This is a genomic window from Rhizobium sp. Nf11,1 (assembly GCF_050587665.1).
Taxonomy (GTDB): Bacteria; Pseudomonadota; Alphaproteobacteria; order Rhizobiales; family Rhizobiaceae; genus Rhizobium.
This window is the reverse complement of record NZ_JBOBHU010000020.1, coordinates 1-110,121: the sequence shown is the minus strand read 5'-3', so window position 1 is coordinate 110,121 and position 110,121 is coordinate 1. Positions and strand designations below refer to the sequence as shown.

Sequence of the window (110,121 nt, the reverse complement as noted above, 5' to 3'; positions counted from 1 at the left end):
CACCTGGCGCCATCTGGGCCACCTCACCGACACCATCAAGCCAGAGGAATGCGCCAACTACTTCTCAAATGCGGGCTATGCTTCCGTCAAAACATGAAAGGCTCTAGAGGTACTCGGACGGAATGCGGATAGCAGCGTCGCGAAGCGCGCGGCCAGCGCCACTTAGGGGTTCCGAGACCACCTGAGAAACCGGCCGGTTTCAGTTCAGCCATCAAGCTGTTTGGTAACCGTTCCAGCAATCGAGCGGTTCTCTGGACAACGCCCCATGGGAAGACACGAAGACTTGACCCAAACATGCGGGATCGAGGTTCCATGTGGTCCGCTCGCCCAAAAGTTCGCTCACCTCCTTCGCCCACCGCTTTCGCCGCGGCCTTGCCTCGCTTCTTTTCTCGCTCTTTTCTCATCCGGCATAGGCCTGCGGTGAAAGCACACTCGGCCCTGGGAATTATTTCGAAACCTATGACGTGTATCTGTTGGATGATGATCAGAAATAGACCGTCTGACGAAGAAAGAGGCGTCTGGTATGAACACAGGCTCGAGTGATCGCAGCGTCCCCGCATCAGGCCGAGCGGGCTTGCGCGACTATATCGCCATTGCACGGCTCGATCACAGCACGAAGCATGTCTTCATCCTTCCCGGCATCATCCTCGCCTATCTTCTGCGCGGGGTCAGAAACGATGACCTGGCGTCTTCGGTCCCGCTTGGCCTTGTGACCGCGCTCTGCATCGCATCCGCAAACTACTGCATCAACGAGTGGTTCGACCGCGAGTTTGACCGGCATCACCCGACGAAATCGCAGCGACCAGCCGTGCAAAGCGCGATGAACGGCAGGCTGGTTCAGCTTGAGTGGAGCGTGCTGCTCATCGTTGGCCTCGGCTGCGCCATCCTCTCGAGCAAACTTCTCTTCTGCGTCGCCTGTCTGTTTGCGATTCAGGGAATCCTCTACAATCTCGACCCCATCAGAAGCAAGGATAAGGCCTATCTCGACGTCATCTCGGAATCGATCAACAATCCCATCCGCTTGGTGATCGGCTGGTCGATGATCGACCCAACGAGCCTGCCGCCCGGATCGATCATCCTCGCCTACTGGTTCGGCGGCGCGTTCCTTATGGCGGCCAAGCGCTTGTCGGAATATGACGAGATCGTCGCGTCCCATGGTAAAGATCTGCTGTCGAGCTACCGGGCGAGTTTCGCGCACTATACGCAGGTCTCGCTGACCGCCTCATGCATTGCCTATTCACTCTTTTCGATTGCCTTCCTGTCCGTCTTCCTGGTCAAGTATCGCATTGAGTACATGCTCGTCCTACCCTTCGTCGTTGCCCTGTTTACTGCCTACTTCGTGATGGCGACAAAACCGGGCTCTACGGCGCAGAAACCGGAAAAGCTATTCCGCGAGCCAGGGCTGATCGCAATCGTCATGGCCCTGGTGGCGGCCTTCATCTTCACGACATTCGTCGACATTCCGCTTCTAGTGACCCTGACCGAGCAGCACTACATCACCATCCAATGATCATGGCGAATGATATCGACTGGGGCAGTATCCGTCTCGTCGTCTTTGATGTCGACGGAACGCTATATAGCCAGAGGAGGCTGCGCCTTCGGATGGCGGGCGAATTGATCGCTCATGCGGTGGCGCGGGGCAGTCTGACCAATCTGCGGGTGCTGCGCGCTTACCGTTCCTTGCGTGAAACCATCGGCGAGGAGGAGATCGACGATTTTCAGGCGAACCTGATGGCGCGTATCGTCGCGCGAACCGGCGAGCCCGCGGAAAGGATAGAGGCAATCGTCAGCGAATGGATCGGCCGCCGTCCGCTCGCCCATCTCGCATCCTGCCGGTATGATGGACTGGTGGAGTTGTTTGCCGGTCTTAGACGGCAGAATAAGGCGATCGGGATCTATTCTGATTATCCTGCCGACGAGAAGCTGCACAGGATGAACTTGTCGGCCGATTACATATTGGCTGCAAGCGATCCCGGCGTCGGCATCCAAAAACCTCATCCGCGGGGCCTGCAGATGCTGATGCAGCGCGCCGGTGTCGGTCCGGCGCAAACGGTGCTGATAGGCGACAGACCGGAGCGGGACGGTCTTGCGGCGCGGCGCGCTGGTGTCCTGCCGCTCATTCGCTCCAACGTGCCGCGGGAGGACTGGCTGACCTTTTCAACCTATTCGGACCCAGTGTTCGCGGCGCTTCGGGCAGAGGAGACATCCGGATGATCTTTTCCAAAGCTATTCGTTATGTGTTCACTGGGGGTCTCGCTGCATTCGTCGACCTCACGATGTTTCATTGCATGCTGGTGCTCGGCGTGCCTCTCAGCCTTTCGGCGACATCGAGCTGGCTGATCGCCGCCGCCGTCAATTACAGCATTACCAGCCGCTATGTCTTCAATCAGGCAATAAGCCGCAAGCGCGCTTCACTGTTTCTGATCGGCGCGCTCGTCGGCTTGTCCATCAATGTCTGTGTGACGCTGATTCTCGCACAACAGGTCGGGTTCTCGCCCTTATGGGCAAAGTTTTTCGGCATAGGGACGGCCTTCACCTTTAATTTCCTGATAAACCTTCTCTGGGTGTTCAGGTAAGGCCCGCGAGCGACGTGCGGGCCATATCTTTTCGTTCAAGGACCGACCCTGCAATAGGAGCAAGTCTCCGGCTGAAGTGTCATCGAGCTCGGTCGTCACCTTCTTCCGCTCTACCTAGTCGACCTGAAGAATCTGCCGCTCGTTTTCTGAGATGCGGCCTTTGGCTACCACTACGGAGGCGACGGCTGGTGTCACCTTCTCCACGGAGCCCGGCAGGATTGCTATTTAGGCATCGATCGGTGGAACGACCAGAACCTTCCCTCATGCCCCTTTCACAACGGCATTGAAGCGCTATGCTGTCAGCACGGAACGAGCGAGAGAATTCCATGGGACGACCACGGCAGAGCGAACGCGAACGGATCACGATCCTTGGCGACGTCAAGTCCGCCTCGTTCGTCCCGTGGATTCGCCGTCATGCCGACAAGCTCGGCCTTTCCCAAGATTTTTTGCATGCCGGCGCCGACCGGATCGAACTCGAGGTCGCGGGACCTGTCGAGCTAATCGACATGCTGGAAATGGGATGTTCACTTGGGCCGATCGATGTCTGGGTCGACGCGATTCAGCGCAGGATTGTAGATGCTAAAGACACACCGCAGCCGGAACAGCACCCGAGCTAATGCCCGTTATTTAACCATTGTTGCCAATGCGAATCTTTTATGCAAACCTCTGAAGCTGAGATTGCAAAGCTTGGAAAGCCGCGCTACGTCTGCAGTGTCAAGCCGCTGGTAAGATTGAGGAAATAACCGTCATGCCTTCCGATACGGCCGGCTCCTGGATGCCTGTCGCGCTTTCTGCCGATCTGCCGCCGGCCACCGTCATTCCGGCCTGGACCCCGTCAGGATCCATCGCTCTCTGGCGCAGTCAGTCCGGGCGCGCATCAGCTTCTTCGGACCGTTGTCCGCATCGGGGCATGCGATTGTCTCATGGCTTCGTCCGGAGCGAGGCCCTCTCCTGCATCTATCACGGCTGGAGCTATTCTCCGGAGGGACGATGCCTTCGCATCCCTGCCCACCCCGATCTCGTGCCGCCGGAGACGATTCGCGTGGCGGTCCAGCGGGTCGAAGAATCAGATGGAATCGTCTGGGTGGCAGTCGGCGAGCCAGCAATGCCGCCGCCGCGCCTTGATCGTCTCATACCCATACGCTCGATGACGCTGGAGGCCGACATAGCGGCAATTGAGGCGGCGGCCGGCGGAAAAGCCGATGCGGATGGGCTCATCCCAGTCGCTGATTGTCCCTGGATGCGGCTTTTGCCGGCGGCGCAGATCGGATGCACCCTCATTCACGTCCTGGTCGAACAGGGGCGCAGCGTCGCAGATCGGATTACAGCATCCCGCATCGCCGAAGCGGTGCGCCGCCGGGCAGAAACACACCAGAAGGATGTGGCATGAAAGGAGCCGGCGCGATGATCGACGAATGGTACCCGGTCAGCCTCGTCAGCGGGCTCACCGAGGCAGGAAGCAAGACCGCTTTGATGGGCGAGCCCATCGAGGTGGTACGCACCCCTGATGGCGCGGCACGCGTCACATCGGACAATGGACGTGCCCTGCCCGTTCGCCTCCGCTATGGTCACGTCTGGTCTTCTCTCGGTACCCCCGTCAAGGAGATCTTTGCCATTCCCGAGGCCGATCAGCCCGGCCGCCGCTTCGTCGACGTCGGTGTCGTGCGGGTACGCTGCTCCCCCTTAAGAGCAGTCGAGAACTTCCTCGACATCGCGCATTTTCCGTTCGTTCATACCGATATCCTCGGCGCCGAGCCGCATACGGAGGTCGAAAATTATAAAGTCGAGATCCGCGAGAAAGAGGATGAAGTCTGGGCGACGCAGGTGAAGTTCTACCAGCCGCAGGCTGCAAAGTCGGCGATCGGCGGAATAACGACCGAGTATATGTATCGCGTGCCAGCCCCGACCTGCTCGGTGCTTTACAAGACCTGCCCTCCCCGCCCGGGCGAATGGGATGTCATTACCCTGTTCGTCCAGCCGCTTGCGGAAGACCTTTGTGACGTTTGGCCGTGGATGGCCCTCTTCGACGACGTGACGCCAATGACGGATCTCATCCATTTTCAACAGATGATTTTCCTGCAGGATCGGTCGATCCTCGAAAACCAGATCCCGGCGCTTCTGCCGCTCGATCCCGGCATGGAAATTCCGACAAGGGCCGACCTGACATCGATCGCTTACCGGCGCTGGCTGAAGCGCCGCAACTATCTCTATGGCGCACAGCTGGTCGCACAATGAAGCTCTACGACTACATCCTATCGCCGAGCTGTTACAAGATCCGCCTGATGGCAGCGATCCTCGGCGTCAAGCTGGATATCCGGCCGGTCGATTTCCATCCCGGCATGGAACATCGTGGTCCTGAGCTTCTGGCCCTCAATCCGGCAGGCTCGATCCCGATCCTCGTGGATGGCGATCTGGTGCTGACCGAATCTTCCGCCATGCTCGCCTATCTCGCCGCTCGATGCGGCCCCGACTGGCTGGGTCTGAGCGCCCCCGAGGAGACGGCGCGCGTGCAACAATGGCTCTCTTTTTCGCATCGGCTGACGACAAATCTCGGTGGGGCACGGCTGCAGCAGATGCTGCTGCGCCCCGGCAATATCGAGGCCCTGCAGGCACAGGGGGTCGCGGCGCTGCGCGAACTCGAAGCCGGGCTTTTTGAGCAGCGGCTCCGCGACATGCGGTTCCTGGCGTCGGAACGCGCAACGATCGCCGACATCGCCTGTTTCCCCTATGTCGCACTGGCGCCCGATGGCGGAATCTCGCTCGATCCCTATCCGAACATTCGGCTTTGGCTACGCGCCATCCGCAGCCTTGAAGGTTTTATCGAAATGCCCGGCATCCACCGGCTGCACGAGTTGAAACCCGACCCTCATCCCGTCAGCGAGGAGAAGTGAGATGGCGGGGTACCTGCTGAAGAACTGCGCAGCGATTATCGTCGACGACGGCAATCGGCCGGCGGTGCGCCGGAACGCCGATCTGCTGACCTGCGGTCCGGCGATCCAGGCGATCGGGACGAACCTGTCGCAGGAGGCCTTGCCTGCCGACACGGTCATTCAGGATGCATCCGGCTGGTTTGTCTATCCGGGTCTCGTCAACACCCATCACCACTTCTTCCAATGCTTCGTGCGCAATCGCGCCGATCTCGACTGGACGAAGCTCTCCGTGATCGAATGGCTCGACCGGATCTATCCGATCTTCTCGCGGCTGAACGAGGATTGCTTCTATCATTCGTCGGTCACGGCCATGGCGGAGATGATCAAGCATGGCTGCACGACGGCCTTCGACCACCAATATTGCTTCCCCCGCCACGCCGGAAAGCGTCTGATCGATCGCCAGTTCGAGGCGGCGGAACTTCTCGGTATGCGCTTCCACGCGGGACGAGGTGGCAACACACTGCCGAAGTCCGAGGGCTCGACGATCCCGGACGCCATGCTGGAAACCACGGACGAGTTCATCGCCGATTGCGCCCGGCTGATCGACAGCTACCACGATTCCGGCACCTTCAGCATGCGGCAGGTGGTCGTTGCCCCTTGTCAGCCCGTCAATTGTTACCGCGAAACCTTCGTCGAATCGGTCGCGCTTGCCCGTGATCGCGGCGTCCGGCTGCACACGCATGTCGGCGAAGGTGAAAGTCCCGTCATCCAAGCACGGCATGGAATGCGTACGGTCGACTATTGCGCCGAACTCGGCTTTGCCGGGCCTGACAGCTTTTATGCCCACTGCTGGGAGTTGACACACGAGGAACTGCGCAAGATGGCGGCAAGCGGCACGGGTGTCTCCCATTGCCCCGAACCGGTCTATCTGGTCGGCGCCGAAGTGACGGACATACCCGCAATGGCCGCTTTCGGCCTGCGTATTGGCCTCGGTTGCGATGGCGCGGCCTCGAACGACAATTCCAACCTCATGCACTGCATTCACTCTGCCTATATGCTGCAATGCCTGACGGCCTCGACGCGCGCCCATCCGGTTCCAGCGCCCATCGATTTCCTGAGCTACGCGACCACGGGTGGCGCAAGCCTGCTTGGCCGCAGCGATATCGGCCGGCTCGCTCCCGGCATGGCAGCCGACCTCTTCGCCATCGATACCAGGCGGATGGATTATGTCGGAACCCGCCACGACCCATTGAGCCTGATTGCCAAAGTGGGGATCGGCATGCCGACCGACCTGACCATGATCAACGGACGGATCGTCTGGCAAGCCGGTGAGTTTGTCGGGCTCGATGAGGCACAGCTCTTCGCCGCCGCGGAAGCGGCTCTCGAGGCAGTCGAATTCTAAAAACCAAAAGAGGGAACTGACATGTCTAGTAATTTCACCCGCAGATCACTGATGAAGAGCGCGGCGGCTGCCGGTCTTGCGACGGCTTTTGCCGGCCGCTCGGCGCTTGCCGCCGACGAACCGCTCGGCATCGCCCTCGTCGTTCCCTCGCCTATCGGCGACGTCGGCTGGGGTCATGCGCTTGCCGCCGGCATCGACCCGATCAAGGCCGCCTACGGCGACAAGGTGAAGGTCACGGTCATCGAAAACATCGCCGAAGGTCCGGACGCCGACCGCATCATGAACAAGACCGTCGCCGACGGACATCATTTCCTGATTGCCGGCTCCTTCGGCTATCAAAATGGCGCGCTGCAGATCGCCCGCCGCAATCCGAAGGTGACCGTCCTGCATGCTTCGGGCTTCCAGGTCGCACCGAACTTCTCGCCCTTCGCAGCGAAATATTTCCAGGGAACCTACTTGCTCGGCATGGCGGCGGCGGCCGTTTCCAAGACCGGCAAACTCGGCTCGGTCTCGGCCTTTGCCATTCCCGAGCTGATCACCTCTATCAACGCCTTCACCCTGGGCGCGCAGGCCGTCAAGCCGGATATCGAAGTGTCTGTCGTCTGGGTCAACTCCTGGTTCGATCCAGCCAAGGAGCAGGAAGCCGCCAAGGCGCTGATCTCGCAGGGCTGCGACGTGATCTTCTCGAATGCGCAGGATACGCCCTCGGTAATCTCGGCCTGCGAGGAAGCCGGCGTTTATGCATTCAACCTCAACTCCTCGATGAAGAAATATGCCGAGAAGACCTATCTGGGCTGCATCGCTACTGACTGGTCACCCTTCTTCAAGGCGTCGGTCGACGCCCATCTTGCCGGCACCTTCAAGGGCGCCAACGCCTTCCTCGGTGTTGCCGACAAGGTTGTCCAGGTCGTCGATTGGAACCCGGCAATCCCAGCCGATACGATGACCAAGATCAAGGAAATCGAGGTCAAGATTGCCGATGGCAGCTTCTCGCCGTTTACCGGTCCGATCACCAAGGCTGATGGCAGTGAAGGTGTCGCTTCGGGGACCACGGCGACAGACGCCCAGATCGTCGCGATGGACTGGCACGTCAAGGGTGTCACGACGCCGCTGCCGAAGTAAGCCATGCCGAGCCCGCTCCTGTCGCTGCGCGGCATTACCAAGAGCTATGGCCCGGTCGATGCCAATCGGCAGATCGATCTCGACGTCACTCCACGATCCATCCATGCCATCCTCGGAGAAAACGGGGCTGGCAAATCGACCTTGATGAAGCTGATCTACGGCGTCGAGCAGCCGGACAGCGGCACCGTCGCGTGGAACGGGAAAGCCCTCAGCCTTGCCTCTCCCGCAGAGGCAAGGCGCGCCGGCATAGGCATGGTGTTCCAGCATTTCTCGCTGTTCGAGAGCCTGACGGTCGTCGAGAATATCCGCCTGATCGTGTCCGGCAAGAAGTGCGATCTTGCGGAACGCGTTCGCAAGCTCGGGCATGAGTTCAGCCTCGAAGTCGATCCACACGCTCATGTCCATTCGCTGTCCGTCGGCGAGAGGCAGCGGGTGGAAATCATCCGATGCCTGATGACCGATCCGAAACTGCTCATCCTTGACGAGCCGACCTCGGTGCTGCCGCCGCAGGCGGTGGAAAAGCTGTTCGAAACATTGCGCCGGCTGCGGGACGGTGGCGTGTCCATCCTGTTCATCTCTCACAAGCTTGAAGAAATCCAGTCGCTCTGCGATCGCGCTACGATCCTGCGCGGCGGACAGGTGACCGGTCACGTCGACCCCCGCGAGCACGATGCGCACGAGCTTGCCCGGATGATGATCGGCCGCGACATGCCGGAACCGATGCCTGCGCTGCCTTCGGTCGAAGGTGAAAAGCGTCTGGAGCTAGTCGGGCTCGATTACCGGGCGGACCCCTTCGCCGTGCCGCTTTCCAATGTCAGCCTGGCCGTGCGCGCCGGCGAAATCCTCGGCATTGCCGGCATTTCGGGAAATGGTCAAAGCGAACTCGCGGCGCTGATTTCGGGTGAAACCCTGTTGCCGCGGGATCAGCGCGACCAGATCTTCATGATGGGCGAGGACGTCGGCACGCTCGACTCTGCCGCCCGGCGGCGGCTGGGTTTCGCGTTCGTCCCGGAGGACCGGCTCGGCCGTGGTGCGGTTCCCGAGATGTCGCTCACCCTCAATAGCCTGCTGACCGCGCACCCGCTGAACCTTGTGAAGCATGGCCTGCTCGACAAGGTCAAGGCGAAGGCCTTCACCAGTGATTGCATCCGGGACTTCGACGTGCGCACGCGCGGGCCAGGGGCAGAGGCCCAGTCGCTTTCCGGGGGCAACCTGCAGAAGTTCATCGTCGGACGCGAAATCATGCTGGCGCCGAAGCTTCTTTTCCTCGCCCAGCCGACCTGGGGCGTCGATATCGGTGCGGCCGCGGCGATCCGCAAGCGGCTGATGCGCCTTCGCAACGAGGGCGTGGCGATCCTAGTCATTTCCGAGGAACTCGAGGAACTGTTCGAATTGAGCGATTTTATCCAGGTCCTGCATCACGGGACGCTGAGTGCGCCGCTGGTCACGCGTGAGACCAACCCGGAAGAGATTGGCCGATATATGATCGGAGCCCAGCCGCAGCGCGAGAAAGCGACCGCATGAGCAGACCTTTCCTTGCCGCCCTGCCCATTCTGGTCCGTCGGGAGCGGGCATCGCTTGCCGCCACCCTTCTGGCGCCGCCGATCGCGCTCCTCGTCACCATCGTACTCAATCTCGGACTTTACGTCGCCATGGGGCGCGATCCGGCTGCGGTGGTCTATGCTATGCTGATTGAGCCCTTTTTCTCATGGGCGTCGTTCTCCGAAGTGCTGCTGAAGACCGCTCCCCTGCTCCTCATCGCGCAGGGGCTTGCGCTCGGCTTTCGTGCCAAGGTGTTCAACATCGGTGCCGAAGGACAATTCGTGCTAGGTGCGATCTTCGCCTCCGCCATTCCGATCTGGTGGCCCGACGCAACCGGCCAATGGATCTGGCCGGCGATGCTGCTGCTCGGCATGATGGGCGGGGCATTCTGGGGGTCCCTCACCGCCTTTTGGCGCGTCCGGCTCAATGCCAACGAAATTCTGGTTTCGCTGATGCTGAGTTTCGTTGCAGTGCAGCTCCTCAATTATCTGCTGCTCGGTCCCTGGAAGGATCCGAACGGCTTCAACTTCCCGCAGTCCGTCATGTTCCAATATGACGCGATGGTGCCGATCCTGATCGAGGGAACGCGCGTCAATGTCGCGCTCGTGCTCGCCGTTCTCCTGTCGATCGCCGCATGGGTCTTCATGCAGAAGAGCTTCATCGGCTATAAATTGCAGGTCGGCGGACTGGCGCCGCGCGCGGCGAGCTATGCCGGATTCCGGGAAAGCTGGGCAATCTGGCTTTCCCTGCTGATCGGTGGAGCCGCAGCCGGTCTTGCTGGTGCTGCCGAAGTCGCCGGCCCGCTCGGTCAGCTGCAGCGCTCGATCTCAACCGGATACGGATATGCGGCAATTATCGTCGCCTATCTCGGCGGTCTGCACCCGATCGGCATCGTCGTTTCTGCAATCGTCATGGCGGCGCTCTACATCGGCGGCGACAACGCCATGGTCTCCGCCAATCTGCCGGTCGCGGCCGTCCGGGTTTTCCAGGGCAGCCTGCTCCTTGCCTATCTCGTCGCCATCGCTTTCGTGCGCTACCGTCTTGTCTGGCGGCCCGCAGCGAGCAGGAGCCCGGCATGAACGCCGTCGAATTCGTTCTGGCCGGAATGCTGGCTGCTGCGACACCTTTCCTCCTCGCAGCGCTCGGTGAACTTATCGTCGAGCGTGCCGGCGTGCTCAATCTCGGCGTCGAGGGGCTGATGGCATTCGGCGCCGTCATCGCCTTCATCATCGTCTATCATGGCGGCGGCCATTTTCTGGCTTTTCTCGCCGCCGGCCTCGGCGGCGCGCTTTTGTCCCTGATCTTTGCGGCAATCGTCCTCGGCTTCAATGCAAACCAGGTCGCGACCGGGCTTGCGATCGGGATTCTCGGACAGGGCCTGTCGGCACTGTTCGGCAAGACCTACGAGAGCCTGACCGTCAGGGCGCTGCCGAAGCTCGCCATTCTCGGTCTTTCCGATATTCCGGTCATCGGCGGCCTGTTTACCCAGGATATCGTCGTCTGGCTATCGCTGGCCGTGACCCTCGTTATCTGGGCGATGTTTGCCTACAGCAAGGTCGGTTTGATTGTCCGCGCCGTCGGCGAAAACCCAAAGGCGGCCCATGCGATCGGCTACCCGGTCGTCGCAATCCGCTTCGCCGCAGCCGCTGTCGGCGGCGTCATGGCTGGCTTTGCCGGCGCCTATGCGGCGACGATCTACACGCCGCTCTGGGCGGATGGGATGATTGCCGGCCGCGGCTGGATCGCAATTGCGCTCGTCGTCTTCGGAACCTGGCTGACCGGCCGCATCTTTCTCGGGGCGTGCCTGTTCGGCGCAGTATCGCTGATGGGGCTTGCCGCCCAGGCGACCGGGCTCAACGTTCCCTCGCAGCTGCTCGCATGCCTGCCCTATCTGGTGACGATCATCGTGCTCGGTATCATTTCGGCGGATCGCCGCCTGCTCAAGCTCAATGGCGTCGCCTCGCTCGGCGAGCCGTTCGAGCGATAGTGATGACGACCGTCGACGCGAAGGCAATTGAGAGTCAACTTGCCTTCCGAGCCCGCCACGAACGGTAACCAGAACGAGGAGCCCCACAACCCTATCAGCCGTGGTCAGACTTCTTTTGGCCCCGCGGTTCAAATTCGACGAGCAGCGACTTGAGTTCGACTTCTCGAACACGTCGCGCCGCTTCATCAGGGCTGACCCATTCGAGAATACGCTGGCCTTGCTCCTTGAAGTCGTTTCCGATCTCGGTGACTTCGATCTGAAATACGTCGACGATACATGGCGCCACATCGCCGTCGTCGAATTCCTTCAGATAGGTGTAGCGGCCAACTGGTTTCTTCCTCGCCGCCCCGCGCACGCCCGCTTCCTCCCAGGCTTCGATCGCAGCGGCTTCGAAAGGCTTCTTCCCTTTCATCGGCCACCCCTTCGGTATGACCCAGCGCGCGCTCTCGCGCGATGTGATCACCAGAATTTCGATCTTCGGCCCGCCATTGCAATAGCGGAAGCAGATGGCGCCATACTGCTGGCGGAAGGCGCCGGCGAATAGCTTCGCAGGAACCGCCGCGAGCTGCCGCAGCAATGGCTGAGACTTGTCTGGTCGGGACTTGCTTCGTTTTTTTGTAGACTTCATGACGCTCCGTCTTCAGCGCATCGTGCGGCCGCGCATGGCGGTGTGGGCTGCTCGCGGCTTATTCGCCGGTGGTCCTGGCATTCAGGATTGTCCCGGCAATGTCGGCAAACCCAAGTCCTGCGGGCTGGGAGGAGATCCATCTCGGCACATGCTGCAGATGCGGAAGAACAGGAAGGATATTGCCGACGCCGAAAGAGTTTCGGATGAAACCGAACATCGGCGCATCGTTTCGAGAATCGCCGACGAACGCCGTGACGGAAGGCAATTCAACGGGGTCGACCTCGAACTTGCCGGTCAGGAGGCGTTCGCTCATGGCGCGTTTGTCATAAACGCCAATCCAGGTGTTGATGTGGATGGAACTGATGGCGACGGTGCCGCCGATTGCCCTGATATCGGATGCCAGATCTTCGACGTCCCGGGTATCATGACCTTGAATGTCGATTGCGACGTCAGCCAGGCGGAACACCTGGTCGTGAGCGATCTTGAAGGCGCCGCCTCTTTCCGAGATCAGTTTTTCGATGGCATCCAGATGCCGGCGTTGACGCTCGCGCTGCAGTGAGGCGTTCTCCCAGTATTCGAAAACAACCTCACCGCTGCGGCGGGTGACGCAATAAGCACCACTTTCGCCGATGACTGCGGCAACAGGCCAGGCGCGGACGATATGTTCGCACCAGCCGGCCGAACCACCCGTGACCGGCACGACGGCAATGCCGGCCCGGCTGAGCTCCCAAAGGGCGCCATAGGTGGACGGCAGAAGCTTGCCTTCGGTCGTCAGCGTATCGTCGATATCGGTGAAGAGATAACGCACATGCTGCAATTCATGCGCAGAGGGTGCCAGATCTACGAACGTCACGTCATGTCCTCGCCGCAGGTCACCACCTCCATGCTGCTCTCGGCCAGCACAGCAGCGACCGACGGATCAGGCGGCAGCCGGTCCGTGTAGAAGCGGTTGATTTTATTGAAAGGTGCAACGCGCACCGCCGCGTGGCGGGTCCATTTGCTGACGTCTGCGGCCAAGAGACGTGTTTGCGAATTCTCCAGAAGCGCATTGGTGATCTGCGCCTCGCTATAGCTGAAGTCCATCAGGCCGTTCACCGGGCTCAGGGCACCGGCACCAACGACGGCATAAGTCGCATAGAATTTTTCGACGAATTTGATCACATCGCTGCCCACCACGTCGCGGTCGTCATGGCGAAGCAGACCACCGGTGAGATGGACCTCGACACTCGGCGATTCGCAAAGAGTAAGAGCGACGTGGATGTTGTTGGTGATAACGGTCAGCCCCTGGTGATCGCGCAACGCCTCTGCCACGAATTGAACCGTGCTGCCGATCCCAAGGAATACCGTCGCATCCGGGCCGATATCGGCCACGACCCGCTTGGCGATCAGCCGCTTGGCGCGTCGGTTCAGCTGGGCGCGGGCGTTCAGCGAAATATTGCTGCCTTCGACCGGCACATCCACACCGCCGTGAAAGCGGCGCGCGTGCCCGAGATCGCACAGGGCATTGATATCACGGCGGATCGTCTGGGTCGTCAGATCGTACCGGCGCGCCAGATCATCGATATACTGGACACCCTCCGTTTCGATCAGCGCAAGTATTTCGCGTTGTCGACTGGATATGACCCGATGCCCCATCGCTATTTCCTATGAGAGATAGACACTCGGGTCGTCTGTTATCACACCGGTCAACCCGACAGGCCAAAAAGATGCGAGGAGCTGCGGGTCGTTGCAGGTCCATGCCCGCACCTTGATCCCCTGGTTCGCCGCCTCCTCAAGGAAACCGATGCTGAGAGACTTGTAACCGAGATGGATCGTTCTTGCGGGAATTGATTGGAGAACATCGCTCCAGTCATCCGGCAGTCTGCTCCACAACATGGCAAGCTCGTAACTCGGATCGATTTCGTGCATGCGCCTCAGCGCCGCCGCGTCGAAGCTCGATATCATGATCTTGGTCTGCGGCGCGCGCGCCTTCAGATGCTCGTCAACGGTCTTCACCAGCTGGTCGAGAGATTTATGATGCGGATGCTGCTTGATCTCGACATTGGCATTCAACCGCAGCTCACCCAATGCGGACAGGACCTCGGCAAGGGTCGGCAAAGGTTCGCCCTTGAAGCGGGGATCGAACCACGCGCCGGCGTCGACGTTCCGCAGGTCGGATGCGGTGAGATCGCTGAGCTTGCCGGTCGATGAGGAGCAACGGTCGACCGATACATCGTGGATGACGACTGCGGTCCCATCGCCAAGCAGCGCGACATCAAGTTCAACCCATTCGGCGCCCTGGTCGGCAGCCGCCCGAAACGCGGCAATCGTATTTTCGGGCGCGACAGCGGATGCGCCTCGATGCGCTTGAACCTCACTGCGGCCGGGTCCGGATCTCGGCTCTGACTGTAGCATGTCTTTCTCTTTCCTCACTTTCGACGCTGCAGATGTCGGACAGCTCTATCCGGCCGTTTCAATCCGTGCGTCGTCCAGTCTTGCTGTTGAAGGGATGCATCTGATCAATCCGCGCGAAGATCTCGATCCTGGCAGTCTCGGCAAAGTCCGGCCGGCCCTGAACTGTCAGGACGACTGTCTGCTGGCCCTCCCCCAGTCTGACATGCAGGTGGCTTTCGCCGCCGATCGGCTCGAGCAATTCGATGATGGCGTTCAGACGAACGGAAGGCTCGTTTGGCTTTGCGATAAGAAGAGCATCCGGCCTCAGACCGACAATGTCCGTTCCGTCAGGCAAGGCCAGGGCTTTCCTGGCATCGGCCGCACCCAGCACCTCAAGCGGCACGAGGTTCATCGGGGGAGAGCCGATGAAGCCGGCAACGAACAAACTTGCCGGACGGTCGTAGACTTCGACCGGCGTTCCCACCTGTTCGACGAGGCCGCCATTCATGACGACAAGCCTGTCGGCAAGCGTCATCGCTTCGAGCTGGTCGTGGGTGACGTAGATGCTGGTGGTCTTCAGCCGGCGTTGCAGCCGGCGTATTTCGACGCGCATCTGGACGCGCAGCTTGGCGTCGAGATTGGACAGGGGCTCGTCGAAAAGAAACGCCGCCGGTTCGCGCACGATGGCCCGTCCCATCGCGACGCGCTGGCGCTGTCCTCCCGACAGTTCGCGCGGCTTGCGATCCAGCATCGGCCCGATTTCGAGGATGTCGGCCGCTTGCTTGACGCGGCGATCGATTTCCGCTCGCGCCGTACCCCGGTTCTTCAATCCATATTCAAGGTTTCCGCGCACCGTCATATGCGGATAAAGCGCATAATTCTGGAAAACCATGGCGATATCACGCTCAGCCGGCTCCGCCTTGTTGACGTTGCGCCCCCCGATCTCGACTCGGCCATCGGTGATCGACTCCAATCCGGCGATCATGCGAAGCAAGGTCGACTTGCCGCAGCCGGAAGGGCCGACGAGCACAATGAATTCGCCGTCTTTGACAGAAAGGTTGATGCCTTTGACAGCAGGAACCGAACCATAGTTTTTCTTGACGTCGACGATATTGATCGGGGCCATATCATTTCTCCGTTTCGACCAGGCCTTTGACGAAAAGGCGTTGCATGGCGACGATGACGAGGACGGGCGGCAAGGCGGCCAGGATGACCGCTGCCATGACGAGATTCCAGCGTGGCTCGGCATCCGCGACCGCGGCCATGCGCTGAATGCCCATGACGACGGTGTAAAGGCTCTGGTCGGTCGTGACGATGAGCGGCCACAGATACTGGTTCCAGCCGAGCACGAATAGGATGATGAACAGGGCTGCGATATTGGTTACTGACAATGGCAACAGGATATCGCGGAAGAATTTCATCGGCCCCGCCCCGTCGACGCGCGCAGCCTCCATCAACTCGTCGGGCACGGTGAGGAAAAACTGCCGAAACAGGAAGGTGGCCGTCGCCGACGCGATCAGCGGAACGATGAGCCCGCCATAATTGTTCAACATTCCGAGGTCGGCGACCACCTTGTAGGTCGGCACGATGCGCACCTCGACCGGCAGCATCAGGGTGATGAAGATCATCCAGAAGGCAAGCGTGCGAAAGGGAAACCGGAAATAGACGATGGCGAAGGCGGAAAGGATCGAAATGGCAATCTTTCCAACCGCGACACCCACGGCCATGATCAACGAGTTGAACAGCATCGGCCCGATCGGCGGCGCGCCGGAACTCGTCATTCCCGATGACAGCATGGTCGAATAATTCTCGATGAGGTGCTGTCCCGGCACCAGCGGCACGACACCGGACAAAAAATCGTTGGGGCCATGGCTCGAGGCGATGAAGGCGATATAGACCGGGAAAATCACGATCGCGACGCCGAGGATAAGGACGAGGTGAGCCAGGAAATTCAGGAAAGGACGATTTTCAACCACCTTTGACGCTCCTCAATATTGCACGCGGCGTTCGACGAAGCGGAACTGAACGGCGGTAAGAGCAACAACGATGATCATCAGTATGACCGACTGCGCTGCCGAGGAGCCCAGGTTGAGGCCGATGAAGCCGTCGAAATAAACCTTGTAGACGAGGATTTCGGTGGCGCGCGCCGGTCCGCCCTGCGTCGTAGCATGAACGATGCCGAAAGTGTCGAACATGGCGTAAACGATGTTGATGACGACCAGGTAGAAGGTTGTCGGCGAGATCAGCGGGAACACGATCGTCCAGAAGCGCTTCACCGGCCCGGCGCCATCGATGGCGCCGGCTTCCTGGAGCGAGCGCGGCACGGATTGCAGCGCGGCCAGGAAAAACAGAAAGTTATAGGAAATTTGTTTCCAGGTGGCGGCGATCACGATCAGGATCATCGCATTATCCGGGTTGATCAGATGGTTCCAGCTGATCCCCATGCTGCGAAGCATATAGGCGATGATGCCGATCGAGGGATTGAACATGAACCACCAGAGTATGCCGGCGATCGCAGGCGCAACGGCGTAAGGCCAGATCAGCAAGGTCGAATAGATGCGGGACGTCCGCAGCACACGCATGGCCGCGGCGGCCAGAGTGAGCGCAATCGTCGTCGACAGAACCGTCACCGAGACGGCGAAAACCAGGGTGTGACCAAAGGCGTCCATATAGAGCGGGTCGGCAAACAGCCGGCGATAATTCTGGAACCAGACGAAGTTCGTTTTGAAACCGAACGCATCCTGGCGAAGGAACGATTGCCAGAAGGCGGTTGCGGCCGGCCAAAGAAAGAAGATGACGGTTATCAGAAGCTGGGGAGCAATAAGCAGATAAGGCAAAATCCTATTGGGAAAGACGGTTCGTTTCGTTTGCATGGGCCCTCACAGAATGATGGAGAGCAGGGTCCGCTAGGCGGGCCCTGCCCCGAGCCCTTAGTTGGCGGATTCGAAATCGCGAAGCTGTTCGTTGCCGCGCGCGACAACGGAATCAACCGCTTCCTTCGCGGTCTTCTTGCCGCCGAGCAATGCCGCGAATTCGTCATCGATGATGCCGCGGACCTGGACGTAATTGCCGAAGCGGATGCCCTTGGAATTCTCGGTCGGCGTCACCCGCGTCAGCTGCTTGATGCCGACATCTGCACCGGGGTTCTTTTCATAATATCCCTGCTCCTGGCTCAGCTTGTAGGCAGCCTCGGTGATCGGCAGGTACCCTGAGAACTGATGCCAGTCGGCCTGAACTTCCGGCTTCTGCAGATAGGTGTAGAATTTTGCCACACCCTTATACTCTTCATCCGGGCGCCCCTTCAGCGTCCAGACTGTGGCGCCGCCGATAATCGAATTGAGCGGCTGCTTGATGACGTCGTCATAATAGGGAAGCGGCGCAAAACCCACCTTGAAGGCTTTCGCATTGTTGATGACGCCCGCCCGGCCGGCGGAAGAGTTCATGTACATCGCGCATTCCTGCGAATAGAACATCGGAGGCGCGTTATCACCGCCGACCGGTCCGCCGAATTTGAAGAGCCCTTCGTCCTGCCACTTCTTCAGGTTCCCCCAATGGCGGATCGTCAGATCATTGTTGAAGGTGAATTCCGCATCCAGGCCGCCGAAACCGTTAGCCTTGGTGGAATAAGGCTTGTCGTGCAGGGCGTTGAGATTTTCCGTCTGAATCCAGGAGATCCAGGCGCTGGTGAAGCCGCATTTGGCGGCGCCCGATTTGATGATCGTGCGCGAGAAGGCTTCCACCTCGGCCCATGTCTTCGGCGGCGTCTCCGGATCAAGCCCGGCCTTCTTGAAGATATCCTTATTGTAATACATGATCGGCGTCGAAGAATTGAAGGGCAGCGACAACACGTTGCCGCTGGTGTCCGAGTAGTAGCCGACGACCGGCGCAATGAACTTGTTCTGGTCCCAGGGCTCGCCTTGGTCCTTCATCAACTGATACACCGGATAGACCGCGCCCTGTGCTGCCATCATGGTGCCGGTGCCGACCTCATAGACCTGCACGATGGCCGGCTGTTGGTTGGCGCGGAACGCAGCGATGGCGCCCGTCAACGTCTCGTCGTAGGTGCCCTTGTAAACCGGCACGATTTCATAATCGGACTGAGACGCGTTGAAGCCCTTGGCGATTTGCTCCAGCTTCGCGCCGTTCTCTCCACCCATCGCGTGCCACCACTGGATCTTGGTGGCGGCCATCGCCTGAACGGACAAGGACAGGCTGGTCAGTCCTGCGGACAGGAAAAAAGCGATCTTGTTCATAATCTCTCCCACTTCTCTCGGTCCGCAGCCTCCCGCTCCAGACGCGTGGATGGTAGCAGCCGAGTTTCACTTTGCAACAACGGAATGTTCACATGAACATTTGAAGCCTTGTAAACCGAAGACCGAACGGGGGCTTTCTGCTTCCAAAGCGTGATTGGCTGGCATGGATTTCGCCATCAGCCGCTCGGATGCTCGATATAGTGTTCAAATGAACGTTATGTGTCAGTTGGCGCCGAACTATCATTTAAGCGGGACCCAGACTTTGCCGCTGCACCCATCCTCAGCGTGAAGCTCAGCGATAGAAGGGCGCACATGGCTGCGCAGGCGCGCAAGCTGATCGATACCCGCGAGCAGCGTTTCATCGACTGCTGTCGCACGAGGAAATGGGAATGCTGGTGCTTGTTTCTTCCAAATGAACTAAACTCGTGCGCTAGCTTTATTTAGCTGACATCCATCGGATCATCATCATGAATATCAGGCAGATGACCGAGATCGCCGAGCAGTGGCTAACGACATTCATTCTGAACGAATGGACGTTCTTTCAGCTTGCGATCATCGTGGCGGGCTTGGGTTTTGCGTCCTTACTTGCGTCACGCACAGAGCCTGCGATGGAGGCAAAGGCGCGCCAGATCAAGGGCAATCCAGACCTGCTTCGGGTCATCATTGCTCCTATGCGCCGGATGATGTGGCTTTTCCTCGTCGGTTGGTTATGGCTCGCCAACGTTGTGCTGAGCAAGAGCGCGTGGCCCTCACAACGCTGGCTTGTGTCCACGGCTCTGACGTTGGCAGCGGCATGGTTCCTCATCTCCGTCCTGACCAAAATTATCCGCAACCCGACGCTGTCACGCGCCGTCGCGATCGGCAGCTGGAGCTATATCGCGCTTTATGCAGTCGGGCTTGACGGCCCGGTTCTATCTGCTCTCGACGGACTCGCGGTTAATTTGGGTGCGGTGAGACTCTCGCTTCTGCTTGTGCTCAAAGCCCTCGTGCTGGCGATCGCCCTGATCTGGTTGGCCGTCCTCATCGGCAACATGCTTTCCCACTGGGTTCAGCGCTCGGCCGACTTATCGCCTTCCATCAAAGTGTTGATCAGCAAATGCATCAAGATCAGCCTGATCATAATCGCTGGAGCCATCGCTTTGTCGGCGACTGGCGTCGACCTTACCGCGCTGACCATTTTCTCAGGCGCAGTCGGCGTCGGAATCGGCTTCGGCCTTCAAAAGGTGGTCTCAAACTTCATATCCGGCATAATCATCTTGATCGACAAGTCGATCAAGCCGGGTGACACGATCACCCTTGGCGACACGTTCGGGTCGATCCGTGACCTGCGCTCGCGGTTTGTTTCCGTCATCACCCGCGATGGCAAGGAGTACCTCATTCCAAATGAAGACTTCATATCGCAGCAGGTCGTCAACTGGTCGTTCTCCAGTGATTATGTGCGGATCGACGTTGACTTCGGGACGTCCTATAACAGCGACCCGCATCAAGTCGTTAAGATCGCCATTGCGACAGCATCGACCGTGCCCCGGGTGGCAAACCAATATAAGCCACCCGTCTGCTGGCTGACCGCCTTTGGCGCTTCGTCGCTCGACTTTCGGCTTCGCTTCTGGATCTCGGATCCAGCGAACGGGCTTACAAATGTTCGTGGGCAAGTCCTGATGGCGCTGTGGGATGCCTTCAAGAAAGCCGGCATCTCTATCCCGTTTCCGCATCATGAAATCATCATGAAAAGCCCTATAGAGATCAAACAACCGGACTGATTTGCCAAGCCCCGTCGGTCCGCCGAGCGGATGCCGTTTTCGAACACGCTGTTGGAATCCGACATCGATCTGTGCCGGACAGAAGCCGGCCTTGAAGAACAGGACGGCTGCGCCCCGACTGCTGACTGACTGCCATCACGCCGATCCGGGTCTTTCCACGGCCGCCGCCTGAGCCTTGTCGGAAGCGGCTGATAGCGGCAAACAGCTCGCCCCCTGCTATCCGAGGAAACGACGCGGTTCCTCCTGCGGTCGGTCGGCATTCTCCGTCACGCCGGTTTTCCGTGCACACAGATATTCGCCAACACGTTCACGGCTCATGGGTTTGCCGAACATATAGCCCTGCAGCGTGGTGCAGCCCATTTCCAGCAAACGCATCGCCTGCCGATGACTCTCTACACCTTCGGCCGTGACCTTCATATCGAGCTTCCGCGCCAGATTGAGCACCAGTTCAACGATAGCGAGGCTCGATTCATCGACAAGCATGGTGTCGATAAAGCTCTTGTCGATCTTGATAATGTCGACCGGCAGACTTCGCAAATGCGTCAGCGACGCATAACCTGTCCCGAAGTCATCGAGCGCCACTGTCAGGCCTTTCCTACGCAAACGTTGCAGGGTTGTTGCAACGGCATCTTCCAAGCCCTGCAGGAAAACCGTTTCCGTCACCTCCAGCATAAGCTTATCCAGCGGAATTCCTCTTGACGCAAAGGCGGCAACGATCCGGGTTTCCAAGTCGCCCCTCATGAAATCGGAGGCGCTTATATTGAGGCTGACCCGCCCGAATTCCAGCCCGCGGTCGATCCAGCCTCGAATGTCGGCCGCGACCTGCTCGAGCATGCGGGTCGTAATGTGATAGGCAACGCTCGGGTCTGTGAACGCCTCGTGAAATTGCGCCGCCGACACGATTGAACCATCCGAACGCCGCATTCGCACAAGCGCTTCGAACGCCCGTACCTGACCGTCGGCACAGGCAACGATCGGCTGATAGTGCGGCACCATCCGATGTTCGGTAAGAGCCGACTCCACCTCCCGGACGATTTGAATGCGACGCGCTATCCTCGAACGCAGGCTGGGCTCGTAGTGTATATAGCTGCCGCGCCGCGTTTCTTTGGCATGATAGAGAGCGAAGTCCGCGTTCTGCGAAAGCGTTGCGGCATCCATCTCGCCCTCCGAAATCGCCCCACCCACGGTTATCGTCGGATGTATCGTCGATCCCCCAACCTGCAGAGGGCGACCGATATATTCGATCAGGTGGCGCGCGAGCGAACCCATGCGGTGTACGCTTGCGGGCGCGTCCAGAATGACGGAGAACTCATCGCCGCCGAGACGAAAGACCTTTCCTCGCTTTCCCAAGCGTTCGTCCAGACGTGACGCCACGCCTTTCAGCAGCAGGTCACCTGTCGCATGGCCGAGGATATCGTTCACTTGCTTCAGGCGATCGACGTCAATCAGCAATAAGCCGATGGAAGGAGCGTCGGCCGCTGTGAGCCGCTCCATATGAGCATTGAAGGCTGCCCGATTGGCAAGTCCGGTCAAAGGATCGGCGTTGGCGGCCTGGAGTAGACGTTGCTCGTAACGCACTTTCTCGGAAACATCCTGAACGATGCCGAACAGACGACTGGGCTTGCCGCTCAAGCGCTCGATATCGCTGACCACGCGGACCCAGCGTTCCTCCCCTTGTGGCGTCATGATGCGATATTCCCTGTCGATGCCGGCCGCTGAACCATCGAGGACATCGCGTATCCTGCGTCTGACGCTCTCGCGCTCTTCAGGAGCATAGCAGCCGATCACCTCCTCCGAGGTCATGCGTTTGCCGACCGGCAGTCCGACGGTGCGGTAAATCTGATCCGACCAAATGATGGTGCCGGTCGCGAGATCCATCTCGAAGCCGCCGACCTTGGCAGAGCGTTCGGTCTGCTCGAAGCGGGCCTGCTTCAGTTCCAACTCGCGTTGCTGCGCTCTCAGCAGGCTTTGCTGACGATGTTCGCGGATGAGGCCGACGACGACGCTTGCCAAACTGCGGAGCTGTTCGAGATCCCGATCGCCGAAGCGACGGCTCTTCGTGTCGAGGACACAGAAGCTGCCGTAGCAGGTCTCCCCTTCCGAAAGCGGCACTCCTGCATAGAACCGGACCGAACGCTCTCTGACGAAGATATTTCCGGAAAAGCGAGAATCCTTGTCGGCGTTTTTGACGATGAGCGGTGACTTCGTCTCTACGATATGGCTGCAGAAGGATTGCTCACGTGGCGTCTCCTTCAAAAAGAGACCTTGCTCGGCCTTGAACCACTGCCGATGCCCGTCGACGAACGAAACCAAGGCCATCGGCATGTCGAACATGCTGCAAGCCAGCCGCACGATAGCATCGAACTCTTCCGTTGGTGGCGTATCGAGAATGCTGGCCTGGTGGAGGAGATTCAATCTCTCATTTTCTGAAAGTGACATGCGACCCTGGGCTCCTCGCAGCGCTTGATGACGCGGAGTGAAACCCTTCATGGGTCATAGAAGCGGAAGAACTAACCGCTGACGTTCTATAGAATTGCATGATCTGGTTGCCAAATATTGAAGCTATCGACATATAGCTCGGTTGTAAGACATCTCGTCGAACAGGATATTCTCGCCTGGCGAAGATCCTGAAGTATCTGATTATTATGGCATCTGGGATGGTCGACGGCATTCCGATTTCGGTTTCGATCAAATTTGCAGGGCGCTTTCGAAAGCCTTCAGCACCGCTTCCATGAGCGCTTCGCTGCGGGTCGGATGAGTGTGGACGGTGCCGGCGATGTCTTCCAAGTGTGCACCCATCTCGACAACCGTTTCGCTGCATCGGAATGCGCGTCGCTGGCTGCCGGCGACCTTCAAAAAGGCCACGCGGCTCGCATCCGTGCAACGCGCTTAGCCGATTTCGCCTTACGAGCGCTTAAGACGGCTTGAACATGAGCCTTTGACGCCTCCTTCTTTTTCTTTGTAATTTCCGACATACATTACATACCATGTACGTTCCGCCGATTGGCACGCGGGGATTGAGGTGTTGGCGATGGCAACCGCCAATCTTCACTTTGTTGTTTTTGCTGCTTTTAGCTTGGGGCTTCGGCGCACCGTCGGCGTCTGACCGCGCGTCTGTCGTCCTCAAGGTGAATGGCGCCATTGGGCCCGCTATTGCTGACTACGTGGTACGAGGCATTCAGCGTGCTGGCGACCGAGAAGCGGTCTTGATCGTCCTGCAAATGGATACACCAGGCGGCCTTGACACCTCCATGCGGGAAATCATCCGCGCGATCCTTGCCTCGCCGGTGCCTGTCGCAAGTTTCGTCGCGCCAAGCGGAGCACGAGCTGCCAGCGCCGGCACCTATATTCTCTACGCAAGCCACATTGCGGTAATGGCCCCTGGGACCAATTTGGGTGCGGCGACACCAATCGCGCTCGGCGTAAAGCCTTTCGGCGGCGATGAGGAACCCGAAAGGAAGCCGAGCGAACCTGGTGGCAAGCAGCCGGAAGCTCCAGGCAATGCCCACGAAGCAAAAGCCGTTAACGACGCAGTCGCCTACATTCGTGGGCTTGCGGAATTGCGCAATCGCAACGCGGACTGGGCAGAGCGTGCCGTCCGCGAAGCTGCAAGCCTTTCATCCACAGCGGCAGTGCGCGAACATGCCATCGATTTCACGGCAGTTGACGTCACCGATCTCCTTGCAAAGGCACAGGGGCACGTGGTGCGGGTCGGTCAAACGGAGGTCCGGCTCGATACCGCCGGTTTGGCCGTACAGGAATTCGAGCCTGACTGGCGCACGCGCCTGCTTTCCGTCATTACCGATCCGAACATCGCAATCATCCTGATGATGGTCGGTATCTATGGCCTGATCTTTGAATTTCTCGCACCTGGGACAATGCTTCCTGGCACGATCGGCGGCATCTGCCTCCTCCTTGGTCTTTATGCCCTGGCATTGCTGCCGGTAAGTTTTGCCGCCCTTGGGCTTATTTTGCTCGGCGTGGGATTGACAGTGGCTGAGGCGCATTCGCCAAGCTTCGGCGCTCTGGGCATCGGCGGCGGGGTAGCCGTGATCCTGGGAGCGACCATCTTGTTTGATACCGATATACCCGGCTTGCAAGTGTCGCGTCCTCTGCTGGGCGCAATTGCGCTTGCGATTCTCGCCTTTAGCCTTGTCGTTGCTCGCCTGGCATTCACCTCGCGATTGCGCGCGGTCGCAACCGGTGCAGAGGAGATGATCGGCATTTCCGGTAAAGTTGAGAGTTGGACGGGGCTCTCGGGCTACGTCATCGCGCATGGCGAACGATGGAGGGCCGTTTCCGCCGAACCCCTTGTTGCTGGTGACCCTGTCAGGGTGACGGGTCGCAACGGGCTGGCGCTCGAGGTCGCCAGCCGTCCTAAGAACACCTAGCGGCACGCAAGGACGCAGGAGGAGAAGCCATGGATATGTTTGCAGATCTTGCCTTCTATTTGGTGGCCATTGTCATTGCGGTCGCCATCCTCGCATCCGCGGTTAAGATCCTGAGGGAATATGAACGCGGCGTCGTGTTCACACTTGGCCGCTTTACCGGAGTCAAGGGACCCGGCTTGATTCTGCTTATTCCCTATGTCCAGCAGATGATCCGCGTCGACTTGCGCACGCGCGTACTCGATGTCCCTAGCCAGGACGTCATCTCACATGACAATGTCTCGGTTCGAGTCAGCGCGGTGATCTACTTCAGGGTCATGGACCCCGAGAAGTCGACAATCCAGGTCGAGGATTTCATGATGGCAACAAGCCAGCTTGCTCAAACGACGTTGCGCTCCGTGCTCGGCAAGCACGACCTCGATGAAATGCTGGCAGAACGCGACAGGCTCAACTCCGATATTCAGGAAATCCTCGACTCTCAGACGGACGCCTGGGGAATTAAAGTAGCCACTGTCGAGATCAAACATGTCGATATCAACGAGTCGATGATACGCGCGATTGCTCGCCAAGCCGAAGCCGAACGCGAACGCCGCGCAAAGGTCATCAATGCCGAGGGCGAACAGCAAGCTGCAGCGAAGCTACTGGAAGCGGCGGAAATTCTGGCCAGACAGCCGGAGGCGATGCAACTTCGTTACTTGAGCACTTTGAACGTCATCGCCAGCGAGAAGACCTCGACGATTTTATTCCCCTTCCCGATGGAGTTGGGCAATCTAATGGCCATTAAGCCGAAGTGATCGAACGCACTGGGTTGGTGATTGATCCAGCTTCTGTGTCGGGCCAAAATGAGGCCACGCCCCAGAGAAACAGGCGGCCGTGGTTGCGTGAGTGAAACTCCGAAGGGCGTAGCCGGGGATCACATGCACCCGCGGCGATTGTCGCGTGGGTTTCAGCCATCCTTCGGGTGCGACTTTGCGCGGCACCGCCAACCTTGCGGCCAGAATGTGGGCTCGCCATCTTTCGCTCCTGCGATCCAGCGAATTGTCGTCGAAATCCCAATCCCGAACCGGGCTGCCGCCTGGCTTGCAGACACGCCCGCCGCAGATGCTTTCAAGACCCGTAATCGAAGATTATCGCTCAGTGCTCGTCCCATCATCCAGCTCTTCCGATATGGATTTTGAATCCGCTTCGACTCGCCTCGTCACCTCACATATTCGTCGATCACAGGATCTGCTCTAGCGCATGGGAGGCGATTACGTGTTTGCCTCTCGTGGGGCCGATCGCGGCGAACACCTCGTCCCCTGCTATCCGAGTAGACGACGCGGTTTCTCCAGCGATCGGTCGGGGTTCTATTAACAGGCTTTGCTGACGATATTCGCGGGGCCTATTGCCCCATGCAACTGTGCTTGTTCATTCACTCAGCCAAGCCTAAGCGGGATCGCTGGCCCAGTCTTCGTGTCCATGGCGTATTCGGATCACGAATATAGTTCCGTGCTCCTCGATGCGGTAGACAATGAGATGGGCTTTGAACGGATGAACTCTAACTGGCGGCGAAATCTCTTCTCGCTCACGCGCCATTCGCGGATTGGCCGCAATCAGATCAAGCACGGTAAACAACTCGTCATGATACTGCCTAGCCTGTGCGGCTCCGAACATGCGCACTCCTTGTTCGGCGATCGCAATGATGTCCTCTTCCGCTTCGACTGAAAGGTCAAAGCGCATTATCTACTGCCGCGCGTTGTTTCTGCACGTGCCACTGCCGCGGCAAAGAGTTCGTCCTTCGAGCGGCTGCCAATACCGCTTCTTAAACCGTCATCAACGAAACGTTGCATGGCGGCAACCTTGTCACCGCGAATTTGGTCCCTCCGGATCAGGTCGCGCACATAGTCACTGGCATTGGAATATCGCCCGCTCTTTGCTTGTGCCTCAACCCAATCTTTCATCGCGTCCGGAAGAGATACGTTCATCGTAGCCATTCGAGCCTCCATGGTGCGAATAGGTTAGCTGGCCTTGGCAAAGTTTGTCAATCAGCTCCACGAGCGGCGATCTATGTCATATCCGGGGATTACCGCCTACACGATGACGAAGTCAGCGCTTCAGGGGGTAGTCGGCCTGTCGATCAATGTCCGTGTGACGCTGGCACGGCCTTATTCCGGTCCCAGTTTATGTGATCCGAACCGGCAGACGTCATGCGTGATCCGGGTCCAGTCGGCTCAGATGTGCAAAGCGTTTCCCAAAGCTTTCAGTGCCGCTTCCATGAGCGCTTCGCTGCGGGTTGGATGGGCGTGGATGGTGCCGGCGATGTCCTCCAGGCGCGCACCCATTTCGATTGCCAGCGCGAAAGCTGCCGAAAGCTCGGAGACCCCGGCTCCCACAGCCTGCAGTCCGAGGATGAGGTTGGTGTCGGCACGAGCGACCACGCGCACGAAACCCTCTTCCGATAGCATCGTCATCGCCCGCCCGTTGGCGCTGAACGGAAATTGGGCGGTGCGGATCTCATATCCTTGCGCGCGCGCCTCCGCCGGCGACAGGCCGACGCTGACGATCTCAGGATCGGTAAAGCAGATGGCGGGAATGCATCTTTTGTCCCAACCCCGCTTCTTGCCCGCAACGATTTCTGCCACCATCTCCCCTTGCGCCATCGCCCGATGCGCCAGCATCGGCTCGCCGGTCACGTCGCCGATCGCATAGATGCCGCGCATCGAAGTGCGGCATTGATCGTCGATCCTCAGGTACGGACCGGCGCGGTCGAGATCGAGTTCTTCGAGGCCGGAGCCCGCCGTTCGCGGGCGGCGGCCGACGGTGACAAGGATGCGATCCGCCGGCAGTGTCTCACGCCGGCTGTCCGACGTTTCAACGATCAATGCCTCGGCATTATCGGCAAGACCCATCGCCCTTGCACCGGTCAGCACCCGGATACCGCTCTCGGTCAGCTTGCGCACGACGGGACGCACAAGTTCCGCATCATAGAGCGGCAGCACCTGCGGCGTCGCCTCGATGACGCTCACCTCCGAGCCCATCTTCGAAAAGGCCATGCCGAGTTCCAGCCCGATATAACCGCCGCCGACCACGACGAGCTTTTTCGGCAGTTCCGTGAGCGACAGCGCCTCAGTCGAGGAAATGACGCGGCCACCAAAAGGCAGATCGGCAAGCTCCACCGGATCGGATCCGGTGGCGATCACCACGGTCTCGGCGCGGATGACCTGCTGGCCGGTTTCGGTCTCCACCTCCACCGTCTTGCCGTCACGGAAACGGGCGCGGCCATGGACGATCTTCACCCGCGCATTCTGCAACAGACCCGAAACGCCGCCGGTGAGCCGGCCGACAATGCCGTCCTTCCAGGCGATCGTCCTTGCGAGGTCGATCGAGGCGCCTTCGATGCGGATGCCCATCGGATTTTTGCCGGCGAGCATTTTTTGTGTGGCGTTGAATTCCTCGGCAGCATGGATCAGTGCCTTGGAGGGAATGCATCCGACCGTGAGACAGGTGCCGCCCGGCTTGCCGGCTTCGACGATGACAGTATCGATTCCGAGCTGTCCTGCGCGGATGGCGCAGACATAACCGCCCGGGCCGGCGCCGATGACGAGTAGCTTGCAGACAATTTCTTTCATGGCTCAGCCTTCGATGAAAATGAGCGCCGGTGTTTCGAGCAGCGTGCGGATGCGCTGGACGAAGGTCGCCGCATCCCAGCCGTCGATGATGCGATGATCGAAACTGGAGGAGAGGTTCATCATCTTGCGCGGCACGAATTGCGTGCCGTCCCAGACCGGGCGTGTGGCGATCTTGTTGACGCCGATGATCGCCACCTCGGGATGATTGATGACAGGGGTGGAAACGATGCCGCCGAGCGCGCCGAGCGAGCTGATTGTGATGGTGGAGCCGGAAAGCTCGTCGCGTGTCGCCGTGCCCGACCGCGCCGCCTCCGCCAGCCGGACCATTTCGGCGGCGCAATCCCAGATGCCACGCGCTTCCGCATGCCGCACGACAGGCACGGTCAAGCCTGCCGGCGTCTGCGTGGCGATGCCGATATGGACGGCACTATGGCGCGTGATGATACCGGCATCGTCGTCGAAAGTGGCGTTTACCTCGGGCTGCCCGGCAATGGCTTTGACCAGGGCCCGCATCAGGAAGGGCAGGACCGTGAGCTTGGGATGGCCCTCCCTGCGGTCGCCGTTCATGGTGGCGCGCAGTTCCTCCAGCGCCGTCATGTCTACTTCCTCCACATAGGTGATGTGGGGAATGCGCGAGGTGGACAGCACCATTTTCTCGGCGATCCGGCGGCGCAGTCCGGTGAGCTTGATCTCCTCGGTCGCCGTCTTCTTGGCGGATCCGCCCCTTAGGAGGGCCGGAGCGGCGCCTTGCACGAGGAATTGCTCGACATCTTCGCGCAGGATGCGCCCGGCCGGCCCGGTCCCCTGCACCTGCCTGAGGTCGACACCGCTTTCCCTGGCGAAGAGCCGCACGGAGGGCGCGGCAAGCGGCTTTTCGGCGGGCGCAGCCGCAGCAGCCGGCGCTGCGGTGACCGGCGTCGCTGGGGCAGGCCTGGCGATCTCCGCTTTGACCACTTCGGCGCTCGGCGCCTGCGAGATCGGCATCGGTTGGGCCTCACCGGCACCTTCCGCCGTTTCGATCCGCACCAGCGGCGCCTTGACCGCGATGCGGTCTCCGATATCGCCGGCGAGCCAGATGACAGTGCCATCGACGGGAGAGGGAATTTCGACCGTCGCCTTGTCCGTCATCACGGCGGCGATCACCATGTCCTCTCGGACGGGATCTCCCGTCTTCACGTGCCATTCCACCAACTCGGCCTCGGCCACCCCTTCTCCGACATCGGGCATCTTGATGACGAATTCGCCCATGGCTCAGGCCTCCATGACTTCGGCAAGCGCCCGCCCGACACGGCCGGGACCGGGGAAATAGTCCCATTCCTGCGCATGCGGATAGGGCGTGTCCCAGCCGGCGACACGCACAACAGGCGCTTCGAGATGATAGAAGCAATGTTCCTGCACCAGTGACACGACCTCGGCGCCGAAGCCCGACGTCAAGGTCGCCTCATGGACGACGACGCAGCGTCCTGTCTTGGTCACCGATTTGACGATCGTATCGAGATCGAGCGGCAGCAGGCTTCTCAAATCGATCACTTCGGCATCAATGCCGACATCCTCGGCCGCCGCGAGCGCCACATGCACCATCGTGCCATAGGCGATGACGGTCACCGCCGATCCCGCCCGCCGCACCTCCGCCTTGCCGATCGGGATCGTGTAATGGCCGTCGGGCACCTCGCCGAGATCATGTTTCGACCAGGGCGTCACCGGCCGCTCGTGATGGCCGTCAAAGGGCCCGTTATAGAGCCGTTTCGGCTCAAGGAACATGACCGGATCGGGGTCCTCGATCGCCGCGATCAGCAGGCCCTTGGCGTCATAGGGATTGGACGGCACGATCACTTTCAGCCCGCAGACATGGGTGAAGAGCGCCTCCGGGCTCTGGCTGTGGGTCTGGCCGCCGAAGATGCCGCCGCCAGTCGGCATGCGCACAACAATCGGGCAGGTGAAATCGCCGTTGGAGCGATAGCGGATGCGGGCCGCCTCCTGCGTCAGCTGGTCATAGGCCGGATACATGTAGTCGGCGAACTGGATCTCGACGCAGGGCTTCAGCCCATAGGCGGCCATGCCAATTGCCGTACCGACGATGCCGGATTCGCTGATTGGCGTATCGAAGCAGCGCGTCCTGCCATATTTTGCCTGCAGGCCCTGCGTACAGCGGAAGACGCCGCCGAAATAACCGACATCTTCGCCGAAAACGACGACATTGTCGTCCTTCGCCATCGACACGTCCATGGCGCTGCGCACGGCCTCGATCATCGTCATCCTGGCCATGTCAGTATCCTGCCTTCTGCCGCTGGCGACGAATATGCCCCGGCATCTCGGCATAGACCCCTTCGAAAATGTCACGTACCGAAGGCTTGCCGCCGGCATGCAGCGTGCCATGCGCCTCGGCCTGGCGCTGCGCCTCGATCACCTCGTCCATGATTTCGGCTTCCGCCTGCACATGCCGCTCCTCCGACCAAACACCCTTGACGATCAGATGTTTCTTCAGCCGCAGCACCGGATCGCCGAGCGGCCAGGCTTCCGATTCCGTCTTCGGCCGATAGGCGCTCGGATCATCAGAGGTCGAATGCGCTCCGACGCGGTAGGTCACATGTTCGATCAGCGTCGGGCCGAGATTGCGCCGGGCGCGTTCGGCCGCCCAGCGGGAGACGGCATGGACGGCGAGATAATCGTTGCCATCAACCCGCAGCGCCGGAATGCCGAAGCCGAGGCCGCGGGCGGCAAAAGTGCCGGAACCGCCGCGGGCAATTCCCTGGAAGGTGGAGATCGCCCATTGATTGTTGACGATGTTGAGGATCACAGGCGCCTTATAGGTCGAGGCGAAGACGAGCGCCGAATGAAAATCCGATTCCGCCGTCGATCCGTCACCGATCCAGGCCGCGGCAATGCGGCTGTCGTTTTTGATCGCCGAGGCCATCGCCCAGCCGACCGCCTGCACATATTGGGTGGCGAGATTGCCCGAGATGGTGAAGAACCCGTGTTCCTTGGAGGAATACATGATCGGCAACTGCCGGCCGTGCAGCGGATCGCTCTCGTTCGAATAAATCTGGTTCATCATCTCGACCATCGGATAGTCGTCGGCAATCAATAGGCCCGCCTGGCGATAGGTCGGGAAATTCATGTCGCCCTTGTTGAGCGCCTTGCGAAAGGCGCAGCTGACGGCTTCTTCGCCGAGATGCTGCATGTAGAAGGAGGTCTTGCCCTGGCGCTGCGCCATCAGCATGCGGGCATCGAAGGCGCGCAGCTTCATCATGTTGCGAAGCCCGGACAGCAGTTCTTCATCGGAGAGTGAGCCCGCCCAGGGGCCGACCGCTTCGCCGTCACGGTTCAAGACGCGGATGATCGAATAGGCGAGATCGCGGATATCCTCGGACGCGACATCGACCTCGGGCCGCGGCACCGAACCGGCCTTGGCGATCTTGACGTTGGAAAAATCAGGTTGGCCGCCCGGACGAACGGCGGGTTCGGGGACGTGCAGGCTCAAACGAGCGGAATCCACCATGTCTCTTCTTTCCTCCCTCTGCCGACCCGCCCCTCCCCGGAAGCAGGACCGGATGCCATTCCTATAGATTGCGGGCGATCACCATGCGCTGCACGTCGCTCGTTCCCTCGTAGATCTGGCAGATGCGCACATCGCGGTAGATGCGCTCGACCGGATAATCCGCCATGTAGCCGTAGCCGCCGTGGATCTGGATCGCATCGGAGCAGACGCGCTCGGCCATCTCCGAGGCAAAGAGTTTCGCCATCGACGCTTCCGACAGGCAGGGAAGCTCCGCCTCCCGGAGCGAAGCGGCGTGAAAGACGAGCTGACGTGCCGCCTCGATCCGCACCGCCATGTCGGCAAGGCGGAAGGCGACGGCCTGATGCTCAAAAATCGGCTTACCGAAAGCCGTGCGCTCCCTGGCATAGTCACGCGCCGCCTCGAAAGCGGCCCGTGCCATGCCAACGGCTTGAGCGGCAATGCCGATCCGTCCGCCCTCGAGATTGGCGAGCGCGATGCGATAGCCTTCGCCTTCCGCACCGAGCCTCAAATCCGCAGGAATGCGCATGGCGTTGAAGGCGATCTGGCAGGTATCGGTGGAATGCAGTCCGAGCTTTTCCTCGACCCGGATCACCTCATAGCCAGGTGTATCCGTCGGCACGATGAAGGCGGTGATGCCCTTCTTGCCGGCGTCGGGATCGGTGACGGCAAAGACGATGATGACATTACCGTTTTTTCCAGAAGTGATGAACTGCTTGGCGCCGTCGATCACATAGTCGTCGCCGTCGCGCCGGGCCCGGGTCTTCAGGTTCGAGGCATCGGAACCGGCTTGTGGCTCGGTGAGCGCGAAGCCGCCGATCCATTCGCCGGTCGCAAGCTTCGGCAGGAAGCGCTGCCGCTGCTCCTCGGTGCCGAATTTCAGGATCGGCACACAACCGACGGAACTGTGCACGCTCATGATCGTCGAACAGGGTCCGTCGCCGGCGGCAATCTCCTCGAGTGCCGCGGCATAGGCGACGACGCCCGTATCCGAGCCGCCATAGGCTTCCGGAACGAGCATGCCGAGCAGCCCGAGTTCGCCCATCTCCTTCAGCTCCTCGCGCGGGAAGAGATGCTCCCGGTCGCGTTTGGCCGCTCCCGGCGCCAGCCGGTCGCGGGCAAAGTCGCGGGCGAGATCTGTGATCTGCTGCTGGAGTTCGGAAAGGATCATGTTGCTCCTGCCCTCCCCGCTAATGCCGCTCGATGGCGACGGCCGTCGCCTCGCCGCCACCGATGCAAAGCGCCGCCATGCCGCGCTTCAGATCATAGCGCTCCAGTGCCGACAGCAGCGTCACCAGAATCCGGGCTCCCGACGCGCCGATCGGATGGCCGAGCGCGCAGGCACCGCCATGCACATTGACCTTTTCATGCGGAACGTCGAGATCGCGCATCGCCGCCATCGCGACGACCGCGAAAGCCTCGTTGATTTCGAAGAGGTCGACATCCGCAAGCGCCAGGCCGGTCCGGTCCGACAGCTTCTGCAGCGCCCCGATCGGTGCGGTGGCGAAGAGATTGGGTGCCTGCGAATGGGTGGCATGGCCGAGGATGGTGGCGAGCGGGGCAAGACCGCGGCGCTCCGCCTCGGAGCGGCGCATCAGCACGAGCGCTGCCGCGCCGTCTGAGATCGAGCTGGAATTGGCGGCCGTTACCGTGCCGTCCTCTCGGAAGGCGGGCTTCAGCGTCGGGATCTTGTCGAGCTTGGCACGGCCCGGCTGTTCGTCGCGGCGGGCAACCTGCTCGGCTTTCCCCGACTTGATCGTCACCGGCACGATCTCCCTTTCGAAGCTACCCTCCGCGATTGCCTTCTGCGCCCGCGTCAGAGAAGCGATGGCGTAATTATCCTGCGCCTCGCGCGTGAACTGATAGGCCTCGGCGCAATCTTCCGCGAAGCTGCCCATCAAGCGCCCCTTGTCATAAGCATCCTCCAGCCCGTCGAGGAACATGTGATCCACGATACGCCCATGGCCGAGCCTGTAGCCGCCACGGGCCCTGTCAAGGAGATAGGGCGCATTCGTCATGCTTTCCATGCCGCCGGCAACTGCCACAGAAGCACTGCCGGCGGCGATCTGGTCATGGGCCATCATGACAGCCTTCATGCCCGAGCCGCACATCTTGTTGACGGTGCTGGCGCCGGTCGCAAAGGGCAGCCCGGCGTGGATCGCCGCCTGGCGCGCCGGCGCCTGCCCTTGCCCCGCAGGCAACACGCAGCCGAAGACGACCTCCTCGATCGCCTCGGCCTCAACGCCGCTGCGCTGGAGTGCCGCGCCGATCGCCGCCGCTCCAAGCTCGGGTGCGGTCGCGTCCTTCAGTTCGCCTTGAAAGCTGCCGATCGGCGTGCGCGCCGCACCGACGATGACGATGGGATCCTGCAAAACCATCTTTCCTCCTTCGGGCGAAGCGCTCAGCGCGCGCCCATCCGCAATGCGCCGTCGAGGCGGATAACCTCGCCGTTCAGCATGTTGTTTTCAAAGATATGGCGCACCAGCGCAGCAAATTCCGCCGGCCGGCCGAGCCGCGGCGGAAAAGGCACGCTCTGGCCGAGTGCTCCCTGAACCTCGGCCGGCATGCCTGCGATCATCGGCGTCTCGAAGATGCCGGGCGCAATCGACACGACGCGGATGCCGTGACGGGCGAGCTCGCGGGCGATCGGCAAGGTCATCGCCGCCACTCCGCCCTTGGAGGCGGCATAGGCGGCCTGGCCGATCTGACCGTCGAAGGCGGCGACCGAAGCCGTATTGACGATCACGCCGCGTTCGCCTTCAGCGTCCGGCTCCGCATTCTGGATCGCGGCGGCGGCAAGCCGGATCATGTTGAACGTGCCGATCAGATTGATGCTGATGGTGCGTACGAAACTCTCCAGGCGGTGCGGCCCGTCGCGGCCGACCACCTTTTCGGCCGGCGCCACGCCAGCGCAATTGACCAGCCCGCGCAGGCTGCCGAAGGCTTCGAGCGCCGCGGCGACCACCGCAGCTCCCGCCTCGCCGTCGGTCACGTCAGCCTCGACGAAGCGGGCGTCTCTGCCGAATTCCCGAGCCATCCCCTCTCCCGCCTCGACATTGAGATCGGCAATCATCACGCGCCCGCCGGCATCGACGAGCATGCGCGCTGTCGCGGCACCGAGCCCGGAACCGCCTCCGGTCACGATGAAACTTGCTCCACGGATCAGCATGAATCTCTTCTCCTCGCCGCCGGTCCATCTCCTCCAGATAGCGCCGGCAGGCAGAATTCTATTCGCTCTACCTATTGCAAGCGATGACAGAATTGCTCCATTATTTCGGCCAGTTTTGCCATAGCGGGGTTGAGATGGCCGAGATTGAGCGACGCATGATCGCACCGGGCTTCGTCGAGGAGGCGCTTGACAGCCTGCGGCGGCTCGGCAAGCCGACGGCGCCAATTCTTGCGCGGGTCGGCTTGCCGCCGGTCGTCGATCAGCCGGTGTCTGCCGAGACCTACGGCGCGCTCTGGCTGGCAATCGCCGCCGAACTCGACGACGAGTTCTTCGGCATGGGCGGCCGGCCGATGCGCAGCGGCAGCTTCACGCTGCTCTGCCACTGCGTGCTGCACGCGCCGACGCTGGGTCAGGCGCTGCGCCGGGCGCTGCGCTTCCTCGAGGTCGTGCTCGACGATCCCAAGGGGCGGCTCGTCATTCGAGATGGACTCGCCGAGATCGAGCTCAGGGATTCGGGCAGTCCGCGCTCGGCCTTCGCCTACCGCACCTATTGGATCATCGTGCACGGCATCACCTGCTGGCTGGTCGGCCGGCGCATCCCGATCCGCCTCGTCGATTTTCGTTGCGCGGAGCCGAGACAAGGTGCCGATTACCGGCTTTTCTTCGGCGCGCCCGTTCGCTTCTCCCAACCAATCAGCCGCCTTGGCTTCGACAGCGCCATGCTTGACCTGCCGATTTCACGCACCGAACAGGCGCTGAAACAGTTCCTGCGTGGCGCACCTGCCAATATTCTCGTGCGCTATCGCTATGACGCCGGCATCGCCGCAGCCGTTCGCCGGCGCTTGAGCCAGGCAACGCCGGCTCTCTGGTCGAGCTTCGCCGCACTTGCCGCCGACATGCGCATGCCGCCTTCGACGCTGCGCCACCGCCTGCACGACGAGGGACAAAGCTATGCCGCCATCAAGGACGAGATCCGCCGGGACCTCGCGGTCGAACTGCTGCTGAACACGTCGAAAACGATCGGCGATATCGCCGCACAGCTCGGCTATTCCGAACCCAGCGCCTTCTTTCGCGCCTTCCGCAAATGGATGGGCAAGAGCCCCGAGGCTTTCCGACGAAAGGAAGCGGAGAATTCAATCTAGATCAGTCGAAACGCTTAACCCCACCCGGCTGACTTCGCGCCTTCGAGAACATGGCGGCAATCTTCATCATAAAGGATTTGCTGAAGCGACCGAGGACCTGTTGATGAGGCTCGATGTACCAGGAGTGCTCGACGATGTCGTAATTGTATTCGTCAACGACGATCCAGCTCTGCTTGAGATCTCCCAGACCGGCCCGTCGGCGCTCGATATCGGGAATTTCCAGGGCAACCCTCCCTGGCTGCGGTGGCTGTGTGGTAATTGCCAGCAGGACAAGGTGCGTATTTCCATCACTTGCACTGCGGATTGCAATCACGACACAGACCGGCCGCTGTTTTCGTCCCTCAGTTTCGCCACGTTGCTGCTGCCATGCCCAGAGATATGGATAGGTTATCAGCTCACCAGGACGAAACTCATGGCTCATCGTCGTAGCCTTCGCCCTGTCTCAATCGCTCAATCGCCGCGCCAAACAAATCGGCATGCTCGTCCGGCATCTGCGCGGTGCTATGCGCCCGGCGCGGATCTGTGCCACTGCGCATGCGCTCGAAATGCTCATAGCTCATCAGGACGAAACGCGGCTTGTTGTGGCGAGTGAGAACGACCGGCTCGCGGCTCGCGGCATCAGTGACGTCCCCGACCTGTTTGTTGAGATCACCCGTCGTAAACTGTCGCATCGAATAGCGTCTCCTGTTTGATTTCCATATATTCCATGTTTTCCACATTTTCAAGAAATTGGCGTTCTCATCCGAGCATTCGCAGACACTTTGAACATGCCGCAACCCGCGCTACATATTTCAGCGGGAGGAGTGCCATGTTTGATTTCTCGCTCGGCGAAACCGCGGACGCGATCCGCGAAACGACGGCGCGATTTGCCGCCGATCATATTGCTCCGCTGGCTGCGGAGATTGACGAAAGCAACACCTTTCCACGTCAACTCTGGCCTCGGATGGGCGCAATCGGCCTGCATGGCATCACCGTCGAAGAAGAGTTCGGCGGCGCCGGTCTCGGTTATATCGAACATGTCGTCGCCATGGAGGAGGTCTCGCGCGCCTCGGCCTCGGTGGGCCTGAGCTACGGCGCCCATTCCAATCTCTGCGTCAACCAGATCCGCCGCTGGGCGTCGCCGGAGCAGAAGCGCCGGCATCTGCCGAAGCTGATCTCAGGCGACCATGTCGGCTCGCTTGCCATGTCGGAAGTCGGCTCCGGATCCGATGTCGTCTCCATGCGGTTGCGCGCCGAGAAAAGAGGCGACCGCTATATTCTGAACGGCACGAAGTTCTGGATAACCAACGCGCCGCATGCCGACGTGCTTGTCGTCTATGCCAAGACCGATCCGGCGGCCGGCCCAAAAGGCATTTCCGCCTTCATCATCGAAAAGGGCCTGACCGGCTTCAGCGTTTCCAAGAAGCTTTCCAAACTCGGCATGCGCGGCAGCGACACGGCCGAACTGGTCTTCGAGGATTGCGAGGTGCCGGCCGAGGCGCTGATGGGCCGGGAGGGAGAAGGCGTGAAAATCCTGATGTCCGGCCTCGATTACGAACGCGCCGTGCTTGCCGGCGGCCCGCTCGGCATCATGCAGGCCTGCCTCGATGTCGTGCTGCCATATGTGCGGGAGCGCAAGCAGTTCGGCAAGGCAATCGGCGATTTCCAGCTGATGCAGGGCAAGATCGCCGACATGTATGTCGCGCTGAATTCGGCGCGCGCCTATGTCTATTCCGTCGCCCGCGCGTGCGATGCCGGCCGCGCGACGCGCACCGACGCGGCCGCCGCGATCCTTTTTGCCAGCGAGAACGCCGTGAAGGTGTCGCTGGAAGCGATTCAGGCGCTTGGCGGCGCCGGCTATACCAAGGAATGGCCGGTCGAGCGCTTCCTGCGCGACGCCAAGCTCTACGATATCGGCGCCGGCACCAACGAGATCCGTCGCTACCTGATCGGGCGGGAGCTCATCGCATCATGACGGTGATTTCGACTGCGATCGATCGCGACAGCGAAAGCTTCAAAGCCAATACCGCCAAGAACAAGGCCCTCATCGATGAGCTCTACGAACGCTCGGCGAAAGCGCGCGAGGGCGGATCGCAGGCGGCGCGCGAGCGCCACACCGGCAAGGGCAAGCTCCTGCCGCGCGACCGCATTCAGCTCCTGCTCGATGCCGGCAGCCCTTTCCTGGAGATCGGCACGCTGGCGGCGAACGGCATGTATGGTGACGAGGCGCCGGGTGCGGGCATCATATCGGGCATCGGCCGGGTTTCCGGCCGCGAGGTGATGATCGTTGCCAATGACGCGACGGTGAAGGGCGGGGCCTATTTCCCGATGACGGTGAAGAAACATCTCAGGGCCCAGGAGATCGCGCTGCAGAACCGGCTGCCCTGCCTCTATCTGGTCGATAGCGGCGGCGCCAATCTTCCGCATCAGGCCGAGGTCTTCCCCGACCGCGACCATTTCGGCGCGATCTTCTACAATCAGGCGCAGATGTCGGCCGAAGGCATTCCGCAGATCGCCTGCGTCATGGGAAGCTGCACGGCCGGCGGCGCCTACGTGCCCGCCATGTCTGATGAAACGGTGATCGTGCGCAATCAGGGCACGATCTTTCTCGCCGGCCCGCCGCTGGTCAAAGCCGCCACCGGCGAGATCATCTCGGCCGAGGAGCTCGGCGGCGCCGAGACGCATGGCCGCCGCTCCGGCGTCGTCGACCATGTCGCCGAGAACGACGAACATGCGCTGCTTCTGGTGCGAGACATCGTCGCCAGCCTCAACAGCGTCAAATCGGTCGATATCGACATCCAGCCTCCGCGGTCGCCGAAACTCGATGTGGACGACCTCCTTGGCCTCATACCCGAGGATGTGAGGTCACCCTATGACGTGCGCGAGGTGATCGGCCGGATCGTCGACGGCTCGGAACTGCACGAGTTCAAGCCGCTCTACGGCTCCACACTCGTCTGTGGCTTCGCCCGCATCTGGGGCATGCCGGTCGCCGTCATCGCCAATAACGGCGTGCTCTTTTCCGAAAGCGCGCTGAAGGGCGCGCATTTCATCGAGCTCGCCTGCCAGCGCCGCGTGCCGCTGCTGTTCCTTCAGAATATTTCCGGTTTCATGGTCGGCGGCCGCTATGAAGCCGACGGCATCGCCAAGGACGGTGCAAAGCTGGTGACGGCGGTTGCGACAGCGACCGTGCCGAAGGTCACCGTCATCACCGGCGGCAGTTTCGGCGCCGGCAATTACGGCATGTGCGGCCGCGCCTATCGCCCGCGTTTCCTCTTCACCTGGCCGAACAGCCGCATCAGCGTCATGGGCGGCGAACAGGCGGCCTCGGTGCTCGCCACCATCCGCCGCGATGCGCTGGAGGCGCGTGGCGAGGATTGGCCTGTCGACGAGGAGGAGGCCTTCAAGGCACCGATCCGCGCCGGCTATGAGGCGGAAGGCAATCCCTATTATGCCACCGCCCGCCTCTGGGACGACGGCATCATCGATCCCAGCCAGACGCGGGACGTGTTGGGCCTTGCTTTCTCCGCCTGCCTGAATGCGCCGATTCCGAAAGGGCCGCGCTTCGGCCTGTTCCGGATGTGAGGTGCGCCATGATGGAGAGCCTTCTCATCGCCAACCGGGGTGAAATCGCCCGCCGCATCATCCGCACGGCAAAGACTGCCGGCATCCGTACGATCGCCGTCTATTCCGAGGCCGATGCCGGCCTGCCCTTCGTCAGAGAAGCCGACGAGGCGATCGCCATCGGGCCGCCGTCGGGCCGCGAAAGCTATCTGTCAGAGGCACGCATCCTGGAAGCCGCCCGCAAAACCGGCGCGGCCGCGATCCATCCGGGCTACGGTTTTCTGTCGGAAAATGCCGAATTTGCCGAAGCGGTCGAGAAGGCCGGCATCGTCTGGGTCGGCGCACCGCCGGCCGCTATCGGAGCGATGGGGCTGAAGGACGCCGCCAAGCAATTGATGCAGGCGGCCGGCGTGCCGGTCACGCCCGGTTATCTCGGTCCGGACCAGAGCGAAGCAAGGCTTGCGGCCGAGGCCGATGCCATCGGCTACCCCGTCCTCATCAAGGCGGTTGCCGGCGGCGGCGGCAAGGGCATGCGCCGCGTCGACCGCCCGCAGGATTTCGCCGATCTTCTCGCCTCCTGCCGCCGCGAAGCCGCCGCTGCCTTCGGCGATGATCGCGTTCTCATCGAACGCTTTATCGCCAACCCGCGTCATATCGAGGTGCAGATCTTCGCTGACCAGCATGGCAACTGCGTCCACCTCTTCGAGCGCGACTGCTCGCTGCAGCGCCGCCATCAGAAGGTCATCGAGGAGGCCCCTGCTCCCGGGCTCGATGCCGCCGCGCGCACGGCGATCTGCGATGCGGCAGTGAAGGCCGCAAGAGCGGTGAACTATGTCGGCGCCGGCACGATCGAATTCATCGCCGATGCTTCGCAAGGCCTGCGTCCGGATCGTATCTGGTTCATGGAGATGAACACGCGCTTGCAGGTGGAACATCCCGTCACTGAAGCCATAACAGGTGAGGATCTGGTGCTCTGGCAGCTGAAGGTCGCAACCGGCGAGCCGCTGCCGAAGAGCCAGGACGAGATCGCCATGAAGGGCTGGGCATTCGAGGCACGGCTCTATGCCGAAAATCCAGCCGCCGGCTACCTGCCCTCGACCGGAAGGCTCGAACATCTGAAACTTCCGGAGGCGGTCCGCGTCGACAGCGGCGTCGAGCAGGGCGATGAGATCACCTCCTTCTACGATCCGATGATCGCTAAGATCATCGCGCATGGGCCGAACCGCGAGGCCGCGCTGTCGAAGCTCGCCGCGGCCTGTGCCGGCATCGAGATCTGGCCGGTCAGATCCAATGCCGGCCTTATCGCCCGCGTCGCCGCCGACCCGGATTTTCGCGCCGCCCGGATCGATACCGGCTTCCTCGACCGCCACGATAAAAGCCTTGTGGCGACGGAGCCGGATGAGATGGCAATCGACAAAGCGGCAACGGCACTTTCGAAGGCCGCGAACGAGGATCCCTGGTCGATGCTGACCGGTTTTCGCATCGCCGGGCCAGGCGACGGCCGCGTGCGGGTGCGCATCGACGGCCGCCTCCACTGGGGGCGCGTGCGCCCCGGCCTTGAGGCGAATGCCGTCGAGGTCGACGCGAAGACCGTGCTTTTCGACGCCGGCAATGCCTGGACGATCGGCCTGCCCCATGCGGGCGAAGTCGAGGCGAGCCAGGGTTCGGGCGACGGCGCCATCCTTTCGCCCATGCCCGGTCTCGTCATATCGGTCGATGTCGCCGAAGGCGACACTGTTGCCAAGGGGGATCGCCTGCTGACGGTCGAGGCGATGAAGATGGAACACGCGCTGCGCGCGCCCTTCGATGGCATCGTTGGCAAATTGCAGGTTTCCACGGGCTCCCGGGTATCGGAAAACCAGCTTGTTGTCACCGTGATGAAGGGAGAGGCGTGATGGCCGGGCGGTATTTCGACGAATGGACGGTCGGCGAGCACATCGCCCATGATATCCGCCGCACGGTCACCGAGACCGATAATCTGCTGTTCACCACGCTTTCCCACAATCCGCAGCCGCTGCATCTCGACGCGGATTATGCCGCCGCCACCGAGTTCGGCCGGATCGTCGTCAACGGCACCTTCACCTTTGCGCTGACCGTCGGCCTTTCGGTCGGCGACACCACGCTCGGCACGCTCGTCGCCAATCTGGGCTATGACAAGGTGACGATGCCGAAGCCGGTCTTCATCGGCGATACGCTGCGGGTTGAAACCGAGGTGACGGAGTTGCGCCGCTCAAACTCCCGCCCCGATGCTGGCATCGTCACTTTCCGGCATGTCACGTCGAACCAGCGTGACGAGGTCGTCTGCCAGTGCCTGCGCACGGCAATGCTGAAGGTCAAACCGTCATGAGGCTGCGCTCGCTGCTCTTCGTGCCCGGCGACCGGCCGGAGCGCTTCGAGAAAGCGCTCGCCTCCGGCGCCGATGCTGTCATTCTCGATCTGGAAGATTCGGTTGCGCCCCCAAACAAGCCGCGAGCCCGGGAAGCCGTGCACGAATTCACCCTGCGCCATGCCGGCGAGGCCGCTCTGCTGATCCGCGTCAATCCGCTGACCTCCCCCGAATTCGAAGCCGATCTTGCCTCTCTGAACGGCCTTCATCCTTTCGCCGTCATGCTGCCGAAGGCCGAGGGTGCCGCTTCCGTGCTGACGCTCGCAGGCGCTCTCGCCTCCACCATTCCCATTCTGCCGATCGCGACAGAAACGCCGTCGGCGATCTTCGAGATCGGTAGCTACCGCGACGTCTCGGCGAACCTTTGCGGCCTGACCTGGGGCGCCGAGGACCTGCCGGCCGCGATCGGGGCTTCGACCGCGCGACGGACGGACGGACGTTATACGCCGCCTTACGAGCTTGCCCGCTCGCTCACGCTGTTCGCAGCCCATGCCGCCGCCGTTCCTGCAATCGAAACCGTCTATCCCGATTTTCACGATCTCAGCGGCCTCAGGGCGTACCTCGGGCGCGCCCGGCGCGACGGCTTTTCCGCTATGATGGCCATTCATCCAAGCCAGGTCGAAGCGATCAATCACGCCTTCACACCTGACGCCTCCGAGATCACCTGGGCCGAGAAGGTCGCCGCCGCCTTTGCCGCCAGACCGGATGCCGGCGTCATCCAGCTTGACGGACGCATGCTTGACCTGCCGCATCTCAAACTTGCGCTGCGCATTCTGGAAAGCGCCGGACGATAGGCCAACCTTCCAGATAATCAACCCGACTTTGCCGTTTGCCTGGAGGCGGCCTGCTCCGGCTCGAGGTAACCGGCGCCGATGGCGACATAGAGGTCCACATAATCCTTCGCGACCTGCTGCACGGTGGCAGCGAGGCTTTCCTGAGCATCTGAGACCGACCGCTGCGCGTCCAGAACGTCGAGCAGCGACGAGGCGCCATCCTTGTAGCTCGTGGTCGAAAGCGCCAGCGATTCCTGCGCGGTCTGCACCTGCCTGCGCAACGGTCCCAGCGTCTGCGTATCGTGGCGGACGGCTGCAAGCGCATTCTCGACCTCTTCGACCCCGTTCAGCACCGCCGCCTTCCACGCCAGATATTGGGTTCTGGCATCTGATTTCTCTATGTCGACATTGGCCCGCAACTTGCCGCCATCGAAAATCGGCAGGTTGAGCGTCGGTCCGAACGACCAGCTGGTCAGGCTTGCGCCGCTGGCGCCCGAGGATTTCACCCAGGTCGGCGAAATCGAGCCGGAGAGCGAGATCGACGGGTAGAGCTGGGCTTCGGCTGCACCGATATCGCCCACAGCCGCCGCAAGCTCGCGTTCGGCCTTTCTTATATCGGGACGGTTGCGAATGAGATCGGCCGGAATGCCGGCACGAATGTCGCCGCGGAACACCGGCTGGCCTGTATTCTTGCGCAGTTCGTCCGTCAGCGAAGCCGCCGGCATTCCGAGCAGAGTGGCAATGTGATGGGCCGATTCGGTGAAGTTCTGTTCGAGGTCGGGTATGTCGGACTTTGTCGATTGTACCAGGCCCTCGGCCTGGACGACGTCGAGCCGGGAGGCCGCACCGGCTTTCAGCTGTAGCTGTGTGAGTTCATAAGTCTGCTGGCGGGATTTCAAACTCGCCTCTGAAAGCGCGATCCGCTCCTGATAATAGCGGGCGTCGATATAGCTCTCGACCAGGTCTTTCAGGAAGGTGAGCTTTGCATTGTCGGCCGTCGCATAAGCGGCCCCCAGCGAGGCGATGGCGCTCTCTTTCGAACGACGGTACTGGCCGAAGACGTCGAGCAGCCAGGAAAAGCTGGCATCGCCGCCTGACGTGTTAGTAGTGCCGACCGTGGTGCGCAGCCGCCCCTTCTCGCCGGACAGGGTATGCGACCCGTCGACCGTCAGGCTCGGCAGGGCGCCTGCACCGGCGACCGTGACGTTGGCGGAAGCGGAGTTGATGCTTTCGAGCGCCTGCAGCACATCGAGGTTCTCGCTGAGGCCGTGAGTGACCAACCCATCAAGCTTCTTGTCGCGATAGGCCGTCCACCACTCGGCAGTCACGACATCGCCGTTGCTCTTATTACTCCCCGCTTCGAATTTGGCGGGAAGCGGCATCTCAGGGGGAACGTGATCCGGGCCGCTGACGCAGCCTATCAGCAGCAGTGGGAATGTGGATGCGGCGTAGCGGAGGGATGATAGCCTTCTGCGAAGCGACGTACTCACTGGCGAGCCTTCTGAACCGGGATTGTGGGTTCAGGCTTAGCGAGGCCAGCGTTAATGGCGGTTAAGAAACTGTAAAGTTAGGTAAAACCCGGCAGAGGGGATCAGCGCTTTCGGGGAAGCTCCAGTGTGATCGCCAGCCCCCCCGCCTCCGGCAATGACGCATGCACACGCCCGCCGTGGCGTTCGATGGCCTGTCTAGTGATGGCGAGACCAAGACCGTATCCGCCTCTCGGCACCGCCTCTTTCCCGCGAGAGAACGGCTGGAAGATCCGTTCGAGCTCATCCCGTTTGACGCCCGGCCCCCGATCCGTGACGCAGATTTTGAGGCGGTCGTCTGCTGTCTCGCAGGACACGGAGATGAACGAATGCTCGGCCGTGTATTTGACCGCGTTACGAACGACGTTTTCCAGCGCCCGGTAGATCAGCTCACCTTCGACCTCGGCCCGGAAGACGCCCTCGACGCTCGTCGTGATCGAGACCTCCCGTGCCTGGGCTTCGAAGGCCGCATCGCCGAGAATTTCGTTCAGCAGCTCGATGACATCGACGATCTGCGTCTTCAGCGGCAGGCCGGATCCCGCCGTCAGCCTGGCAAGCGTCAGAACTTCGCCCACCAGTGCATCGAGCCGTTCGACCTCCCGGTCCATCCGGTCCAGCATGGCGCCGAGTTTGGCCGGGCTTTGCCGGAGCACGCCGACGGCGGCCTGCAGCCGGGACAAAGGCGAACGCAGTTCATGAGAAACGTCGTGAAACAATCTCTGCTGCGCGTCCTGAAGTTCCTGAAGCCGTGCGGCGCTCGAATCGAAGTCATGGGCAAGCGCTGTCACCTCGTCCTTCCGGCCGGCCATCTTTTCGCCGATGCGGAAGTCGAAGCGGCCATGCGCAAGCGCGCTCAAGCCATCGCGCAAATGCACCACGGGGCGGATGAGGTATCGTGCCAGTGCCCAGGCGGATATCGTGCTGGAGATCAGGATCGTGAGCCACGGCATGAACGGGCCAAAATTTTCGAAGGTGAAAGTGGGAGGGGCTGGCAGGAATATCCGATAGCAGAGCCCCTCCTTCAGAACGGACCGCGTATCAGCCGCCTTCGGATCCGAACAGGCATCGGGTTTTGCGGTTTTGGAGATGGTCAGACCGTGCGGCAGCGTCTCGTCACTTGAACGCACGAAATATGCTGCCGCTTCCTCGCCGTCCCTCGCAAGCACATTTGCGGTTAGGTTCAACGCGATCGACCGTCGCTCCTGTTCCAGTTCCCGCGCAAAAGGAACGCCTTGGAGAAGGTTGACGAGCAGGATGATCACGCCGACGGTCGTGGTCAGCGTCAGCCAGATGATCGCGAAGAACTTCCAGAAAAGCCGGGGCATGGTCAATCCACGAGAAGTTGATAGCCCTGACCGCGAACGGACTGGATCCAGGATTGTCCGTCCTCCCTCAGTCCGAGCTTCTGGCGAACGCTGCTGATATGGACGTCGATCCGGCGATCGAACGGGGTGAGCGGCTTGCCGAAGGCGCGCTTGGAAATATCCTGCTTCGACACCAGCTGGCCGGCGCTGCGGGCGAGAACTTCGAGCAGGCTGAACTCCGTGCCGGTCAGCTCCAAAGCTTCGCCGTGCCATTCGGCGCTTCTGCTGCCGGAATGGATCACGAGCTCTCCTGCCCTCACCGTATCAGTCGACAGGCCGGCGGGCGGCTGGCCCGCGCGTCGTAGGATGGCGCGCAGCCTCGCGGCGAGTTCACCCGGCGAACATGGCTTCGGCACATAATCGTCGGCGCCGAGATTGAGACCGGATATCCTGTCCACATCGTCGCCTCTGGCCGTCAGCATCAGAACGGGGACCTGGCTGAGCTTCCGAATTCTTTGGAGAACTTCGATCCCGTTCATTCGGGGCATCATGATGTCGAGCACGATGATGTCGACCGTATTGCCGGCCGCCGCAGCAATGGCGGCGCGGCCATCCGTGTCCGTTACGACATCATATCCTTCCTCGACCAGATACTCCTGCAGAAGTGTCGTCAACTCCGCATCGTCGTCGATCAGGAGAACCTTGTTCATGCGCGTTATCCGTTCTCAGTCCGGCAAGCCATACAGTACAATCGCGCTCATGCGGGTAAGTTTTACTCAACTTAACACTAACTTGACCGCACTTAACGTTCGCCCCGTTACATACCTGCCATGACATCGTCGCGCGCTGAAAGCCCGGTTGCCTTGCATGAGCGGTAATCCTTCAGTCGATTGCGCCGATCGGGAAAGGCACCGATGCCTTGACCACAAGGAGTGCATCGTTGAGAAAACCTTCCAGACTATTCGCGGCCGCCGTCGTTGCGGCCGTACTCGTCTCCCCCCTTCGCAGTCCCATGGCGCAACAGGCTGCGGCAACCGCCCTCACCGTCTCTCTGACCACGCCAGCGCAACGGAACTGGCCCGAGACCGTTCCGGCGAGCGGCTGGCTGAAACCATGGCAGGAAGCCGTCATCGCCTCCGAGACGAGCGGCCTGCGCATAACCGATGTGCTGGTCGATGTCGGATCCGTGGTCACGAAGGGCCAGACGCTCGTCCGGCTTTCCCAGGAGAGTGTGCTCGCCGATCTCCGCAAGCAAGAGGCCGCCGTCGCGACCGCCAAGGCAAGCCTTTCAAAGGCCAAAGCCAATGCCGAGCGGGCGCGGCAGCTCCAGCCCTCAGGGGCACTCTCCGACGAGAAGATCGTCGAATATCTCGCCGACGAGCAGACGGCGACGGCAAGTCTTGCGTCAGAAGAGGCCGCGCTCGACAGCGAAAAGATCAAGCTTGCGCAGACGACCATTGCGGCCGTCGATGACGGCCTCATCACCTCGCGTTCCGCCGATCTCGGTGCTGTCGTCTCCGCCGGCACCGAATTGTTCCGCATGGTTCGCCAGCAGCGGATCGAATGGCAGGCCGAGGTTTCCGCTCGCTACCTCCCACGCATTTCAGAAGGCCTGAGCGTGAAGGTCAACGGGCCTGAAGGCCACGCCATCGAAGGTAAGGTGAGACTTGTCGGGCCCTCTGTCAGCACCGATACCAGCCGGGCAATCGTCTATGTCACGCTGCCGGTCGACGCCCGTCCGCGCACGGGCCTTTATGTTACGGGCGACATCGAGCTCGAGACCTCGCCGGCGCTGACCGTTCCCGAGACCGCAATCGTATTCCGGGACGGGATCAGTTACGTCTTCACCGCAAGCGAGCATCAACGGGTGCAAAGGGTCCGGGTGGAAACCGGCCGCCGCAACAATGGCGAGGTGGAAATCGTCTCCGGCATAGATCGCACATCGAAGGTGGTGGCCTCGGGCGGCGCGTTCCTCGCGGACAATGATGTCGTGAAGATCGCGGAGAAGAACTGATGAACTTTTCGGCATGGTCGATCCGCAACCCCGTCCCAGCAATATTGCTGTTTGTGATGCTGACCGCCGGCGGGCTGCTCGCCTTCAAGAAACTGGCGGTTCAGAACTTCCCCGATATGGATCTTCCGACGATCAGCATTACGGCGACGCTCGATGGCGCGGCGCCGACGCAGCTCGAAACCGAGGTCGCCCGCACCATCGAAGACAGTTTGGCTTCACTCAGCTATCTCGATCATATCACCACGACCATCACCGACGGCACCGTCTCGATCAAGGTTTCCTTCAAGCTGGAGAAAGACAGCGAAGCGGCGCTCAACGAAGTCCGCAATGCCGTCGACAGCGTCAAGGGCGATCTTCCGGCACAGATGGAAACACCAAGCGTCACCAAGGTCACGGTCCAGAGCTCCGCGCTGGTCACCTATGCCGTCCGCTCGACTGCTCTCAACGAAACCGAGCTTTCCTGGTTTGTCGACAATGAACTCACCAAGGCGCTGCTCTCGGTGCCCGGCGTCGGACAGGTCAACCGCATCGGCGGGATCGACCGCGAGGTTCATGTCGATCTCGATCCCGCGACAATGGCGTCGCTCGGGGTCACCGCAGCGACCGTATCGTCGCAGCTGAAGGCGGTGCAGGCGGATACATCGGGCGGCCTCGGCGAAATCGGCGGCACCCGTCAAACGCTGCGCACGCTCGGCGCTCTTCCATCGGTCGAGGCTCTGAAAGAACTGAGAATTCCCTTGGCCAACGGCCAGCAGGTTCGCCTCGACGAAATCGCATCGGTGACGGACAGCTTCGCGGAGCGGTCCTCGATGGCTTATCTCGACGGCAAACCGGTGATCGCGGTCGAGATCAAGCGCTCGAACGGCTTTTCGGACAGCGGCGTCGCCGGCGATGTCGACAAGGCGATCAAGCAGTTCGCCGCTAAACATTCCAATGTCCAGATCGGCGAAGCCTACAGCACGATCGGACCGATCATCGACAATTACGATGGTTCGATGCACATGCTGTATGAAGGGGCGATCCTGGCGATCATCGTCGTCTGGCTCTTCCTTCGCGACTGGCATGCGACGATCCTATCGGCCGTGGCGCTGCCCTTGTCCGTGATCCCGACCTTCCTCGTCATGTATCTCTGCGGCTTCAGCCTCAATATCATCACGCTGCTGGCGCTGTCGCTGGTGGTCGGCATCCTCGTCGACGACGCCATCGTCGAAATCGAGAACATCGCCCGCCACCTGCAGATGGGCAAGCGGCCGATCGATGCCGCGCTCGAAGCCGCTAACGAGATCGGGCTCGCAGTCATCGCAACTACCTTCACGCTGGTCGCGGTCTTCCTGCCGACCGCCTTCATGAGCGGTATTCCGGGACTTTTGTTCCGCCAGTTCGGGGTCACGGCTGCCGTCGCCGTCCTCGCCTCGCTCGTCGTCGCGCGCCTTCTGACGCCGATGATGGCCGCCTATTTCATGAAGGCTGTTCCTCCGACGGAGGAAAAGGACGGCCGCATCATGCGCGCCTATCTGGCCATCGTGAAGGCCGCCATGAATCGCCGGAAGACCACGATGGCCATAACCGCTGTCGTCGTCGCACTTTCGCTGTCCACGATCCCGCTGCTGAAATCCGGCTTCATACCTGCTTCCGACGACGCGCGAACCCAAATCACACTCACCATGCAGCCGGGCGCCACCATCGAGCAGACGGACGCCGCGACCCGGGAAGCCGCCGATATCGTCGGCAAGCTGCAGGACGTTACCCGTGTCTTCTCCTCGGTCGGCTCCGCATCTTCGGGTGGCGGCGCCGACGCCAGTACCACGAGCAGCGTCAATTCCGCCACGATCGTCGCCCTGCTGTCGTCGATCGGCGAGCGTGACCGCAAGCAGTCGGAAATCGAAAACGACATCCGTCAAGCTCTTTCGGTTCTACCAGGCGTGCGTGTCGCAGTCGGCGGCGGCGGCAACGGCACCAAGCTCGAGATCACCTTTGCCAGCGACGATGCCAACGCCCTCGACAGCGCGAGTACTGCGCTCGAAGAGCAGCTCCGCACGCTGAACGGTATCGGTGCGGTGACGTCCACCGCAGCAAGGCAGGCACCCGAGATCCAGATCACGCCCGATTTTGCGCGCGCAGCCGCATTGGGGGTAACGTCGAGCGCTATCGCCGAGGCCGCACGCGTGGCGACGAACGGGGAATATTCCGCCAACCTGCCGAAGCTCAACCTGCCGCAGCGCCAGGTGCCGATCGTCGTCCGCTTCAGCCCGGAGACCCGCACCAGCCTGGATGATATCAAGAACATGCGGGTGGCGGGCACGAACGGCAATGTCGATCTCGGATCGATTGCCGATATCCGCATCGGCGGCAGCCCCTCCGAGATCGACCGCATCGACCGGATGCGCAATGTCACCCTATCGGTCGAACTCAACGGCCGCATCCTCGGCGACGTCAACCGCGAGGCACAGGCGCTGCCGGCGCTGCAGCATCTGCCCTCGGGCGTCACACTTGTCGAGCAGGGCGAACTTCAGCGCAGCTCGGAACTGTTCCAGAGCTTCGCGCTCGCAATGGCGATCGGCGTCTTCTGCATCTATGCGGTCCTCGTCCTGCTCTTCCATGATTTCCTGCAGCCGCTCACCCTGTTGATGGCTCTGCCGCTCTCGCTCGGCGGTGCGCTCGTGCCGCTGGTGGTGACAGGGACCAGCTTCTCGCTGGCTGCCGTGATCGGGCTGCTCATGCTGATGGGCGTGGTGACGAAGAACTCGATCCTGCTGATCGAATATGCGATCATGTCGCGCCGCCAGGGCATGTCCAGATTCGATGCCCTCGTGGATGCCTGCCACAAACGCGCCCGGCCGATCGTCATGACCACCATCGCCATGGCTTGCGGCATGCTTCCGGTCGCTCTCAGCCTGACCGGCGGCGATTCGAGCTTCCGGCAGCCGATGGCGATCGTGGTCATCGGCGGCGTGATGATGTCGACGCTGCTCAGCCTCGTCGTCATCCCCGTCATCTTCACCTTCGTCGATGACTTGGACGAGGCGCTCAAACGGTTGTTGCGCCGGATCGGGCTGGCCCAGGAGATCGCCGAGGATAAACCGGAGGCCTCCAACGATCACGCCGCGATCGCCTTCAAATCCGAGCAATCGAAGCGAGGACACGGCCAGAGATAATCTTCTCGTCGAACTATCGGCCAGATGCTCCGCACCGATACGGACGACACCTGGCGACTTTCATGGCAACCTCTTCGGTCAAATTCCCTCCCCCGGAAAGAGACCGCGGGACGTATATCCCCCGCTGGCGGCCTCGCGCCGCCAGCGCGTCCTGCATCCTCTGAAAAAGCGATAGCCCAGGCATTCGTCATCTTCGCTGCAGTTGCGCTCGGACCTTTCGGCTGCACCGAGTTCCTACCGGCGGCGCCTCGCCTGAGCCGCGGAAAGAACCTTTACCAAACTTTACACTTCCTTAACCGCGCTTAACATCCGCAGAGCTATTGAACTCGACCTCAGTCTATCCGGAGTGTCGGGTGTCCAAGGCACATCGAAATATCCGCTGCTGCCGTTTTGCGGAGCGGAAAGCCATATACTCCGGGACACCGCGGCGGGGTCTCAATCTCAATTCGGAATTTTTCCACTATTTTACTCTCGGCCGATCCGGAGTTATTCCGTTGCTTCAGAGTTTCATTCAGAATCACTGCGTGTCAATTGCGCATTTGCTGGGCCATAAGATCCACTCAGGCCGCGCAGAAAATCTTCGAATAGAGCGTGACGCTCTATCGGAAGACATTTCAATTGGGGGAACGGGGTGATCGATCATGATGAGGGCACGTTTGCCGGGCAAATCGAACAGTTCAATACTCTTTTTGCACGGCGCACCGGCTGTTGCTGAACTTGCCCACGTGATGACAATGGCGTCATCGCCCCGAAACGGGCAAGGTGCCGCTGGCGTAGCTGACCACCCCGAGCAAGCGATACCAATCCGGCCATTGCGGATCGACAGCAACGGGCCGTCGGCGCCCTGCTCGTAGAATTGGGATGGGCCGCAGCAAAGCGCGCTTTCTCCGCCTGCCGCGTACCCTGCATGCCGGCCACATGGTAATGGCCGTTGCGCTCGACATGGGAGAGGCCAGGCAGCGAGACTAGCGCCAGAACCTGCTGCACAGCGAGCCCACCTGCCAGATCAGGTCCTCGCCCGAAAGGAACACTCCGCCGGAACGCAGGCGGATGGACATGTCTTCCCGGCTTAAAGCACTTCGGTTGATGTGCCGTCAGAATGGCGGCGACGCATCTCAGATGTTCTTTATTCCTCGCAATCTGAGCCCACGAGTAGCGGCCGCGCCCGATGCTCGCGAAAATACACGGAGGCCTGCTTCGTCGTGGCCCTTTTTTACTGCTGGCCTGGCGGCCTACGCCCGTACAATTCTATTAATTCGAAGTGGCTAATATATCGAACAACTTCATCGTGATATTCAGTCCTTGACGGCTGCGAGCGGCTGTAGCACGGAGGGTAAAATGTTTCGATTGAGCGTTCGGCTCGCATTTTTAGCTGCTTGTGCGTTGGAGCTGCCGTTGAGCATGGCAGCAGCGGCCGATGATCCGCAGATTGCGCGCGGCGAATATCTCGTCACGATCGGCGGGTGCAACGACTGCCACACGCCGGGATATTTCTTCGGAAAGCCGGACACCGCGCGATTTCTCGGTGGATCGGATGTTGGCTTTGAAATCCCGGGACAGGGCGTTTTTGTCGGCCGCAACATTACGCCTGACAAGGAGACCGGCATCGGGAGCTGGACCAGGGAACAGATTGTGACTGCCCTTCAGTCCGGGCAGCGGCCGGACGGTCGCATCCTGGCGCCAATCATGCCATGGCATGCATTCGCGCAGCTCACCGACGAGGACGTGACATCAATTGCAGCGTACCTTCAAAGCTTGAAACCAATAACTAATCAGGTCCCCGGACCCTTCAAGCCGGGGGAGAAGGTTTCAACTTTTTTGTTCCGGATCTTGCCGCCGGGTGAAACCGCAGCCAGCGCGCCAAACTAGAAAGTGACGGGTGCTGCGAGTCACCGGCCGCTCCTGGCGCGCCAGGCGGCGAATTCCTCGAGATTGCGCGGCTGCGTCGCCGGATAGAGACCGATGATGGACTGGCCGGCCAGCACGCGCTCGGTCACGAAGTCCTCATAGGCGGTCATTTCCACGGCTTCCTCGGCAATCTCGTCGGCCAGCTCCGCCGGAATGACGATCACCGCTTCGTCGTCGCCGACCATGATATCGCCGGGCCAGACCGCCACATCGCCGCAGCCGATCGGCACATTGATGTCGAGCGCCTGGTGCAGCGTCAGGTTCGTCGGCGCCGAGGGCCGGTTGTGATAGGCAGGGATCGCCAGCCCCGCTATTTCGGGGCTGTCGCGGAAACCGCCATCGGTAACGACACCCGCTACGCCGCGCACCATCAGCCGCGTGACGAGGATTGAGCCGGCGGAGGCGGCGCGTGGATTCTTACGGCTGTCCATCACCAGCACGGCGCCCGGCGGGCAGCTTTCGACGCAGGCGCGCTGCGGGTGTTCCGGATTACGGAAAACTTCGAGCTTGTTCAGGTCCTCGCGCGCCGGAATGTAGCGCAGCGTATAAGCCGGGCCGACCATGTTGCGGCCTTTGCGGGCGACCGGCTGCACGTCCTGGATGGTCTGATTGCGCAGGCCACGCTTGAAGAGCGCCGTGCTGATGGTGGCGACGCTCACTCGCATGAGCTTGTCGCGCGTACTGTCAGAAAGTGTCGTCATGCATGTCCTCCTAGAAAATGTCCGGTTCTCCTGCTGCCGCTCCGAATTCGGGCAGCAGATAATCGAAATCGCAACCCTTGTCGGCCTGGCTGACATGGGAGGCGTACATCCAACCGTAGCCGCGGCCGAAACGATCCGCCGGCTTCATCCAGGCGGCGCTCCGCCGGGCGAGCTCCGCCTCATCGACCAGCATGTCCAGCCGGCGGTTGGGGATGTCGATCCTGACGATGTCGCCGTTGCGCAGCAGGGCGAGCGGCCCGCCGACATGGGCCTCGGGCGCCACATGCAGCACGCAGGCGCCGTAGCTGGTGCCGCTCATGCGCGCATCCGACAGCCGCAGCATGTCGCGATGTCCTTGCTTCAGCAGCGCCTTGGGCATCGGCAGCATGCCCCATTCCGGCATGCCGGGGCCGCCGAGCGGTCCAGCATTGCGCAACACCATCACATGATCAGGCGTTACATCGAGCGTCTCGTCCTCGACCGCCGCCTTCATGTCGGGGTAACTGTCGAAGACCAGAGCCGGGCCTTGATGGACATGGAAGCGCGGGTCGCAGGCCACCGGCTTGATCACCGCGCCGTCGGGCGCCAGATTTCCCTTGAGCACGGCAAGCGAGCCTTCCGGATAGATCGGATTGGAAAGCGGCCGGATCACGTCGTCATTATAGATCTTTGCTTCGGTGAGCGCCGCGCCCAGCGTTTCCCCCGAAACTGTCAATGCGTCGAGATCGAGCCGCTCGCGGATCTGCGCCATCAGCGCCAGAAGACCGCCTGCATAGTAGAAGTCCTCCATCAGATAGGTCTTTCCGGACGGGCGGACATTGGCGACCACCGGAGTGACGCGGCCTAGCGCGTCGAGATCGTCAAGCGTCAGCGCGACCCCTGCCCTGCGCGCCATGGCCAAAAGATGGATGACGGCGTTGGTCGAACAGCCGGTCGCCATGGCGACCGTCGCCGCATTGCGAATAGCCCCCGGGGTGATAATCCGGTCCGGCGTCAGATCTTCCCAGACCATTTCCACGATTCGCCGTCCCGTCTGGGCCGACATGCGGATATGGTTGGCATCGGGCGCGGGAATGGACGAGACCCCCGTCAGCGTAAGTCCCATCGCATCGGCAATCGCCGTCATCGTCGAGGCGGTGCCCATCGTCATGCAATGGCCGTAGGAGCGCGCGATGCCGGCCTCGATGCCGGCCCATTGCTTGTCTGATATCGTGCCAGCGCGCCGCTCATCCCAGTATTTCCAGGCATCCGAGCCGGAACCGAGATGCTGGCCCGCATAGTTGCCGCGCAGCATCGGCCCCGCCGGCAGGTAGATCATCGGCACGCCGGCGCTGAGCGCGCCCATGATCAGGCCAGGCGTGGTCTTGTCGCATCCTCCCATCAGCACCACGCCATCGACAGGATGGGCGCGGATCTGCTCTTCGGTCTCCATCGCCAGGAGATTGCGGTAGAGCATGGTCGTTGGCTTCATGAAGTTTTCCGACAGCGCCAGCGCCGGCATTTCCACCGGGAAGCCGCCCGTCTGCAGCACGCCACGCTTCACGTCTTCGACGCGATGCTTGAAATGGGCGTGGCAGGGATTGAGGTCCGACCACGTGGACAGGATGCCGATCAGCGGCTTGCCGGCCCAGTCGACGGCATCATAGCCCATCTGCATGAGGCGTGAGCGATGGCCGAAGCCGCGCAGGTCCTCGGAGGCGAACCAGCGCGCCGACCGCAATGCCCCCGGCGCCTTACTGATTTTCAGGGACATGCCGACATGCCTCCGTCTTCCTAAAGTCTGTGATCATTGATGTACCTCGAAGCGTCCGAGGCCCGAAAGATACAGGGGCCCGTCAATTCCTCAAGCCTGCCCAGGCGGCCTGGATGCGCTGGCTGGCAAGATCGAATATGCGCAACACCTGCATGACGCCAGCGATGTCACCTGGCTGCTCCCGTCCGCCAATACCTTATGGGCAAATACCAGTTCTCCATCGCCGAGGATGAACTGACCTTCATCCTGCCGGTGCGCCGACCTAAGGTCGGTCCCGGTCATCGAGGTCAAGCTCACCACGAGCGTGGCCGGCATTCAAAATTGAGGTGCAGTTGCCTGAGGGGACGGCGCCCGCTCAGGAAAACGGCTCGGTCGGCCCCGCAGCCGGAGTGGTGAACCAGCACGGTCCTTCGGCGGTCATGTAGATATGATCCTCCAGCCGGATCCCAAATTTTTCGGGAAAGACGATCATCGGTTCGTTGGAAAAACACATGCCGGCCGCAAGCGGCGTGTCGTTGCCGCGAACAATATAGGGCTCTTCATGGATTTCCAGCCCGAGGCCATGACCGGCGCGATGCGGCAGTCCCGGCAGGCGATAGTCGGGGCCGAGCGAATGCTTGGCGAGCGCCTTGCGGGCCGCATTGTCGAGGCTCGAGCAGGCAGCGCCGATCCGGGCAGCGTCGAACACGGCCTGCTGCGCCTCGCGTTCGATCCACCAGGCACTTTCAAAGGCGCCGTTGCCGCCGCCGAGCATATAGGTTCTGGTGATATCGGAATGATAACCGTCGATCCGGCAGCCGGTGTCAACGAGAATGACGTCGTCGTCGCCGAGGATCTGATCGCCGTCTGCGCCATGCGGCAGCGAGGTTGCTAGCCCGAAGGAGACGATTGCGAATGTCGAGCCGTCATCGGCGCCGGCCTGGCGATGCTGCCGATCGATGAAATCGACCACCTCGGATGAGGTGATGCCCGGCTTCAACAGCGAATGCACCTGCCTGTGCACGTTGAGCGTCAGGTTCATCGCATACTGGATCAGCGCAATCTCCGCGGCGGATTTGATGCGACGCAGGCCACGGATCAGCCGGCCGCCATCGGCGAGCCTTTCGGCGCCCATCGCCGCCGCCAAGGCGTGATAGAAGAAAAGCGGCAGGCCGTCATCAAGGGCAAGCCTGCCGCCTCGGCCGACAAGGTGGGAAATGAGTGAAGCACTGCTCTCCTCCTCTTCCCATACCAGAATTTCTCCCGGCAGGTGCGGAAGGGTTTCGACACGGCTGCGCTCGAAACCGGGAACGATATAGGAAACGGCCGTCGGCGTGACGAGCGCGCCGAGAAACCTTTCGCTCGGATGCCAGACGAGGCCGGTAAAATATCGCAGGCTTTCGGTCGGGCCGAGAAGCATGCCGGCCAGTCCCTCGGCGTCGATCGCCTCTCGAAGCCTGGAAAGGCGATCCTGCCGCTCCTCCTCGGTGATGCGGAGTATGGGGTGCTGCCACGACATGTGCTTTTCCTGTTCTTTCCTTTTCTGGCCATCCCGGCGGCGCTTCAGGACAGGTCGATCGCCACCGGCCGGTCGAGGTTGCGGGCGAGATAGTCCTGGATCTGGCGGACGATCTGGCCGGCGTGGGCGATGGCCAGCCGATCTGAGCGCTCGGCGTCGCCGGCCTCGATGGCGGCGATGATTTCCTCGTGTTCATCGACATATTGCCGGGGCAGCCGGTCGTCGAAGGTCGAATAATAAAGGCGAAGTATGCGCCGGCCTTCGTCGAGCAGTTTGGCGAAGAAGGCCGTGTAATAGGTATTGCCGGCAAGCTCGGCGATCGCCACGTGGAATTCACGGTTGGCCTCGATCATCGCATAGGCGTCGCGCTTAGCAACCGCTCCGGCGAAGTCCTTCTGGTGCCGGCGGATGGTTTCCATGATCGCGTCGTTCCGCCGCCCGGCGGCCCCGCGCGTCGTCACCCGGTACATCAGCGTCAGCGCTTCGAAATAGGTGGGCAGGTTGGCGAAATCGATCGGCGCAACGATCGTGTTCCGGTTCGGCAGCGTCGTGACCAGCCCGTCGGCGGCAAGGCGCAACAGCGCTTCGCGAATAGGTGTCCTCGACATTCCGAAACGTTCCGACAGCCGCACCTCATCGAGCGGGCTGCCGGGTTCCAGCGCCATCGACAGGATCTCCCGGCGCAGCGCGGCATAGATGCTCTGCGTGCCGGAACCGCGCACCCGCACATTTTCCACGTCGTTCTGCATGCGTCCCTCCCCTTGATGAGAGCCTTGTAATGCGTTTTGGCCGATTTCGGCAACGCCCCAACAATGGCGATTGAGTCTTGTCGACAGTTTGTATATAACAAACCGACTTTAACGGAGTTTCAATCGATGACAACAGGATGGAAGGGCGTATTTCCCGCCGTAACGACGCAATTCAACGAAGATCTTTCCGTGGATCTTTCCGCAACCCAGCGTGTTCAGGACGCGCTCGTCAACGACGGCGTCAATGGGCTGATCGTCATGGGCACATGTGGTGAGAACAACTCGCTCGATCCCGATGAGAAGCGTACGATCCTCAAAGCCGCCGTCGAGGTCGTCAACGGCCGCGTCCCCGTCGTGACGGGCGTCTCCGAATTCGATACGCGCCGTGCCGTCGCCTATGCCCGCGACGCCGAAAAACTCGGCGCCGACGGGCTGATGCTGCTGCCGGCCATGGTTTATGTGCCGAAGCCCGAAGAGCTGATCGCGCATTTCCGCACCGTCGCCGAAGCGACCTCGCTGCCGATCATGCTCTACAACAATCCGCCGGCCTACCGCGTCAACATCGGCGCCGATGTGCTGAAGGTGCTTGCCGATGTGCCCAATATCAAGGCGGTCAAGGAAAGCGCGCCGGATCCGCGCCGCTTCACCGATCTCATCAATGAATTCGGCGACCGTTTCGATATTTTCGCCGGCCTAGACGACGTCGCGCTCGAAGGCCTGATGCTCGGCGCCAAGGGCTGGGTCTCGGGGCTGACCAGCGCCTTCCCGGAGGAATCCGTGCAGCTCGTTGCCGCCGCCGAACGAGGCGATTGGGAAGAGGCCCGCAGGATCTACCGCTGGTTCATGCCGCTTCTGCATCTCGATGCCGAGCATGACCTCGTGCAGTCGATCAAGCTCGCCGAGCAGATCATGGGCCGCGGCTCGGAGCGCGTCCGCATGCCGCGCCTGCCGCTTTCAGGGGCACGGCGCACCGAAGTCACCGCCATGGTCGAGAAGGCTGCCGCGACGCGTCCTTCGAAACTCGCCAACGCCGCCTGAGATTACGAGGCCGGCAGCGCAGATGAGCTGCCGGCCTTTCCATCCCTCGCTCTAAGTGACCGGAGCCTTGCCGGATCGGGTCAGGCTGTTGCGGCTGACCAGCGACGGCATCTGGAAAATATGCTCCGCGCCGGCGCGGCCCTCTATTCTCGAAATCAACGTCCGGGTGGCGACCTGACCGAGCTCCCTGCCCGATTGATCGATGCTTGCGAGATTGACGAGGCCGAGCGCTGCGGTCGACGAATTGTCATATCCGATGACGGCAAGATCCTCGGGCACACGCACACCCATCTCCATCGCCAGGCTCAGAAGGGTGATGGCGTCGAGATCGCTCCAGCAGAATACGGCGCGCGGCCTGTTCTTTCTCGACAGGAACTTTCGCATCGTTTCCTCCCGCTTTGGCGGGGCAATCGGAATTTTAGTGATCGGCGCAGACGATCCCAGTCCGGCACGTTGCATCGCCCGGCGGAAGCCGATCTCGCGCTGGCGCACGACAGAGACCTGGTGCCCCTCACGCTCGCCGAGGCTCAGCATTTCGATGTCGCGATAGCCGCAGGCAAGCAGCGCTTCCACCGCAATCTCGGCTCCACGCTGGTCGTCGGCATTGACCGTATCGAAGGCCGTGGCGCCGGCATCGTGATAACCGACGGCGACGATCGGTATCTGAGCCGCGAATTTTGCGATGATGTCCGAAGGCAGGCGCGGCGCAACCAGGATCAGGCCGTCCATCTTGTAGTCGATCATCGACTCGATCAACGACGTCTCCAGCTGTACGCGCGCATCACTGACGCCGATCATCGCCTGGTAATGCGAAGGCGCCAGCACGCCGTTTACACCGGCAATCACCTCCGGCAGGAAGGGGTTGCGGATGTCGATCAAAAGCACGCCGATGGTGAAACTCCGGCCGCGCAACCCGCGCGCCGCCCGTGAGGGCCGATATCCAAGCGCTTCAATAGCGTCGGTCACTCTTGCCCGCAGCGCTTCGCTGACGCCGTAAGCGTTGCGCATCACCTTCGAGACCGCGGCGACCGATACGCCTGCATGCGTTGCCACCGTCCGGATCGTCACGCGATCATTTCGTTGCAGTCTTTTTTTCTCTTCGATCGACATGAAATCTCTGGACTTGCGCTGCGGGCGGTCACAATCGCCCTTACAAACACCATGGCAGACTGGTGACGAAATTTCTATTGCGCTTCCGAAAAAAATGTAGAACGTTATATGGAGAACGTTCTACATCTCTGTGGGAGGACTTGATGAACTTTCAGCCGGCAGCCATCGACGGCAATCTCGTTTCTCGCGCCTGGTCCGGAGAGATGATCGCACCACTGTCGGACCGCGGCCAGGGAACGGCCGCAAGCTTCGTCTCGAAGACCTTCGATCATGACGGCACCGACCTTCCGATCGAACTCTTCATCTCGGCACTCGGCCTCTATCGCTGCTTCATCAACGGCACCCGCGTCGGCAACGATCTGCTGACGCCCGGCTGGACGAATTACGACGCCCGCATTGCCTATCAGCGATACGACATCTCGAGATTTCTGAAGTCAGGCATCAACCGGATAGAAATCTGGCTCGCCGACGGATGGTACCGCTCGCCCATCATGTGGGGCGCCCAGGCTATTCCCAACTGCTGGGGCGACAGGATCGGGGCCATTGCGGATCTGGTCGGCCCCAGCGGCATCATTCTTTCCACCGACACGACCTGGCAAAGCGGCCTTCTGCCGATCCAGAAGTCGGGGATCTATTTCGGTGAGATTTACGACGCACGCCTGGAAAAGGTCGCCGAAACCCACGGGACCGAGCGATTGCCGTTCGACACGGGGCTGCTCGTCGCGCATGAGACGGCAGCGGTGCGGGAGCTGCAGCCGCTCGCCCCCATCGAAACCTGGACCGATCATGAAGGCAGGACGATCTATGATTTCGGCCAGAATGTCGGCGGCTACGTCAGATACACGGTCCGTGGCGTCACCGGCACCGAAGTGCGGGTCGAGCACTCGGAAGTCCTTGGACCGGAACGCCATTTCGACAATCGCAACTATCGCGCGGCCGCCGCGCATACCCTCTATACGCTCAGCGGAGGTGGTGACGAGACCTATGCGCCGCATTTCACCTTTCACGGCTTCCGTTATGCCAGGGTGACGATCAAAGGCGATGCGGAGATTGTTGAAATCGCGTCGATCCCAATCTCCTCGGTGCCGGAACCGGCGGGCGGCTTCACCTCGGGCAATCCTCTCGTCAATCGCCTGGTTGAAAATACCATCTGGTCGCAGCGCGCCAATTTCATCGAAGTGCCCACAGATTGCCCGCAACGCGACGAACGGCTCGGCTGGACGGGTGATGCCCAAGTCTTTGCCGCGACGGCCTGTTGGCTGAGCGACAGCCAGTCCTTCCTCAAGAAATATCTGCGCGATGTGATGGCCGACCAGCGCGAGGACGGCGCCGTTTCGCATTTCTCGCCCGACCCGACGCGTCTGCACCCCGGCAATTTCCCGGGCTATGCCGGCTCGACCGGCTGGGGCGACGCGATTGTCGTGATCCCCTGGGTCCTCTACACCCATTACGGCGACCGGTCCGTTCTTTCGGAGTGCCTGGGCTCGATGGTGCGCTGGGTCGATTTCGTCTGGTCCATCTCGGACGGCCCGATTGTCCATCCGCCCTCGCATTGGGGCGCCCGCGGCTTCACCTTCGGCGACTGGCTGCAGCCGGTCGGCGACAACAGAAAGCCGCGCCCGACCATTGCCGACGATTGTGCGGCGACCCTATACCACTTCATTTCGACGGATCTTCTAGCAAAGATCGCTGGTGTTCTCGGCGAGCATGCGCTCGAAGAGCAGATGAAGGGCCGCGCCGACAAGATCCGGCTGGCTTTTGCCAACGAGTTCATCACGCCGGCCGGGCGGCTCGCCCATAACGATCAGACATCCTATGCGCTGGCCTTCCTGTATGACCTGATACCGGGTGAGCATCATGAGGCCGCCCGGCGACATTTCAGGCAGGTGGTCGTCGATGCCGACTACAAGATCGGCACTGGCTTCATCGGCACGCCGGCCCTTTTGCCGGCGCTGACGAAACTCGGCATGGACGACCTCGCCGAAAAAGTCTTCCTGCAGGAGGATGTGCCGGGCTGGCTCTACCAGGTTTCAAAGGGGGCGACGACGATTTGGGAGCGCTGGGATTCGATGGCGCCCGACGGCACCATCTACGAACCCGACATGAACAGCTATAACCACTATGCCTATGGCGCGGTCTGCCAATGGCTGTTCGAATGTGTCGCCGGCATTTCGCCGAGCCCGGCCGCACCCGGCTTTGCCGAAGTGATCGTCGACCCGGCGCCGATCCCGTCGCTTTCGCCGGTTTCGGCCTATCACGATATCAGCCAAGGGCGCATTGAGGCCGGCTGGCATTGCACCGGCAGCGAGGTCACCTATGTGCTGACGCTTCCGGAGGGTTGCGTCGGCCGCTTCCGGCCCGGCCGGCGGCACCACAATGCGTCACTCAATGGCGAGCCTGTCATCGAGGAGACGGTTCTTCCCCCAGGCACGCATAGGCTGGTCTTTTCCCTACCCGATTATTGAGGAGCATACAGGTCAAACCGTTCAGAGGAGGAACGTCATGACACATCGGATAAAGCTCATTCTTGCCGGCGCATCCGCGCTTCTGGCCTTGGCCGCGGCCGGCCCGTCGCAGGCCGAAGTCACGCTGTCATTCCTGATCGACAACAACCCCGATACGGTCGCGGCGGCCGAGGCGCTGGTTGCCGCCTATCAAAGCAAGGCACCCGACGTGACGATCGAGATCGAGCAGAGGCCGGGCGGTGGCGAAGGCGACAATATCGTCAAGACGCGTCTGGCGACGGGGGAGATGTCCGATGTGTTCCTGTATAATTCCGGGTCGCTCTTGCAGGCGCTGAAGCCGACGCAGACGCTTGTCGATCTGAGCGGTCTCGCCTCGCAGGCGAAGGTGTCCGGCGACTTCAAGGCCGTCGTTAGTGCCGACGGCAAAGTCTATGGCGCCCCCTTCGGTACGGCGATGGCCGGCGGGATTCTCTACAACAGGAAGATCTACCAGGACCTCGGCCTCTCGGTGCCAAAGACATGGGCGGAGTTCATGGCGAACAACGCCAAGGTCAAGGCATCGGGCAAGGTCGCAGTCGCGCAAACCTATCGCGATACCTGGACCTCGCAGCTATTCGTATTGGCCGACTATTACAACCTGCATGCTGCCGTTCCGAACTTCGCTGCCGACTATACCGCCAACAAGGCGAAATACGCAGAGACGCCGGCAGCGATGAAAGGCTTCGAACGCCTGAAGGAAGTTCATGACGCCGGGCTGACGAATGAAGACTTCGGCGCAGCAAGCTATGATGACGGGTTGAGAATGGTGGCCACCGGCGAGGCGGCGCACTATCCGATGCTGAGCTTTGCGGTCGGCGCGATTAAACAGAATTATCCTGAAAACCTTCGCGATGTCGGCTTCTTCGCCCAGCCGAGCGATGAGGCAGCCACGAACGGCCTGACGGTCTGGATGCCGCCTGGCCTCTATATTCCGGCCACCAGCCAGCACGCCGAGGAAGCAAAGAAGTTCATTGATTTTGCCGGCAGCGTCGAAGGCTGCAAGGTGATGGTAGAAACCAACGCCGTGCAAGGGCCCTCCCTCGTCGACGGTTGCGATCTCCCGGCGGACGTGCCGCCTGCAATCAAGGACATGCTTCCTTATTTCGAGGCCAAAGACAAAACGACGCCAGCGCTGGAGTTCGTTTCGCCGGTCAAGGGCCCGGCGTTGGAGCAGATCACCGTCGAAGTCGGTTCCGGCATCCGTCAGCCTGCGGAAGCCGCCAAGCTCTATGACGAGGATGTGCGCAAACAGGCCAAGCAACTCGCCCTGCCCAACTGGTAGCGGACGCTCGGGCCATCAACCTCGCTCCTGAAGGGGCGAGGTTTCCCGATCGAAGAGGTAGTCATGACCGAGATACGCCCACGCTCGCGCAATTCGCCCTACCCCCTATGGTTTTTTATCCCCGCCGCCATCATTTACGGCGTGCTGTTCCTTTTTCCGACCATATCGTCTCTCTGGTACAGCCTGACGCGCTGGGATCTCTCGACAGCCCAATTTATCGGGCTTGAAAATTTCCAGCAGTTCTTTTCCGAACCGTTCCTGGTCAAGGGGCTGATCAACACGCTGATCTACGCGGTGACGACATCCGGCCTGAAAACGGTCTGCGGACTGCTGCTGGCCGTGCTGCTCACCAGCAATATCTTCGCCCGCGGCTTTCTGCGCACGCTGGTCTTCTTTCCCGTGCTGGTTTCGACGATCGGCATCGGCATCACCTTCACGGTCATGATGCATCCGACCAAGGGCATCATCAATGTTACGCTCGAGACGCTTGGAATGCCGGGGCCGGGATGGCTGACCAATCCGACGCTCGCGCTTTTTTCGGTGGCCCTGGTCGATGTTTGGAAGGGGGTCGGCCTTGCCACCCTGATCTTCATCGCCGGCCTTGCTGCGATCAGTCCCGACTATTATGAGGCCGCCAGGATCGACGGCGCCACACGGCTCCAGCAATTCGTTCGGATCACCCTGCCGCTCGTGCGCCCTGCCACCGTCATCGTCGTGACATTGTCGCTTATCGGCGGCTTGCGATCCTTCGACCTGATCTGGGCCATGACCCGCGGCGGCCCCGGCTTCTCCTCCGATGTGATCGCCTCGGTCATCTATAAACAGTATCAGGCTGGCTTCTATGGTCTGTCGACGGCCGGAAACGTCATCCTGTTCGCGCTGATCGCCGTGATCATCCTGCCCTTCACCCTATGGTTCAACCGGCGCGAGGTCGAGGAATGAGAAGCGTCCGCCCCTATGTGACGGGTGCAATTGCCCTTGCCGTCGGGGCGGTCATCTTCGTCATGCCTTTCGTCTTCGTCGCTCTGCAGGCAGTGAAATCCAAATCGGAGGCCTCCCGCCTCGGTTTCGAACTTCCTGAGCATTGGCTGTTCTGGGACAATCTCGTCGCCGTCTTCAAGGCGCGCGACTATCAGCTCGTGCTCGCCTATTTCAATTCGACTCTGATCACGGTCGTTTCCGTCACGATCCTGATCCTGCTGTCGGCGATGGTCGGATATGTGATGCAGCGCCGCAAGACGGCGTGGAACCGCGTGGCCTTCGCTGCGCTGTTCATGGGCCTGATGATGCCGCCGGCCGTTGTTCCCACCATCGGCCTTTTGCAGGACATCGGCCTCTTCAAGACCATGACCGGAATGATCCTGATCCAGGTTGCCTATAATCTCTCCTTTTCGGTCCTGCTCTATCGGTCGTTCATTTCGACCATCCCGCGCGATCTCGACGAGGCGGCGCTGATCGACGGCGCCAAGCCCCGGCAGATCTTCTTCCGCGTGGTCCTGCCGCTGCTGAAGCCGGTGACCGTGACCAATATCGTCGTCCAGTCGATCGCAATCTTCAACGATTTCACCAATCCGCTCTACTACTTGCCGGGCAAGGAGAATGTGACGGTGCAGCTGACGCTCTATAATTTCCAGAGCATGTATTCGAGCCAGTACAATCTCCTTTTCATGAACATCCTCCTCGTGACGATCCCGCCGCTGATTGTCTTCATCTTCTTCAACCGCCAGATCGTCGCGGGCATGACATCAGGCGGAGTCAAAGGGTAGCAGAATGGCTGAGCTTACTCTCAAACAGGTTCGCAAGAGCTTCGGCGCACTCGAAGTCATCAAGGGGGTCGATCTGGAGGTTGCCTCCGGCGAATTCGTCGTCTTCGTCGGCCCGTCGGGATGCGGGAAGTCGACGCTGCTGCGCATCATCGCCGGCCTGGAAGAGACGACCTCGGGCAGGCTGACCATCGGCGGCAAGGACGTGACCTATGCGGAACCTTCCGAGCGAGGCATCGCCATGGTGTTCCAGAGCTATGCGCTCTACCCGCATATGACGGTTGCCGAGAATATCGGCTTCGGACTTTCGCTCGCCCGCCGCCCGAAGGCTGAGATCGCCGAGAAGGTCGCGGCGGCAGCCGAAACGCTGCAGCTCACTCATCTGCTGCAGAGAAAGCCGAAAGCGCTTTCCGGCGGCCAGCGGCAGCGCGTCGCCATCGGCCGGGCGATCGTGCGCGATCCCAAGGTGTTCCTGTTCGACGAGCCGCTCTCCAATCTCGATGCCTCGCTCCGGGCACAGATGCGCCTGGAGATATCGGAACTCCACGCCCGCCTGAACTCGACGATGATCTATGTCACCCACGACCAGGTCGAAGCCATGACGATGGCGGACAAGATGGTCGTTTTGAACGGCGGCGCCGTCGAGCAGATCGGCAGCCCGATGGAGCTCTACCGCAATCCCGCCACACCTTTTGTCGCCGGCTTCATCGGCAGCCCGAAAATGAACCTCTATGGCGGCGAGACGGCACGGCGAATGAACTGCACGACCTACGGCATCCGCCCGGAACATGTCAGGCTTTCGGAAGGCACCGGCCAGTGGCAAGGCAGAATCCGACATGTGGAACGGCTCGGCGCCGACGCGATCCTCTATCTCGATGTCCCCGAACTCGGCCAAATGATCGTGCGCGCCGAAGGCGAGACGCCGTTTGCATCGGGCATGACGGTTTGGGCAAATCCGATGGAGGGAGCGGAACACCGGTTCTGAGACCGGGTTAAAGCCCCTCCTAGAGCGGATCATTGCTTATCGGAATCGGTTCTGGATTCCCAAATCAGCAGATTTGTGATTCATGATGGATGCTGGAATGGAGGCCAGCATCCATGACGCGACCCTATTCGAAGATGGGCGGCCATCGCCGACGTGTGCTGGAGCCGCACCGCGCCTTCATCGTCGAGCAGATCGAGCAGACATCGCATCTGACGCTACATCGGCTGAAGGATGAGTTGGCCGCCCGTGGCGTGAGCGTCTCCCACAATGCCATCTGGCAGTTCATGCGCCGCGAGGGCTTGAGCTTTAAAAAAAACGCTGTTCGCCCTTGAGCAGGGCCGCGCCGACATTGCCCGGCGCAGAGCCCGCTGGAAAGCCTGGCAAGACCGCTTCGATCCGAAGCGGCTCGTCTTTATCGACGAGACCTGGATCCGCACCAACATGGCGCCGTTACGCGGGTGGGGGCCGAGGGGCAAAAGATTGCGCGGCTTTGCCCCGCATGGCCGCTGGCGCACCCTGACCTTCCTCGGCGCCCTACGCTGCGACAAGCTCACTGCGCCCTGCGTCTTTGACGGTCCCATCAATGGCGAATGCTTTCACGCCTATGTCCGCCAGCAGTTGATCCCGACCCTCAAACCTGGCGACATCGTCATCCTCGATAATCTCGGCTCTCACAAAGCCAAAGCCATCCGCGACGCCATCAGGGCCGTCGGCGCCAGGCTCTGGTTCCTGCCAAAATATTCCCCCGACCTTAATCCGATCGAACAAGCCTTCGCCAAGATCAAGCACTGGATGCGCCAGGCCCAAAAGCGAACCATCGAGGAAACCTGGCGCCATCTGGGCTTACTCGCCGACACCATCAAGCCAGAGGAATGCGCCAACTACTTCTCAAATGCGGGCTATGCTTCCGTCAAAACATGAAAGGCTCTAGAGAAGCAATCCTACCGACCGAAGATCCCGCGCCTCACGGCTGTTTGTTCAAGAGAGCCGCCAGATCCTCTTTGAGCCGGACCGGCAGATTCATACGTTCGTGAAGAATGCTCATGATACCAAGATCGCCGTTCTTAAGCTCGCGAAAGAACACATAGTGATGCTCGTAACGACTGAAATAGGCAGAACGCTTGATGTCTGCCGGAACCGCCAGACGTTTTGGAAGCTGTCGCCAGATGGACCGATCCTGGCACAAACGCTGCAAATACGCGTGCAGCCCGAGAATATAGGCATCCGCCTGCTTCTCTCCCCACGCCTCAACCGCGTCGAGCCAAATCTTATCCTGCGCTCCTCAGTGCGGATAAAATCAAATTGTCACCATCAGGCTATCGGCGCTTGTTGCGGCGGATGACGTCTTTGGCCGAAACCGCGACGAATTCGCTGTCTTCAGCCCGCATGGCCGGCGCGAGTTCCACTTGCAGCAAATCCCAGGCCTTATCACGCGTCTGCAGGTCGCGTCGAACGAGGGCACGAATATGCTCGCCGGCGTTTCCATGGAGGCCGTCGTGGCCAACCTGCTGCTGGTTATGATACTGCAATTTCCCGCTGACCTTCACATGAATACTATCGGATGCCATGGGCATACCCTTTCGTTCATCTTCTCGTGGGCAGCGTAGCATGTATTGTCAATATTGATCACGATTAAGCCTATCGGTCCTCAGAACCGGTCGGGACGCAGCGGCGTGAGAGGTAGGCTGGACAGTCGCCACAGCCGATTGGTCGTCATTTTCCGATCTTGCCGCAGGGGTGCTTGGAACGGCGGCCCTGCTGGCGGACCATCTTTCGATCGAGTAACGGGGCTGCGCCTCTTAACAATCCAACGCTGGCCATTCCTCTGCTCTCCCCCGCAAGATTGCTGCGTTCGTCAACGCGACCCACAGCCTGGCACAGCTCGGATTATCTCTGCACTACGGCGCCATGTCCGATTATGTGAGGGCAGCGATTTACGAAGTAGGTCCTTGCCGGCACAAAGCTTCGTCAATAGGTTTTCCGCGGGAAGCGCAAGCATCGACCAGCTCAGGCGATACCGCCGAGGCACACATATTTGAGTTCGGTATATTCGTCCAAGCCGTGTCTAGATCCCTCGCGGCCGAGACCCGACATCTTGACGCCGCCGAACGGAGCCTCGGCCGTCGAGACCAGACCGGTATTGACACCGACCATCCCATATTCGAGCGCTTCGGCGACGCGGAAGACCCGCGACAGGTCGCGCGCGTAAAAATAGGAAGCAAGGCCGAACTCGGTGTCGTTTGCCTGCGCGATGACGTCCTCTTCGTCTCGGAAACGGAAAAGCGGGGCGAGCGGCCCGAAGGTTTCCTCGCGCGCGACCTGCATGCCGGCGTTCACGTCGCGCAGGATCGTCGGTTCGAAGAAATGGCCGCCGAGTGCATGGCGCTTGCCGCCTGAAATGACGCCCGCGCCTTTTGCAACGGCGTCCTGAATATGGCTCTCGACCTTAGCGACAGCGTTGTCGTCGATGAGCGGCCCAAGCACGACGTCACGTTCAAGACCATTGCCGACCTTCAATGCCGAAACGGCCGCAGCCAGCTTCGCGGCGAACGCCTCGTAGACGCCGTCTTGAACATAAAGCCGGTTGGCGCAGACGCAGGTCTGGCCGTTGTTGCGGAATTTGGCGATGATCGCGCCTTCGACCGCAGCGTCGAGATCGGCGTCGTCGAAGACGATGAAGGGCGCATTGCCGCCGAGTTCGAGACCGAGTTTCTTGATCGTCGGCGCACATTGCCGGTAAAGCAGCTCGCCCGTCCGGGTGGAGCCCGTGAATGTCAGGACCCGGACGTCGCGGCTTGCGGTCATCGCTCCGCCGATTGCGGCGGCGTCACCGGTGACGATATTGAGAAGCCCCGCCGGCAAGCCGGCGCGCTCGGCAAGAACGGCGATCGCGATCGCGGAGAACGGCGTCTGCAGCGCCGGTTTGAGAACAACGGCGCAGCCGGCGGCAAGCGCGGGGCCGATCTTGCGGGTGATCATCGCGTTCGGGAAATTCCAGGGCGTGATCGCCGCCACCACGCCGGCGGGCTGGCGCAGGACGAGGATCCGCTTGTCCGGCTGATGTCCCGGTATGGTCTCGCCGTTGATGCGTCTTGCCTCTTCGGCAAACCATTCGATGAAGCTCGCACCATAGGTGATCTCTCCCTTGGCTTCGGCCAGCGGCTTTCCCTGCTCCAGCGTCAGGATCATCGCCAGATCGTCGCGATTTTCGATCATCAGGCGGTGCCAGGTCTTGAGAACGGTGGCGCGCTCGCCGGCCGTCTTCTTTGCCCAAAGCTTCTGCGCGACCACGGCAGCCTGGATGGCCTCTTCCGTTTCCGCCGCACCGAAGTCAGGGACCGCGCCCAGCACCTCACCTGTCGCCGGATTGCGAACCATGGCCGCCGGGCGCCCTTCTGCTTCGATCCAGCGATCGGCGATGGGGCAGGCCTGACGGAACAGCGAGGGATCATTGAGCTTCATGGGACAACTTTCAGCAGAATACGTGAGCGGCGCCGGGATCGAAATCCAGATGGACTATATCTCCGCGATTGAGCCCGGCAATAGCCTCATGACCGAACGGCAAACGGACGGAAAGCGCCTCGCCTGTCACCGTCTCTGTGGAGACGTGGATATTGTTGCCGAGAAAGGTAATGTCGCTGACCGTCGCGGCAAGACCCGCGCCGGCGGCTCTGGCGCGCGACAGGCGGATGCGCTCCGGCCTCAGCATCAGAGCCGCCCGGGCGCCGGAGGTCCCTTTTCCATGCACCGGAATTTGATCGAAGATCGTCCCGCCTCCGAGCGCAATGGTGGCTTGTCCATCGGAGGATGACACCAGGTCGCAGGAAATGAAGTCGCTGTCGCCGATGAATTCGGCGACGAAGCGCGTCCGAGGATTGGCGTAGAGTTCAGGGCCCGTCCCGATCTGGTCGATGACGCCCTTCGAGAAGACGGCGATACGGTCGGAGAGCCGCAGCGCCTCCTCCTGGTCGTGCGTGACGTAGAGGATCGTCACTTCCGTCTGCTGGTGGATGCGGCGGATCTCATGCTGGATTTCCTCGCGCAGCTTCTTGTCGAGCGCCGACAGCGGCTCGTCCATCAACAGCACCGGCGGATCATAGGCAAGCGCTCTGGCAAGCGCGACGCGCTGCTGCTGGCCGCCGGACATTTGCGCCGGCTTGCGATCCTCGAAGCCTTCGAGGCGGACGAGGCGCAGCATCTCCTTCACCTTGCTGTCGATCTCGGCCTTGGACTTGCGCCTGACCTTCAACGGAAAGGCGATGTTTTCGCCGACGGTCAGATGCGGAAACAGCGTGTAGCGCTGGAACACCATGCCGATGTTGCGCTTGTGCGACGGCGTGGCGAGCAGGGTCTTGCCCTCGAGGGTAATGTCGCCTTTCGTGGGATTTTCAAAGCCGGCTAGGATGTAGAGCGTCGTGCTCTTGCCGGATCCGGACGGTCCGAGAAAGGTCAGGAACTCACCGCGCCGGACATCGAGATTGACGTCGTGCACGGCGACAACGGGGCCGTACTCCTTGCGTATGCCGCGGATCTGAAGGAATGGTTCGTTCATTGTTTCAGTACCTTACGCACGACGGCGACCAGCGCCATCAAGATGATCGTCAAAAGGATGAGAAGGGTGGACGCGGCTGCGACGACAGGCGTCAGATCCTGCCGCAGCGTCGCCCATACCTTCACGGGCAGCGTCTGCAGGGTCGGGCTGGACATGAAGATCGCCACTACCACCTCGTCCCAGGATGTCAGAAACGAGAAGACGGCAGCCGAAAACAGCCCGTGGCTGATCGCCGGAAGCGTGACCCTGATCTTGGCTTCCAGGGGCGAGGCGCCGCAGAGCACCGCCGCATCCTCGATCGACTTGTCGAAACCTTCGAGCGCACTCGATATGGACAGGATCGAGAAGGGCAGCGCCAGCACCAGGTGCGCAATGACAAAGCCCGTCAGCGTGCCACCAAGACCGATCCTCAAGAAGAAGGCGTACAGCGCGACCGCGAGAACCACGACCGGTAGGATCATCGGCGTCAGGAACAGCGCTTTCAGCGCATCTCGGAACATGAACGAACCTCGCACCAGCCCGAAGGACGTCACGAGCCCGAGCAGCACCGACAGGATCGTGACGATGACCGCTATCTTGAAGCTCGTCAGAGCCGATTCCAGCCAGCGTGGATCGGCAAACAGTTCATTGTACCATTGGAACGTCCAGCCGGGCGGCGGAAAAATCAGCCACTGCGAGGAGCCGAAGGAGAGCGCGGCGATAAAAACGATCGGCAGCAGCAGGAAGGCTGCGGTGAGCAGCGTTATCGCCAGCAGGACGTATTTCCACCAGCCGAGGCGGTCGAAATTGAGCAGCATGTCAACGTCCTCCCGGGTTCTGGTTGCCGAAGAAGCGCAGCTGCACCGCATAGAGCGACAAAGTCACCACCAGGAGCACCAGCGCCGCCGCACCTCCCATTCCCCAGTTGACCAGCGACTGCACGAACTGAGCGATCAGCTCCGCGAGCATCATGTTGGCGGTACCGCCGAGAAGTGACGGCGTCACGAAATAACCGAGCGACATGACAAAGACCATGAGGGCGCCGGCCGCCATGCCGGGCATCGCCAGCGGCATCAGAACGCGGGTCAGGCACTGCCAGCGGTTGGCGCCGCAAAGGGCTGCCGCCTGCAAGGTCGAGGGGTCGATTTTCTTGATCACGCCGTAGAGCGGCAGGATGATGAAAGGCAGCATGATATATGTCATGCCGATCGTCACGCCTGTGAGATTGTTGACCAGCGCCAGCGGCTGGTCGATCAGGCCCATTCCCATCAGCATCTTGTTGATCAGCCCCGTCCGCTGCAACAGCACCATCCAGGCATAAGTGCGGGCCAGCAGATTGGTCCACATCGACAGGAGCAGGACCGCAAAGATCACCGACGTCAGCCGACTGGGCATGATTGCCAGCGCCCAGGCCACGGGAAAACCGATCAAAAGCGAAATCACGGTGACGAAACCGGAGACGATGAAGGTATTGGCGAAAATCTTGAGATAGGTCGCCGACCCGATCAGCTGCGCATAATTTCCAAGACCCGGGACGGGTTCCAAGACGCTTCGCAGCAGCAGGACCACGACCGGAACGACGAAAAAGATTGCCACGAAGGCCAGAGCCGGAACGACCCCGCCAAAACCTGTTGCCCTGCGCGCCTTTGGCAGAGGCATGATCGCGCCGGAGGCATCGCTATACGTCGTCATGACAGTCCTTCCCACCCGTCAATTCCGCAGGCGCCATCCGACAGGCGTCGCTGCGGGAGGTACGGCGAACATTTCGCCGTACCCGTCCATCTGAAGTCTCAGCCTATTTTGCCTGCCAAGCGTACCACTTCTCGCCGATGGCATCGCGATTGTTGGCCCAGTAGTTCATATCGGCATTGACCTGGCTTGCCGTCTGCTGGTCCGGCAGGGTCTTGGCTGTCTCCGGGTCCATCAGCTTGGCCGACTCGACATTGATCGGCGCATATCCGGTGGCCTTGGCAAGGGCGGCCTGCGGTTCGGCGGAGGTCGCCAGCGCAATGAACTTCATCGCAGCCTCGGCATTCGGCGCACCTTTCGGCACGACGAGCGCATCAGCAGCGGTGATGTTCTGCTCCCAGGAGGTCTCCACCTTGATGCCGGTTGCCGCAAGGGCGGTCATGCGGCCGTTCCAGACGCTGCCGAAGGGCGCTTCGGCGGAGGCCAGCAGCTGCTGCGACTGCGCACCGCCCGACCACCAGATGATATCTGACTTGATCGTATCGAGCTTCTTGAAGGCACGGTCGAGATCGAGCGGATAAAGCTTGTCGGCAGGCACGCCGTCGGCAAGCAGCGCCGCTTCGATCACACCGGGAGCCGACCACTTGTAGAATGTGCGTTTTCCCGGAAACTTCGCCGTGTCGAACAGGTCGGCCCATGTCTTCGGGCAGGCTTTGACGGCATCGGCGTTGCAGCCGATGACGAAGGAATAATAGAAGCTGCCGACCGAATAGTCGGTGACGAAACGCGGATCGAGCTTGGACTTGTCGATGACGGAGAAGTCTAGCTTCTCGAGCTGGCCGTTCCTGCCCGCCTGGGCTGCGTAGTCACCTTCGACGTCGACTACATCCCAGGCGACCTGGCCGGCCTCGACCATCGCCTTGAGCTTACCGTAATCCGTCGGCCCGTCCTGCACGACGGTGATGCCGGTCTTCTCCGTGAAGGGGCTTGCCCATGCGGCCTTCTGTGCGTCCTGCGTCGTTCCTCCCCAGCTCGAGAAAACCAGGCTGTCGGCCTTGGCCGGGGCGGAGACCGCCACGAATGCGGCAACGGCCGCGAAAGCAAATGTTGTTTTCATGTTCCCTTATCCTTGTTCTGGTTTGTCCTACGGTATGCCTTATGCCGTCAGTGCGCCTCGCCCCTGGGAGAAAAGCTTGCTGGCTTCATAATCTTGTTTTCCGCCACCTCGATGAGATCGCGGATCTTGGGCAGGAATGCCTGCCAGCGGGGATCGGCCAGAAGCCGTTGGCGTCTCGCCTCCCGGTCGTCCAGGCTCGCAAAGGCCCAGATGTGAACGATTTCGTTGATCGTGCCGATCTCCGAGAAGAAGTAGCCGACCAGCGTGCCGAGATGGCTCTTCTGGATCTCGATTCCCTCTTCCTCGACGACCTTAAGATATTGCGGGATCGCGCCGTTCTTCAGCCGATAGGTGCGGATTTCGTAAAACACGGCGCTACCTCATCACGAAGGGATCGGGGATCGGATCATCCGACGTCCGGAGCCAGATCGTTTTGGTACGGGTATAGTCGAGGGCCGCGGCCATGCCGCCTTCCCTGCCGTGACCGGACAGGCCGAAACCGCCGAACGGCGCGATCGGCGACACGGCCCGATAGGTATTGACCCAGACGATGCCGGCACGGATGCCCTTCATCAGCCGGTGCGCCCGGGTGAGATTCTGGGTGAAGATGCCGGAGGCGAGGCCATAGCGGGTATCGTTGGCGAGCCGCAGCGCCTCAGCCTCGGTCTCGAACGACACGACCGACAGGACGGGCCCGAAGAATTCCTCGATCATCGAGGGCGAGGCGACATCGTCGCAATCGAGAATCGTCGGCGGGAAGTAGAAGCCTTCGCCGTCGATCTTGCGCCCGCCGGTGACAAGACGGGCGCCGCTTGCAATCGACCGCTCGACGAGCGCGCCGATATTGTCCTGCTGGCGCTTCGTGGCAAGCGGGCCGACTTCGGTCGCCATATCGAGCGGCGCGCCGATCCGGATCGCCTGCGCCTTCTCCCGCAAGAGGGCAACGAACTTGTCCTTGACACTGCGCTCGACGATCAGCCGCGATCCGGCAACGCAGCTCTGTCCCGTCGCGGCGAAAATGCCGGCGACCTGGGCGTTGGCGGCGCTTTCAAGGTCGGCATCGGCAAAGACGATGAAGGGCGACTTGCCGCCGAGTTCGAGCGAGGTGGAGGCAAGATTTTCGGCCGCATTGCGAACGACGTGCCGCGCGGTTTCGGGGCCGCCCGTGAAGGCGACATGCGCAACCTTTGGGTGGCGGCCGAGGGCAGCGCCGCAGGAGGCGCCGAAACCGGTGATGATATTGACGACGCCGGCGGGAAAGCCCGCCTCGTGCACGAGACGCGCAAATTCGAGAAGCGGCGCCGGGCCGTCTTCCGAGGCTTTGACCACCATCGTGCAGCCGGCGGCGAGCGCAGGGCCGATCTTGACCGCCGACAGGAAGAGCTGGCTGTTCCACGGCACGACCATCGCGATGACGCCGATCGGCTCGCGGCGAAGCCAGACATCCATGTCAGGCTTATCGATCGGCAGGTAGGAACCTTCGATCTTGTCCGATATGCCGGCATAATAGCGATAATATTCGGCGACATAGGCGATCTGCGCGGATGTTTCACGGATGATCTTGCCGGTGTCGCGGGTCTCCAGCTCGGCAAGGACCTGAGCATTGGCGGCAACGAGATCGGCGAGATTATAGAGCAGCTTGCCGCGTTGCGTGGCCGTCATCTTCGCCCAGGGGCCTTCGTAGAGCGCCCTGTCGGCAGCGTTCACAGCCCGGTCGACATCACCCTCGCGCGCTTCCGGCATCTCCGCCCATACCGCGCCGGTCGCCGGATCGATGCTCGGGTAGGAAGCCTCACCATTCGAGAATTCGCCGTCGATGTAATGCTGGAAACGCCGCATGGTCCTACTCCTGAAATGCCGGCATGACCTCGGTGATGAAGCGCTCGAGCGACGCCTTCTTGCGCTCGAAACTCATGCCGGTGTCGATCCACAAGGAATATTCGTCGTAACCGAGCGCTTCATAGGCCTTCAGCCTCGCGATAACGGTCTCGGCGTCGCCAACGACATTGTTGGTGCGCATGACCTGATCCGACAGCATCGCATTCGCTCGGATCTGCTCGTCCGGAATCCGCTCGATCAGGCCTTGGTTGACCGGCTTCTCATTCTTGAACCAGGCGAAGAAATAGTTGTAGTAAACGCTGAGCTCATGGGCTGCCTGGGCGACGTCTTCTTCCGACGAGCCGACATAGGTGTGGCGCAGCAGCATGATCTTCGGCCGCTCGATTTCAGGATTCTTGGCGCAGGCATCGTTGAAGCGGTCCATCAGCGACTGAACCTCGTCGTCACCCTGCCAGAGCGGCGTGACCTGGACGTTGCAGCCGTTGGCGACGGCGAATTCATGCGAGTTCGGATCGCGCGCCGCAACCCAGATCGGCGGGTGCGGCTGCTGCAGCGGCTTCGGCGCCGAGGTCGTCGCGGGGAACTTGAAGAACTGCCCGTCATGGGCATAGTCGCCCTTCCATATGCCCTTGACCGCCGGGATGAGCTCGCGCATCCGCTGGCCGGCGCCCCAGGCATCGAGACCAGGCAGCAGACGTTCATATTCGAAGGAATAGGCGCCGCGGGCAATGCCGATATCGAGCCTCCCGTCGCAGATGATGTCGGTCATGGCAGCTTCGCCGGCAAGCTTGATCGGATGCCAGAAGGGGGCGATCACCGTCCCGGTGCCAAGCCTTGCCCGGGATGTGCGGCGGGCGAGATCGGCAATGGTGACGAACGGGTTGGGCGCGATAGTAAAATCCATCCCATGGTGCTCGCCCGTCCAGATCGCATGCATGCCGCCCTGGTCGGCGATCTCGCAGAGCGCGACGAATTCGTCGTAGAGGCTCTTGTGGCTCTGGCTGGCGTCGAGCCGTTCCATATGGACGAAGAGGGAGAACTTCATGCTTTTGCGCCCTTGGCTGGAATGGGATGAACTTTGCCGCCGGTCTCGTCACCGAAATAGACGCCAAAATTGCCGATCGAGCTTTCCATCGCGAAACGGGTGACGATGTCGGCAGTCGAACTGGTCTTGAATTGCGCACCCGACAAAGCGTCCGGTTTCAGGAACCTGCCGCTCGCCGGTTCCCCATCGCCGGCGACGGCGTGGTAGACGATGTGCTGCTTGCCGTCGCTCTTGCCCTCGTAGACGGAATAGAGAAAGCCGATGCTGACGTTCAGCCCGGTTGATGTCTCCAGGTATTTTTCCAGCGCCTCGGTCGGGTTGCCGTCATGGGCGTCGATGCTTGGAAGGGAAAGCACCTCCTCGCCGAGGAGCAGAACCTCGCCGCGGCGTTCGACGACGGCCGCAAGTTCGATGTTGCCTTCGGCTGCCGCCGAAACCGCCTTGCTTGCGAGCGTCGGCGTGAAGTAGCCGCCGCGGGCATAACCGAGACCGTTGCGGCCGCTATTGTCGAAGGATTCGATGCGTCCCATCAGGATGACGTGGTCGCCGGCCTCGATGACCTCTTCCATGGCGCATTCGAACCATGCCGCCACGTTCGAGAAGACCGGGCAGCCAGCCGCCCCCTTGGCCCATTTGACCGCCGCAAACCGGTCTTCGACAGGACGCGCGAAGGTGTTCGAGACGTCCTTCTGCGTTTCCGACAGCACGTTGATCGCGAAATGCTGCGCGCCGGTCATGGTCGCGAAATTGCGCGAGGTCTTGGCAAGACAAACGAGGAGCAGGGGCGGGTTGAGGGAGACCGAAGTGAATGAATTCGCCGTGAACCCGATCGGATTCCCCTCCCCGTCGCAGGCGGTGACGACAGTCACGCCGGTCGGAAAAGCCCCGAATGCATCTCGCAACGCCCTGGGATCGACAGTCTGGATTGTCATCGTTCATCCTCCCCGAACGACAGCCACTCAGCGAGCAGCGAATTGACGATATCAGGCGCGGTCAGGTTCACCATGTGACGATGACCTTCGACGATGTGGGCCCAGCCCCTGGGTGCAAGCGCCGCCATCTGCGTTGCCATCAGTGGCGTCGAGTTGGGATCATCCGATCCCGTCAAGAACAGGGCCGGGCCGCGGACGTCCTTCCAGCGATCGGCGTAGGTTTCGTCTCCTCCGGCGAAGGCAGCGTAAGCGACGGCATAGCCTTCCGGATCGACGAGGTTCAGCCATTCCCGTGTCAATTCACGCGCAACGAGGCTGTCCGGGTCGTCGCCGAACCAGCGCGCCAGAGGGCCTTCCTTGTCGACGCCCGTCACCGGAATGGCGGCAGCCCGCGCAAGGACGGCAGCCTTTGCTTCAGGGTCGCGCCTGTAGACGCCGTTGAGATATGCGACACGGCTGATCCGTTCGCCGAAGGTTGCCGCCGCCCCGCCGGAGACCAGCGCCCCCATGGAATGTCCGGCGACATTCGTCGTTTCGATCGTCATGTCGTCGAGAAAGCGCCCGAACCAGGCGACGAACTCCTCAAGGCGGCTGCCCGCCGGCAGCTTCGCGCTCTCGCCGTGTCCCGGCATATCGACAGCGATGACGCGATGACCGGCCGACAGAAAGGCGATCTGCGGCGCCCAGGCCTCGAGCCGCATGCCGACGCCATGGATCAGAACCAGCGGTTCGCCGCTACCGACCTCATGATAGGCCGTTCCGCTTACCGTCCTCTTTCGGGGCAAGGCACCGGCGACGCTCGTTGCTGCAGCGGTGCCCTTGGTCGATCCGGCTGTCAGCATCTGAGACGCGCTCCCTCAAACGCCCGCAGGATTGGCGACGTCCTGCCCCAGGTCTTTCAGATCCTGGTAGCGGTCGCCAATGCGGTGGTGCGGACGTCCGCCGATCGAAGCGCCGAGCGCCACGACGATCTCGTCGGCAGCAGGCGCGTCGGGGATCGAGGTCTGAATGGTCAGATAGTGCGAGCGGCGGCCTTCATCATTCTTGTCCATCAGCGGGATCATGATCGGCGCGTTGGCAGGGCCGCGGGTATTACAGAAAGCGAGATAGGACTTGGCGCCGACGGCCTGGCGATAGAAGTTGCCGAAGCGCAGCGTGTGGATGAGCGCGGACGCATGTTCGATTTCGCCATCCAGGCCCACGACGGCCGACTTTCCATAGGCTTCGACAGCCTCGCCCGAGCCGACGGCATCAATGATCATCTTGGTGAGCAATTCGCCCAGCACCGGCGCACCCGCATGTATTTCGGGCTTAAGGTCTTCGACGAAGCCCTGCCCTGCCCAGGGGTTTTTCACGACAGCGTAGGCGGAGAACAGCTTCAGCGGCACGGCCGCGGCCTTGCCGCCTTCGATTAGCGTCGTTTCGATCAGCAGTCCCGTCTTGCGAATTTGAATGGCCACCTGAACACCTCAATCTCGTTAATGGGTATTATGGTATACCATATTATCTGACTGTCAAGTTCGTTGCAGGCGCGGCGTCGACAGAGCCAAGCGCCGTTCAGGATATTCGCCAGAAAAACAATAGATGACCGCTTCGCCCAGCCTTGTCCGCATGGGCCACGAAGGCATTTGCTCGGGGCGCAATAAGGTCGTTTAGTCCCGATAATCTCTTCGTTGCTGTCCATTGTTGTCAGCTGACACAGCCCGTGCGCACGGCGGCCCACGGGCTCGCAGGGAGGCTGCAAGGCAGAAGGATTCAAGCCAATCTATGTCAACTTTGATATTATTGATTATGGCATACCATCACATCGGACAAACGGGGTGTCAAGAGTAGACTCTCCGGCATCGTAACCACGTATGATGATAGAAGATGGTGCGAATGGCTTCGCCCGCTTGCATTGGAAGCTGCCGCGGTTGCCCGGTGTTACTCGGCGGACTTCTTAGCCGACAGCACCGCTTCGGCAATCGCGCTCGCGGCAGCGACATGATCCATCGCCGCCCGGTAAGCGCCCTCGCCGTCGCCGCGACGGATGGCGTCGACGATCTTGGACATCTGCGCTGGCCCTTCGATGCCGCGCCTCTCCGTCTTGATAGTCATCGAGCGCAGGTGGTTTATGCGCACGGTGAGGAGATTGACGACACCCCAGGCGACGTGCCTGTCGACCATCGTGAACAGCGTTTGGTAGAAGGAAGAGGTGTTGGTCAGCACTGCTGCCATATCGTTGTCGCGATAACTGTTGCGGATCCCGGCAAGGGCTTCCTCCAGCGCGGCTACGATTTTGGGACTGCTGCGTTCCGCGCAGAGCCGCGCCGCCATGCCCTCGAGAGCGCCGCGGATCTCATAGATCTGCTTGGCTTCCTCGATGTCGAGCTGCGCGACGATCGGTCCCTTGTTCGGCAGATTGGCGACGAGCCCTTCCGATTCCAGGTGCCTCAGAACCTCGCGTACCACCGTGCGGCTGACGCCGAGCTGGGCGCAGAGGTCACGTTCGACAAGGCGGTCGCCGGGGCGAAAATACCCGTTCACGATGGCTTCGCGGACCTTGTCGAGTGCCAGCTCCCGCAATGTCTTCGCAGGACGCTCGACCCTGATTGCTGCGTCCTTGAAAGCACCGCTCATTCTGCACCTCAGAGTTGGACCGGCTTCGCACGCTCAAGATCTCGCGGCAGCCAGGTTCGAAAATCGTATTATGGCGTACCACGCACTGTAGCTGGCGGCGGCCGGCAATTCAACAGCACCGAGTGACCCTGGGGATAGCCGGTCTATGACTCGGCCGCCGGCCGCCGCTGCGCGACGATCTCTTCGACCACGGCCTTGGCCTGCACCCGAATGTCGGGGACGGCGGTAATTTCCCAGAATTGTCCCGCCGTCAAGGCGCCCACCGCAAACAGCCGGACAGGCGAGATCCGGGATGACCCTATAATCTCGGAAGCAGCATTCACCTGAATGCCGAGGCCGAGAGGATCGGCGGCGATCAGCTGAGACCGGCTCATTTCCTGCAAAAGCGGTGAATGGCTGATGCCGGCGCGCTCCATTCCCGTGCAGTTGATCAGCCAATCCGCCTTGATTGCGGCGAGATCGCGTGCCGCTCTGACCCTGTATCCGGCAACCAGCCTGCCCTCCTCGGCCTCGAGCGATTTCAGGAAGCCGGCATGGAAGCAAACAGTTCCTTCCGAGACAAGTTGGTCGAACCTGTCGAACACGTCAGGCGCGACGCGGTGACGGTGGATGTTCCACCAGGGAAGCGCATGCCTGAGGAAGCGGGCCCGCTCCTTGCTCGAAAGCCGTTGCCAAAGAGCCTGCGTTTGAGACCTCAGGCCATCCATCACGCTCCGCCAGTTTTCGACCGACCTGCCCTTTTCCCGCAAGCACTTCAATATGCCGCTGATCGTACCGGGAAGCGCCTCGACATCGATCCGCAGAGGTGAGGGAGGATTTCTCGCATGCCCGAGCGGCGCAAGCCCGCGGCGCGAAAGCACGTGGATCCTGCCTCTATGGCCGTGAGCGCGCAGGGCAAGAACCTGATCGATCATCGTCAAGCCGGAGCCGAGGATGCAAACCGTATCGGGCGATGCGACGCGTCTCAGCCAGGAGAGCCGCCACGGGTTCTCGACGATCCGCGATCGGACCGACAGCAGCACGCCAGCCGGATCGATCGGCAGAGTGGCGTTGCCGACGCCGAGGCAGAGCACCACGTTCCTGCCGGCAATCTCGTCGCCGTTGCCGAGATGGAAGGCCAAAGTGCTGTTGTAACGTTCCACGCATCCCGCCGCTTTGGCCCGGATGAAATCAACCCGACAGCGGCCGTCCCGCCTTCGAAGCAGCCGCGCGAGTGTATCCCTGACATACAGGCCGTAATCGCTGCGCGAGGCGAAATCACCGGCCTGCAGCCGCCGCCCGCGATTTTTCAACCAGTCGACAAAGTCGTCGGGCTGATGCGGCAGCAGGCTCATTCGGCCCGCGGGTAGGTTGAGGCGGTGGAGGTAAAGTTCCGTCCGGTATGCCGTGCCGCGGCCGAAGCCGGGATCATCGCCAACGACGGCGACCGTCGCCGAAGCGGGAAGCTGCTCGATGAGATTGCAGGTCACGGCTATCGCCGAAAAACCGGATCCGACCACGATAACATCGTATATCAATGCCTTCTCCCTGACGGTCCACACCTTGGCTCCTGCCGCTCGCTCCGTCGCCGGGGCCGCGCCAGCGGCAGAATCGCGAAAACAAATATCTCCATTGTCTATAAATATAGTTTGTTATTTCTCCCGCTAGCCCGTTCTCACCCGTTACGCTTTTGAGGGTGAGATCAAGGGCCGGTGTGGCCCTGAACAAAGGGGCTCAAGATGAATTTCAGAAATTTGATTGCCGCGATCGCCGTCGGCGTCGGAACACTTGCAACGGCTTTCGTCGCCGAGGCGGCGGACAAAAAGGTCGTCGTCGGCTATCAAACCGACGCGCTGCCGTCATCGGTCGCGATCGCCAATGGCGAATTTGCCAAGGCGACCGGTTATGAAATCGACTTCCGCAAGTTCAATTCGGGGGCCGAGATCTTTGCAGCCATCGCCTCGGGCGATGTCCAGGTCGGCTATGTCGGCTCCAGCCCGTTCGCGGCCGCGGTATCGCGCGGGCTCGAGGTCAAAGCCTTCTACCTGGCATCCATCTCGGGGATCGACGAGGCTCTTATCGTCCGTAATAGCTCCGGCATCGACAGCCTGAACGATCTGAAGGGCAAGAAGCTTGCCGCCGCGCCAGTGTCGACGGATCACTATCAGCTGCTGGCACTGATCAAATCGCTGGGCCTGACCGAAAAAGACGTCCAGGTCTTCGCCATCCCCCAGCCGGAAATCGTCGCAAGCTATAATCGCGGCGATATCGACGGGGGCTTCGTCTGGGATCCTGCGCTAACCGAGCTGAAGAAGAACGGCAAGGTCCTCGTGACCTCCAAGGATGTGGCGGACAAGGGTGCACCGACCTTTTCCGCCTGGGTTGCGACCTCCAAGTTCGCCGCCGACAATCCGGATTTCCTCAAGAGCTTCGCTTCGGTCGTCACCAAATATTACGCATCCTTCGCGGCGGACAAAGCCGCCTGGGGTCCCGACAGCGATAACGCCAAGTCGCTCGCAAAGCTTCTTGGCGGCACGCCTGAGCAGCAGGCTTCGGCCCTGAAGAACCTGACGCTGCTCACCCCCGAAGTCCAAGCTTCCGACGCCTGGCTCGGCGGCGGCGAAAAGGCGGGCGCCGGCAAGATCCTCAAGGACACGGCATCCTTCCTGAAGGAGCAGGGCAAGGTGTCCGGCGTGCTGGACAATTACGGCAGCTTCGTCACCGCCGACGCGCTCGCCGGCGCCACAAACTGATCCTCCCCGACGCCGGCGCACCCGCGCCGACATCTAACGTGCGAGTTCCTCTATGCTGAAAGTCGATCACGCCAGCGTTTTTTTCTCCGCCCGGGACGGGCGGACCGTTCACGCGCTCGATCGCGTGTCTTTCGATATTCCCGAACGCGGTTTTGTCGTCGCACTCGGAGCCTCGGGCTGCGGTAAGTCGACCCTTCTTAATGCGATTGCCGGTTTTCTTCCGCTTTCGGATGGCCGGATCACGCTCGATGGCCGCAGCGTCGAACGTCCGGGTGCTGACCGCGGCGTCGTGTTCCAGAAGGACTCGCTGCTGCCTTGGAAGTCGGTCATCGATAACGTCGCGCTCGGGCTGAAATTCGCCGGCGTAGGCCGGAAGGAACGGCAAGCGCAGGCGCTGGAACTGCTCCGGCTCGTCGGTCTCGACGAGTTCGCCGGCGCCTTCCCCTACGAATTGTCGGGCGGCATGCGCCAGCGCGTCGGAATCGCACGGGCGCTTGCGACCAATCCCGACATCCTGCTGATGGACGAACCGTTCGGGGCGCTCGACAGCCTGACGCGCGAGCAGATGCAGGAATTGCTGGTTTCCGTCTGGAACAAGACGGCGAAGAAAGTTTTCTTCATCACCCATTCGATCGAAGAGGCCCTGTTCCTCGGCACGCAGGTGCTCGTCATGTCGCCTCGGCCCGGGCGCGTCGTCGCCCGCTTCGACCTCGACTTCGTCACACGCTTTGCCGAAACAGGAGATGCCCGCTCGATCAAGGCCTCGCCAGAATTTGCCGAGCTGCGCGAGCAGATACGCGCCATTCTCCACAGCACCGAAGATTTGAGGAGCGTCGCATGAGCGATATAACACAGGCTCCGCCTATTACGGCTCACACCGAGGATCGCCAGGTCAAGCTGGTGAAAATGGCCGGCTTCGGCGCCGGCGAGAAATCGACGGTGGCCATCAGTGTCGCCACGGCCCTCGCCATATTGCTGCTGTGGTGGATCGTCGCCGCGCTTGGCGTCGTTCCGCACCTGTTTCTACCGCGCCCGGACGAGGTGCTGACGCAGATCGGCGTCATCTATCATGACGGTTACGCCGGGGCATCGCTCTTCGAGCATGTCTCTGCGAGCCTGTTTCGCATCGTGGTCGCCGCCCTCATCGCAATCTCCGCCGGCATTCCGCTCGGCTTGCTCATGGGGCTTAACCGCTGGGCAAAAGGCGTGCTCGACGCGCCGATCGAATTCTACTGGCCGCTTCCGCCCCTTTCCTACCTGCCGCTGATGATTATCTGGCTCGGCATCGGAGAGACGTCGAAGATCACGCTCCTGGTGCTTGCGATGTTCGCCCCGATCTGCCTCTCGGCTCAGGCCGGCGTTCGTTCGTTGCCGATCGAGCGCGTCAATGCCGCCCGTTCGCTCGGAGCAAGCCGGCTGCAGCTCTTCCTGGACATCGTCCTGCCCTCGGCCCTGCCGGAGATTCTCACCGGCATCCGCATAGCGCTCGGTGTCGGCTGGAGCACGCTGGTTGCGGCCGAACTGATCGCCTCCACCCGCGGGATCGGCTTCATGATCATGTCGGCTTCGCAGTTCCTGGCAACGGACGTCGTCTTTGTCGGCATCGCCATCATCGCGATCTGCGCCTTCACCTTTTCGGCCGCCGTCCGCTTCCTCGAGGCCTTCCTCGTTCCGTGGAAAGGCAAGCTCTGAAAGGGCAATTCAGTCGCTCCCTCAGTTTACGACGCGTAGATTCAGGGTGTTAGCAGCATTCTTTGTGCGTCCGAAAGGAAGCACGGCGCGCTTGGTCTCAATGCACCGTAAACCTGGCCGCATAGGTTCGACGACGCTCCAGGCTGCGTATAAGCATCGCCGCTTCCCTCACGATCGCCGAGAATGTCGCATCGTCGGCCTCGGCGATCCTTGTGGCCATGTCGCGGATGATCGTCGTCAGATGGACGAGTGACTGGCGGCTCTGCGCATCTTCCGGTCCAAACTGACTATCGGCCATGCGAAGGAGCGCATGCACCAGCCGCTCCATCGTCTGCCGGCGCCTGCTTCTCGGGTCGGTATTCGGATCTTCGCTCAGGCGCAAGAGATCGGCGACGATATCGGACATTCCGGCTCCATTCACATCGCAAAGGCCGGCGACGCGGAAGCGATATTGCGTCGAACCCGCGCCTGCGTCTTCAAGCCTTCCAGCAGCCGGTAACCGTTGCGCCAACGGCCGAAGCCGCTCGCGATGTTGATATGTCCGGCAAGGCCGATATTCCTGGTCTCGGCGTTCCATAGGCGGCCGAACAGGGTCAACCGGTCGACGGCCATGTAAGCATCATTCATGCTGCCGACGACGACGGAAGGAAAAGGCAAAGGCGCTGTCGGCATCTCGCCGAACGAGATATGCCCCGGATGCAGAATTTCCGTGACCGCCAGGTCGCATGGCGCAACAAGCAATGCCCCTTTCACGCGACGCGCCGCACTGCGCCCGGCGAGCCGGGCGGCGAGCAGGCAACCGAGACTGTGGGCAACCAGATAGGCCTCTCCGGCCTCTTCAAGCGTAATTTCCAGCTGAAGCAGCCAACTGTCGAGATTCGGACGGTCCCAGTCGTCCTGCATAACGCAACGGCTGCCCGGCTGGTCCTGCAGCCAATGCTGCTGCCAATGTCCTTCGGCCGAACCGAACAGCCCGGGAAGAATAAGCACATCACTCATCGGATCACCCCGACCACCAGGGCAAACAAGAATGTGAAAGAGCCGGCGATCGTGCAGATCCCTGCAGCATGCCGGAATTGTGACATGAGACTTCCGGTTGCCCTTCTTGCCTGCCGGCGGAGGCCAGTCTCAACGACGATCGCCATCGCCACCTCCTCAATACCAAAGACCGGGCGCCGTGCCCCAATAATAAAGTTCGTATTCGCGCGCAGAAAGCTCACGCTCTTCGTCGCGGCTGAGCAATTCGTCTTCGGGCTTTCGCGCTATCTTCCGATCAAGAAAACGGACGATCGCAAACTTCAGCCAGACGTGGAAATCAAGCTTCATGCGAACCTCCCTGGAGCCGATACTTCGGCTAGGAAATCAGCGAATGACGTCGTGCATTGGCAAGAAGATCGCGAAGCGGCGCGATCGGTCCGTAGAGCATCAGCAGGCGGTTCCCTTCCCGCTTGGCGAGACAATAGCGCCGCGCGAATTCGAAGACGCTGCACATCTGCTCGCCCGCTCCGGATCTTTCGGCATCGTCCGCCGCAGCCTTCTGAGAGCTGATCATGGCGACGATCCTATTCGGCCGCCGCTAGAGCCGGCTTCACCTCGGGGAAGAATGCCGCCAATTCGCCGACCACCTCGCCGATGCGGCTCGAAAGCGCGTCCGAGGAGACCGCGTAGCTGTTAAAATCGCGATCGGAGGCGTAAACGGCAGTCGGCAAAGTATGGGCCATGAAAAACCCGAAGAGCGGTCGAAGCTGATGCTCGACCATCAGCGCATGCCGGTCGCCGCCGCCGGTCGCTGTGATGATGATCGGCTTCGCCCGCAATTCGTGCGGGTCGATCAAGTCGATGAGGTGCTTGAAATGGCCAGGATAGGAACCCTTATAGGTTGGCGAACCGATGATCAGGGCATCCGCGTTCACAATCTCGTCGATGACGTGCCTGGCCTGCTCGTCCAGGTCCTTGCGCCACAAGGCTCTGCCCAGAGAAGGACCGACATCATTGAGATCATAGGTCTTGCTCGTAAAGTCGTATCGTTCGCTCGCCCGTTCGGCAACGTGCCGTACAAGGGCCAGTGTCTTTGATGGGCGGTTGAAGCTGCCAGCAATGCCGACGAGTTTGAAACCTGACATAGCTTTTCCTCTCTTTAGGTCGCCTCAATTATTCTCTACAAAAATGATAGATTAAAGGTACGAGTGTTCCTCCTAGTGGGTGTCATTGAAAAAATTATCTTGCTCGTCCGAACTTAGGGCCTATCGCCGCGGAGATGACGTTCGAGGAAGGGCAGATTGTCCTGTCCCCAATAGAGTTCCCCATCATAGACGTAGCTCGGAAAGCCGAAGACGCCGCTGTCGCGCGCATGCACACGGTCGGCAGACCATTTATTCTGGACATCGTCGTCAGCTTGCCGCCTGAGGAGCACGGCGCCATCGAAACCGGCGGCGTTAACGATCGCCTCGCGCACGTCAGGCTTGCCGATATCCTTCGCTTCGCGCCAGAAGGCATGCTGGAGAGCACGGGCGACACCGATCCAATCCTGCCCGTCGAGATAGGCGGCAATCACGAAGAGAGAGGCGGGCGTCGGATCGCTGAGCTCCGGGCGATGCTCGAGCCGCAGTTCCTTGCCCCGCACGCGCGCCCAGCGTTTGAGGTCCCGCGTCCAATAGGCGCGTCGGATCTCCGGACGGTTGCGTGAAAATATGCCGCCGTTTTCTTCGACCACCGTCGTCAGATACGGCGTAACGACGACGTCGTTCTTCGCAGCAAGTTCGGTAAAGGCGTCGAAGCCGATGTAGGACCAGGGCGAGCCGATCGAAAAGAAGTATTCTACCGTTTTGGTCACTGATGAATGTTCCTCGTAAAACGATTGTTCTGGCATCGATTGTTGGTGATCAAATCAGGAAGCGGCCCGAATTCCGGGTTGCGCTTTCCATCCGAGTTCGGGTGCGATTGCCGTCACGAAATCGTGGAGGATCTGGCGATATTGCTCGTGCTCGAATTCGTAAGGAAGTTCGAGCCGCAGCTCACTAACCTCGGAGAGAATCGGATCTGAAAATAGCCGCTCCAATATCTCCTCCGACGTGCCGACGATATCCCGGGCGAACAAGGTGCGCCGCTCGCCTTGGGGCGAGAGCGTCCGCTGATGGCGGCCGTCGGCATAGTCGCGGTAACGGCGGCGTGTGGCCGCATCGGCGCTGTCGAAAGGCACGATGACGCGGCCGAGAGCGACGCGTCGCTCAGTTCCGGTGGCGTGATAGGTCTCTATGAGCATGGATTGGGCGACGAAGAAATCGTCGGTCCCCTCCCCCGTTATGACGTTGCCGGTCAACAGGTTGAAGCCATTGCGGCCGGCCCATTCGGCCGAGCGCTGCGACCCGCCGCCATACCAGATGCGGTCGATCAAACCTTTGGCAAAAGGCTGCAGGCGCGGCCGCTGCGGGCCGAAGGGCGTCTTGATCAAGGTTTCATCTTCTCCGAGATAGACGCCGCGCAGATTATCGGCAAAGCGCAGAACGCGATCATGCGAGAAATCGTAGCGCGTCCAGTCGCCGTCGAAGGCGAGCGGGCCGATCAGTTCGGCATGCAGCGGCCGGCCGGCACTGACGCCGATGTTCAGCCGTCCGCGTGAGAGGACATCGACCGTCGCAAGATCTTCGGCCAGCCGATACGGGCTTTCATAGCCGATCGGAATGACCGCGGTCCCGAGCTCGATCCGGCTGGTGCGCTGTGTGGCCGCCGCCAGAAATGCGCTGGCGGACGAGATCCCCGGCTCCAGATGCCGCTGGCGGACCCAGGCGCTGTCGAAGCCCAGCTCCTCGCCATATTGCAGTTGCTGAAGCGTCTGCTCCAATCCCGACAAGGGATCATCGTCGGGATAATTGCCGGGGGTGAGGAAGCCGATATGGCTGATCGATATATCGCGACCGCTCATGTCATGCCATCCTGATCAATATTTCGGCAGGCCGGGCGGATTGGTCTCGGATGCGGGCAAGGCTTCCTCGGAAAGATGCCAGTGTTCGAGTATCCGTTTGTACGTTCCGTCCTGGATCAGGCCATTCGTGGCGATGGTCAGCGCATCGGCGAGCCCGCTTCCCTTGCGGGTGGCGATGGCGACATCAGAACGATCTGGCCAGCCTGCGCTCAGCGTGCCGACGCGCTTGATGTTCTTGTCGCGGGCAGCAATGAAGACGAGCTGGGCATGCGGCTGAACGATGACATCGGCCCGGCCGGAACGAAGCGCAAGCAGGCTCGCCGCCTCATCGTCGTAATATTGCAGCTCGATCGGCTTCAGACCGGCGGCGACGTCCTCTTCGCTCCACTTCACCAGGATGCGCTCCTGGTTGGTGCCGGCGCCGACGATGATCCTGAGGCCCGCTGCATCCTTCGGCTCCTTGATCGAGGTGATGGGACTATCGGATTTCACGAAGATACCATGCAGGCCCTGGCGGTAGGTGGAGAAATCAAACTTCTCCTTGCGCTGCTCGGTCACACCGACATTGGAGATGACGGCATCGTATTTGCCCGAGGTAAGGCCGAGCGGCCAGTCGATCCAGGCGACCGGCACGATCTCTAGCGTCAGGCCGAGGCTATCGGCGATGGCATAGGCATAGTCGGGATCGGCCCCCACCACGGTCTTGGCGTCGGTGGCATAGGTGGCAAGCGGCGGACCGCCGGGGCTGACGGCGATGGTGAACTTGCCAGGCGTGACGAACTTGAAATCCTTCGGGATCGCGGCGACGGCCGCATCGTTCCTGGCGGCATGAAGCCTGGCCGGCTGCTGCGGGCTCAAATCGAATTCATCGGAGGCATGTGCTGCGCCGAGCCCGGTCAAGATTGCCGTCAGAGCTGTGAGGAAGAGGGTACGGATTGCTGGAAAGGTCGTCACGCTCGATATGTCTGCGTTTGCCTAGAAAGTCAGAGACGGACCGGCGAGATGCCGGTCCGTAAGCCGACTATTACGAACCGCTCTTCGGCAGGCCGGGCGGGTTGGTCTGAGCCTTGTCGATCGCCTCGGGACCGAGATTCCAGCTGTCGAGGATCTTCTTATAGGCGCCGCTGGCGATCAGGTCGTTGACGACATCGGTCACGGGTGCGGCAAGGCCGCTGCCCTTGCGCGTGGTGACTGCGATTTCGGCGGTGATCGGCCAACCGCCGCTGACCGTGCCGACGAGCTTAGTCTTGCCATTAATACCCGCCGCATAGGCCTGGGTCGCGTTGACGCTGAAGACGGCGTCGGCCCTGCCTGACTGAACGGCGAGATCCTTGACGGCGTCGTCGTCGTAATATTGCACCTCGATCGGCTTCAGGCCGGCCGCGACATTCCGCCGATCCCACTCCAGAAGGATCTTCTCCTGGTTGGTGCCAGCATCTGTGATGACCTTCAGCCCCGCAATATCCTTTGGCTCCTTGATCGAAGTGATCGGGTTATCGGCCCTGACGTAGAAACCGAGCTCATCCTTGCGATAGGTCGAGAAATCGAACTTTTCCTTACGCTCTTCCGTGACCGTCACGTTCGATATCACCGCGTCGAACTTGCCGGAAGTGAGCCCGAGCGGCCAATCCGCCCATGCGACGGACACGAGATTGAGCTTCAAGCCCAAACTGTCGGCGATCGCCTGCGCGAGATCGACGTCATAGCCGATGACGGTCTTGGAATCGGAGGCATAGTCGTGCAGCGGCAGATTGCCGCTTGTGCTAATGCCGACGGTGAAGACGCCGTTTTCGACAAACTTGAAGTCCTTGATTTCCGCAATGCGCTTCTCGTTCTTTTCCACCCGCAGCCGGTTCGGCTGTTCGGGGCTCAGATCGAACTTCTGCTGCGCCTGAGCGGAGCCGAAACCGATCGCACCAATGGTGACGGCTCCTGCAATCAAAAGCTTTACTCTATCTGTAAATGTCATGCCCGTTCTCCGTTTCATCTTAAGATTGTATTTGTTGTCATTCGACCAGAGCAGCCCGTCGCGGCCCGGCCTTCACCAACGCTGTCGGCGCTAGAGAACCTTGGCGAGGAACTCGCGTGTGCGGGGATGCTCGGCCTGCGTGAAAATCCGGGCCGGCGGGCCGGCCTCAAGAATACGGCCGCTTTCCATGAAGACGACGGTGTCGGCGACCTCGCGGGCAAAACCGATTTCATGGGTGACGATGACGAGCGTCGTGCCGGTGCGGGCGAGCTCCTTGATGACGTCGAGCACTTCCCCGACCAGTTCGGGATCGAGCGCGGAGGTCGGTTCGTCGAACAGCAGCACCTTGGGGCGGAGCGCCAGTGCCCGGGCGATCGCCACGCGCTGCTGCTGGCCGCCGGAAAGTTGGCGCGGATAGGCGTTGATCTTGTCGCTGAGGCCGACACGGGCGAGAAGCTCCTGCGCCAGCTGCACGGCTTCTTCACGGCCGATGCCGCGGACCTGGATCGGCGCCTCGATCAAGTTTTCGAGCACGGTCAGATGCGGGAAGAGGTTGAAGCTCTGGAAGACCATGCCGATATCGGCACGGCGCTTGAGGATATCCCTTTCCTTGAGCTCATAGAGCGTATCGCCTTTCCTGCTGTAGCCTACGAAATCGCCGTCGACCGAGATGAAGCCCTCGTCGACACGCTCCAGGTGGTTGATGGAGCGCAGCAGGGTCGACTTTCCCGAACCGGAAGGACCCAGGATGGCGGTCACGCTGCCGGCCGCCAGGTTGAGCTCGACGTCGTCGAGGACCTTCAGCGAACCAAAGCTTTTGGAGATACCGTGGATGCGCACCGCACCGCCTGTCCGCAGTGCCGTCGCGTCATGAAAACCGAGATTGCGGGTCTTCTCGGTCGCGTTGTCAAGGGACGGCAACGGTCGGCGGAAGCGCTCCAGGAACGCCTCGAAGGGCAGCGGCGTCGGATTGCGCACGGCGCCCTTGGAGAAATACCGCTCGATATAGTGCTGGGCGACCGAGAGCACGGTCATGATGATCAGATACCAGACGGTTGCGACCATCAGCAGCGGGATGACTTCGAGATTGCGGCGGTAGATCACCTGGACGGTGTAAAAGAGCTCGGGCAGCGCCAGCACATAGACCACGGAGGTGCTTTTCGCCAAACCGATGAGCTCGTTGAAGCCGGTCGGCAGGATGGAGCGCATGGCTTGCGGCAGCACGATGCGGAAGGCCTGGCGGCGGAGCGGCAGACCAAGCGCGGAGGCGGCTTCCAGCTGCCCTTGGTCCACCGACAAAATGCCGCCTCGAACGATCTCGGCGAAGAAGGCCGACTGGTTGAGCGTGAGGCCGAGATAAGCGGCAGCAAAGGGCGTCAGCAACTGTACGGTGGGATAGTCGAACAGCAGCGTGTCGGTGAAGGGAACGCCGATCCTGATCGTTTCGTAGAGATAGCCGAGATTGTTCAATATCAACAGCAGCACGATCATAGGAATCGAGCGCAGTAGCCAGATGTAGCCCCAGGAAAGGCCTGACAGCAGCGGCGACTTTGAAACGCGGGCGAGCGCCAGAGCCGTTCCGAGGATGGAACCCGAAACGGCGGCGAGCGCAGTCAGGAGCAGCGTCCTGCCAAGGCCGACGAGCACGGGCTCGGCGAAAAACCATTCGGCAAAGACGCCCCAACCCCAGCGTGGATTGGTGAAGATGGAATAAAGCACCGCGACGATGACGATGGCGGCGAATATCGTGCCGGCCAACCGCTCCGGATGGCGGGCCGGGACGATGCGGTAACGGGAAGTGTCCTGCCTGGGTTCTGCCGTCCTGCTGCCGGGCTCAAGGCCCGCAAAATCCGTCGTCAGTGCCATTCTCATTTCCCTTTTATGATTGTCTGGCTTGCCGTTTCAGAGATTTCAGCCGACCACTTTCAGGCGCGGTTCGCTTTCGAAAGCCGGCACGGCGAGATGGGTGATGTCCTTCTCGAAGGGCAGGCTCTTGTAGATCTCGGGATCGGCCGCCGTGTCGAAGAGCGCGGTGTAGCCATAGTTCAGATAAAGTCCGACGGCCTCTGGCTGGCGGAAACCAGTCGTCAGATAGATCCTGCTATAACCTTGGCGGGCGGCCTGAAGCTCCAGCTCCACCAGAACCTTGCGAGCGAGTCCCTGACGGCGCAGATCCGAACGTGTCCAGATGCGTTTGAACTCGGCCGTGCGATCGTCGTAATGCTTGAAGGCGCCGCCGCCGACGGTTTCGCCATTGCGGATCAGCAGCAGAAAATTGCCGTGCGGCGGCGCGAAGGCTTCAGGGGGGTAGCGATTGAGCTCCGCTGCCGCGCCTTCGGCATTGAAATAGGTGCCGTAGCGGCTGTCATATTCGTGGATCAGTTCATCGATCAGCGGCTTGGCGCGCAGATCAAGAGGGCTCGTATAGAGAAACGTATCGCTCATATCGCTCATCACCCGTTGTCTTCAGTGAGGAAGGTTTCTGCGAGCCGGACCCAGTAGCGGGCGGCGGGCGCAATGATCGCGTCGTTGAAATCGTAGTGGGCGCTGTGGAGAGGAGCGCTGTCGCCATTACCGACGAAGAGGTAGCTGCCGGGATTGGCCTGTAGCATGAAGGCGAAATCCTCGCTCGCGGTTCTCGGCCGGAAATCCTTCTCGATCGCAGCAAGGCCGAGAGCGTCATAGGCGACGTCGCGAGCAAATGCCGTCTCCTTGGCATGGTTGACCAGCGCCGGAAAGCCGAGCCGATAATTCACGTCCGCTTCCGCGCCGAAGCTTTCGGCCTGGGCCCGGGCAAGGGCTGGAATGCGCTCCTGCAACAGCTGGCGAACCGTCTCGCTGAAGGCCCGCATGGTGAGTTTCATCTCCACGCTTTCCGGGATCACGTTCGAGGCGGAGCCCGCGTGGATTGAACCGACGGTGGCGACCGCCATGTCCTGCGGATCGACATTGCGCGAGACGACGCTCTGAAGCGCAGTGATGAAGGAGGCCGATGCCAGCACCGGATCGACGGCGCGGTGAGGTTCAGCGCCGTGGCCGCCCTTGCCGACGACCCTGATCACCGCCTGGTCGACAGACGCCATGGCGGGGCCTGTGACGAAGCCGAACTGACCCGCTGGGACGCCCGGCCAGTTGTGCAGCCCGAAGACTGCATCGACGGGAAATTTTTCGAACAGCCCTTCCGAAATCATCTTGCGGGCGCCCGCGCCGATCTCCTCGGCCGGCTGGAAGATCAGCCTGAGCGTGCCGCTGAAATTGCCGCTTTCGGCGAGATAGCGGGCGGCGGTAAGCAGGATTGAGGTATGCCCGTCATGGCCGCAGGCATGCATGACGCCGGGATTGCTGCTGGCATAGGCAAGGTCGGTGGCCTCCTCGATCGGCAGTGCATCCATATCGGCCCGAATGCCGACCTGCTTCTTGCCTTCGCCACGTCTGAGGGTGGCGACGATGCCGGTACCGGCAATGCCCGTCGCCACCTCGTAGCCCCAGGAGGAAAGGCGGGAAGCCACGAGCTTGCTGGTCCTCAGTTCCTGGAACGCAAGCTCGGGATATTGGTGCAGATCATGGCGTAGCGCGATGATCTCATCGAGATAGCGGGCGATGCCCTTCTCGACCGGATCATTGCTGCGCGGGTTCTGAGCGATGACGTTCATGGCGGGTTCGCCGGCGCGTCAGGCGCCGACTGCCTTTCCGCGTTCGAACTCCCCCGCCGCGGTCGCATAGCGGCTTTCACGGAAGGGTAGGCCCAGATGGTCGCGCAGCGTCGCGCCCCTGAGTACAGGATCGAAATAGCCGCGCTCGGCGAGGATCGGCAGCACGTATCTGGCAAAATCGTCGAAGCCCTCGGCAATCACGGGAAAGCCCAGGATGAAGCCGTCAGCGGCGCCATGATCCACCCAGCGGATGATCTCTTCTGCGATATGCTCGGCGGTGCCGATGAAGGCGGTGCGCGGCGTCGCCACATCGAGCGCGACCTGGCGGAGCGTCAGCCCCTTTTCCCGCGCCGTCCTTTTGATGCGATCGGTGGTGGCGCGGAAATTGTTCCTGCCGATATCGCCGAGTTCGGGGAACGCTTGGTCGAGCGGATAGACGCTGAAATCATGGTGATCGAAGAAGCGGCCGAGATAGAGAAGCGCCTCCTCGATCGTAACGAGGTTGCGGATCGCCTGGTACTTGGCTTCCGCCTCATCAGTCGTCGCGCCGACGATCGGCCCGATGCCCGGATAGACACCGACCTCCGCAGCACTGCGGCCATGTGCAATCACGCTGTCCTTCAGCTGGCGATAGAAAGCCTGAGCCTCTTCAAACGGTCCGCCATTGGTGAAGACGGCATCGGCATGCTTGCCGGCCAGTCTGATGCCGGAATCAGAAGCACCGGCCTGGAAGACGACGGGCTGACCCTGCTTCGAACGACCGATGTTGAGCGGCCCCTCGATGCGGAAGAAGCGGCCCTTGTGATTGAGGCGGTGCATCTTCGTCTTGTCGACAAACACGCCGGTCTCGCGATTGCGCACGAAAGCATCGTCGTCCCAGGAATCCCAGAGGCCCTTGATGGCATCGATATAATCCTCGGCGATCTCGTAGCGCAGCTCATGTTCGGGATGCTCGCGGCTGTAATTGCGCCCCGAGCCCTCCAGCGGCGAAGTCACCGCATTCCACCCTGCCCTGCCGCCGCTGATGAGATCGATCGAGGCGAACTGGCGGGCGATGGTGAAGGGATCGCTGTAAGAGGTGGAGATCGTGCCGACCAGGCCGATCCTCGAGGTCGAGGCGGCCAACGCCGCGAGAATGGCGATCGGTTCGAACCGGTTGAGAAAATGCGGGATCGACTGCTCGTTGATATAAAGTCCGTCGGCGACGAAGGCGAAAGCGATGCCGGCTGCCTCCGCTTTGCGTGCCGTCTCGACGAAGAAGTCGAAATTGACGCTGGCATCGGCCGGGCCGCTCGGATGTTTCCAGGCGTTCATATGGCCGCCAGGACCCTGCAGCATAATGCCGAACGTGACGTGTCTCTGAGCCATGGGATCAATCCTCCTAAGAAAGGGTCAGGCGACGAGGGAAAGCCGCTCAGCGGCGAGCAGCTCGATGGAGGCAAGGCGGTCAGCGCTTGAAAGTGCCGGCGTGTCGAGGATGAATTCCTTGACGCCGAAGCGGCGGTGAAGCTCGTCCAATTCCTTGCGGATCTGCTTGGCCGTGCCGTGGAGCACGCTCGGCACCTTCTCCTCGATACGGTAATCGGTGACGCCGGCTTGGCGGGCAAATTCGGCCGCCTGCTCTTCACTGCCAACATTGACGGTCTGGCCGTTCGGCAGGAACACCTTGACGATGCGCAGATTGCCGACGCGCTCACGGGCATATTCCTCGCTTTCGGCGGCAAAGGCTGCGAGCGCGAGGATCGGGCGCTTACCGCCGGATGCCTGCTCATAGGCTTCGAACGTCTTGTTGAGATTGTCAGGATCACCGTTCAGGTGGCCGGCGAAGACGAGTTCCCAGCCCTTCTCGGCTGCGAGTCTCGCGCTCTCGACGCTAGCGCCGAGCAGGAAACGTTCAGGAGCCATCGGCGGCAAAGGGGTCGCCTGCGCGCCGTCGCTATTGGGATCTGCGGCGAGATAGGTATTGAGGTCGGAAAGCTGGCTCGCAAAATCCGGCTTCCTGGACGGATCGACAGCTAGCTGCAAAGCCCGTGTCGATAGCGGAAAGCCACCCGGCGCCTTGCCGACGCCAAGATCGACGCGGCCAGGCGCAAGCGAGGCCAGTAGATTGAAGGTCTCGGCAACCTTGTAGGCGCTGTAATGCTGCAGCATGACCCCGCCGGAGCCAACGCGGATCTTCGAGGTCCTAGCAAGAAGATAGGCGATCAGCGCCTCCGGCGCGGAGCTCGCCAGATTAGACATGTTGTGGTGTTCAGCGACCCAGAAACGGTGATAACCAAGTTCCTCGGCGCGGGCTGCAATCTTTACCGTCGCCCTCAGCGCATCGGCAGCGGAAAGGCCCTGTTCGATCGGGCTTTTGTCGAGAAGGCTGAGGAAGTAGGTCATGACGCGCCGATCCACTCAATGGTTGCAGAACTTAATCTATAAAATCAGTAGACAACGCTCATTATAAGAAATGCCATTCTCTTTCAGAGCCACTGAGTGGAAAAAAGCAGGCGCGCCTGAACGGCCAGGTCGCATGTTCGAGTAACTGGCCGGAACTCTTCCGCTTGACCATTTAATGATCGATATTCTGGTCGTAAGGGAGAACCGCCTGAAGCTGTCAGAACAGGTCAAGCCGATCAGCTATCTCAAGGCGCATGCGCCCGAAATCATCCGGACGCTGAAGGACAACCCGCAGCCTGTCGTCATTACCCTTCATGGCGATGTCGGCCAGTATGAAGAAACGCAGGAGAAGGTGCTGGCGCTCACCAATCGGCAAGTCGAGGAAGGCAAGACGCGCCCCGCTGCGGAATCCTTCGCGCACATTCGCAAGCGTCTGGCCGCCAGCCAGTCCTAATGCCTTATCGTGTTCTTTTCGCCGAAGACGCGGAGCGCGACGTCGAGGAACTCCATCGTTTCATCGCCGGTCGCGACGGCACGGAAATGGCGGAACACATCCTGGAAATCGAGAACGCCTGTGCCGATCTCGAAGAATTCCCCGCCCGCGGAAATATCCCAAATGAACTGGTCAGCATCGGCATCTCCGAATACCGGGAACTGCACCATAGACCCTGGCGTATGATCTATGGCATCATCGGCACCGAAGTCGTCGTCTATTGCGTGGTGGACGAACGCCGCGACATGCAGGCCTTCCTCGAGCGAAGACTTATCCGCTGAAATCCAGCACACCGTTCCTTCCCCGTTTCAACAGACTCGCCGGCGTCCACCCGACCGCCTAAGACCTATCCAGCCTTTCGGCCGGCTGGCGCATTCGCCCGCAGGAGCGCCATCAGCATCGGACCGATCGCGAATTCTCCCTTTTCGCTTCGCCGCGTCAGGTCGCGAAGATATCCGCCGGCTGAATTGATGTGGCCCCCGCGTTCCAGGATGCATGCCATCACGGTCGCGGCGTTTTCCGCGCCCATCACACTTGCCGCCTCCTCATAGGCTGACGGGCTGACGCCGAGCATTGACCGAACCGTGACGGCGGCGCCCATCAGGTCGCGCCAGTTGCGGATCACGCCACCCGGCCCGTAGGCCAGGATTTCCGGGCAGGCCTGCAGAACCAGGCCAAGCGGGAAGGATTTCAGGCCGCCGGAATCATCGCCGCCGCCCTCCCGTCGACTTTGCCGCTCCTCCTGTTCGATCGGGTGGGTCGTCCCATCCCTCCCCCTTTCCAACTTCACGGCCCCACGCCCGTCGTCTTGCTCCGGCATTGCGCCCCGCTTCGTTTCGAAGCTTGGTTCAAATTCAGAGGTGGATTCGGGGTTTGAATTCTGTATGTGACGCTCGATATGACAGGCATTGCCGCTTTGTTTCGTCGATTTAATCGGAGTCTCCAACCGGTTAAGGATATCTGCCCGAAGCGCTGTCAATTCATCCAGCAGCTGTTCGAGCTGCGCTGTCGTCGGCGACCTCGGCAGACCTTCGACCAGGTCCCGAAATTCCCGATATAGCCCCTGCCAATCCCCTTGAACGTCTTCGTCGACAGCCGCTTCGATCAGCTTTGCGATATCACGGCGGCAAAGAGTCATGCGTTCGCGCAGGCGCTGGACATGCAAGCGCTCGGCCATTACCTCGGCGGCGAGCTGCTCGATCTCCTCGGCGCGAGCAAGCAGCGGCGCCAGCGAGAAGCCGAAGGCCTCGTTGACCTCCCCTGCCCTGTCCCTGCGGACATAGCGCTTGCCATTAGGACTGTCCTTGCGCAACAGAAGCCCCGCCTCCACAAGTGCGGCAAGATGGCGCCGCACCGTCTGTTCGGCCATGCCATGTGTTCGGAGGGACAGCTGGATATTCGAGGGGAAGACGATCAAGCCGTTTTCCTGGGCCAGTTCGTTCTTCGGATAAAAGCTCAACAAAGCATTGAGCACCGCCAGTGCGCGATCGGTGATGCCGAGCAACGGCTTTGCTTCGCACAGCGCGCGAAACAGTTTCCATTTGTCGACCGACTGATCAGGCTTGATCTCACCTGCCATGACCTGGTTTGCGAGCATTCCAAGCGTCATCGACCGCCGCCCGAAGGGCGTCGTTATACTTCCGGTTTCCATCTCTTCCACCTCGATGAGGCAAAAGAAATCCGCTCACCTAAACGGCGCCAAAAACTCTTGACAGCGATTCTCGGAAGTGCGATTCTCGGAGGTGTTCAAGACTACGAGGAAAGCTTCCGTGACGGTGACGTTCGGGGGCTTTTTTCTTTTGCGCGTTATCTCCTGTTCAAATTGTCAGCTGACAATCAGTCTAACTGCCTCATTTTTCCTCATTTTCCTCTTCGAATTCGGCGGCGAGGCCTGCCAACCGCCGAGCCAGGAATTCCGAGAATGCCGCCGATTTGACGGTGATGCGAAAGGTTTTTCCCGAGCGGCTCACCGAAGCAAGCGTCCCGCCGCCTTGCGTCCGAAGCGTCTGCTCGACCCGCTGCGGCGCACCCTTCTCCTCCAGTGCCTTCCAGATGACATCGAAGCGGCTATTGCTCTCCAGTGTTGGGAAAGCAGCGGCAGCGATTGCCGCCTGCACCTTCTTCCGCCCGCCTGTCTCCCTGAATTTTTCGGCAAAGGCCAACCAGCGGGGGCGTCCCACCTTCGGCGCCGGTCCGATGGCAAGAATGATCTCGGGATCGATCGTCTGCGCCACCTGCAGCAGCCGTGACGTTTCCGGTTTATCCGTCGCCAGCGCCTGAGCAATCATGTCGCGACTGAAGCCATGTTCATCCATGCGTCGCGCAAACAGCGCCCGTTCGATGAAGCTAAGGTCGACACGTGGCCCGTTCTCCTGACCCTGCGCGAGGATCAGCTCTTCATCCGTGAGCTTGCGCACCACGGCCTTGACGGGAACACCGATCTCCGCGGCCGCACGCAAGCGCCGGTGGCCATAGGCGGCTTGGTAATGCCCGGCCTTTAGCGGGTCCGGACGCACAAGGATCGGAACCTGCTGTCCGCTTTCCTGGATCGACTGCTTCAATCGCTCGAACTCAGGATCCTTGTCGACCGGAATGCGGTCGCGGATAAATGACATTTCGACGACAGCCGGGTCGATCTCCAGCACTTTGTCGCCAGAGGCGAGGGACTCACGCAGGGCCTTGGCCGCCGCTGCTTCCTCACCCAGCCGACCAAGCGACAGGTTCATCGCCTTGACCGCGCCCGATGGCCGATGCGGCGGCGGCACACTTGGCGCCTCCGGCCGTGCCGGCTCGACGGCGCCGACCATGCTCTTCAGGATATCGCGACCTTTGGGGCTCATGTCCTGCTCCATGCACTGCGGATGAGTTGCTCGACCTCGGCATTGACGCTGTCGACGGATTCGACGCCGCGGTCATAGGTCTGGCGATGCATCGTCTCGCGGCCCGCCTCGTAGATCGTCTGCTTGGACAGGCCTGCATCCGAAACCGCCGTTGACTTGACCATCATCGAGGTCAGCACACGCTCGCCGAACAGGCTGCGCAGGAAGGCGACGATCTGCGCCTGCGGACCATCGTTGGACTCGTAGCGGGTGATCAGATAGCGCATCCAGTCATAGTCGAGATTGCCGCCCGCCTGCTTGACCACGGCCAGAAGATCGGAGGTCATCGTCAGGAACTGGTTCATCGACGCCACGTCGAGCATCTGTGGGTGAACGGTGATCAGCACGGCAGTCGCAGCGCAGAGAGCAGACAGCGTCAGAAAGCCGAGGGTAGGGGGGCAATCGATGATGACGACGTCGTAGCTCTGCTCCAGCGAATGCAGCGCATTGCCGACCCGCATGAAGAACATGTCCTTGTCGTCGCGATTGCTGTCGGCCAGCGCCTTCGGGGTATCATGCTCGAACTCGTGCAGTTCGAGATTACCCGGAATGAGATCGAGACCGGGGAAATAGGTCTGGCGGACGATGTCGGCCACGTCGCGGCGCGTCTCGTCATATTTGATAGCGCCGTAGAGTGTCTCGTTTTCACCGACATCGAACTCCGGCTGATATCCGAGCATCGCCGACATCGACGCCTGCGGGTCGAGATCGACGGCGAGCACGCGATAGCCGCGCAGTGCCAGGAACTGCGCCAGATGGATTGACGTTGTCGTCTTGCCGGATCCGCCCTTGAAATTGGTGACGGCGATGACCTGGAGATGGTCGCCCGGCCGACGCGTCGGCAGATATGAGGGTTTGGTGCGCCCCAGATGCTGGCGCATCGCATGGATTTCTTCGAGCGAGAAGACACGGCGGCCGGCCGCCGTCTTTTCGGGATTGATGCTTTCCATCTGGGCGGTGAGGTGGCGAACATAGCTGTCGGTGACGCCGAGCAGCTTGGCGGCCTCGGTACTGCTGAACCGCCGCAGCGATTTGCGGGCATCGGGCGAAAACAGCCGCTCGAACAGCACTTGGAGCTGGCTGCTGAGCATCGTCGAGTCCTGCGCAATCGTCTCGTCGATCGAGACTTGACTCGCTCTTCTGGCTTTCTCAACAATCGCGGCCTTGGTCGGCATTCACGCAAATCCTGATAAATCGGGCAATTTTGCGCAAATGATCGTGAGTCTGGCGATTCCGTCAAGCGATTTCTTGGTTAGCCAATATATAACAAACCGAATTCCTCGTAAAAATTACGTGGAATTCCGGAATCTTAGCGCGATTGTCAGCTGACAATGGTGGCGACACCACATCGGCCGAAGCCACCGACCCTATCGCTAGGACGTCTCGACCGACGTCGAGGCCTTCGCCGACTCACGTAGAGTAACCGCCGCCGCTTGGTACAGACCGGATCAGGCAGATGGCGTTCTTATTTATAGGCAGACGGACGACAAAGGCTCTCGACCTCCAACCCGCGGACGGGCTCGACGTGGGAAGTCTTGCCATTTGCATCTCGGGATTCCGGATCGCGGCGTGACGGGGCAAGGCCGAGCATTTGTTCGAGACGGCCTGCATTGATCGGAGCGCTTATTCCCTTGAAGTTCATCTTATATCTTTCGTCTGCATATGAGCTTGCGTGACGTGGAGATAAGCGCAATTTGAATGCGCGGAGAACCGCCCGCCGATGTTATCACCATCTTTTGCAGTTGTGGCAGAAAAGGGCAGGGGCTAAACTAGGCATTACTCCCGAGATACGCTTGCGACAACGACGATGCGCGACATGCTCGACAGACGCGCCGAACCGGGTTCTATTCGGGCCATACGCATTGCCAAGAGTCGCGACTTGCGTCCGCGATTGAGTTGCGCCGCCGCTGCTGAGCGCGGCAGTGTGATGCCTGCACGACATCTACTACGAGTGAGCCAGCCGAATGTCGGCGCGATGAACCAATCAACCGAGTTCGCAGTCAGCTGCAGATAGGAACAGCTGGCGTGACGGACAGCGCAATGAATGTGAGGTTTGCCCTGCGCTATGCGAATCACATCGGTACGGCTATCATCGGGTTCAAGCCCGCACGTGACCTGTCTCTGCTGAAACCGGCACTCTTCCTAGCGGAACTTATGCGCGCCTTTGCTTCCGTCTACAAAATTCTTCGTTGTTTACCTGTTATTTACCATAAGGCGACGCGGCGTCGGCCGATGCTTGTGCGGGGGGTGACATGATCATTGCTTTGCCGAAAGCTTCCCCGTCGTGGCAGGGTTATCGCGCTTTCAATCCCTCGCGATTGGTAAAATGCGCATTGCCCAATCCCGTGCCGATGGTCAGCACCGCCCATCTCGACACGTCCTCCATGAAAGGGATCTGCGACAAGCCCTGCACGACGGCGTCATTGTGCATCATCACGAAGGTGCTGTGATCGGCGATCGAGGGAATGGCCTTCATCAGTGCTGCGGGAAGGTTGAAGTTGTCGCTTTCCCAATTGCCGCCTGGCAGGTTCTGTCCGCCGCGTTCGATCGAGCCGTCTGCCTTGATGATGCCGGGACAGCCGATGCCGATGATCGGAGCCGGCTTCAGATTGGCCTTTTCTGCCTTGTCGATCAATTCCTGCAGCATCGCCGCCATTCTTTCCACCGTCGCACTGCGGCTCGGTTCGTCGTCGGCGTGGCGCCAGATGGTCGATTCCCAGACGCCCGCATCTGCAAAATGGGGGCTTTTTTCCTTTCCGAACTCAACGACGCCGGCACGGACATTCGTGCCGCCGATATCGACGGCGAGCATCGCTTTGTAACCCTTGAACATCCAGGGCGGCATGAGGTGGACGGAGCCGATCAGTCCCGCCTCGTCGGGATGGTGGACGATTGGCGTGACCTCGATATTGATGCCCGCCGCCTTGAGAAGAACCATGGTCCTGGCGATTGCCAGTTCCCCGAAGCGGCTTTGCCTGAAGCCGCCGCCGACGACGATGCGCTCCGTCTTGAACCAGCGCTCGTCCTTGAGGAACTTGCCGATGACCTCGGCAAAGTCCTTCGCGAAGTCCTCCACCGCCCCCAGGACCAGTGCGGCGGCCTCCATATCGTCCCCTTTCAGCAGAGACTCGATCTTTTTCTTGGAAAGCTTTGCTGTCGCAACCTTGCCGATCGGGTCATCTCCGAATTTGCGGACGTGTTTTCTCCAATCGTCGAGCTTCTGCTGGAAGGTCTTCTTGTTGGCGTTGTCGCCAACAAAGCCGTTCTTGTCACGCAGTTCATTGTTGTAGTCGTCGATCGTCACCAGCGGCAAAACAGTCGCGCCATGCGCCAACGGCGCGGTGATCTCCTCGCTATTCTTGGAGCTGCTTCTGGCCATCAATTTACCTTTACGGCACGAGTGCTTGAACGGGCGGCGAGATTAAACGCTGACCCGCCTTTGGATGTTCCCGTGCAGGCCACGTCATCTTGTCCTTGCCGGCGGGCGACCTAGCTTCAATGATTGCAGAGTTTGGAGAATGCCGTGCAGGACGACACCACTACGCAGGAAATGCTTTCATTGGTGCTGGGGGAACCGGAGCACTGGGCGATGTTTCTCGACATCGACGGAACGCTGCTCAACCTTGCGCCTACGCCGGACGCGATTGAGGTCCCAGAGGACCTGCCCGGACACCTTCATCGCCTTTCGAACAAGCTCGGCGGCGCCTTGGCACTGGTCACTGGGCGCTCGCTTGCCTATGCAGACGAGCTGTTCAAACCCTTTGCATTTCCAACCGCAGGCCTGCACGGCGCCGAGATCAGGAGCGCCGCCGGAATGCATACCGTCGAGCCGACGCCCGAGTTCCAGGCGCTGAAACATGCATTGACCGCCGAAGCCGAACATTATCCAGGAGTTCTGATAGAGGATAAAGGCGCCGCCGTCGCCGCGCACTACCGACTGGCGCCCGAATATGAAAAAGTGCTCGAGGAGCGCATGCATCACTATGCCGAGCTGGCCGGGCCGAACTGGGCGTTGCAGCTCGGTAAAAGGGTGTTCGAGCTGCGACCGGCACGGTCGAGCAAGGGCGACGCGCTGGAACGCTTTTTCCAGTCCGATCCCTTCAAGAACCGCGTTCCCATCACCATCGGCGATGATTTGACGGACGAGTCGATGTTTGCGATCGCCAATGCGCGCGGCGGGGTTTCCATTCGCGTTGGGGCAATCGGCGCGCCGAGCTGCGCCACGGGCCGGCTGTCTTCGGCTGCGCTGGTCAGAAATGTGATTGCCGCCCTGGCCGCCTGAGATCAGTCTCGGACGATCCCAAAGGCAGATTGCCGTCGTCTTTGCGCCGCCTGCGTAGCGTTAATCATCAAAAAAGTATCGGTTTTGGCCTGGAATCGTGGTGGCGGGTATGAAGCGAGCCCACTACACTCGCCTTAATAATAGAGCCAAAAGAAAATTTGGCAGGCGGACTTAGAACCGCACCCGGAGGAGGAAGCGATGGAACCTGACTTGGAAGTCGTTCAGATCAGACCGGGCGAATCCTTCGCAGCGAAGGCGCATGGCTATCCCTATCACACCGTTCGCTGGCATTTTCATCCGGAATATGAACTGCATCTCGTCGTGGCGACAACAGGGCGCTATTTCGTTGGCGATTTCATCGGCGAGTTCGAACCCGGCAATCTGGTGCTGGCTGGCCCCAATCTTCCTCACAACTGGATCAGCGACGTCCCGAAGGGATCGAGCATTCCGCTTCGATGCCAGCTCATCCAGTTCAGCGAGAATTTTATCAGCGACACAATGAAAGTGCTGCCCGAGCTCGGTCCCTTCGAGCCGGTCCTCGAAGCATCCCGCCGGGGCGTGCTCTTCGGCACTGAGACCAGCCGGCAGGTGGCGCCTCTGATGAACGAGGTGCAGCAGGCTCAGGGCGTACGCCGTATCGAGCTTTTCATGATGATCGTCGGGCTGCTCAGCCGGGCGCAGGATGCCCAGCTTCTCGCAAGCCCCAGCTATCTGCCCGATCCCTCGGGCTATATGTCGGCCGGCATCAACAAGGCGCTCGCTTATATCAGAGAAAATCTGACGAAATCCTTCGACGAAACCGATCTCGCTGCGATCGCCGGACAGTCCACAGGCGCCTTCTCACGCGCCTTCCGCCGGCATACGGGCATGTCGCTCGTGCAATATGTGAAACGCCTACGCATCAATCTCGCCTGCCAGATCCTGATGAGCGACGACCATGCGTCGATCACAGACATCTGCTTCGAGGTCGGCTTCAACAATCTGTCCAACTTCAACCGCCAGTTTCTCGCGGAAAAAGGCATGACGCCGTCCCGCTTCCGGCGATTGTTGGGTGACAATATCAACGTGGCGAAGGCGGCATAAGGTCGGCCGAAGACGGCAATAGGAGGAAAAGGAGGAGGAACGAAAACTGACGCAGGCTTAAACGTGAGCGCGCGAGGAGCGGCTCGCGAGAGGAGACGCTTGTCCTCAGAAACAGCAAACCGCCGGGGCAGGCACGCCGCTCGTTCAGCCGAACGGCACAGCAGAAACTGCAATCACCGACTACACGATTTTTTCCAATGGGAGGAGATGGAAATGCCGAAATTTTCAACAAAAGCGGCAGGCGCCGCGGCACTTATGTTGTCCTTACTCGGCGGGACTTCCGCCATTGCACAAAGCGCGGTTGCGGATGCGACCGTCGCGTTCCTCATGCCCGACCAAGGCTCGACCCGTTATGAAGAGCACGACCATCCGGGCTTCGTCGCCGAAATGAAAAAGCTTTGCGCGTCGTGCAAGGTCATCTATCAGAATGCCGATGCCGATATTGCCAAACAGCAGCAACAATTCAATTCGGCCATCACCCAGGGTGCCAAAGTTATCGTGCTGGATCCGGTGGATTCGGCGGCGGCCGCATCTCTTGTCCAGCTCGCCCAAAGCCAGGGCGTCAAGGTCATTGCCTATGACCGCCCGACTCCGACCGGCAAGGCCGATTTCTATGTCTCCTTCGACAACAAGGCGATCGGCAAGGCGATTGCGGAATCGCTCGTCAAGCATCTGAAGGCGAAGAACGTGCCAACGGACAGCGGCGGTATTCTGCAGATCAACGGTTCGCCGACCGATGCTGCTGCCGGCCTGATCAAGGACGGCATTCACGAGGGTCTGGCGAGCGGTGGATACAAGACGCTTGCTGAATTCGATACGCCGAACTGGCAGCCGGCGAATGCGCAGCAATGGGCCGCCGGACAGATCACCCGCTTCGGCAAGCAGATCGTCGGCGTCGTCGCCGCCAATGACGGCACCGGCGGTGGTGCCATCGCAGCCTTCAAGGCCGCCGGTGTCGATCCCGTGCCGCCGGTGACCGGCAACGACGCGACGATCGCGGCGCTGCAGCTCATCATATCAGGGGATCAGTACAACACGATCTCCAAGCCGAGCGAAATCGTCGCCGCCGCCGCAGCCGACGTCGCCGTAAAGCTCCTGGCAGGCGAAACGGTCAAGGCCGAGATGACGCTCTACGACACGCCGGCGCAGCTTTTCGTGCCGGCCGTCGTCACTGCCGAGAATTTGAAGGCCGAGATCATCGACAAGAAGATCAACACTGCCGAAGAGCTCTGCACCGGCCGTTACGCCGAGGGCTGCAAGAAGCTCGGCATCATCAAGTAAATCCAACGGAAGCGCGTCCGACATCGGCCGCGCTTCCTTTTTCGCTTTTCCGAAAGATCAGGCGATGTCTGAAACCCCTCATCAATTTGATCCCCGCCAGCCCGTCCTCAGCCTGCGTGGAATTTCGAAGAATTTCGGAGCGGTATCGGCGCTGACCGATATCGAACTCGACGTGCACGCCGGCGAAGTCGTGGCGCTTGTGGGCGACAATGGCGCCGGCAAATCAACGCTGGTCAAGATTCTGGCGGGCGTCCACCAGCCGACCGCGGGCACCATCCTGTTCGAGGGAAAACAGGCAGATCTGTCGAGCCCCAGCGCTGCGCTCAATCTGGGCATTGCGACCGTGTTCCAGGATTTGGCGCTTTGTGAGAATCTCGACGTCGTCGCCAATATCTTTCTCGGCAAGGAGCTCAATCCCTTCCAACTCGACGAGGTCGCGATGGAGATCCGCGCCTGGAAGCTGCTGAACGAACTTTCGGCGCGAATCCCAAGCGTGCGCGAGCCCGTCGCCTCGCTTTCCGGGGGCCAGCGCCAGACCGTGGCAATCGCCCGGTCGCTGTTGCTCGAACCGAAACTGATCATGCTCGACGAACCCACGGCCGCACTCGGCGTTGCCCAGACGGCCGAGGTGCTCGACCTGATCGAGCGCGTGCGCGACCGCGGCCTTGGCGTTATCATGATCAGCCATAACATGGAGGATGTGCGGGCCGTCGCCGACCGTATCGTCGTCCTTCGGCTCGGCCGCAACAACGGCACCTTCATGCCCGACGCATCCAACGAAGAGCTCGTCAGCGCGATTACCGGCGCATCCAACAACTCCGTCTCCCGCCGCGCCATGCGTCGCAAGGCGCAAAGCCGAGAGAACGAGGAGGGCAGACCATGATGAAGACCATTGAGAACGAACCGGCAGCACCTGTTCTCCTCGATCGGCGTGACGAAAGAGTACGCCATGACGATAGCCTTGCCGGGTGGGTCCGCGCCTTCTGGGATCGTATCCGCTCCGGTGACCTCGGCTCGCTGCCTGTCATCATCGGCTTGGTGATCATCTGGACGGTGTTCCAGGCGCTCAATCCGGTGTTTCTCTCCAGTGCCAATCTCGTCAACATGCTGTTCGATTGCTCGACGGTCGGCGTCATCTCGCTCGGCATCGTCTGCATCCTGATGGTCGGCGAAATCGATCTGTCCGTCGGTTCAGTCAGCGGCTTCGCCTCGGCGCTCGTCGGCGTCTTCTGGATCAACCAGGGCTGGCCGGTGGTACTGGCCATTCTTGCCGCCATGGCGGTCGGCGCCTTGATAGGATCACTTTACGCCTTCCTGTTCAACCGCTTCGGCATGCCGAGCTTCGTCTCTACCCTGTCGGGACTGCTCGCCGTTCTCGGGCTGCAGCTCTATATTCTCGGAGCGACCGGCTCGATCAATCTGACCTATGGCTCGTGGCTCGTGAATTTCGGGCAGATAATGGTCATGCCGGATCCGGTCTCCTATACGCTCATTGCGCTTGCCGGCATTGCGTATTTTTTCTCCAGCTACCGCACCGCGGCGCGGCGGCGGGCCGCCGGGCTGTCGTCGAAATCCGTCAGCGGACTGCTTCTGCGCGCCGTCGTGATCACTGTTGCCCTGGAAGCGGTAGCCTTCTATCTCAACCAGTCGCGCGGAATTCCCTGGATGTTCGGCCTTTTCGTCGGCCTCGTCGCAGCGATGAACTATGCGCTTACGCGCACGAAGTGGGGGCGCTCCATGCATGCCGTCGGCGGCAACAGGGAGGCTGCCCGCCGGTCAGGCATCAATGTATCGCGCATTTATGCGAGCGCCTTCGTCATGTGCGCCCTGCTGGCCGCGACCGGCGGCGTGCTTTCGGCGGCGCGACTGGCGACGGCCAGTCAGCAGGCCGGCACGGGCGACGTCAATCTCAACGCCATCGCCGCGGCGGTCATCGGCGGCACCAGCCTGTTCGGCGGACGCGGCAGTGCCTACTCGGCCCTTCTCGGCATCATCGTCATTCAGTCGATCGCGAGCGGTCTGACGCTCCTCGATCTGTCGTCATCGCTTCGTTACATGATCACGGGGGCCGTTCTTGCCGTAGCCGTCATCGTCGACTCGCTGGCACGCCGATCGCGTATTTCGCACGGTCGGGCCTAATCAACAGGAAAGCAGAGGAAGAAAATGGGACAGGATCTGTCTGGAAAAGTCGCGGCTGTTACCGGGGCCGCGTCGGGTATTGGCCTGGAGTGCGCCAGGACCATGCTTGCATCAGGCGCGCGGGTCGCGCTGATCGACCGCAACGAAGAAGCATTGAGAGATGTCTGCTCGAAGCTCGGCGAACAGGCTATTCCCCTGGTCATCGATCTTCTGGATCCCATAAGCGTGGGGCAAATGATGCCTGCTATTCTGCAGAAGGCGGGCCAGCTGGACATTTTCCACGCCAATGCCGGCTCCTACATCGGCGGCGAAGTGCTTGACGGCGACCCCGACGCCTGGGATCGCATGCTCAACCTGAACATCAACGCTGCCTTCCGTTCGGTGCACGCCGTCCTGCCGCATATGGTCGAACGCAAGACCGGCGATGTCATTCTGACGAGTTCGGTCGCCGGGATGATCCCGGTGGTCTGGGAGCCGATCTATACGGCTTCCAAACATGCGGTCCAGGCCTTCGTCCATACCCTCAGGCGACAGGTCGCCAAGCACGGCTTGCGGGTCGGCGCCGTAGCACCCGGCCCTGTCGTGACCGCCCTTCTCAGCGATTGGCCGCAGGAGAAGCTCGACGAGGCACTCGCCGCCGGTGGCTTGATGGAGCCCAAAGAAGTGGCCGAAGCGGTGCTCTTCATGCTCACGCGCCCACGCAACGTCACCATCCGTGACCTCGTCATTCTACCGCAGAGCACCGACATCTGAGCGGTGCGCCGGCCCCCTAGTAGCCAGAGAAAGGAAACGGCCATGATCTTCGACAGATTTCGCCTGGACGGACAGGTGGCGCTGGTGACGGGCGGCACGCGCGGCATCGGCCTGGCGATCGCCGAAGCACTGGGGGAGGCGGGCGCCAAGATCTTCATCAGCGGAAGAAACCGCAACGCGGCGGCGGACGAGCGGCTGGCCAGGGCCGGCGTCGATTGCGATTTCGTCGCCGCCGACATGATCAAAGATAATGCCGCCGATGCGCTCGTCACTGAGACCCTCTCCCGGGCGGGCCGGCTTGATATCCTCGTCAACAATGCCGGTATCGCCATTCATGGCGACAGCGGGGAATTCTCCGATGCCATCTGGCGCGAGATCATGACTGTCAATGTCGATGCCGTCTTCCGCGCCTGCCGCGCAGCACTTGCACCGATGCGGCACCAGGGCGGCGGCGTTATCCTCAATATCGGCTCGATCTCCGGCATCGTATCCAACATTCCGCAGAACCAGGTCGCTTATAACGCCTCAAAGGCGGCGGTCCACATGATGACGAAGAGCTTGGCAAGCGAGGTCGCCGCCGAGAACATCCGCGTCAATGCCATTGCGCCCGGCTATATCGAGACCGACATGTCGCGCGGCGGCATCGCCAATCCCGACTGGTTCCCGACCTGGCGCAGCATGACGCCGATGGGCCGCGTCGGGCAGCCGGAAGAGGTGGCGGGTGCGGCCCTCTTTCTGTGCTCGGCGGCGGCAAGTTATA

General features: G+C 61.0%; 104 protein-coding genes and 5 pseudogenes. 45 read left to right on the top strand and 64 right to left on the bottom strand.

Annotation, left to right across the window (positions count from 1 at the left end; genetic code table 11):
• Positions 1 to 523 precede the first annotated feature (523 nt).
• From ACQ7C1_RS24705 to ACQ7C1_RS24650, 12 genes are all read left to right on the top strand, one after another.
• On the top strand, positions 524 to 1,510 hold the full coding sequence (locus ACQ7C1_RS24705; protein ID WP_430960158.1) for a UbiA prenyltransferase family protein: 987 nt from the start codon (positions 524 to 526) through the stop codon (positions 1,508 to 1,510).
• Between the two features lie 2 nt (positions 1,511 to 1,512).
• On the top strand, positions 1,513 to 2,214 hold the full coding sequence (locus ACQ7C1_RS24700; protein WP_245421322.1) for an HAD family hydrolase: 702 nt from the start codon (positions 1,513 to 1,515) through the stop codon (positions 2,212 to 2,214).
• Positions 2,211 to 2,576: a GtrA family protein gene (locus ACQ7C1_RS24695; RefSeq protein ID WP_183699719.1), complete on the top strand. Its 366-nt coding sequence runs from the start codon at positions 2,211 to 2,213 to the stop codon at positions 2,574 to 2,576. Before ACQ7C1_RS24700 ends, ACQ7C1_RS24695 begins: the two co-directional genes overlap by 4 nt.
• A 326-nt stretch (positions 2,577 to 2,902) precedes the next feature.
• The gene (locus ACQ7C1_RS24690) at positions 2,903 to 3,193 is read left to right on the top strand and encodes an acylphosphatase (RefSeq protein WP_430960157.1); all 291 of its coding nucleotides are present in this window, start codon (positions 2,903 to 2,905) and stop codon (positions 3,191 to 3,193) included.
• Positions 3,194 to 3,324: 131 nt separating this feature from the next.
• Positions 3,325 to 3,966, top strand: a complete 642-nt coding sequence (locus tag ACQ7C1_RS24685; RefSeq protein ID WP_430960156.1) for a Rieske 2Fe-2S domain-containing protein — start codon at positions 3,325 to 3,327, stop codon at positions 3,964 to 3,966.
• Positions 3,963 to 4,811 carry an aromatic ring-hydroxylating dioxygenase subunit alpha gene (locus ACQ7C1_RS24680; protein ID WP_430960155.1) on the top strand — a complete coding sequence of 283 codons (849 nt, stop codon included), beginning with the start codon at positions 3,963 to 3,965 and terminating at the stop codon, positions 4,809 to 4,811. The genes ACQ7C1_RS24685 and ACQ7C1_RS24680 overlap by 4 nt, the downstream gene beginning before the upstream one ends.
• Entirely contained in the window at positions 4,808 to 5,467 is a 660-nt protein-coding gene (locus ACQ7C1_RS24675; RefSeq protein WP_430960154.1) for a glutathione S-transferase family protein, read from the top strand. The genes ACQ7C1_RS24680 and ACQ7C1_RS24675 overlap by 4 nt, the downstream gene beginning before the upstream one ends.
• Position 5,468: 1 nt before the next feature.
• Positions 5,469 to 6,848 carry an amidohydrolase gene (locus ACQ7C1_RS24670; RefSeq protein ID WP_430960153.1) on the top strand — a complete coding sequence of 460 codons (1,380 nt, stop codon included), beginning with the start codon at positions 5,469 to 5,471 and terminating at the stop codon, positions 6,846 to 6,848.
• A 21-nt stretch (positions 6,849 to 6,869) separates the two neighbouring features.
• Complete coding sequence (locus tag ACQ7C1_RS24665) at positions 6,870 to 7,970, top strand: BMP family ABC transporter substrate-binding protein (protein WP_430960152.1); 1,101 nt, start codon at positions 6,870 to 6,872, stop codon at positions 7,968 to 7,970.
• A gap of 3 nt (positions 7,971 to 7,973) precedes the next feature.
• On the top strand, positions 7,974 to 9,494 hold the full coding sequence (locus tag ACQ7C1_RS24660) for an ABC transporter ATP-binding protein (RefSeq protein WP_430960151.1): 1,521 nt from the start codon (positions 7,974 to 7,976) through the stop codon (positions 9,492 to 9,494).
• Complete coding sequence (locus tag ACQ7C1_RS24655; RefSeq protein WP_430960150.1) at positions 9,491 to 10,591, top strand: ABC transporter permease; 1,101 nt, start codon at positions 9,491 to 9,493, stop codon at positions 10,589 to 10,591. The genes ACQ7C1_RS24660 and ACQ7C1_RS24655 overlap by 4 nt, the downstream gene beginning before the upstream one ends.
• Positions 10,588 to 11,499, top strand: coding sequence for an ABC transporter permease (locus ACQ7C1_RS24650; protein WP_430960149.1), 912 nt, complete (start codon positions 10,588 to 10,590; stop codon positions 11,497 to 11,499). Before ACQ7C1_RS24655 ends, ACQ7C1_RS24650 begins: the two co-directional genes overlap by 4 nt.
• 94 nt (positions 11,500 to 11,593) lie before the next feature.
• Here ACQ7C1_RS24650 and ACQ7C1_RS24645 read toward each other — a convergent pair whose 3' ends face one another.
• Genes ACQ7C1_RS24645 through ugpB form a run of 8 tightly spaced genes read right to left on the bottom strand, consistent with a single transcriptional unit; the run spans position 11,594 to position 18,753 of the window.
• Positions 11,594 to 12,127 carry an NUDIX hydrolase gene (locus ACQ7C1_RS24645; RefSeq protein WP_430960148.1) on the bottom strand — a complete coding sequence of 178 codons (534 nt, stop codon included), beginning with the start codon at positions 12,125 to 12,127 and terminating at the stop codon, positions 11,594 to 11,596.
• Positions 12,128 to 12,185: 58 nt separating this feature from the next.
• Complete coding sequence (locus tag ACQ7C1_RS24640; protein ID WP_430960147.1) at positions 12,186 to 12,980, bottom strand: HAD-IIB family hydrolase; 795 nt, start codon at positions 12,978 to 12,980, stop codon at positions 12,186 to 12,188.
• On the bottom strand, positions 12,977 to 13,762 hold the full coding sequence (locus ACQ7C1_RS24635) for a DeoR/GlpR family DNA-binding transcription regulator (RefSeq protein WP_430960146.1): 786 nt from the start codon (positions 13,760 to 13,762) through the stop codon (positions 12,977 to 12,979). The genes ACQ7C1_RS24640 and ACQ7C1_RS24635 overlap by 4 nt, the downstream gene beginning before the upstream one ends.
• A gap of 9 nt (positions 13,763 to 13,771) precedes the next feature.
• Positions 13,772 to 14,521, bottom strand: coding sequence for a glycerophosphoryl diester phosphodiesterase (locus tag ACQ7C1_RS24630; protein WP_430960145.1), 750 nt, complete (start codon positions 14,519 to 14,521; stop codon positions 13,772 to 13,774).
• A gap of 58 nt (positions 14,522 to 14,579) precedes the next feature.
• The gene (locus ACQ7C1_RS24625) at positions 14,580 to 15,626 is read right to left on the bottom strand and encodes a sn-glycerol-3-phosphate import ATP-binding protein UgpC (protein ID WP_430960144.1); all 1,047 of its coding nucleotides are present in this window, start codon (positions 15,624 to 15,626) and stop codon (positions 14,580 to 14,582) included.
• A 1-nt stretch (position 15,627) separates the two neighbouring features.
• Positions 15,628 to 16,476, bottom strand: coding sequence for a sn-glycerol-3-phosphate ABC transporter permease UgpE (ugpE, locus tag ACQ7C1_RS24620; protein WP_430960143.1), 849 nt, complete (start codon positions 16,474 to 16,476; stop codon positions 15,628 to 15,630).
• A 12-nt stretch (positions 16,477 to 16,488) separates the two neighbouring features.
• A complete protein-coding gene (gene ugpA, locus ACQ7C1_RS24615) occupies positions 16,489 to 17,373 on the bottom strand; it encodes a sn-glycerol-3-phosphate ABC transporter permease UgpA (RefSeq protein ID WP_430960142.1) in 885 nt (294 codons plus the stop codon).
• 57 nt (positions 17,374 to 17,430) lie between these two features.
• A complete protein-coding gene (gene ugpB / locus ACQ7C1_RS24610; RefSeq protein WP_430960141.1) occupies positions 17,431 to 18,753 on the bottom strand; it encodes a sn-glycerol-3-phosphate ABC transporter substrate-binding protein UgpB in 1,323 nt (440 codons plus the stop codon).
• Positions 18,754 to 19,220: 467 nt separating this feature from the next.
• On the opposite strand from ugpB, the gene ACQ7C1_RS24605 reads away from it, so the two are divergent.
• Positions 19,221 to 20,513, top strand: a complete 1,293-nt coding sequence (locus ACQ7C1_RS24605; protein WP_430960140.1) for a mechanosensitive ion channel family protein — start codon at positions 19,221 to 19,223, stop codon at positions 20,511 to 20,513.
• A gap of 216 nt (positions 20,514 to 20,729) precedes the next feature.
• Here the strand turns inward: ACQ7C1_RS24605 and ACQ7C1_RS24600 are convergent, their stop codons facing one another.
• Both ACQ7C1_RS24600 and ACQ7C1_RS24595 read right to left on the bottom strand, forming a co-directional pair.
• A complete protein-coding gene (locus ACQ7C1_RS24600) occupies positions 20,730 to 22,952 on the bottom strand; it encodes an EAL domain-containing protein (RefSeq protein ID WP_430960139.1) in 2,223 nt (740 codons plus the stop codon).
• 249 nt (positions 22,953 to 23,201) lie between these two features.
• Complete coding sequence (locus ACQ7C1_RS24595; RefSeq protein ID WP_430960161.1) at positions 23,202 to 23,378, bottom strand: hypothetical protein; 177 nt, start codon at positions 23,376 to 23,378, stop codon at positions 23,202 to 23,204.
• 122 nt (positions 23,379 to 23,500) lie between these two features.
• Between ACQ7C1_RS24595 and ACQ7C1_RS24590 the strand changes: the two genes are divergently transcribed.
• Positions 23,501 to 24,904, top strand: a complete 1,404-nt coding sequence (locus ACQ7C1_RS24590; RefSeq protein WP_430960138.1) for an NfeD family protein — start codon at positions 23,501 to 23,503, stop codon at positions 24,902 to 24,904.
• A 29-nt stretch (positions 24,905 to 24,933) separates the two neighbouring features.
• The gene (locus ACQ7C1_RS24585; RefSeq protein WP_183699746.1) at positions 24,934 to 25,695 is read left to right on the top strand and encodes a slipin family protein; all 762 of its coding nucleotides are present in this window, start codon (positions 24,934 to 24,936) and stop codon (positions 25,693 to 25,695) included.
• Between the two features lie 185 nt (positions 25,696 to 25,880).
• Here ACQ7C1_RS24585 and ACQ7C1_RS24580 read toward each other — a convergent pair.
• The 10 genes and pseudogenes from ACQ7C1_RS24580 to ACQ7C1_RS24535 all read right to left on the bottom strand — a co-directional run.
• Positions 25,881 to 26,051, bottom strand: a pseudogene (locus ACQ7C1_RS24580) (helix-turn-helix domain-containing protein); the annotation flags it as partial.
• Between the two features lie 275 nt (positions 26,052 to 26,326).
• Complete coding sequence (locus ACQ7C1_RS24575) at positions 26,327 to 26,620, bottom strand: type II toxin-antitoxin system RelE/ParE family toxin (RefSeq protein ID WP_183699748.1); 294 nt, start codon at positions 26,618 to 26,620, stop codon at positions 26,327 to 26,329.
• On the bottom strand, positions 26,620 to 26,874 hold the full coding sequence (locus ACQ7C1_RS24570; RefSeq protein ID WP_430960137.1) for a type II toxin-antitoxin system ParD family antitoxin: 255 nt from the start codon (positions 26,872 to 26,874) through the stop codon (positions 26,620 to 26,622). The genes ACQ7C1_RS24575 and ACQ7C1_RS24570 overlap by 1 nt, the downstream gene beginning before the upstream one ends.
• Before the next feature lie 237 nt (positions 26,875 to 27,111).
• Positions 27,112 to 28,509 carry a dihydrolipoyl dehydrogenase gene (lpdA, locus tag ACQ7C1_RS24565; protein ID WP_430960136.1) on the bottom strand — a complete coding sequence of 466 codons (1,398 nt, stop codon included), beginning with the start codon at positions 28,507 to 28,509 and terminating at the stop codon, positions 27,112 to 27,114.
• A 3-nt stretch (positions 28,510 to 28,512) separates the two neighbouring features.
• A complete protein-coding gene (locus ACQ7C1_RS24560; RefSeq protein ID WP_430960135.1) occupies positions 28,513 to 29,757 on the bottom strand; it encodes a dihydrolipoamide acetyltransferase family protein in 1,245 nt (414 codons plus the stop codon).
• Between the two features lie 3 nt (positions 29,758 to 29,760).
• On the bottom strand, positions 29,761 to 30,774 hold the full coding sequence (locus tag ACQ7C1_RS24555) for an alpha-ketoacid dehydrogenase subunit beta (RefSeq protein WP_183699754.1): 1,014 nt from the start codon (positions 30,772 to 30,774) through the stop codon (positions 29,761 to 29,763).
• Between the two features lies 1 nt (position 30,775).
• Entirely contained in the window at positions 30,776 to 32,008 is a 1,233-nt protein-coding gene (locus tag ACQ7C1_RS24550; protein ID WP_430960134.1) for a 3-methyl-2-oxobutanoate dehydrogenase (2-methylpropanoyl-transferring) subunit alpha, read from the bottom strand.
• Positions 32,009 to 32,069: 61 nt separating this feature from the next.
• The gene (locus ACQ7C1_RS24545; RefSeq protein ID WP_430960133.1) at positions 32,070 to 33,197 is read right to left on the bottom strand and encodes an acyl-CoA dehydrogenase family protein; all 1,128 of its coding nucleotides are present in this window, start codon (positions 33,195 to 33,197) and stop codon (positions 32,070 to 32,072) included.
• A 19-nt stretch (positions 33,198 to 33,216) separates the two neighbouring features.
• The gene (locus ACQ7C1_RS24540; RefSeq protein ID WP_430960132.1) at positions 33,217 to 34,404 is read right to left on the bottom strand and encodes an acetyl-CoA C-acyltransferase; all 1,188 of its coding nucleotides are present in this window, start codon (positions 34,402 to 34,404) and stop codon (positions 33,217 to 33,219) included.
• Positions 34,405 to 34,427: 23 nt separating this feature from the next.
• Positions 34,428 to 35,195: a 3-hydroxyacyl-CoA dehydrogenase gene (locus ACQ7C1_RS24535; protein ID WP_430960131.1), complete on the bottom strand. Its 768-nt coding sequence runs from the start codon at positions 35,193 to 35,195 to the stop codon at positions 34,428 to 34,430.
• 134 nt (positions 35,196 to 35,329) lie between these two features.
• Here ACQ7C1_RS24535 and ACQ7C1_RS24530 point away from each other — a divergent pair, with 134 nt between their 5' ends.
• Positions 35,330 to 36,337 (top strand): AraC family transcriptional regulator, encoded by a 1,008-nt coding sequence (locus ACQ7C1_RS24530; RefSeq protein ID WP_430960130.1) that lies wholly within the window; start codon positions 35,330 to 35,332, stop codon positions 36,335 to 36,337.
• Between the two features lies 1 nt (position 36,338).
• Here the strand turns inward: ACQ7C1_RS24530 and ACQ7C1_RS24525 are convergent, their stop codons facing one another.
• Positions 36,339 to 36,758 (bottom strand): hypothetical protein, encoded by a 420-nt coding sequence (locus ACQ7C1_RS24525; protein WP_430960129.1) that lies wholly within the window; start codon positions 36,756 to 36,758, stop codon positions 36,339 to 36,341.
• A complete protein-coding gene (locus ACQ7C1_RS24520; protein ID WP_430960128.1) occupies positions 36,748 to 37,008 on the bottom strand; it encodes a type II toxin-antitoxin system Phd/YefM family antitoxin in 261 nt (86 codons plus the stop codon). Before ACQ7C1_RS24520 ends, ACQ7C1_RS24525 begins: the two co-directional genes overlap by 11 nt.
• Positions 37,009 to 37,145: 137 nt before the next feature.
• Between ACQ7C1_RS24520 and ACQ7C1_RS24515 the strand changes: the two genes are divergently transcribed.
• Genes ACQ7C1_RS24515 through ACQ7C1_RS24495 form a run of 5 tightly spaced genes read left to right on the top strand, consistent with a single transcriptional unit; the run spans position 37,146 to position 43,057 of the window.
• Positions 37,146 to 38,291, top strand: coding sequence for an isovaleryl-CoA dehydrogenase (locus tag ACQ7C1_RS24515; RefSeq protein WP_430960127.1), 1,146 nt, complete (start codon positions 37,146 to 37,148; stop codon positions 38,289 to 38,291).
• Complete coding sequence (locus ACQ7C1_RS24510) at positions 38,288 to 39,898, top strand: carboxyl transferase domain-containing protein (protein WP_430960126.1); 1,611 nt, start codon at positions 38,288 to 38,290, stop codon at positions 39,896 to 39,898. The genes ACQ7C1_RS24515 and ACQ7C1_RS24510 overlap by 4 nt, the downstream gene beginning before the upstream one ends.
• Positions 39,899 to 39,906: 8 nt before the next feature.
• Complete coding sequence (locus tag ACQ7C1_RS24505) at positions 39,907 to 41,772, top strand: acetyl/propionyl/methylcrotonyl-CoA carboxylase subunit alpha (protein WP_430960125.1); 1,866 nt, start codon at positions 39,907 to 39,909, stop codon at positions 41,770 to 41,772.
• A complete protein-coding gene (locus ACQ7C1_RS24500; protein ID WP_430960124.1) occupies positions 41,772 to 42,224 on the top strand; it encodes a MaoC family dehydratase in 453 nt (150 codons plus the stop codon). The genes ACQ7C1_RS24505 and ACQ7C1_RS24500 overlap by 1 nt, the downstream gene beginning before the upstream one ends.
• Complete coding sequence (locus ACQ7C1_RS24495) at positions 42,221 to 43,057, top strand: HpcH/HpaI aldolase/citrate lyase family protein (protein ID WP_430960123.1); 837 nt, start codon at positions 42,221 to 42,223, stop codon at positions 43,055 to 43,057. The genes ACQ7C1_RS24500 and ACQ7C1_RS24495 overlap by 4 nt, the downstream gene beginning before the upstream one ends.
• Before the next feature lie 17 nt (positions 43,058 to 43,074).
• On the opposite strand, the gene ACQ7C1_RS24490 is transcribed toward ACQ7C1_RS24495, so the two are convergent.
• From ACQ7C1_RS24490 to ACQ7C1_RS24480, 3 genes are all read right to left on the bottom strand, one after another.
• On the bottom strand, positions 43,075 to 44,526 hold the full coding sequence (locus ACQ7C1_RS24490; protein ID WP_430960122.1) for an efflux transporter outer membrane subunit: 1,452 nt from the start codon (positions 44,524 to 44,526) through the stop codon (positions 43,075 to 43,077).
• Positions 44,527 to 44,627: 101 nt separating this feature from the next.
• Complete coding sequence (locus ACQ7C1_RS24485) at positions 44,628 to 45,887, bottom strand: HAMP domain-containing sensor histidine kinase (protein ID WP_430960121.1); 1,260 nt, start codon at positions 45,885 to 45,887, stop codon at positions 44,628 to 44,630.
• Positions 45,888 to 45,889: 2 nt separating this feature from the next.
• A complete protein-coding gene (locus ACQ7C1_RS24480; protein WP_430960120.1) occupies positions 45,890 to 46,576 on the bottom strand; it encodes a response regulator in 687 nt (228 codons plus the stop codon).
• A gap of 230 nt (positions 46,577 to 46,806) precedes the next feature.
• On the opposite strand from ACQ7C1_RS24480, the gene ACQ7C1_RS24475 reads away from it, so the two are divergent.
• Together ACQ7C1_RS24475 and ACQ7C1_RS24470 are read left to right on the top strand one after the other, a co-directional pair.
• Positions 46,807 to 47,880, top strand: coding sequence for an efflux RND transporter periplasmic adaptor subunit (locus ACQ7C1_RS24475; RefSeq protein WP_430960119.1), 1,074 nt, complete (start codon positions 46,807 to 46,809; stop codon positions 47,878 to 47,880).
• On the top strand, positions 47,880 to 51,035 hold the full coding sequence (locus ACQ7C1_RS24470) for an efflux RND transporter permease subunit (protein WP_430960118.1): 3,156 nt from the start codon (positions 47,880 to 47,882) through the stop codon (positions 51,033 to 51,035). Before ACQ7C1_RS24475 ends, ACQ7C1_RS24470 begins: the two co-directional genes overlap by 1 nt.
• A 729-nt stretch (positions 51,036 to 51,764) precedes the next feature.
• Here ACQ7C1_RS24470 and ACQ7C1_RS24465 read toward each other — a convergent pair.
• A pseudogene (locus ACQ7C1_RS24465) lies at positions 51,765 to 52,090 on the bottom strand (mandelate racemase); the annotation flags it as partial.
• Between the two features lie 283 nt (positions 52,091 to 52,373).
• Here ACQ7C1_RS24465 and ACQ7C1_RS24460 point away from each other — a divergent pair.
• Positions 52,374 to 52,904, top strand: coding sequence for a c-type cytochrome (locus tag ACQ7C1_RS24460; protein WP_430960117.1), 531 nt, complete (start codon positions 52,374 to 52,376; stop codon positions 52,902 to 52,904).
• 20 nt (positions 52,905 to 52,924) lie between these two features.
• Here ACQ7C1_RS24460 and ACQ7C1_RS24455 read toward each other — a convergent pair whose 3' ends face one another.
• Together ACQ7C1_RS24455 and araD are read right to left on the bottom strand one after the other, a co-directional pair.
• Entirely contained in the window at positions 52,925 to 53,644 is a 720-nt protein-coding gene (locus tag ACQ7C1_RS24455) for a ribonuclease activity regulator RraA (RefSeq protein ID WP_430960116.1), read from the bottom strand.
• Between the two features lie 10 nt (positions 53,645 to 53,654).
• Positions 53,655 to 55,397, bottom strand: coding sequence for an L-arabinonate dehydratase (gene araD, locus ACQ7C1_RS24450; RefSeq protein WP_430960115.1), 1,743 nt, complete (start codon positions 55,395 to 55,397; stop codon positions 53,655 to 53,657).
• A 112-nt stretch (positions 55,398 to 55,509) separates the two neighbouring features.
• On the opposite strand from araD, the pseudogene ACQ7C1_RS24445 reads away from it, so the two are divergent.
• Positions 55,510 to 55,722 (top strand): annotated as a pseudogene (locus ACQ7C1_RS24445) (alpha-L-fucosidase); the annotation flags it as partial.
• Between the two features lie 30 nt (positions 55,723 to 55,752).
• Here the strand turns inward: ACQ7C1_RS24445 and ACQ7C1_RS24440 are convergent.
• Both ACQ7C1_RS24440 and ACQ7C1_RS24435 read right to left on the bottom strand, forming a co-directional pair.
• Positions 55,753 to 56,895, bottom strand: a complete 1,143-nt coding sequence (locus ACQ7C1_RS24440; protein WP_430960114.1) for a M24 family metallopeptidase — start codon at positions 56,893 to 56,895, stop codon at positions 55,753 to 55,755.
• Positions 56,896 to 56,939: 44 nt separating this feature from the next.
• On the bottom strand, positions 56,940 to 57,644 hold the full coding sequence (locus tag ACQ7C1_RS24435; protein WP_430960113.1) for a GntR family transcriptional regulator: 705 nt from the start codon (positions 57,642 to 57,644) through the stop codon (positions 56,940 to 56,942).
• A 126-nt stretch (positions 57,645 to 57,770) separates the two neighbouring features.
• Here ACQ7C1_RS24435 and ACQ7C1_RS24430 point away from each other — a divergent pair, with 126 nt between their 5' ends.
• Positions 57,771 to 58,682, top strand: a complete 912-nt coding sequence (locus ACQ7C1_RS24430; protein WP_430960112.1) for a dihydrodipicolinate synthase family protein — start codon at positions 57,771 to 57,773, stop codon at positions 58,680 to 58,682.
• Between the two features lie 51 nt (positions 58,683 to 58,733).
• Here ACQ7C1_RS24430 and ACQ7C1_RS24425 read toward each other — a convergent pair whose 3' ends face one another.
• Complete coding sequence (locus ACQ7C1_RS24425; protein WP_430960111.1) at positions 58,734 to 59,792, bottom strand: LacI family DNA-binding transcriptional regulator; 1,059 nt, start codon at positions 59,790 to 59,792, stop codon at positions 58,734 to 58,736.
• Positions 59,793 to 59,935: 143 nt separating this feature from the next.
• Between ACQ7C1_RS24425 and ACQ7C1_RS24420 the strand changes: the two genes are divergently transcribed.
• The 6 genes and pseudogenes from ACQ7C1_RS24420 to ACQ7C1_RS24395 form a co-directional block, all read left to right on the top strand.
• Positions 59,936 to 62,257 (top strand): family 78 glycoside hydrolase catalytic domain, encoded by a 2,322-nt coding sequence (locus tag ACQ7C1_RS24420; protein ID WP_430960110.1) that lies wholly within the window; start codon positions 59,936 to 59,938, stop codon positions 62,255 to 62,257.
• Between the two features lie 37 nt (positions 62,258 to 62,294).
• Positions 62,295 to 63,578 (top strand): ABC transporter substrate-binding protein, encoded by a 1,284-nt coding sequence (locus ACQ7C1_RS24415; protein ID WP_430960109.1) that lies wholly within the window; start codon positions 62,295 to 62,297, stop codon positions 63,576 to 63,578.
• A 63-nt stretch (positions 63,579 to 63,641) separates the two neighbouring features.
• Positions 63,642 to 64,520 (top strand): carbohydrate ABC transporter permease, encoded by an 879-nt coding sequence (locus tag ACQ7C1_RS24410; protein WP_221138511.1) that lies wholly within the window; start codon positions 63,642 to 63,644, stop codon positions 64,518 to 64,520.
• Positions 64,517 to 65,344: a carbohydrate ABC transporter permease gene (locus ACQ7C1_RS24405; protein ID WP_430960108.1), complete on the top strand. Its 828-nt coding sequence runs from the start codon at positions 64,517 to 64,519 to the stop codon at positions 65,342 to 65,344. Before ACQ7C1_RS24410 ends, ACQ7C1_RS24405 begins: the two co-directional genes overlap by 4 nt.
• A gap of 4 nt (positions 65,345 to 65,348) precedes the next feature.
• On the top strand, positions 65,349 to 66,326 hold the full coding sequence (locus tag ACQ7C1_RS24400; RefSeq protein WP_430960107.1) for an ABC transporter ATP-binding protein: 978 nt from the start codon (positions 65,349 to 65,351) through the stop codon (positions 66,324 to 66,326).
• Between the two features lie 128 nt (positions 66,327 to 66,454).
• Positions 66,455 to 67,247, top strand: a pseudogene (locus tag ACQ7C1_RS24395) (IS630-like element ISRel6 family transposase); the annotation flags it as partial.
• 43 nt (positions 67,248 to 67,290) lie between these two features.
• Here ACQ7C1_RS24395 and ACQ7C1_RS24390 read toward each other — a convergent pair.
• Together ACQ7C1_RS24390 and ACQ7C1_RS24385 are read right to left on the bottom strand one after the other, a co-directional pair.
• Positions 67,291 to 67,593, bottom strand: a complete 303-nt coding sequence (locus ACQ7C1_RS24390) for a type II toxin-antitoxin system RelE/ParE family toxin (protein WP_430960160.1) — start codon at positions 67,591 to 67,593, stop codon at positions 67,291 to 67,293.
• 49 nt (positions 67,594 to 67,642) lie between these two features.
• Positions 67,643 to 67,894: a transcriptional regulator gene (locus ACQ7C1_RS24385; protein ID WP_430960106.1), complete on the bottom strand. Its 252-nt coding sequence runs from the start codon at positions 67,892 to 67,894 to the stop codon at positions 67,643 to 67,645.
• A gap of 115 nt (positions 67,895 to 68,009) precedes the next feature.
• Here ACQ7C1_RS24385 and ACQ7C1_RS24380 point away from each other — a divergent pair.
• Positions 68,010 to 68,314, top strand: a pseudogene (locus tag ACQ7C1_RS24380) (FAD-dependent oxidoreductase); the annotation flags it as partial.
• A gap of 19 nt (positions 68,315 to 68,333) precedes the next feature.
• Here the strand turns inward: ACQ7C1_RS24380 and ACQ7C1_RS24375 are convergent.
• From ACQ7C1_RS24375 to ACQ7C1_RS24315, 13 genes are all read right to left on the bottom strand, one after another.
• Complete coding sequence (locus ACQ7C1_RS24375; RefSeq protein WP_430960105.1) at positions 68,334 to 69,788, bottom strand: NAD-dependent succinate-semialdehyde dehydrogenase; 1,455 nt, start codon at positions 69,786 to 69,788, stop codon at positions 68,334 to 68,336.
• Between the two features lie 10 nt (positions 69,789 to 69,798).
• Positions 69,799 to 70,878, bottom strand: a complete 1,080-nt coding sequence (locus ACQ7C1_RS24370) for an ABC transporter ATP-binding protein (protein ID WP_430960104.1) — start codon at positions 70,876 to 70,878, stop codon at positions 69,799 to 69,801.
• Positions 70,875 to 71,675 (bottom strand): ABC transporter permease, encoded by an 801-nt coding sequence (locus ACQ7C1_RS24365; protein ID WP_183699831.1) that lies wholly within the window; start codon positions 71,673 to 71,675, stop codon positions 70,875 to 70,877. Before ACQ7C1_RS24365 ends, ACQ7C1_RS24370 begins: the two co-directional genes overlap by 4 nt.
• A 1-nt stretch (position 71,676) precedes the next feature.
• Positions 71,677 to 72,549, bottom strand: coding sequence for an ABC transporter permease (locus ACQ7C1_RS24360; RefSeq protein ID WP_430960103.1), 873 nt, complete (start codon positions 72,547 to 72,549; stop codon positions 71,677 to 71,679).
• Positions 72,550 to 72,652: 103 nt separating this feature from the next.
• Positions 72,653 to 73,663 carry an ABC transporter substrate-binding protein gene (locus ACQ7C1_RS24355; protein WP_430960102.1) on the bottom strand — a complete coding sequence of 337 codons (1,011 nt, stop codon included), beginning with the start codon at positions 73,661 to 73,663 and terminating at the stop codon, positions 72,653 to 72,655.
• Positions 73,664 to 73,710: 47 nt separating this feature from the next.
• Positions 73,711 to 74,034 (bottom strand): NIPSNAP family protein, encoded by a 324-nt coding sequence (locus ACQ7C1_RS24350; protein ID WP_184458904.1) that lies wholly within the window; start codon positions 74,032 to 74,034, stop codon positions 73,711 to 73,713.
• A gap of 4 nt (positions 74,035 to 74,038) precedes the next feature.
• Positions 74,039 to 75,502 carry an aldehyde dehydrogenase gene (locus tag ACQ7C1_RS24345; protein WP_430960101.1) on the bottom strand — a complete coding sequence of 488 codons (1,464 nt, stop codon included), beginning with the start codon at positions 75,500 to 75,502 and terminating at the stop codon, positions 74,039 to 74,041.
• A gap of 4 nt (positions 75,503 to 75,506) precedes the next feature.
• Positions 75,507 to 76,547, bottom strand: a complete 1,041-nt coding sequence (locus tag ACQ7C1_RS24340) for an LLM class flavin-dependent oxidoreductase (protein ID WP_430960100.1) — start codon at positions 76,545 to 76,547, stop codon at positions 75,507 to 75,509.
• Positions 76,544 to 77,479, bottom strand: a complete 936-nt coding sequence (locus tag ACQ7C1_RS24335) for a flavin reductase family protein (RefSeq protein WP_430960099.1) — start codon at positions 77,477 to 77,479, stop codon at positions 76,544 to 76,546. Before ACQ7C1_RS24335 ends, ACQ7C1_RS24340 begins: the two co-directional genes overlap by 4 nt.
• Entirely contained in the window at positions 77,476 to 78,321 is an 846-nt protein-coding gene (locus tag ACQ7C1_RS24330) for an alpha/beta fold hydrolase (RefSeq protein ID WP_430960098.1), read from the bottom strand. The genes ACQ7C1_RS24335 and ACQ7C1_RS24330 overlap by 4 nt, the downstream gene beginning before the upstream one ends.
• A gap of 15 nt (positions 78,322 to 78,336) precedes the next feature.
• Positions 78,337 to 78,939: an amino acid synthesis family protein gene (locus ACQ7C1_RS24325; protein WP_430960097.1), complete on the bottom strand. Its 603-nt coding sequence runs from the start codon at positions 78,937 to 78,939 to the stop codon at positions 78,337 to 78,339.
• A gap of 463 nt (positions 78,940 to 79,402) precedes the next feature.
• Positions 79,403 to 80,098 (bottom strand): GntR family transcriptional regulator, encoded by a 696-nt coding sequence (locus tag ACQ7C1_RS24320; protein WP_221112992.1) that lies wholly within the window; start codon positions 80,096 to 80,098, stop codon positions 79,403 to 79,405.
• A 143-nt stretch (positions 80,099 to 80,241) separates the two neighbouring features.
• The gene (locus tag ACQ7C1_RS24315; protein WP_430960096.1) at positions 80,242 to 81,615 is read right to left on the bottom strand and encodes an FAD/NAD(P)-binding protein; all 1,374 of its coding nucleotides are present in this window, start codon (positions 81,613 to 81,615) and stop codon (positions 80,242 to 80,244) included.
• Between the two features lie 201 nt (positions 81,616 to 81,816).
• On the opposite strand from ACQ7C1_RS24315, the gene tauA reads away from it, so the two are divergent.
• From tauA to ACQ7C1_RS24300, 3 genes are read left to right on the top strand one after another with little or no spacing between them, the layout of a single operon-like run.
• Positions 81,817 to 82,830, top strand: a complete 1,014-nt coding sequence (tauA, locus tag ACQ7C1_RS24310) for a taurine ABC transporter substrate-binding protein (protein WP_430960095.1) — start codon at positions 81,817 to 81,819, stop codon at positions 82,828 to 82,830.
• A gap of 52 nt (positions 82,831 to 82,882) precedes the next feature.
• Positions 82,883 to 83,671, top strand: coding sequence for a taurine ABC transporter ATP-binding protein (locus ACQ7C1_RS24305; protein WP_097599038.1), 789 nt, complete (start codon positions 82,883 to 82,885; stop codon positions 83,669 to 83,671).
• On the top strand, positions 83,668 to 84,522 hold the full coding sequence (locus tag ACQ7C1_RS24300) for an ABC transporter permease subunit (protein WP_430960094.1): 855 nt from the start codon (positions 83,668 to 83,670) through the stop codon (positions 84,520 to 84,522). Before ACQ7C1_RS24305 ends, ACQ7C1_RS24300 begins: the two co-directional genes overlap by 4 nt.
• A gap of 97 nt (positions 84,523 to 84,619) precedes the next feature.
• On the opposite strand, the gene ACQ7C1_RS24295 is transcribed toward ACQ7C1_RS24300, so the two are convergent.
• The 14 genes from ACQ7C1_RS24295 to ACQ7C1_RS24230 form a co-directional block, all read right to left on the bottom strand.
• Positions 84,620 to 84,928, bottom strand: coding sequence for a hypothetical protein (locus ACQ7C1_RS24295; RefSeq protein ID WP_430960093.1), 309 nt, complete (start codon positions 84,926 to 84,928; stop codon positions 84,620 to 84,622).
• A gap of 11 nt (positions 84,929 to 84,939) precedes the next feature.
• The gene (locus ACQ7C1_RS24290; RefSeq protein ID WP_430960092.1) at positions 84,940 to 85,521 is read right to left on the bottom strand and encodes an RBBP9/YdeN family alpha/beta hydrolase; all 582 of its coding nucleotides are present in this window, start codon (positions 85,519 to 85,521) and stop codon (positions 84,940 to 84,942) included.
• A gap of 156 nt (positions 85,522 to 85,677) precedes the next feature.
• Positions 85,678 to 85,848 (bottom strand): hypothetical protein, encoded by a 171-nt coding sequence (locus ACQ7C1_RS24285; protein WP_430960091.1) that lies wholly within the window; start codon positions 85,846 to 85,848, stop codon positions 85,678 to 85,680.
• Positions 85,849 to 85,876: 28 nt separating this feature from the next.
• Positions 85,877 to 86,074: a hypothetical protein gene (locus ACQ7C1_RS24280; protein ID WP_430960090.1), complete on the bottom strand. Its 198-nt coding sequence runs from the start codon at positions 86,072 to 86,074 to the stop codon at positions 85,877 to 85,879.
• A 10-nt stretch (positions 86,075 to 86,084) separates the two neighbouring features.
• Positions 86,085 to 86,645 (bottom strand): FMN reductase, encoded by a 561-nt coding sequence (gene msuE / locus ACQ7C1_RS24275; protein WP_430960089.1) that lies wholly within the window; start codon positions 86,643 to 86,645, stop codon positions 86,085 to 86,087.
• 113 nt (positions 86,646 to 86,758) lie between these two features.
• Positions 86,759 to 87,355, bottom strand: coding sequence for a 2-hydroxychromene-2-carboxylate isomerase (locus ACQ7C1_RS24270; protein ID WP_430960088.1), 597 nt, complete (start codon positions 87,353 to 87,355; stop codon positions 86,759 to 86,761).
• A 54-nt stretch (positions 87,356 to 87,409) separates the two neighbouring features.
• On the bottom strand, positions 87,410 to 88,444 hold the full coding sequence (locus ACQ7C1_RS24265; RefSeq protein ID WP_430960087.1) for an LLM class flavin-dependent oxidoreductase: 1,035 nt from the start codon (positions 88,442 to 88,444) through the stop codon (positions 87,410 to 87,412).
• Positions 88,445 to 88,459: 15 nt separating this feature from the next.
• A complete protein-coding gene (locus ACQ7C1_RS24260; RefSeq protein ID WP_183699876.1) occupies positions 88,460 to 89,398 on the bottom strand; it encodes an ABC transporter substrate-binding protein in 939 nt (312 codons plus the stop codon).
• A gap of 70 nt (positions 89,399 to 89,468) precedes the next feature.
• Positions 89,469 to 90,413 (bottom strand): ABC transporter substrate-binding protein, encoded by a 945-nt coding sequence (locus ACQ7C1_RS24255; RefSeq protein WP_430960086.1) that lies wholly within the window; start codon positions 90,411 to 90,413, stop codon positions 89,469 to 89,471.
• Between the two features lie 90 nt (positions 90,414 to 90,503).
• A complete protein-coding gene (locus ACQ7C1_RS24250) occupies positions 90,504 to 92,279 on the bottom strand; it encodes an amino acid ABC transporter permease/ATP-binding protein (protein ID WP_430960085.1) in 1,776 nt (591 codons plus the stop codon).
• A 45-nt stretch (positions 92,280 to 92,324) separates the two neighbouring features.
• Positions 92,325 to 92,870, bottom strand: coding sequence for a GNAT family N-acetyltransferase (locus tag ACQ7C1_RS24245; protein ID WP_430960084.1), 546 nt, complete (start codon positions 92,868 to 92,870; stop codon positions 92,325 to 92,327).
• Entirely contained in the window at positions 92,867 to 94,066 is a 1,200-nt protein-coding gene (locus tag ACQ7C1_RS24240) for a M20 aminoacylase family protein (RefSeq protein ID WP_430960083.1), read from the bottom strand. Before ACQ7C1_RS24240 ends, ACQ7C1_RS24245 begins: the two co-directional genes overlap by 4 nt.
• An 18-nt stretch (positions 94,067 to 94,084) precedes the next feature.
• Positions 94,085 to 95,434 (bottom strand): LLM class flavin-dependent oxidoreductase, encoded by a 1,350-nt coding sequence (locus ACQ7C1_RS24235; RefSeq protein WP_430960082.1) that lies wholly within the window; start codon positions 95,432 to 95,434, stop codon positions 94,085 to 94,087.
• Positions 95,435 to 95,458: 24 nt separating this feature from the next.
• Positions 95,459 to 96,451 carry an LLM class flavin-dependent oxidoreductase gene (locus ACQ7C1_RS24230; protein WP_430960081.1) on the bottom strand — a complete coding sequence of 331 codons (993 nt, stop codon included), beginning with the start codon at positions 96,449 to 96,451 and terminating at the stop codon, positions 95,459 to 95,461.
• A 208-nt stretch (positions 96,452 to 96,659) separates the two neighbouring features.
• On the opposite strand from ACQ7C1_RS24230, the gene ACQ7C1_RS24225 reads away from it, so the two are divergent.
• Together ACQ7C1_RS24225 and ACQ7C1_RS24220 are read left to right on the top strand one after the other, a co-directional pair.
• Complete coding sequence (locus tag ACQ7C1_RS24225; protein ID WP_430960159.1) at positions 96,660 to 96,905, top strand: prevent-host-death protein; 246 nt, start codon at positions 96,660 to 96,662, stop codon at positions 96,903 to 96,905.
• Positions 96,905 to 97,225: a type II toxin-antitoxin system RelE/ParE family toxin gene (locus ACQ7C1_RS24220; protein WP_430960080.1), complete on the top strand. Its 321-nt coding sequence runs from the start codon at positions 96,905 to 96,907 to the stop codon at positions 97,223 to 97,225. Before ACQ7C1_RS24225 ends, ACQ7C1_RS24220 begins: the two co-directional genes overlap by 1 nt.
• Positions 97,226 to 97,290: 65 nt before the next feature.
• Here ACQ7C1_RS24220 and repC read toward each other — a convergent pair whose 3' ends face one another.
• From repC to ACQ7C1_RS24200, 4 genes are all read right to left on the bottom strand, one after another.
• The gene (repC, locus tag ACQ7C1_RS24215) at positions 97,291 to 98,595 is read right to left on the bottom strand and encodes a plasmid replication protein RepC (RefSeq protein ID WP_430960079.1); all 1,305 of its coding nucleotides are present in this window, start codon (positions 98,593 to 98,595) and stop codon (positions 97,291 to 97,293) included.
• A gap of 199 nt (positions 98,596 to 98,794) precedes the next feature.
• Positions 98,795 to 99,784 (bottom strand): plasmid partitioning protein RepB, encoded by a 990-nt coding sequence (gene repB, locus ACQ7C1_RS24210; protein ID WP_430960078.1) that lies wholly within the window; start codon positions 99,782 to 99,784, stop codon positions 98,795 to 98,797.
• Positions 99,781 to 100,998: a plasmid partitioning protein RepA gene (gene repA, locus ACQ7C1_RS24205; RefSeq protein ID WP_430960077.1), complete on the bottom strand. Its 1,218-nt coding sequence runs from the start codon at positions 100,996 to 100,998 to the stop codon at positions 99,781 to 99,783. Before repA ends, repB begins: the two co-directional genes overlap by 4 nt.
• Before the next feature lie 1,118 nt (positions 100,999 to 102,116).
• Positions 102,117 to 103,202 carry an ROK family protein gene (locus ACQ7C1_RS24200; RefSeq protein WP_085780794.1) on the bottom strand — a complete coding sequence of 362 codons (1,086 nt, stop codon included), beginning with the start codon at positions 103,200 to 103,202 and terminating at the stop codon, positions 102,117 to 102,119.
• 123 nt (positions 103,203 to 103,325) lie between these two features.
• On the opposite strand from ACQ7C1_RS24200, the gene otsB reads away from it, so the two are divergent.
• From otsB to ACQ7C1_RS24165, 7 genes are all read left to right on the top strand, one after another.
• On the top strand, positions 103,326 to 104,105 hold the full coding sequence (gene otsB / locus ACQ7C1_RS24195; protein WP_183699894.1) for a trehalose-phosphatase: 780 nt from the start codon (positions 103,326 to 103,328) through the stop codon (positions 104,103 to 104,105).
• 198 nt (positions 104,106 to 104,303) lie between these two features.
• Positions 104,304 to 105,188, top strand: a complete 885-nt coding sequence (locus ACQ7C1_RS24190) for a helix-turn-helix domain-containing protein (RefSeq protein ID WP_097599062.1) — start codon at positions 104,304 to 104,306, stop codon at positions 105,186 to 105,188.
• 207 nt (positions 105,189 to 105,395) lie between these two features.
• Positions 105,396 to 106,469 (top strand): ABC transporter substrate-binding protein, encoded by a 1,074-nt coding sequence (locus ACQ7C1_RS24185; protein ID WP_430960076.1) that lies wholly within the window; start codon positions 105,396 to 105,398, stop codon positions 106,467 to 106,469.
• A gap of 64 nt (positions 106,470 to 106,533) precedes the next feature.
• Positions 106,534 to 107,352, top strand: coding sequence for an ATP-binding cassette domain-containing protein (locus tag ACQ7C1_RS24180; RefSeq protein ID WP_430960075.1), 819 nt, complete (start codon positions 106,534 to 106,536; stop codon positions 107,350 to 107,352).
• Entirely contained in the window at positions 107,349 to 108,608 is a 1,260-nt protein-coding gene (locus ACQ7C1_RS24175; protein WP_430960074.1) for a sugar ABC transporter permease, read from the top strand. Before ACQ7C1_RS24180 ends, ACQ7C1_RS24175 begins: the two co-directional genes overlap by 4 nt.
• A 24-nt stretch (positions 108,609 to 108,632) precedes the next feature.
• Complete coding sequence (locus ACQ7C1_RS24170) at positions 108,633 to 109,361, top strand: SDR family oxidoreductase (RefSeq protein ID WP_183699904.1); 729 nt, start codon at positions 108,633 to 108,635, stop codon at positions 109,359 to 109,361.
• 42 nt (positions 109,362 to 109,403) lie between these two features.
• The coding region (locus ACQ7C1_RS24165; RefSeq protein ID WP_430960073.1) for an SDR family NAD(P)-dependent oxidoreductase at positions 109,404 to 110,121 on the top strand (718 nt) is incomplete at its 3' end.

What these genes read in the sequence shown, in the direction of transcription:
- ACQ7C1_RS24705 (WP_430960158.1), top strand. Translation starts at nt 524, where the DNA reads ATGAACACAGGCTCGAGTGATCGCAGCGTCCCCGCATCAGGCCGAGCG.
- ACQ7C1_RS24700 (WP_245421322.1), top strand. Translation starts at nt 1,513, where the DNA reads ATGGCGAATGATATCGACTGGGGCAGTATCCGTCTCGTCGTCTTTGAT.
- ACQ7C1_RS24695 (WP_183699719.1), top strand. Translation starts at nt 2,211, where the DNA reads ATGATCTTTTCCAAAGCTATTCGTTATGTGTTCACTGGGGGTCTCGCT.
- ACQ7C1_RS24690 (WP_430960157.1), top strand. Translation starts at nt 2,903, where the DNA reads ATGGGACGACCACGGCAGAGCGAACGCGAACGGATCACGATCCTTGGC.
- ACQ7C1_RS24685 (WP_430960156.1), top strand. Translation starts at nt 3,325, where the DNA reads ATGCCTTCCGATACGGCCGGCTCCTGGATGCCTGTCGCGCTTTCTGCC.
- ACQ7C1_RS24680 (WP_430960155.1), top strand. Translation starts at nt 3,963, where the DNA reads ATGAAAGGAGCCGGCGCGATGATCGACGAATGGTACCCGGTCAGCCTC.
- ACQ7C1_RS24675 (WP_430960154.1), top strand. Translation starts at nt 4,808, where the DNA reads ATGAAGCTCTACGACTACATCCTATCGCCGAGCTGTTACAAGATCCGC.
- ACQ7C1_RS24670 (WP_430960153.1), top strand. Translation starts at nt 5,469, where the DNA reads ATGGCGGGGTACCTGCTGAAGAACTGCGCAGCGATTATCGTCGACGAC.
- ACQ7C1_RS24665 (WP_430960152.1), top strand. Translation starts at nt 6,870, where the DNA reads ATGTCTAGTAATTTCACCCGCAGATCACTGATGAAGAGCGCGGCGGCT.
- ACQ7C1_RS24660 (WP_430960151.1), top strand. Translation starts at nt 7,974, where the DNA reads ATGCCGAGCCCGCTCCTGTCGCTGCGCGGCATTACCAAGAGCTATGGC.
- ACQ7C1_RS24655 (WP_430960150.1), top strand. Translation starts at nt 9,491, where the DNA reads ATGAGCAGACCTTTCCTTGCCGCCCTGCCCATTCTGGTCCGTCGGGAG.
- ACQ7C1_RS24650 (WP_430960149.1), top strand. Translation starts at nt 10,588, where the DNA reads ATGAACGCCGTCGAATTCGTTCTGGCCGGAATGCTGGCTGCTGCGACA.
- ACQ7C1_RS24645 (WP_430960148.1), bottom strand. Translation starts at nt 12,127, where the DNA reads ATGAAGTCTACAAAAAAACGAAGCAAGTCCCGACCAGACAAGTCTCAG.
- ACQ7C1_RS24635 (WP_430960146.1), bottom strand. Translation starts at nt 13,762, where the DNA reads ATGGGGCATCGGGTCATATCCAGTCGACAACGCGAAATACTTGCGCTG.
- ACQ7C1_RS24630 (WP_430960145.1), bottom strand. Translation starts at nt 14,521, where the DNA reads ATGCTACAGTCAGAGCCGAGATCCGGACCCGGCCGCAGTGAGGTTCAA.
- ACQ7C1_RS24625 (WP_430960144.1), bottom strand. Translation starts at nt 15,626, where the DNA reads ATGGCCCCGATCAATATCGTCGACGTCAAGAAAAACTATGGTTCGGTT.
- ugpA (WP_430960142.1), bottom strand. Translation starts at nt 17,373, where the DNA reads ATGCAAACGAAACGAACCGTCTTTCCCAATAGGATTTTGCCTTATCTG.
- ugpB (WP_430960141.1), bottom strand. Translation starts at nt 18,753, where the DNA reads ATGAACAAGATCGCTTTTTTCCTGTCCGCAGGACTGACCAGCCTGTCC.
- ACQ7C1_RS24605 (WP_430960140.1), top strand. Translation starts at nt 19,221, where the DNA reads ATGAATATCAGGCAGATGACCGAGATCGCCGAGCAGTGGCTAACGACA.
- ACQ7C1_RS24600 (WP_430960139.1), bottom strand. Translation starts at nt 22,952, where the DNA reads ATGTCACTTTCAGAAAATGAGAGATTGAATCTCCTCCACCAGGCCAGC.
- ACQ7C1_RS24590 (WP_430960138.1), top strand. Translation starts at nt 23,501, where the DNA reads ATGTACGTTCCGCCGATTGGCACGCGGGGATTGAGGTGTTGGCGATGG.
- ACQ7C1_RS24585 (WP_183699746.1), top strand. Translation starts at nt 24,934, where the DNA reads ATGGATATGTTTGCAGATCTTGCCTTCTATTTGGTGGCCATTGTCATT.
- ACQ7C1_RS24575 (WP_183699748.1), bottom strand. Translation starts at nt 26,620, where the DNA reads ATGCGCTTTGACCTTTCAGTCGAAGCGGAAGAGGACATCATTGCGATC.
- ACQ7C1_RS24570 (WP_430960137.1), bottom strand. Translation starts at nt 26,874, where the DNA reads ATGGCTACGATGAACGTATCTCTTCCGGACGCGATGAAAGATTGGGTT.
- lpdA (WP_430960136.1), bottom strand. Translation starts at nt 28,509, where the DNA reads ATGAAAGAAATTGTCTGCAAGCTACTCGTCATCGGCGCCGGCCCGGGC.
- ACQ7C1_RS24560 (WP_430960135.1), bottom strand. Translation starts at nt 29,757, where the DNA reads ATGGGCGAATTCGTCATCAAGATGCCCGATGTCGGAGAAGGGGTGGCC.
- ACQ7C1_RS24555 (WP_183699754.1), bottom strand. Translation starts at nt 30,774, where the DNA reads ATGGCCAGGATGACGATGATCGAGGCCGTGCGCAGCGCCATGGACGTG.
- ACQ7C1_RS24550 (WP_430960134.1), bottom strand. Translation starts at nt 32,008, where the DNA reads ATGGTGGATTCCGCTCGTTTGAGCCTGCACGTCCCCGAACCCGCCGTT.
- ACQ7C1_RS24545 (WP_430960133.1), bottom strand. Translation starts at nt 33,197, where the DNA reads ATGATCCTTTCCGAACTCCAGCAGCAGATCACAGATCTCGCCCGCGAC.
- ACQ7C1_RS24540 (WP_430960132.1), bottom strand. Translation starts at nt 34,404, where the DNA reads ATGGTTTTGCAGGATCCCATCGTCATCGTCGGTGCGGCGCGCACGCCG.
- ACQ7C1_RS24535 (WP_430960131.1), bottom strand. Translation starts at nt 35,195, where the DNA reads ATGCTGATCCGTGGAGCAAGTTTCATCGTGACCGGAGGCGGTTCCGGG.
- ACQ7C1_RS24530 (WP_430960130.1), top strand. Translation starts at nt 35,330, where the DNA reads ATGGCCGAGATTGAGCGACGCATGATCGCACCGGGCTTCGTCGAGGAG.
- ACQ7C1_RS24525 (WP_430960129.1), bottom strand. Translation starts at nt 36,758, where the DNA reads ATGAGCCATGAGTTTCGTCCTGGTGAGCTGATAACCTATCCATATCTC.
- ACQ7C1_RS24520 (WP_430960128.1), bottom strand. Translation starts at nt 37,008, where the DNA reads ATGCGACAGTTTACGACGGGTGATCTCAACAAACAGGTCGGGGACGTC.
- ACQ7C1_RS24515 (WP_430960127.1), top strand. Translation starts at nt 37,146, where the DNA reads ATGTTTGATTTCTCGCTCGGCGAAACCGCGGACGCGATCCGCGAAACG.
- ACQ7C1_RS24510 (WP_430960126.1), top strand. Translation starts at nt 38,288, where the DNA reads ATGACGGTGATTTCGACTGCGATCGATCGCGACAGCGAAAGCTTCAAA.
- ACQ7C1_RS24505 (WP_430960125.1), top strand. Translation starts at nt 39,907, where the DNA reads ATGATGGAGAGCCTTCTCATCGCCAACCGGGGTGAAATCGCCCGCCGC.
- ACQ7C1_RS24500 (WP_430960124.1), top strand. Translation starts at nt 41,772, where the DNA reads ATGGCCGGGCGGTATTTCGACGAATGGACGGTCGGCGAGCACATCGCC.
- ACQ7C1_RS24495 (WP_430960123.1), top strand. Translation starts at nt 42,221, where the DNA reads ATGAGGCTGCGCTCGCTGCTCTTCGTGCCCGGCGACCGGCCGGAGCGC.
- ACQ7C1_RS24485 (WP_430960121.1), bottom strand. Translation starts at nt 45,887, where the DNA reads ATGCCCCGGCTTTTCTGGAAGTTCTTCGCGATCATCTGGCTGACGCTG.
- ACQ7C1_RS24480 (WP_430960120.1), bottom strand. Translation starts at nt 46,576, where the DNA reads ATGAACAAGGTTCTCCTGATCGACGACGATGCGGAGTTGACGACACTT.
- ACQ7C1_RS24470 (WP_430960118.1), top strand. Translation starts at nt 47,880, where the DNA reads ATGAACTTTTCGGCATGGTCGATCCGCAACCCCGTCCCAGCAATATTG.
- ACQ7C1_RS24460 (WP_430960117.1), top strand. Translation starts at nt 52,374, where the DNA reads ATGTTTCGATTGAGCGTTCGGCTCGCATTTTTAGCTGCTTGTGCGTTG.
- ACQ7C1_RS24455 (WP_430960116.1), bottom strand. Translation starts at nt 53,644, where the DNA reads ATGACGACACTTTCTGACAGTACGCGCGACAAGCTCATGCGAGTGAGC.
- araD (WP_430960115.1), bottom strand. Translation starts at nt 55,397, where the DNA reads ATGTCCCTGAAAATCAGTAAGGCGCCGGGGGCATTGCGGTCGGCGCGC.
- ACQ7C1_RS24440 (WP_430960114.1), bottom strand. Translation starts at nt 56,895, where the DNA reads ATGTCGTGGCAGCACCCCATACTCCGCATCACCGAGGAGGAGCGGCAG.
- ACQ7C1_RS24435 (WP_430960113.1), bottom strand. Translation starts at nt 57,644, where the DNA reads ATGCAGAACGACGTGGAAAATGTGCGGGTGCGCGGTTCCGGCACGCAG.
- ACQ7C1_RS24430 (WP_430960112.1), top strand. Translation starts at nt 57,771, where the DNA reads ATGACAACAGGATGGAAGGGCGTATTTCCCGCCGTAACGACGCAATTC.
- ACQ7C1_RS24425 (WP_430960111.1), bottom strand. Translation starts at nt 59,792, where the DNA reads ATGTCGATCGAAGAGAAAAAAAGACTGCAACGAAATGATCGCGTGACG.
- ACQ7C1_RS24420 (WP_430960110.1), top strand. Translation starts at nt 59,936, where the DNA reads ATGAACTTTCAGCCGGCAGCCATCGACGGCAATCTCGTTTCTCGCGCC.
- ACQ7C1_RS24415 (WP_430960109.1), top strand. Translation starts at nt 62,295, where the DNA reads ATGACACATCGGATAAAGCTCATTCTTGCCGGCGCATCCGCGCTTCTG.
- ACQ7C1_RS24410 (WP_221138511.1), top strand. Translation starts at nt 63,642, where the DNA reads ATGACCGAGATACGCCCACGCTCGCGCAATTCGCCCTACCCCCTATGG.
- ACQ7C1_RS24405 (WP_430960108.1), top strand. Translation starts at nt 64,517, where the DNA reads ATGAGAAGCGTCCGCCCCTATGTGACGGGTGCAATTGCCCTTGCCGTC.
- ACQ7C1_RS24400 (WP_430960107.1), top strand. Translation starts at nt 65,349, where the DNA reads ATGGCTGAGCTTACTCTCAAACAGGTTCGCAAGAGCTTCGGCGCACTC.
- ACQ7C1_RS24385 (WP_430960106.1), bottom strand. Translation starts at nt 67,894, where the DNA reads ATGGCATCCGATAGTATTCATGTGAAGGTCAGCGGGAAATTGCAGTAT.
- ACQ7C1_RS24375 (WP_430960105.1), bottom strand. Translation starts at nt 69,788, where the DNA reads ATGAAGCTCAATGATCCCTCGCTGTTCCGTCAGGCCTGCCCCATCGCC.
- ACQ7C1_RS24370 (WP_430960104.1), bottom strand. Translation starts at nt 70,878, where the DNA reads ATGAACGAACCATTCCTTCAGATCCGCGGCATACGCAAGGAGTACGGC.
- ACQ7C1_RS24365 (WP_183699831.1), bottom strand. Translation starts at nt 71,675, where the DNA reads ATGCTGCTCAATTTCGACCGCCTCGGCTGGTGGAAATACGTCCTGCTG.
- ACQ7C1_RS24360 (WP_430960103.1), bottom strand. Translation starts at nt 72,549, where the DNA reads ATGACGACGTATAGCGATGCCTCCGGCGCGATCATGCCTCTGCCAAAG.
- ACQ7C1_RS24355 (WP_430960102.1), bottom strand. Translation starts at nt 73,663, where the DNA reads ATGAAAACAACATTTGCTTTCGCGGCCGTTGCCGCATTCGTGGCGGTC.
- ACQ7C1_RS24345 (WP_430960101.1), bottom strand. Translation starts at nt 75,502, where the DNA reads ATGCGGCGTTTCCAGCATTACATCGACGGCGAATTCTCGAATGGTGAG.
- ACQ7C1_RS24340 (WP_430960100.1), bottom strand. Translation starts at nt 76,547, where the DNA reads ATGAAGTTCTCCCTCTTCGTCCATATGGAACGGCTCGACGCCAGCCAG.
- ACQ7C1_RS24335 (WP_430960099.1), bottom strand. Translation starts at nt 77,479, where the DNA reads ATGACAATCCAGACTGTCGATCCCAGGGCGTTGCGAGATGCATTCGGG.
- ACQ7C1_RS24330 (WP_430960098.1), bottom strand. Translation starts at nt 78,321, where the DNA reads ATGCTGACAGCCGGATCGACCAAGGGCACCGCTGCAGCAACGAGCGTC.
- ACQ7C1_RS24320 (WP_221112992.1), bottom strand. Translation starts at nt 80,098, where the DNA reads ATGAGCGGTGCTTTCAAGGACGCAGCAATCAGGGTCGAGCGTCCTGCG.
- tauA (WP_430960095.1), top strand. Translation starts at nt 81,817, where the DNA reads ATGAATTTCAGAAATTTGATTGCCGCGATCGCCGTCGGCGTCGGAACA.
- ACQ7C1_RS24305 (WP_097599038.1), top strand. Translation starts at nt 82,883, where the DNA reads ATGCTGAAAGTCGATCACGCCAGCGTTTTTTTCTCCGCCCGGGACGGG.
- ACQ7C1_RS24300 (WP_430960094.1), top strand. Translation starts at nt 83,668, where the DNA reads ATGAGCGATATAACACAGGCTCCGCCTATTACGGCTCACACCGAGGAT.
- ACQ7C1_RS24295 (WP_430960093.1), bottom strand. Translation starts at nt 84,928, where the DNA reads ATGTCCGATATCGTCGCCGATCTCTTGCGCCTGAGCGAAGATCCGAAT.
- ACQ7C1_RS24290 (WP_430960092.1), bottom strand. Translation starts at nt 85,521, where the DNA reads ATGAGTGATGTGCTTATTCTTCCCGGGCTGTTCGGTTCGGCCGAAGGA.
- ACQ7C1_RS24285 (WP_430960091.1), bottom strand. Translation starts at nt 85,848, where the DNA reads ATGAAGCTTGATTTCCACGTCTGGCTGAAGTTTGCGATCGTCCGTTTT.
- ACQ7C1_RS24280 (WP_430960090.1), bottom strand. Translation starts at nt 86,074, where the DNA reads ATGATCAGCTCTCAGAAGGCTGCGGCGGACGATGCCGAAAGATCCGGA.
- msuE (WP_430960089.1), bottom strand. Translation starts at nt 86,645, where the DNA reads ATGTCAGGTTTCAAACTCGTCGGCATTGCTGGCAGCTTCAACCGCCCA.
- ACQ7C1_RS24265 (WP_430960087.1), bottom strand. Translation starts at nt 88,444, where the DNA reads ATGAGCGGTCGCGATATATCGATCAGCCATATCGGCTTCCTCACCCCC.
- ACQ7C1_RS24255 (WP_430960086.1), bottom strand. Translation starts at nt 90,413, where the DNA reads ATGACATTTACAGATAGAGTAAAGCTTTTGATTGCAGGAGCCGTCACC.
- ACQ7C1_RS24250 (WP_430960085.1), bottom strand. Translation starts at nt 92,279, where the DNA reads ATGGCACTGACGACGGATTTTGCGGGCCTTGAGCCCGGCAGCAGGACG.
- ACQ7C1_RS24240 (WP_430960083.1), bottom strand. Translation starts at nt 94,066, where the DNA reads ATGAACGTCATCGCTCAGAACCCGCGCAGCAATGATCCGGTCGAGAAG.
- ACQ7C1_RS24235 (WP_430960082.1), bottom strand. Translation starts at nt 95,434, where the DNA reads ATGGCTCAGAGACACGTCACGTTCGGCATTATGCTGCAGGGTCCTGGC.
- ACQ7C1_RS24230 (WP_430960081.1), bottom strand. Translation starts at nt 96,451, where the DNA reads ATGACCTACTTCCTCAGCCTTCTCGACAAAAGCCCGATCGAACAGGGC.
- ACQ7C1_RS24220 (WP_430960080.1), top strand. Translation starts at nt 96,905, where the DNA reads ATGCCTTATCGTGTTCTTTTCGCCGAAGACGCGGAGCGCGACGTCGAG.
- repC (WP_430960079.1), bottom strand. Translation starts at nt 98,595, where the DNA reads ATGGAAACCGGAAGTATAACGACGCCCTTCGGGCGGCGGTCGATGACG.
- repB (WP_430960078.1), bottom strand. Translation starts at nt 99,784, where the DNA reads ATGAGCCCCAAAGGTCGCGATATCCTGAAGAGCATGGTCGGCGCCGTC.
- repA (WP_430960077.1), bottom strand. Translation starts at nt 100,998, where the DNA reads ATGCCGACCAAGGCCGCGATTGTTGAGAAAGCCAGAAGAGCGAGTCAA.
- ACQ7C1_RS24200 (WP_085780794.1), bottom strand. Translation starts at nt 103,202, where the DNA reads ATGGCCAGAAGCAGCTCCAAGAATAGCGAGGAGATCACCGCGCCGTTG.
- ACQ7C1_RS24190 (WP_097599062.1), top strand. Translation starts at nt 104,304, where the DNA reads ATGGAACCTGACTTGGAAGTCGTTCAGATCAGACCGGGCGAATCCTTC.
- ACQ7C1_RS24185 (WP_430960076.1), top strand. Translation starts at nt 105,396, where the DNA reads ATGGAAATGCCGAAATTTTCAACAAAAGCGGCAGGCGCCGCGGCACTT.
- ACQ7C1_RS24180 (WP_430960075.1), top strand. Translation starts at nt 106,534, where the DNA reads ATGTCTGAAACCCCTCATCAATTTGATCCCCGCCAGCCCGTCCTCAGC.
- ACQ7C1_RS24175 (WP_430960074.1), top strand. Translation starts at nt 107,349, where the DNA reads ATGATGAAGACCATTGAGAACGAACCGGCAGCACCTGTTCTCCTCGAT.
- ACQ7C1_RS24170 (WP_183699904.1), top strand. Translation starts at nt 108,633, where the DNA reads ATGGGACAGGATCTGTCTGGAAAAGTCGCGGCTGTTACCGGGGCCGCG.